We start from the raw sequence: 115,343 nt of genomic DNA on the forward strand, positions 1-115,343 counted from the left end.
GACCGACGACAACGCGGCGAGCGTGCGTGCCAGACCCCGCCAGCCTGGGGGCACCTCCCAGCGGTAGCTGGGGGAGGGACTTTGACGACACGACCTAGCGCGGTGACCATCTGGACCGCCGGATTCGGCGTCCCGGACCTGGCCGCGCGCAGCGGGCTGAGCACCGACGCCCTGGGCCGCCTGCTCACGGACGAGACCCTGACGAGCGTGGACGACGTACGCATCGTCGCGGCCGGGGATTCGGCGGCGCCGTCGGACCTGCCGTTCCGGATGAGCTGCCAGGCCGCCGGGCCGCTGGGCGGGCACGCCGCCGACACGGTGCTCAACCGGATCGCGGGTGAGCAACCCGCGCCGATCGCCCTGGGGTTCGTCGGCCAGTGCATCAGCCTGGGTCGCCGGACCGGCATCTTCCAGGTCGCACGCAGGAACGACAGCGCAATGAGGCTCCACCTCGACGGTCGCCCTGCCGCGAGGCTCAAGGAGTTGATATGCCGGGGCACGGTCAAGCAGCTTGCCACCGAGGCGAGCAAGCCCGGTTCGTTCAAGTGGGCCTGGGCCAAGGACGCCAAGCGCCGGCCCCTGCTGGAGGCCAAGCGCGGCGAGGCACTGGCCACCCGCTGAAGCGAAGCCGCGGCGGCGGCGCCTGATCACTGCGGGCGCCGCCGTCCCCCCGCCGCCGGTCGCACCGAACAGATGATCAGATTGAACACCTGCCAACGAACGAGAGGGCGGGACATGAGCGACCACGCCGCCGACCTGGCGACGGAGACGTTCGTCGCCCACCGCAACCTGCTCTTCACCGTCGCGTACGAGATGCTCGGATCGGCGGCCGACGCGGAGGACGTCCTCCAGGAGACCTGGCTGCGGTAGGTCGAGGTCGACTTGGACCAGGTACGTGACCGGCGCGCGTACCTGGTCCGGGTCACGACCCGGCAGGCGCTCAACCGGCTGCGTACGATGAGCCGCCGCAAGGAGGCGTACGTCGGCCCCTGGCTGCCGGAACCGCTGCTCACCGCGCCGGACGTGGCCGAGGACGCCGAGCTCGCCGAGAGCGTGTCGATGGGCGATGATGCTCGTCCTCGAGACCCTGTCGCCGACGGAGCGCGCCGTCTTCGTGCTGCGCGAGGCCTTCGACGTCAGCTACGAGGAGATCGCGGCCGCCGTCGACAAGAGCCCCGCGGCCGTCCGCCAGATCGCCCACCGCGCGCGTCGGCACGTCGATGCCCGGCGTCCTCGCGAGGTGGTCTCCCCGAGCCAGACCCGGGCGGTCCTGGAGTCGTTCCGGCGCGCCCTGGCAACGGGTGACCTGCAGGGCCTCCTTGCCGTACTGGCCCCCGAGGCCGTCCTGGTGAGCGACGGCGGCGGCATCAAGCAGGCCGCGCCGCGCCCGGTCATCAGCGCGGACAAGGTGGCCCGCTTCATCATCGGCGGTGCCGGCAAGAAGGAAGCCACGCTCACCAGCGACCCCACCGTGGTCAACGGCAACCCGGCACTCGTCCTGCGGCTGGACGGGGAGATCGACGGTGTCCTGGCGATCCGTGTCGAGGACGCCCGCATCACCGGCCTCTACTACGTGCGCAACCCGGAGAAACTGTCCCGCGTCGAATCCGAGACCTCGCTCACCCCGCGATGAACCGCTGAACTCCTGAGGGGCCTTGAAGCGGCCGCGTACCTGCTGCGTCGGCTCTCACCGGTGAGCCGACCGCCCCAGTGGGCTGCGGACCCCCGTCCCCCAGCCCACGGCCGAGGCGGTCCGGCTCCCGGTGCGCCTCTCGCCCACCAGCTTCGGCTGCTCAGCGAGCTAGACGTGAAGCGTCGAGCGATAGAGCACCGATGCATCTAGCGGACTAGATGGCTGGATGAACATACGTCGTCCCACATACGCCCTGTCAAGCGGCCGGCCGGGCGCCCATGCGGCGACGTGGCGTGGGTCACTTTCATGGAGGTCCGCTAGCCGGGTAGACGGAGTTCGATGCACTGTGTGGCGAGATCCATCTAGACCGGTAGATAATGAGGATGGCGGTTCAGCAGTGAACTACGAGGTCCAGCAGTAGACGGGAGCAGTGACGGTGATGGGTGAGGAGACCCCCACCGGCCGGCGAGACACCATGGGCGACCGCCTCGGTTTCTTGATCGAGACGATCCACCCGGCGGGCCGCGGTCCGTACACGTACCAAGAGATCGCCGACGGCACGAAGCAGCTGCCCGGCCCCTCCGTCTCGCACGGCACGGTCCAGACCATCCGCTTGAACAACAATCCGAACCCCGGCATCGACTCGATCCGCGCGATCGCCAACTTCTTCGGCGTCACCGTCGGATACCTCGCCGACGGCGAGAACGCCGACGCGATCGAGCAGCGCATCGAGGAGAGGATCTCGCGGCTTCGCGAGGAGATGGGCAAGGCCGCCGCGGCCGACGAGTTCGCCCAGGTCCTGGAGGATGAGCAGGTGAAGGCCGCAGCCTTCCGCCTCAGTGGACTGTCCGCCGGGTCCATGAGGTCCGTCACCGGCCTGATCAAGCAGCTCCGAAAAGCTGAAGGGCTTCCGGACGTGAAGCCCCGCCGTCGCCGCCCCAAGGAATCGTGAGACGCGATTCAGCCACGCCACCCCCGTAAACAAGCGTTTTTCGGTCTGTCGATACGCCCTTTTTCCGCCACCGCATGCTTCCGGTTACCCTCGAGCCGATCAGGAGTGCGAAGCGGGCGAACGGCATGGAGCAGTCGAGCTCCGCGCCAGGGAGAGCCGACGGGCGGGGAGAGCGACTATGCGCTGGTGGAAGCGCGCCGATGCGGAGTGCGCCGCCGTTGCAGACCGGCTCGTCATCCCCCAGCCGTTCGACCTCGAGGTGTTCTGCGAAGGCATAGCCGCCCAGCGTGGCCGGCCGCTGATCCTGCTGCCTCTCGACGGGCCTCCCGACCCGGCCCTGCCGTGCGGGATCTGGCTCGGCCTGGAGGTCGCCGACCTCGTCTTCTACGACGCCGTCGCGGCTGAGATCCTCAAGGTGCAGATCGTCCTCCACGAGATCTCCCACATGCTGCTCGGGCATGTCGCCCCCGAGCTAGACCTGCCGGAACAGCCGTCCGAGGACGAGATCGCCCGCGCCTCCGAGCACTTCCACCGCCTGCTGACGCGCACGCAGACGACCGTCTCCGGTCTTGACCGCCCCGACCTTCCCGTGGCCTCGGTCATCCGCGCCGAGGCGGCCCGGATCAGGAGCGTGGCCCGCATGACCGAATCGATCGACGAGGAACTCGGCCTCGACATCGACCGCATGGCGCACCTCATGGGGCGGAGCAAATTCGCGAGCCCGCAGGAGCGACAGGCAGAGACCCTGGCCACGCTCATCCACGAGCGGGCCGGCCGCTACACGACGCAGTCCACCTCCAGCGAGGCCGAGGACCGTCTTGTACGCCTCCATGACGCCCTCGGGCACCCCGTTCGAAACACGTGGTCGTGAAGTGAAGCACCTCGAAATCGCCGTCTTGATCATGCTCTGGGCGGTGACGATCTGGCGGGTCCCCTCAGCCGTTCGCACCGTCAAACAACGAGCTCTGTGGATGGCGTTCGCCGCCCTGACCCTCTCCATGACGCTCCGCCTCCCCGGGCTGATGCACGCCTTGGACGACCGGGCGGGAGTCAACAACCTGTCCACCCTCGTCAAGCACTGGCTGGGCGTGATCGCAGCCGGCGCAGTCGTCGACTTCGTCGTCGCCATCGCCCGGCCGGAACCCGGCGCCGGCCGTCGGCTGCGAGCCCGCCACTACGTCGCGTTGACCGCGATGGCGGCCATGGCGGTGCTCTTCGCCTTCTTCGTCCCGCGGCACCACGAGATGACCGACTTCTTCGAGGAGAGCGCGGGCAACGGCTGGGCCACGGTCTACTACCTCGTCTTCGTCACCTACCTCGGCATCGCGATGGCCACCGCCACCTGGCTCTTCTGGGGCAGCGCGCGGCACGCCAGTGCCCGATGGCTCCGGACCGGCGTACGCCTCATGGGAATCGGAACCGCCGTCGGCGTCCTCTACACCCTCGTGCGGTCCGGGTACATGACGAGCCGCCTCGCCGGCCTCACGGACAGCAGCAGCGACATCGCGGTCGACAACGCCACCGATGCCCTGAAGTACGTCGCGATCGGCTTCATCCTCGTCGGCAGCAGCATCCCCGCGTTCGGCGTGGCCTGGCGCACCGTCCAGGACGGCCGGCACCACCGCCGGCTCCAGCCCCTCTGGCAGGACCTGACCGCAGTCACTCCCGACATCGTCCTCAAGGCCGGACTCCTTCGCAGCCCGCGCCTGCGGCTGTACCGGCGGGTGATCGAGATACGCGACGCTGCCCTGGCCCTCGACGCCTACGCCGACGACGACGTACGCGAACGTGCCCGGAACGCCGCGCGGCAGGCCGGGTTCGACCCGGCGACGAGCCCGGCGGCCGAAGCCCTCTGGATGCGGGCGGCACGCGAAGGCAAGGCCCGCGGCGCCCTGCCCGCCGCAAGCACGCAGGAGCCGGGCACCGTCGGAATCGACGACCTCGACTTCGCGACCGAGGTTTCGAGGCTCGTCCAGCTCGCCCGGGTCTACCACTCCCCCGTGGCCGACGACTTCCTCACCACGACCTGCAAAGGGACGACGGCGTGACGGCCACGAGCACCCCGATCACCCGGACCGAAGAGTCCCGGGCCGCTCGACTGATCACCGATGGGCTCGATCCCAAGACCTGGATCATCGCCGACACCGTCCTCGTAGGCTGGCACACCGGCCGTCTCACCGGGATCGGATGGGGCCTCCTCGGCTGCCTGTTCGCCGCGGTCATCCCGCTGGCCTTCATCAAGTACGGCATCCGCCGCGGCCGCTGGGCCGACCGGCACGTCGGCCAGCGGCGTCAGCGCATCATCGTGATGACCTTCATCATCGGCTCGGTGGCCACCGGTATCGCGTTGCTGTGGGCCTTCACCGCCCCCCGGACCATGATTGCGCTGATCGCGGCCATGCTGGTCACGCTCGCGGCCCTCCTCGCCGTGACCCCTGCCTGGAAGATCAGCGTGCATGCAGCCGTCTCCTCCGGAAGCGTCGCCATGCTCGCCATGACGTACGGGCCATGGGCGCTCCTCGCCTACCCCCTGGTCGCCGTCGTCGGCTGGTCCCGGGTAGAGCTCAAGGACCACACCCTTGCCCAGGTTCTTGTCGGCGCTGCCGTGGGCGGGGCCGTCGCAGCCGGCACCTTCGCGCTGGTCCGATAGGCGACGCGTGGCCGTACGGGGCTCGGCTGAGGGCCCTGAGACGAGCTCGGAACATCTCACGCCATCCGCTGCGTGCGGCCACCGCCCTCAGGTGCGGCCTTCGCCCTCCTGCGCGGTCTTGAGCTCCGGCGCGTCCGCCGCCCAGTCCGCCAGGACCACCTTGAAGCCTTCGGCGCGCGCGGCCTGACAGACGAGCTCGTCGTCGTCCACGAGCATCCGCACCTCCCGGCCCCGGGCGATCCGCCGCAGCACCTCCAGCTTGGTGGTCCGGGCCGGCCTGCGGTCCTGGTTCCCGCGCATCCACACCCGCCCGGCCGGCAGCCCGTGCCGGGTCAGCCAATCCTCCGTGTCCGCGCGGCACCGCTCCGGACGCCCGGTCAGGTACACGACCTCGCAGTCGGCCGCCCGTTCCACCGCCAGCGCCACCCCGCGCGCGAGCGGCGGGTCGGCCGGGGCCGCGCCGAAGAAGCCGTCCCAGTCCCGGGGGCGGCGCTCCAGGAAGTGCTGGCGGTGGTCGGTGTCGGCCAGGGTGTTGTCGATGTCGAAGACGGCCAGCGGCGGGCGGTCGTTGCTGTCACTCATGCAGGTCAGAGTAGGCAGGGAATCCTTTCGGCGCGCCTGCGTTACAGCGTTGTGTGATCCGGAAACTCTCCATCCTCGACCGGTCCCGCACCCGCGAGGGGCACCCGCCCCCGCAGGCCCTGCGCGACACCGTGGAGCTCGCCCGCGCGGCGGAGCGGCTCGGCTACCACCGCTTCTGGGTGTCCGAGCACCACAGCGTCCCCGGAGTCGCGGGCTCCGCGCCCGCCGTCCTGGCCGCCGCCGTCGCCGGGGCCACCCGCCGGATCCGGGTCGGCACCGGCGGGGTGATGCTGCCCAACCACCAACCGCTGGTGGTCGCCGAGCAGTTCGGGGTCCTGGAGTCGCTGTTTCCGGGCCGGATCGACATGGGGCTCGGCCGCTCCGTCGGCTTCACCGGCGGGATCCGCCGGGCGCTGGGCCGGGACACCGGGGACGCCGACCGGTTCGAAGAGCAGCTGGCGGAGCTGCTGGGCTGGCTCGACGGCACCCAGCAGGCGCATCCCGAGGTGCACGCCCACCCGGCGGAGGGGCTGCGGATACCGGCGTACGTGCTGGCCACCGGCGAGGGCGCCGGGATCGCAGCCCGGGCCGGGCTGCCGCTGGTGGTGGGCGACCTGCGGTCCCGGGGGCGGGTCGCGGAGATCATCGGGCGCTACCGCGAGGAGTTCCGCCCCTCGGCCGACGGCTCGGAGCCGTACGTGGTGGTCTCCGGGACGGTGGCGGTGGCGCCGACTCCGGAGGCGGCCCGGCGCATCCTGGTCCCGGAGGCGTGGTCCCTCGCGTACTCCCGCACCCGGGGCAGCTTCCCGCCCCTGCGCCCGGCGGAGGAGGTCGAGGCCCTGGCCATGACCCCGAAGGAGCGGGAGCTGTACGAGGGCGGGCTCGCCGGGCACGTCCACGGCACCGAGGAGCAGGTCGCGGCCGAGCTCGCCGAGGTGGCCGAGCTGACGGGCGCGGACGAGCTGCTGGTCACCACGTCCACGTACGACCGCGCGGCGCTGCTGGACTCCTTCGAGCGGCTGGCCCGGGTGGCGGGGCTCTGAACCGGGGCGGACCGTGGACGTCGCCCGTACGCGCGGCCCGTACGCGTGGCCCGTAAACTGGGGCGAATGCACCACTCCACCGCCACCGCACCTCAGGCCCACCCCGACTCCTTCGTACGGGTAAGGGGTGCCCGGGAGCACAACCTGCGCGGCGTCGACGTGGACATCCCGCGCGACGCCCTGACCGTGTTCACCGGGGTGTCCGGCTCCGGGAAGAGCTCGCTGGCCTTCGGCACGCTCTACGCCGAGGCCCAGCGCCGGTACTTCGAGTCGGTGGCCCCGTACGCCCGCCGCCTGATCCACCAGATCGGCGCCCCCAAGGTGGACTCCGTCACCGGGCTGCCGCCCGCCGTCTCGCTGGAGCAGCGGCGCTCCTCCCCCGGTTCGCGGTCCTCGGTCGGGACGGTGACCCTGCTGTCCAACTCCCTGCGGATGCTGTACTCCCGCGCCGGAACCTATCCGCCGGGTGCCGAGCGGCTCGACTCCGACGCCTTCTCCCCCAACACCGCCGCCGGGGCCTGCCCGTCCTGCCACGGCCTCGGCAACATCCACCGCACCAGCGAGGAACTCCTCGTCCCGGACCCGGAGCTGTCGATCCGGCAGGGCGCGATCGCCGCCTGGCCCGGTGCCTGGCAGGGCAAGAACCTCCGGGACGTCCTGGACGTGCTCGGGTACGACGTGGACGCACCCTGGCGGGAGCTGGCGCCGAAGGACCGCGAGTGGATCCTGTTCACCGATGAGCAGCCGGTGGTCACGGTGCATCCGGTGCGGGACGCGGACCGGATCCAGCGGCCGTACCAGGGCACGTACATGAGTGCCCACCGCTACGTGATGCGGACCTTCTCGGACAGCAAGAGCGCCACGCTGCGCGCCCGCGCCGAGCGGTTCCTCGCCGATTCCCCGTGCCCGGTGTGCGAGGGTCGGCGGCTGCGTCCCGAAGCCCTGGCCGTGACGTTCGCGGGCCGCACCATCGCGGAGCTGGCGGCGCTGCCGCTGACCGCCCTGGACGGCGTACTGGCCGCCGTACCGGACGGGGCACCGCCGGCCGGGGAGGCGGCCCGGGTGCTCGCCGAGGATCTGCGGTCCCGCATCGGGCCCGTCGTGGAGCTCGGGCTCGGCTACCTGAGCCTGGACCGCACCGCACCGACCCTGTCGGCGGGCGAGCTGCAGCGGCTGAGGCTGGCCACGCAGCTGCGGTCCGGCCTGTTCGGGGTCGTGTACGTACTGGACGAGCCTTCGGCGGGGCTGCACCCGGCCGACACGGAGGCGCTGCTCGGCGTACTGGACCGGCTCAAGGCGGCGGGGAACACGGTGTTCGTGGTGGAGCACCATCTGGATGTGGTGCGGCATGCCGACTGGCTGGTGGACGTGGGTCCGCTGGCCGGGGAGCACGGTGGGCGGGTGCTGTACAGCGGGCCGCCGCAGGAGCTGGCCGGTGTGGCCGGATCGGCGACGGCGCGCCACCTGTTCGCGGCGCACGAGCCGGAGCCGGGGCGGGAGGTGCGGGAGGTGCGGGAGGCGAGCGGTTCGGTCCGGCTCACCGGCGTCGACCGGCACAACCTGCGGGGCGTGGACGCGGAGTTCCCGCTCGGGGTGTTCACCGCCGTGACGGGCGTGTCGGGGTCGGGGAAGTCCACGCTGGTGGGCCAGGTGCTCGCCCGGGAGGTCGGCGAGCGGCTCGCGGATCCGGGGTTCCCGGTCCGGCGCCTGGTGGAGGTGGACCAGAAGCCGATCGGCCGCACGCCGCGGTCCAACCTGGCCACGTACACGGGGCTGTTCGACGTGGTGCGCAAACTGTTCACGGCGGCTCCGCAGGCGAGGGCGCGCGGCTGGAAGGCGGGCCGGTTCTCCTTCAACGTGCCGGGCGGCCGGTGCGAGACCTGCCAGGGCGAGGGCTTCGTCTCGGTGGAGCTGCTGTTCCTGCCGAGTACCTACGCGCCGTGCCCGGAGTGCGCCGGGGCCCGGTACAACACCGAGACCCTGGAGGTGCGGTACGAGGGGCTGAACATCGCGGAGGTGCTCGCGCTGACGGTGGAGTCCGCGGCCGCGTTCTTCGCGCAGGTCCCGGCGGCGGCGCGCAGCCTGCGGGCCCTGGAGGACATCGGGCTGGGCTACCTGCGGCTGGGGCAGCCGGCCACGGAGCTGTCGGGCGGCGAGGCGCAGCGGATCAAGCTGGCCACGGAGCTCCAGCGCCGGCGCCGCGACCACACCCTGTACGTACTGGACGAGCCGACGACGGGGCTGCATCCGGCCGATGTACGGGTGCTGCTGCGGCAGTTGCACGGGCTGGTGGACGCCGGCCACTCGGTGGTGGTCGTGGAGCACGACATGGAGGTGGTGGCGGGCGCGGACTGGGTGATCGACCTGGGCCCGGGCGGCGGCGCCGACGGCGGCCGCATCGTCGCGGCGGGTCCGCCCGCGCGGGTGGCCCGGGCGGCGGCGAGCCGCACCGCCCCCTACCTCGCCCGCGCGCTGGAGCCGGGATCCCGGTAGGACCGCCCGCCTCCGGGGAGCAGGCTGAAGACGGCGATGCTCGCGGCCCACACCACGGCCAGTACGAACAGCACGAGCAGCAGCCACGGCCAGCCGCTGCGGACCTGTTCCAGTTCCCAGGCGCGGAGCTGCACCTTGCAGTGTGCGTTCACCGCGTCGTCGGTCATGCCGCACAGCGGCTCGGGTTCGGCCGCGGCGACGGCCGTCGCCTGTTCCCGGCCCGTGGGCGTGCGCGGCGGCAGGAGTTCGGGGTGGGTGTCGAGCCAGGTGGTGAAGGTGTCGCGCATCGCTGCGTGGCCGCGCTCGTTCGGGTGCAGGCTGTTGTGGAGCCACTTGGCGGGGCTGAAGCGCTGCGAGGCGAGCCCGTTGACCGTCTCGATGTCCACGAAGTTGACTCCGGCTGCGCCCTTTCTGCGCTCGCACAGCTGGAGCCGGTGCGTGGCGAAGCTGTCCTTCATCTCGGCCATGTAGGTGATGCCCGCCGTGTCGGCCGCCTGGCGCATCGTGGTGTCGATCTGTTCCACGAAGGTGCGGATGAAATCGCGCTCGGCCTTCGTGAGGGCAACCCCGCTGCAGCTGCCGGCCGCGGCGATCGGCTGCGGGTAGGGCACGGCCACGATGGGCACGTCGGCGGGCACGGCCTGCCGCAGGGAACGGTAGGTCGCGATGAGGTCCTGGCGGACCTTCGGCAGGTTGTTCATGAACACGGGCCTGCGGGTCTCGCAGTCGCCGGGGGCGAGGCACGCCTCTCCGAGGATGGCGAATCCGGCGTCGTTGCCGCCCAGCGCGACGATGACGAGGGCCGGGTGGAACGAGGACGCCAGGCTGTTCAGCTGGTCGAGCTGGGTGGCCGGTTCGCCCGGCTGCGCACGGGAGGGGCCGGATCCGGAGCGGGGATTGACGTTGTAGGTCCGCGCGCCGGAACAGGCGAGGAACAGCACGCGGTCGAACCGCGGGCCGGCGGTGGCGAGTCCGACCGCATAGGCGGAGGGCGAGCGTCGGCACTCGTTGCGGCCGCCGTCGTCGGTTCCCTCGAAGTAACTGCTCGCCCCCTCCCCCGACATGTAGGAGTCGCCCAGGGCCACGAGGACGCGCTGCCCGCCGGCGGCGTCGAGTGCCTGGGGGTGGCGGTGCTCCGGGGGCGCCGCCGCGAGGAGGCAGAGGCCCGCGAGGACCAGGGCGACGTCGGCGTGCGTGTTGGACACGATGGCCGCCAGCAGGAGCAGTGCCGCCGCGGCGAGCACCGCTCCCAGCACCCAGTCCTGCTGCACCAGCCACAGGCAGGACAGGACGGCTCCGGCGGTGACGGCGAGGCCGAGGATCCCGACGACTCCCACACCGGCCCCGGGTCCCGCGGCGGAGCGCCGCGTCCGCAGGAGGCGTACGCCCCATTCGGACAGGAGGTTGAGGCCGAGCGGGAGGAGCACGAAGAGGGCCGCGCCGAGGGTGATGAGCAGGCCGACGTAGAGACCGCCCTTGGCCTTGGGCAGCACGAGGGCTGCGATGACCGCCACCAGCGCCGTCAACGCCATCAGGGCCGCACCCCACAGCAGCAGGGCCCTCCTCGGCCGGCCCGGATCGATTCCCCGCCACGCTTCGACGAACCAGCCCAGGCCGAGCAGCAGGAGCACCGACCCGACGAGCGGCAGGGCGTCCCCTTCCACTCCCACCAGGTGGAGGACGAGCACCACGACTCCGGCGGCGCTCAGCAGGCCGGCCGCCCGGAGCAGCCAGCGCGGGGTGCGCCCGCCGGCGTCCCGCTCGTGCCCGAGGCCCAGCTGTCGTCCGACGAAGACGGCACTGCAGACGCCGAAGAAGCCCAGGGCCCCGTACAGCTCCGGGAGCGGCACTCCACGGCTCGACTCCACGACGAGTACCACTGCGCCCACGACGAACAGCGCCCGCGGCCCCCACCACATCAGCATGCCGCGCATGTCCCGCCGGGCGACCGGCCCTGCCGGCTCGTCACCGTGCATGTCCCTGCACCCTTCTACGGGTCGGACGACGACGTTCGGACGGCGTCGGTTGGAGCCCGACGGGCTACGCGTCCCCCGGCAGCAGGTGCTGCGGGAGTTCGCGGAAGCTCCACCGGCCCTGCTGGCGGGCGAACACCCAGACCAGGTCGTAGCGGTCGGGCCAGGCGGCGGGGATGCCGAGGACCTGGTGGGCGCCGAGGGAGTGGATCAGGCGGGGGATGCCGGTGTGCTCCCAGCAGACGAGTACGGGCATGCGGGCGGCCAGCACGGCGGTGGCCAGGGCCGGTTCGGCGCCGACGGCGAACTCGCCGCGCAGTGGAGTACGCAGGGCCGCGGTCAGCGGCTCGACCGTCTGGCGGCAGCGGGCCGGGGCTCCGGCCGGGCCGCCGGCCGCGAAGACGACCGCGGGGCGGGGCAGCGTGGAACCGCCTGCGGGCGGGAAGAGGCGGCGCAGTTCCCCGGCCCGGCGCCGGCCGCGCCCGGCGAGGGACCCGGGGTCCTCGTTGCCGTCCTCGTCCTCGCCCAGGTCCCCGGCGTACGGCTTCTCCGCGTGCCGGATCACCATGACCAGGGCGTCCTTCGGCCCGGGTTGCGGGCCGCGGCCGGAGGTGCGGGGCGGGTCCTGCGCGGAGCAGCCGGCCATCGCGAGCGGGGCGAGGGCGGCAGCCGCCAGGAGCGTGCGGCGGCGCGGTCCGGACCCGGCGGGGGCTTGTGGCATGGGGCCCACTGTCCCCCAGGTGCCGGGCGTCGGCGGGGCGCGGCGCGTCGTACGGCCGCCACGAGCGCCCGGTCGGCCGATCGGATCCGCCGATCGGGTCAGCCGGCCTGCCGAGGCTTCTCGTACGGGGAGGGCACCGGGAAGTAGGCCTCCAGGAACGCGGCGACCGCGCGCTGCTGTTCCCGGGGCGACAGGCCGGGTCCGGCGTCGTCGTCGGCGAGGCAGAACGCGTCGGCCCAGCGGTCGGCGGCGAGGCCGGGCAGCCGCTCGATCTCGTCGGTCCGGCCGGTGCTGACGTACGCGTGGAGCAGTTCGCCCTCGACCGCGCGGGCGTCGGCGAGGGCGAGGTGGGAGGCGAGGGTGACGGGCGCGAGGTCGTCGGCGCTGCGGAAGACGGAGCGGCTGGTGGTGCTCAGCCGGCCGGGCAGACGTTCCTCGACGTGGGCGAAGAGGGAGCGGCTCAGCGGGTACGGGGTGTGGGCCAGGATGTGCGGGTAGGTGCGGCCGACGGCCTGTTCCACGGCGTGCCGGGTGGCCTTCTGGGAGGCGGTGAAGACGTCGTCGTCATCGCTCGGGGCGTCGGGGGCCACCGCTCGCCGGTCGTGGAAGACCTTGGGCAGTCCGGAGGAGAGGAAGTAGTTCTGCGGGCGCTGCGGGCGGCCGAGGAAGATGTCGTCGTTGAAGTAGAGGAAGTGCTCGGCGAGGCCGGGGATGCGGTGGAGCTGGCTCTCGATGGCGTGGGAGTTGAACACCGGGAGGCCGGCGGGGTCCGCGAACAGCTCGCGGTGGTCGACGACGGTCAGCTGCGGGTGGTCGGCGGCGAGCCAGGGCGGGGTCTGGTCGTCGGTGACGATGAAGACGCGGCGGATCCAGGGCGCGTGGGCGGCGATGGAGCGCAGGCAGTAGCGGAGCTCCCCGCGGTCGCGATAGCGGTTCTCGGCATGGTCCACGAGGGTGTGGCCGCCGGTGCCGGCCTCGGCTGCGGCGGCGTGGTCCCGGCGGCGGCGCCAGGCCAGGTCGGCGGCGTCGACCCAGGTGATCACGGCGTCGACGGGGAAGTCGATGTCGTCGGGGAAGCGGCCTGCGAAGGCGTCGACGACGGGGTGGTCGCGTTCGCCGATGCGGGTGGTGGACGTGGCCTCGAGGGTGGGCACCCACCAGCCGTACGGGGTCTCGCGCAGGCCGGCGATCGCGCCGATGCCGGAATCGGCGGCTTCCCAGAACTCCAGGTCGCAGCCGGTGTCGGGGCCGTAGGCCAGGGTCCGGCCGGAGGTGACGACCGGCTGGAAGAGGCGGACGCCCTTGATCTTCGGGTGCGGCGGGTCGGCGGGCCCGGACTCCCTGGCCGCGACCGCTTCGGGGAGGGCTTCGGCGAGGACCTCGCCCACTTCCCCGCCGTCGCCGTCGCCGTCGCCGAGGAGCAGGGCGTACACGGGGAGCCCGGCGAAGGCCCCGGCGCATGCCTTCAGGGCGGCGGCACGGTCGCCCGGGGCGACGGCCACCCGGTGCCGGAGCCCGCCGTCGGGGACCAGTCCGTACGGGACGGCGGCCGCTTCGAGCGCCTCGGCGACCGCGTTCAGGCCGGCGTCCCGGGCGTCGGCGGGCAGCAGGTCGTCGCGGATCCGGGCGAGCCGGCCGCGGTGCCGGACCAGGCCCGGCAGCTTTTCCAGCAGCTCGTCCTCACGGGTCCGGCCGCCCGGGGGCGGCGCGTGGCTCCCGCTCCCGGTGCGCTCCCGCCGGCCGGCGTCCGGTTGTTCCGGTACGCCGCCGGGCCGGCGCAGCGTCCGTACGATCCGGCGCAGGCCGACGGGGAGGGGAAGGGGAAGACGGGAAAGGCCCTGCATATACGACCTCGCGGGACGGCGCCGGTGTGCGGCACCCGAGGATGCGGGCGGCACCCGGCGTGTGGGGGTGCGGTGCCGTCCGGCAGGCAGGGGCGGATGCCTCGTTCACCTCCACCTTTCCCGTCGTTCATTTTTCACGCAAGTGTCTGGAGTTCCTTTGTCCGCATCTCACAGGCACTTCTCAGATTCGGCGGTGCCGGTCCTGCGGCCGCACGCTCCGTGTTTGCGGACCCTCATGCTCCGTGCTTGCGGACCGCCCGCAGCCACTCGCGGTTCATGGCGGCGATGGACGGCAGCGGGATGCCCTTGGGGCAGGCCGTGGCGCACTCCCCGGTGAGGGTGCAGCCGCCGAAGCCCTCGCCGTCCATCTGGGCCACCATGTCCAGTACTCGGGTCTCCCGCTCGGGCGAGCCCTGCGGCAGCACGTTCAGGTGGTTGACCTTGGCGGAGGTGAAGAGCATCGCGGAGCCGTTGGGGCAGGCCGCCACGCACGCACCGCAGCCGATGCACTCGGCGTGTTCGAAGGCGAAGTCGGCGTCGGCCTTGGGCACGGCGGTGGCGTGCGCCTCGGGAGCGGATCCGGTCGGGGCGGTGACGTAGCCGCCGGCCTGGATGATCCGGTCGAAGGCGCTGCGGTCCACGACGAGGTCCTTGACCACCGGGAAGGCGGAGGCGCGCCAGGGCTCGACGTCGATGGTGTCGCCGTCGGCGAAGGAGCGCATGTGGAGCTGGCAGGTGGTGGTGCGTTCGGGACCGTGGGCGTCGCCGTTGATCACGAGGCTGCACGCGCCGCAGATGCCCTCGCGGCAGTCGTGGTCGAAGGCGACCGGGTCCTCGCCGCGCAGGATGAGGTCCTCGTTGAGGGTGTCGAGCATCTCCAGGAACGACATGTCGCGGGAGATGCCGTCGACCTCGTACGTGACCATGGCGCCGGGGGTGTCGGGGTTCTGCTGGCGCCAGACGCGCAGGTTGAGCTTCATGCGTAGCTCCGCTGGGTGGGGTGGACGTACTCGAAGACGAGGTCTTCCTTGTGCAGCACGGGGGCCGCGCCGGTGCCCTGGTACTGCCAGGCGGCGGCGTAGCCGAACTCCTCGTCGCGGCGGGCGGCCTCGCCGTCCGGGGTCTGGGACTCCTCGCGGAAGTGGCCGCCGCAGGACTCGGCGCGGTGGAGGGCGTCGAGGCACATCAGCTCGGCGAGCTCCAGGTAGTCGACGATGCGGTTGGCCTTCTCGAGGGACTGGTTGAACTCTTCGCCACTGCCGGGGACCTTGATCCGCTTCCAGAACTCTTCGCGGATGTGCGGGATCCGGTCCAGTGCCTTGCGCAGGCCCTCCTCGGTGCGGGACATGCCGCAGTACTCCCACATGAGCTCGCCGATCTCGCGGTGGAAGGAGTCGGGGGTGCGGTCGCCGTCGACGGCGAGCAGTTTGGCGAGGCAGTCGCGGGTCTCGCGGATCGCGGCCGCGGCCTCGGGGTGGCTGTCGTCGACGGCCTCCTGGTGCGGGTGGCGGGCCAGGTAGTCGTTGATGGTGGAGGGGAGCACGAAGTAGCCGTCGCCGAGGCCCTGCATCAGGGCGGACGCGCCGAGGCGGTTGGCCCCGTGGTCGGAGAAGTTGGCCTCGCCGATCGCGAACAGGCCGGGGACGGTGGTCTGGAGGTCGTAGTCGACCCACAGGCCGCCCATCGTGTAGTGCACGGCGGGGTAGATCCGCATGGGGACCTCGTACGGGTTCTCCGCGGTGATCCGCTCGTACATCTCGAAGAGGTTGCCGTACTTCTCGGCGACCTCGTCCCGGCCCATGCGGCGGATGGCGTCGGCGAAGTCGAGGTAGACGCCCTGGCCGCCGGGGCCGACGCCGCGGCCCTCGTCGCAGACGTTCTTGGCGGCGCGGGAGGCGATGTCGCGGGGCACGAGGTTGCCGAAGGAGGGGTAGATCCGCTCCAGGTAGTAGTCGCGCTCCGCCTCCGGGATCTCGGCGGCGGGGCGGCTGTCGCCCTGGGCCTTGGGGACCCAGATGCGGCCGTCGTTGCGCAGGGACTCGCTCATCAGGGTGAGCTTGGACTGGTGGTCGCCGGTGCGCGGGATGCAGGTGGGGTGGATCTGAGTGAAGCAGGGGTTGGCGAAGTACGCGCCGCGCCGGTGCGCCCGCCAGACCGCGGTCGCGTTGGAGTTCATGGCGTTGGTGGAGAGGTAGAAGACGTTGCCGTAGCCGCCGCTGGCCAGGACGACCGCGTCCGCGTAGTACGTGTCGATGCTGCCGGTGACCAGGTCGCGGGCGACGATGCCGCGGGCCACCCCGTCGACGGTGATCAGGTCGAGCATCTCGGTGCGGGCGTGCATCTCGACGTTTCCGGCGGCGATCTGCCGGGACAGCGCCTGGTAGGCGCCGAGGAGGAGCTGCTGGCCCGTCTGGCCGCGGGCGTAGAAGGTGCGGGAGACCTGGACGCCGCCGAAGGATCGGGTGTCGAGGAGGCCGCCGTACTCGCGGGCGAAGGGGACGCCCTGGGCCACGCACTGGTCGATGATCTCGACGGAGATCTGGGCGAGGCGGTGGACGTTGGACTCGCGGGCGCGGAAGTCCCCGCCCTTGACGGTGTCGTAGAAGAGGCGGTGCACCGAATCGCCGTCGTTGCGGTAGTTCTTGGCTGCGTTGATCCCGCCCTGCGCGGCGATGGAGTGGGCCCGGCGCGGGGAGTCGGAGAAGCAGAACTGGACGACGTGGTAGCCCTGTTCGGCGAGGGTGGCGCCGGCCGCCCCGCCGGCCAGGCCGGTGCCGACGACGATCACGGTGTGCTTGCGGCGGTTGGCCGGGTTGACGAGTTTGGCCTCGAAGCGGCGGCGGTCCCAGCGTTCGGCAATGGGGCCGTCGGGGGCCTTGGTGTCGGCGATGGGCTCGCCGGTGGCGTAGTCGGTGTAGCCGGTGTTGGCGTACTCGGGCATGGTCAGCTCACCACTCCGGTCATGACGGCGACGGGGACGGAGACGAAGCCCGCGAAGAGGACGAGGGCCAGGGCGTTGGCGAGGAACTTCAGGGCGCGGTCGCGCCGGGCGTTGCCCGCCCCGAGGGTCTGGGCGGCGCTCCAGAAGCCGTGCCGGACGTGCGCCGCGAGGGCGGCCATCGCCACGATGTAGATGGTGTTCCCGTACCAGGTGGAGAACGTGGCGAGGACGTTCTCGTAGGGATGGCCGGCCCATGCGCGCTCGTTGACGGTGAGCGTGGTGAGGTCGAGCAGGTGCCAGACGATGAACAGGGCGAGGATGACGCCGCCCCAGCGCATGGTGCGGGTGGCGTAACTCGCGCGGCGGCGCTTGTGGGCGTACTTGACCGGGCGGGCCTTGATGTCGCGGCGGCTGAGCTGGTAGGCGGACACGGCGTGCGCGACGACGGCGGCGAGCAGGACGACGCGGGCCGCCCACAGGCCCCAGTGGCTGTGCAGGAACGGCTCGCCCATGTGGCGAAGCCAGTGCGCGTACCCGTTGAAATCCCCCGGACCGAAGAAGATCTTGAGGTTGCCGATCATGTGGACGACCAGGTATCCGAGCATGATCAGCCCGGACACCGCCATCACGGACTTCTTGCCGACGGTGGAGTCCCAGAGCGTTCGCGTGGTGGACGGTCGTCGGCCCGTCCGCGTTGCCAGAGCCATGTCACAGACGGTAAGGACCAAAGTCCCGAGAGGTCCAAGACATGATGACGCTGATCTCGATAGGGAATCGCTATGTACGGCTTATCCTGGGGTGATGCAGTTCCAGCAGCTCCTGTACTTCGTGGCCGTCGCCGAGACCCGGCACTTCACCCGGGCCGCGGAGCGGGTGCATGTCGCCCAGCCGTCGCTCTCGCAGCAGATCAGGGCGCTCGAACGCGAGCTGGGGGCGGAGCTGTTCAGCCGGGCGCGCGGGAACATCGCGCTCACCGACGCCGGCGAGGCGCTGCTGCCGCTCGCCCGGCGGATCCTGGCGGATGCGGACACCGCGCGGCTCGAGGTGCAGGAACTGGCTCAGCTGCGGCGCGGGCGGGTCCGGCTGGGGGCCACGCCGAGCGTGTGCACGGGCCTGCTGCCGCACGTCCTGCGGGCCTTCCACGCCGCACATCCGGGGATCGAGCTGCTGATCGAGGAGAATGGTTCACTGGACCTCGTACGGGAACTCGCGCGCGGGGCCCTGGACTTGGCGCTGATCGCGCTGCCTCTGCCACCCTCGGCTCCGGCGCTGACCACGGTGGAGCTGCTGACGGAGGACCTCGTGGTGGTCTCCTCGGCGGAGCTGCCACCTCCGGCGGGCGGCGGCCCGCTCACGGTGTCCGCACTGCGCGACGAGCCGATGGTGATGTTCCGCCACGGCTACGACCTGCGGGACCTGACGGTGGCCGCCTGCCGGGCGGAGGGCTTCGAGCCGGTGTTCACGGTGGAGGGCGGGGAGATGGACGCGATCCTGGGCTTCGTCCGTGCGGGGCTCGGCCTCGCGGTCGTCCCGGCGATGGTCGTCGAGCATGCCGGTCCGGGGCTGCGCGCCACCCCTCTGGCGGGCTCCCCGCTGCGCCGCACGATCGCCCTGGCCCACCGTACGGACGTCGCTCCCCCACGCGCGGCCCGCGAGCTGAAGCGCATCCTGCTGGGCTGAACCCGGCGCACCTCCACGTGGTGGGCTCAGCCCCCGGCTATGGGCAGGGCCTTGTCGAGCCCCTCGGCCAGCATCGCGAAGACCTGGCCGGCGTCGGCCTCGGCGGCCGGGTGAGCCTCGTCGGCGCTCTGGCCGGCGGCCATCCGGAGATAGTTCTCCCGGCCCAGCTCGTGGCGGACCGCCACCAGGTGCATCGCCGCCAGCCGGGCGGCGAGCGGGCGGACCGACTCCGATTCGAGTACGGCGGCGAGCAGCTCCACCTCGCGGTCGGTGTAGTGGGACATCCGGCTCTCCAGGCTGGCGGTGGAGTAGAGCAGTCGCTGGAACGCGACCACCTCGGGGTGGTCGCACAGCCCGGTGATCGGGTCGCGCTCGGCGAGGGCCGCGAGGAAGTGCGCACGCACCGCGCCCACCGGCGTCTGGCCGGCGGGGCGGTCGCGCACGATGCGGGCCGCCTCGTCCTGATGGTCGGCGAACCGGTCGAGCACCAGGTCCTCCTTGCTCGGGAAGTACCGGAAGAGGGTGGGCTTGGAGACCTCGGCCGCGGCGGCGACATCCGCCACCGACACGGCATCGAAGCCCCGCTCCAGGAAGAGTTCCAGCGCCGTGGCCGCCAGCTGGCGACGCGTACGGAGCTTCTTGTTCTCGCGCAGACCCGTCGTGTTCTCCATGCCGCGAGCGTAGCACAGAACCGTGACCGAGTTAATTTCTTAACCGGGTTGCATTTTCTGGCGGGAGCCGCTTTCCTTGAGGCATCGACGAGACGGACATCGACCTGAGAGGACGTCCGATGACTGACGTACTGATCGTGGGCTCCGGCCCCACGGGACTGACCCTGGCCTGCGACCTCGCCCTGCGCGGAGTCTCCGTCCGCGTCATCGACCAGCGCACCGCGCCGCACCGCGAGTCCCGCGGCAAGGGGCTCAATCCGAGCAGTCTGGAGATCTTCGAGGAGCTCGGCGTGGCCGAGTCCCTGGCCGGCATCGGCAACGAGGCGGTGGTCCTGCGCAAGTACTTCGACGGAGCACCTGTCAACGACACCGTCGTGGCCGGCACCGGCCTGCTGGTAGGGCAGTGGCAGACCGAGGAGGCGCTGCGCGAGCGGCTCGCCGGCCTGGGCGTGGCCGTCGAGTACGGAGCCGGGCTCGCCGGAATCGCCCAGGACGCGGCCGGGGTCCGGGCGGAGCTGACGGACGGCACTGTGATCGAGGCCCGCTACCTGGCCGGGTGCGACGGCGGGCGCAGCACGACCCGCAAGCTCCTCGGCATCCCGTTCGAGGGGAGCACGGAGGAGGAGCCCGCAATGGTCATCGGGGACGTCCGGGCCCCCGGGCTCAGCCGGGACTTCTGGCACCAGTGGTTCACTTCGGAAGGCGGCGGGATCATGCTGTGCCCGATGCCGGGGACGGACTCCTTCCAGTTGCAGGCCTCACCCGAGCAGGACGAGAACGGCGAACCGGTGCCGCCCTCGCTGGAGAGCTTCCAGCGGCTGTTCGACCGGTATGCCGGGATGCCGGGGATCCGGCTCACGGATCCCACCTGGTTCTCCACCTGGCGGGTCAACGTGCGCGTGGTCACCCGGATGCGCGAGGGCCGGGTCTTCCTCGCCGGGGACGCCGCGCACGTCCACCCCATAGCCGGCGGGCTGGGCATGAACACCGGCATCGGCGACGCGGCCGCCCTGGGCCGGACCTTGGCCGCCGCCCTCACCGGGCAGGGCGGGGAGGAGGTGCTCGACGTGTACGAGGCCGAGCGGCTCCCGGTGGCCACCGAGGTCGTGGCCGACACGGCGCGGCGGTACGAGCGGGTCGTGGCTGCCGTCCGGACGCCCGGCCGGGGGATCGAGGCCGGCCTGGACTGACCGGGCGGGCGTCAGGAGGGTGTGGGCACGGCGTCCGACAGTGAGAGGGTGTGGATGCGGTCGGGGGCGCCGGGGCGGGCGTAGTACCAGCCCTGGGCGGTGTCGCAGCCGAGGTCGCGCAGCTGGGCGGCCTGGGCGCCGGTCTCCACGCCCTCGACCGTGACGGCGAGTTCGAGGCTGTGGGCCAGCGCGACGATGCCTTCCACGATCTTGACGTCGACCGGGTTGGCGGGCTGCTGCTGCATCCCCTTGGTGAAGGAGCGGTCCAGCTTCAGGACGCTGACCGGGAGGCGGCGCAGGTTCGCCAGGTTCGAGTAGCCCGTGCCGAAGTCGTCGAGCGCGATGTCCACGCCGAGCGCGGCTAGCCGGCGCAGGGGTTCCAGGAGTTCGTCGTCGGCGCCGATCAGGGCCGATTCGGTGACCTCCAGGCACAGGGCGCCCGGGGCGAGGCCCGAGTTCTCGAGCACCGCGACGGTGTCGGCGACCAGGCCGGGGTGGTGCAGCTGGGTCGGCGAGAGGTTGACGTTGATCCGCAGGGCGGAGCCGCCGTGCTGGCGCTGCCAGTTGCGAGCCTGGCGGACGGCCTCCTCCAGGACCCAGCGGCCGAGCGGCACGATCAGCCCGGTCCGTTCGGCGAGCGGGATGAAGCGGTCCGGCCCGAGCACCCCGTACTGCGGGTGCGACCAGCGCACCAGCGCCTCGGCGCCGTGGACGCTGCCGTCGTGCATGTGGACCAGCGGCTGGTACTCGATGAAGAACTCGCCGCGCTCCAGCGCCGCCGGGAGGGCGTTGGTCAGGCCGTGCCGGGTGATGGCGCGGGCGTCGGCCTCGGCGTCGGCGAACTCGAAGCGGTTGCCGCCGGCCGCCTTGGCCCGGTACATGGTGATGTCGGCGCTGCGCAGCACCTCCGCCGGGGTGCGCTCCCGGGCCGCACCCTCCACGATGCCGATGCTGCCGCGGACCGACAGCTCGCGGCCCTCGATCCGCATGGGCACGGACAGGGCCGACAGGATCCGGACGGCGAGCTCGGTCACCTTCTCCTCGGTGTCCGAGCCGGTGGTCAGCGCCACGAACTCGTCGCCGCCGAGTCGTGCGACGACCTCGCCGGGGCCCGTCGCGCAGCTCTGCAGCCGGTCGGCCACCTCCACCAGGAGCCGGTCGCCCGCCGAGTGGCCGAGGCTGTCGTTGACCGCCTTGAACCCGTCGAGGTCCAGGTAACACAGGCCGAAGCGGCTGCCACCGGCCCCGCTCAGGGCCTTTTCCAGTCGCTCGAAGAAGAGCGTCCGGTTCGGCAGCCCGGTCAGGGCGTCGTGCGTGGCCTCGTAGCGGAGCCGCAGGTTCAGCAGCCGGCGCTCGGTGGTGTCCTCCATCAGCGCCAGCTGGTACTGCGGCACGCCCTCGGCGTCACGCAGCAGCGACACCGTCAGGTTGGTCCACAGCACGGTCCCGTCGTGGCGGTAGTACGGCTTCTCGACGCGGTAGCTCTCGCGCTCGCCGCGCACGAGTTCCCCGTACATCCGCCAGACGTGCGGGGCGTCGTCGGGGTGGCCCCACTCGCTGACGTTGCGGCCCCGGACGTGCCCGCCCATCCCGCCGAACATCTGCAGCAGCGCGTCGTTGACCTCGAGGACGTTGCCCTCGAGGTCGGCGATGCCGATGCCGATGGCCGCGCCCTCGAAGACCGCCTTGAAGCGCTCCTCGCTCGCGTGCAGGGCCTGCTGGGCGTCGATGCGGGCCGTCAGCGCGGAGCGGGCGATGGCTTCCTGCTCCTTGAGGGTCCGCTCGCGCAGGGCGCGGGCGAATCCCGCCGCGATCCCGTGCTGGAGCCGGGCGCAGCGGGACCGGTACTCCTCGGTGCCCTCCACGCCCACGCCGTCGGGTCCGCAGTAGAGCACGAGGTACGACTCGACCACGCCGAGCGTGCCGGCCAGTGCCTCAGGGTCGGTGCAGTGCACGGCGACGAGATCGGCCCCCACCCGCTGGGCGACGCCCGCGTCGAAGGGCCGGGCGTGCAGGGCCTCGGCAAGGGTCCGGGCGAGCGGGATGAGGTGCTGTTCGAACTCGACGCGGGTCAGCGAGGTCGCGGTGACGGGGAAGATCGCCCGCCCCCAGATGGTCGCGAAGCGCCCGATCCGGTCCTCCAGCCCGCTCCGCAGCGCGGCGGGACCCGCCGACAGGCCCGCCGGATCCGACGGGCCTGTGAGCGCGGAGGGAGGTTCCGCTCCCTGCGCGGGCTCTGCTGCCCGCGCGGGTTCTGCGTTCTTCGGGGTCGGTGTGCCGGAAGGCACCGCGGCCGTGGATCTCACGCCTTGCGTCCCACTCCGCCGAAGCCCGAGAACGCGTACGGGTCCTCGGGCGCCTCGCTGTCCTCCGGGTCCTCGGTGCCCTCGGGCTGCCACAACGGCATCGACACGACACCGGGATCGACCAGCTCGAACCCGTCGAAGAAGCGGGTGATCTGCTCACCGCTGCGCATCACGAGCGGGTTGCGGATGTCCCGGTAGACGCCGACCATCCCGCCCGCGGCCTCCTGGGAGAGCGGGATGCCCTCGTAGGAGGCGTGCGTGAGCACCAGGAGGCTGCCGGGGGCCAGCGCGTCGCGCAGTTCGGCGACGGCGGCGTAGGGGTCGTCCGCGTCCTCCAGGAAGTGCAGGACGGCGACGAGCAGCAGGGCGACCGGGCGTTCGAGGTCGAGCAGCTGCGAGACCTCGGGGGCGGCCAGGATGTCCCGCGGCTTGCGCAGGTCGGCGGCGACGATGCCGGTGCGGTCGTCGCCGGCCAGGACGGCGCGGCTGTGTGCGACGGCCACCGGGTCGTGGTCCACGTAGACCACGCGGGCCTCGGGGCTGGCCGCCTGGGCGATCTCGTGGACGTTGCCGAAGGTCGGGATGCCGGAGCCGATGTCGAGGAACTGGGTGACGCCCCGGGCCACGGCGTAGCGGACGGCGCGGCGCATGAAGGCGCGGTTGGCCTGCATGATCTTGGGCAGGCCCGGCAGGAACTCCATGGCGCGGCGGGCGGCCTGGCGGTCGACCTCGAAGTTGTGGGAGCCGCCCAGGTAGTAGTCGTAGATGCGGGACACGCTCGGCACCGATATGTCGATACCTGGCGGGGCCCAGGCGGGGCGCTCCATCGGGGTCTCCAAGCCGTAGTCCTGCGCGGTCGTCCGGGATCGGACGCCTGTCCGAGCCGAATGTACTGATCATTGCCCAACGGAGCGAGCAAAAGCGGAAATTGGTGATCCGTTCTTCATCACACACCAAAGGCCTCCACGGCCCCTCCCGCAGCGAATGACCGAAACCGACAAGTCGCTTATGGGAATACGCAGGTACGTGACCGGACTGCTCCGTTCCGTGGCTCAAACCTCTACGGTCTTCGCTCCACCCGTTCAGGCGAACCACGGCCGAGCCCCGCGTGCGCGAGCGCACGTAAGCCCATGCTCCCCGGGTGAACAGAGCCTGTACCAGACGCCTGCTGGCGGTCCCGGTCCTGCTGTGGGCGGCGTTGTCCGCCACGCCGGCCGTGGCTGATAGCTGCGCCTACGCGACGATCGACGCCGGGGACGGCGCGGCCGCCGTCCGGCTGGTCGCGGCCGCCGGAAGCGGTGCGGCCGGGGCCGGCCAGGGTGGCGGACATCACGGCGCCGGGCCTCCCGGTGGCGGGGGCGGCGGCCACGGATACGGACAGGGCAACGGGCACGGAGGCCACCACGGAGGCGGCGGCCACGGGGGTCACGGGGGACACCACTGCCCGCCCCCGCCTCCCCCGCCGTGCCCGCCGAAGCCGACTCCCACCCCGCCGCCACCCCCCGCGCCGAAGCCGCCCCCGAAGCCGACTCCGCCGCCCGCGCCGCCGCCTCCGCCGGCCCCGAAGCCCACTGCGCCGCCCCCGCCCGCTCCGCAGGCGAAGCCGAAGCCGAAGCCACCCGCGCCGGCCCCGCCGAAGCCCGTACCGCCCCCGCCGCTCGAGGTGAAGGCGCCGGCCCCCGCGGCGGCGCCCCCGGCCCCGCCCCCGAAGAAGCAGGTGGCCAGGCCGGCCTACCGCACGGCGGCCGCCAAACGGCCCGAGCACCACATCTCGCCGGTGACCTTCACCTTGATGACCGCGGCTCCCGCGGTGCTCGCGATCGTCGCACTGCGCCCGCGCTAGACCCGCCCCTGCACACCCCGCACACCCCCCTCGTGACCGATTTGGGAGTCATCTTGTCGGAATGGCTCGTCCTGTCCCTCGCGATGGCCGCGGCCTGCGCCGTGGTGCTGTCCATCGCCTTCTTCAACCACCGGCGGATCGGCGACGACGACGATCCCAACGAGACCCCGGACGTCATCGAGTACATGACGATGATGATCGGGGTGATCTACGCGATCGTGCTGGGCCTGGCGATCGCCGGTGTCTGGGAGGGCCGCGGGGCCGCCCAGGAGTACGTTCGCCAGGAGGCCCAGGCCCTGCACGAGATCAGCGTCCGCTCCGAGGTCTACCCGGCCGAGGTGCGGAAGAAGATCCGCTCCGACGTCGACGCGTACGTGACGTACGTGGTGGACACGGAGTGGAAGGAGATGGCCGAAGACGGCAATCTCACCGACCGCAGCGGCGAGCTGCTGGACCGCATCCGCCGGGACGTCACGGACTACGAACCGCAGACCGACCACGAGGGGCAGGCATACCAGCCGCTGGTGGACCAGGTCGCACTGGTGGACGACGCGCGCAGCGCCCGCGGCCAGAGCGCGGGGGCGACCATGCCGGGGGTGGTGTGGTTCGGGCTGATCGCCGGTGCGCTGGTGACGGTGGGCCTGGTCTTCACCCTGCAGATCCGCCGCTCGTTCCGGGAGCTGCTGCTGGCCGGCCTGTTCAGCGCCCTGATCGCCTTCCTGCTGTTCCTGATCTGGGACTTCGACGCACCGTTCGGGCGGGGCATCGCAGCGACCGCCGAGCCCTTCCTCGCGCAGTTCCCGCATCTGGGGCTCGGCGGCTGAGGCGCCGTGGGTGCCGGCGGTACCGGGGACGGCGGGGATGCCGGGGCCCCGGCGTGCCCCCGCAGCCGCCCGGCAAACCGGGGACGGGCCTCCCGTCCCCGGTTCGGCCCATGCCCGTGCCCCATTCGCCCGTTCCTGATCGCGGGTCACCGCGGCCGCGCCTAGCGTGGCGGGCATCGAGGCGCACGACCCCCCACGTGCGGAAACCGTTCCGCGGCTGCTCCTCGGGGATCCGGAGAACAACCATGGGTGCGATACGTACCAACGCCACAGCCCTGCTGAGCGTCGGCGCCACGGGCGCCGTACTCGCGCTCGGCGTCCTCGGCGCGCCCTCCGCGGCCGCGGCCGGGGCCCAGCCCATCACCTCGTTCGGCTTCGCCATCACCCCGTCGACGGTTGCCCCCGGCGGCCAGACGGTGCTCTCCGTCACCGGCTGCAACGCCGCCTACGCCACCGCCTCCTCCGGGGTCTTCGACACCGTGAGCATCGCCCGCGGCCAGACCGCGCGGGTGACCGTCGACCGCGACGCCCGACGCGGAGCCGTGTACTCGGTCTCCTTCACCTGCAATGGGGAGACCGGTTCGGCCGACCTCACCATCACCGGCGGTACCACCCGTCCCACCACCAGTTCCACGTCGACGGCCACCGCCAGGGCCAATGCCGTCACCCGCACCGCCACCGGCGGCGCCTCCCTCGGTGTCCGCGGCGGCCTGGGCGGCAGCGTGGCCGGGATGGATCCCCGGGAGCTCGGCGCGGGCGCCGGGCTCTTCCTCACGGCTGCCGGCGGTACGGCGTACGCGCTCCGCCGCCGACGTTCCGCACGCGGCCACTGAGCGTCCTCGGCGGACACGCGACCGCCGCTCGACGAACACGCGGCAGACGAACCGGCAACGGACGGCCGACCGCGAACGGGCACACCCCACACACCAGCGCCACGGAGCACCGACCGCCGGTCGCCCCGAGTCCTGGCCGAGGATTCGGGGCGACCGGCGGTTCCCGGGCTGCGACCGGGGAGGCGACGCCGTCAGGCCCGCCCGCGGACGGGACGGCGCCGGCGCATCACGTGGACGCCCGCGCCGAGCGCCGAAGCGCCGACGAGGCTCGCCCCGATGGCGGTCTCGGCGGTGGACGGGCCGAACGAGCCGCCGATACCGCCCTGTGCGCCGTTGCCCCGCAGGATGGTGAACCGGTGCGTGGCGACCAGGCTGTTGTCGTGGCACTTGACCGACAGCGTGTGGTTGCCGGGCGAGGCGTGGTTGAAGATCCGGACGGTGGCGAACCCGATGGAGCCGGCCGAGAGGTTCGTCTGGGGAAAGTTGCCGGCCGACCAGACGGTGCCGCCGTGGCGGCAGCCGGCCGCACTGACCTGCATCGTCGAGCCCTGGTGCACGGAGTACGGGTTGACGGTGACATTGCTCGGCCCGTTGCCGCTGTTGCCCCCGTTGCCGCCCTGACCCGACGGAGATCCGCCCAGCGGGTCCGACGGGTTCGCGGCGGCGAACGGGGTACTGAGCCCGACGGCGACGAAGGCCGCCGCGGCCACGGTGAGGGCGCGGAGAACACGCATGGTGGAACCTCCAGCGGGAAGCGCCCCGGAGCGGTCGCCCGGGAAGATCGACGAGAACGCCTCCCACGACGAACCCTCGGGGCGGCTCGCAACGAGCGCATTTCCGGCTTTGGGCCGCAAGGTTGAGCGACACGCCGAGGCTCGCGCGGCTCGGCTGACGGATCCGCAGGTCACGACCCGTCAGGCATTTATGTGACGAATACCTGGATGGGCGCACCCCTTCCGGCCCCGCCACCCGTTCGCCCTTCACCGATCGCCGTCTTGCGCACGCAGCCTTAGCGTGCGTGGAGAAGGGCGTACAGGGGTGGGACAGGAACGCGGGTCGGGACCCCCGCGTCGGGAAGGGAGAGCCATGACCGAGGACGAGAGCGAGCAGCCACCGAGAAGACGATCCCCCTGGGGCGTGCTCGCACTGGTCATGCTCAGCGGCCTCGCCATGATGCGCAACGGGGCGGAGGTCGCCGACGGGCCGCCGCAGCCGACCGCGGCCGCCGCGGTCGGGGTGCCTGCCGAGCAGCTGCCGGTGAATCCGCCGGGGCAGGGCGAGCAGCCCATGCAGCACCAGCCCGCGCCGCCGGTGGAAGTGGAGCCGCTGGAGCACTCGTCGGTCCAGCGCGTCCGCATCCCCAACATCAGGGTGGACGCGCCGGTGATGACGGTCGGTCTGGACCCGCAGGGCTGGATCGAAGCCCCGCCGCCGCAGGACCCGAATCTGGCCGGCTGGTACCTCAACGGCATCTCGCCGGGGCAGCGCGGCTCGGCGGTGATCGTGGGCCACGTCGACAACGCGCAGGGCCCGGCGGTCTTCTACGGCCTGGGTTCGCTGCGCAAGGGCAACCACATCGAGGTGGAGCGGTATGACGGGCGCACGGCGGTGTTCGAGGTGTACGGGGTGGAGGTGTTCTCGAAGGAGACCTTCCCCGGAGCCCGGGTGTACGGGGACACCGGGCACGCGGAGCTCCGGGTGATCACCTGCGGCGGGGGCTACTCCAAGGCCCGGGGCTACGACGGCAACGTGGTCGTCTTCGCCCGGATGGTGGAGACGCGCTGAACGACGGCGCACCGCCCCGCCGGACGGCCCGGGGCCCGCCCCGCCGGGGGAAGGGACTCCTCAGCGGGGCGGCAGCGCGGGCAGCGTCATCCGGTAGCCCCGGGCGAGGAGCTGGGGCAGGTAGGTGCTCACCGCCTGGACGCTCTGCGAGCGGTCGCCGCCCGCGTCGTGGTTCAGCACGATCACGCCGGGCGCCGCGCCCTTGAGGACGCGCGAGACGATCGTGGTGGTGCCCGGCTCCTTCCAGTCCAGGGTGTCGACGGTCCAGGCGAGCGGTTCCATGCCCAGCTCGGCCCCGATCTCGAACGCGGCCCGGTTCCACGCCCCGTACGGCGCCCGGAACCACAGCGGCGCCTCCCCCACCGCCTGTTGTACGACCTCGCTCGTGCGGGCGATCTCGGAGGCGAGGTCGGGCCGGCTGAGCGTGGGGATGAGCGGATGGGTCCAGGTGTGGTTGCCGATGACGTGGCCCTCGGCGGCCATCCGGCGCAGCAGGTCCCGGTTGTCGGTGGCCATCTCCCCGCAGACGAAGAACATGGCGCGGACGCCGTACCGGGCGAGGGTGTCCAGGATGGCGGGCGTGTAGCGGGGGTCGGGCCCGTCGTCGAAGGTGAGCACCATGGCGCTCGCCGTGCTCGCGTCGGGGGGCAGCTCCAGGATGGGCCGGGTCCGTACGGCGGGCTTCGCGGCGGGCGGGCGCAGCGGGGTCTCGGAGGTCATGGGGCTCAGCCGGTACGCGGCCTGCCCGGGCGCCTGGGGCCGCAGGGCGCGGACTCCGCCCGGTCCGGCGGCGCCGCCGGGTCCCGGCTGTCCGACCGCCGTGCCGTCGGCGGAACCGGCGCCGAGGCCCGCGCCGGGTGCGCCGCCCGCCGTGTTCTGTCCGGGTGCTCCGGTCTCGCCGCCGGTGAGGAGTCCGGAGGCGGCGGCGACTCCGAGGAAGACGGCGGTGCGCAGGAGCATGCGTCGCCCTACTGTCAGCTCGTCATTTTTCATTATTACTACGTATCAACGACATCCCTGCAGATGTCGAGAGGCGCGAACGCGCAGGCTTCCCCTCACCCGATCAGCCGCGGCGTACCAGGGGGAACGGCAGCGTCTCGCGGATCGTCAGGCCGGTGAGGAACATGACCAGCCGGTCGACGCCGATGCCCAGACCGCCGGTCGGCGGCATGGCGTACTCCAGGGCGTCCAGGAAGTCGTTGTCCAGTTCCATCGCCTCCGGATCGCCGCCCGCCGCGAGCAGTGACTGGGCGGTGAGCCGGCGGCGCTGTTCCACCGGATCGGTCAGCTCCGAGTACGCGGTGCCCAGTTCCGTCCCGAACGCCACCAGGTCCCAGCGCTCGGCGAGGCGCGGGTCCTTGCGGTGCTGACGGGTCAGCGGGGAGACGTCGGTGGGGAAGTCCTTGTAGAAGGTCGGCAGCTTGGTCTTCTCCTCCACCAGCCGCTCGTACATCTCCAGCACCACGTCGCCGCGGGTGTCCTCGGGCGCGTGCGGTACGCCGGCCCGGTCGCAGAGCCTCCGCAGCACGGGTTCCGGGGTGTCGGCGTCGACCTCCTCGCCGAGGGCTTCGCCGATCGCTCCGTACATCGTCTTGACCGGCCAGATCCCGGAGATGTCGTGGACGACGAGCTGTCCGTCGGGGCCGGCCTTGTGGGCGACCGGCGAGCCGAAGGCGGCGGTCGCGGCGCCCTGGATCAGCTCGCGCGTGAGGTCGAGCATCACGTCGTAGTCGGCGAAGGCCTGATAGGCCTCCAGCATCGTGAACTCGGGGTTGTGCTTGTAGGAAACGCCCTCGTTGCGGAAGGTGCGGCCCATCTCGAAGACCTTCTCCAGGCCGCCGACGCACAGCCGCTTCAGGTACAGCTCGGGTGCGATGCGCAGGTACAGGTCGAGGTCGTAGGCGTTGATGTGGGTCCGGAAGGGCCGGGCGTTGGCCCCGCCGTGGATCTGCTGGAGCATCGGGGTCTCGACCTCGAGGTAGCCGCGGTCCAGCAGCCCTTGGCGCAGTGCCTGGACGGCCGCGGAGCGGGCCCGTACGACGTCCCGCGCCTCGGGGCTCGCGACCAGGTCGAGGTAGCGGCGCCGGACGCGGGCCTCGGGGTCGGCGAGACCCTTGCGCTTGTCCGGGAGCGGGCGCAGGCACTTCCCGGTGAGCTGCCAGGAGGAGACCACGAGGGACGGCTCGCCGCTGCGGCTGGCGCCGATCTCGCCGCTCGCCACCACGTGGTCGCCGAAGTCGACCTGGGAGGTGAAGGAGTCCAGTACGCCGGCGCCGCTCTCGTCGCGGGTGAACATCAGCTGCATGTCGCCGGACCAGTCGCGCAGGACGGCGAAGACCACGCCGCCGAGGTCGCGTACGAGCATCACGCGGCCGGCGAGCGTGGCCTGCTCCCCGGAGCGGGTGCCGGGCGGATGGCCGGCGAGCGTGGCCTGCTCCCCGGAGCGGGTGCCGGGCGGGTGGCCGGCGAGCGTGCTCGGCGAGTGACCGGGGAGCGTGCTGGGCGGGTGGCCGGGGAGGGCGGCCCTCAGCTCGGCCACGGTGTGGCTGCGCTGCCGGATGCCGACCGGGTACGGGTCGGTGCCGGCCGCCCGGATCCGCTCCATCTTGTCGTGGCGGACCCGGACCTGGTCGGGCAGCCGCTCGGTCCGCGCCGCCGTTTCGGCCTCCACGCCCGCGAGGTCCAGGGCGAGGGAGTCGATCGAGGGCAGTCCCTCGGTGCTGGCGGGGGCGGTGAGCCCCCTGGCGTGCCCGTTGCCCCACAGTTTGCGCAGGCTGGGTACGGAGACGAAGCCCTCGGCGATGCCGGAGGCGAGGCTGACCCGGGCGAGCGAGCCGGCGTCCTGGTAGCAGAGGAACCGCGGGTACCACTCGGGCCCGTACTTGACGTTCGAGCGGTACAGGGCCTCCAGCTGCCACCACCGGGAGAAGAACAGCAGCAGTTTGCGCCACAGCTTGAGGACGGGGCCGGCGCCGATCCGGCCGCCCTCCTCGAAGGCGGAGCGGAAGACGGCGAAGTTGAGGGAGATCCGGCGCACGCCGAGGCCCGGTGCGGCAGCGCACAGCTCGGCGACCATGAACTCCATGACGCCGTTGGGGGCGGTGCGGTCGCGGCGCATCAGGTCGAGGGAGATGCCGTCTTTGCCCCAGGGGACGAAGGACAGCAGGGCGATCAGCTCGCCCTGGGCGTCGAAGGCCTCGACGAGCAGGCAGTCCCCGTCGGCGGGGTCGCCGAGCCGGTCCAGGGCCATGGAGAACCCGCGCTCGGTCTCGGTGTCGCGCCAGGTGTCGGCGCGGTCGATGATCCGCTGCATCTCCTCCTCACTGAGGGCGGAGTGGCGGCGGATGACGCTGGTGGCTCCGGTGCGCTTGACGCGGTTGACGGCCTGGCGCGTGACGCGCATGTCGCGGCCGTCGAGGTCGAAGTGGGCGACGTGCAGGATCGCCTCGTCGCCGAGCTGGAGGGCGCTGAGCCCGGAGCGGGCGTACGCGGTGGCGCCCTCCTCCGAGGCGCCCATGACGGCGGGCTGCCAGCCGTGGCGGCGGGCGACGGTGAGCCAGGCGTCCACGGCGGGGCTCCAGGCGGCGGGGTCGCCGACCGGGTCGCCGCTGGCGAGGCAGACGCCCGCCTCGACGCGGTAGGTGACGCCGGCCCGGCCGTTGGGGGCGAAGACGACGGCCTTGTCGCGGCGGGTGGCGAAGTAGCCGAGGGAATCGCCGCGGCCGTAGGCGCCGAGCAGGGCGCGGATGCGGGGCTCCTCGTCCCCGTGCAGGGCGGCGGTCAGCCGCTGGGAGCGGAAGAGGGTCGTGGCGGCGTTCAGCAGGGCGAGGGCGCCGAAGAGGCCGAGGAAGAAGTACAGCGGGCGGGGCGGATGGCCGTCGAACTGGCGGGGCGAGACGAGGCCGCCGAAGACCTGCCGGGCGGCCCAGTCCAGCCACTGTCCCTTGGGGAGCGTGCCGGGGAACAGGGCGACCAGGCCCCAGCCGAGGAGCACCGCGGCGAGCAGGCCGAGGCCCAGGACGAGCAGGGCCCGCCAGAAGGCGCCGGGCCGGGAGGCGGCGTAGAACTCCTTGCGGGCGGCGACCAGGACCCCGAGGGCGGCGACGGCGATGGCCATCGAGGGGCCGCCGATCCAGTAGTAGTCGTCGGCGATGATCAGGAGGTCGACCAGGACGAGCAGGGCCAGATAGATGACGACGATCCACCAGGCGACCTTCTTGCGGGTGCCGAGGGCGGCGGCGAGCAGGAAGAGGAAGACGGCGTAGGCCAGGTTGGCGCTGACGGGCACCACGATCTCGTCGAGGAACCGCACGATGTGCCGCAGGAGGTGCCGCAGCGTCGGGGAGAGCGCCAGTACGGCACACAGCAGTCCGAGCGCTCCGAAGAACGCGGCGAACGCGTCGGGCACCCGGTTCAGGAAGCGGTTCCGGGTGCCCCGGGTCTCCTCCACGGTGGCACTCATGATTCGCACTGTAGGGAGGCCGACGCCGCTCCGCGCGGCGAGCACCTCTAACCTCGGAAGGGTGACTGAGCACGTGAACACGGGATTCGAACGTGGTACGGACGGCCCCAAGGTGATCCTCGCCGGGGTGGACGGGTCGGAGTCCTCCCTGCGGGCGGCGGCGTACGCGGCGGGGCTGGCCCGGCGGCAGAACGCCCTGCTGGCGCTGGTGTACGTCCAGCCGGTGATGCCGGCCGGGGCCTCGCTGGGCGCGCCGGTGGCCGACACCACCGGGGAGATCGCGGAGGGGCTGGTGGCCGAGATCCGGGACGCGGCGGAGCGGCTCAAGGGCATCTACGAGGTGCGCTGGCAGTTCCACACCTTCCGCGGCGACCCCTACGCGGGCCTGGTGAGCGCGGCGGAGGAGCTGACGGCGGACGCGGTGGTGGTCGGCGCCTCCGAGCAGGCCGGGCACCGCATCGTCGGCTCGGTGGCGGTCCGCCTGGTCAAGGCGGGCCGCTGGCCCGTCACGGTGGTTCCGTGACGGGCCGGCGGTGGCGCGAGCGGCCGGGGCGGCGGGCTACTTGGCCATCGTCAGGCCGTCCCTGGCCGCGCCGCGGCTGAGCACCGCCTCGCTGATGGCGTCCTGCGCCTGCTCGTACTCCCCGTCCGAGGACCGGGCCAGCGCTGCGGGCAGGTTGACGACCTTGCCGGCGGACAGGTCCATCATCTGCGGGATGAACTCGGCCTTGGTGACCTGCCATCGCTGACCCGCGGCGGCCGGCGGGGCGAAGGTGAAGCGGCCGATCGAGCCGTAGTTGCCGCGCATGTCCCGTGCACCCGAGTAGTTGAACATCTCGCCGGCCACCTGGTCGCCCATGCCGTAGATGATCCATGTCCCGTTGACCTTCTCGTAGGCCTGCGGGATGTGCGCGTGCGTACCCAGGATCATGTCGATGTCGGGGCGTCCGCCCGTCTGCGAGGCCGTCAGCGCCTTGCCGAGCGCGAGCTGCTTCTCGTCCGGCTCGGTCTGCCACTCCGTGCCCCAGTGCACGCTGACCAGGACCACGTCCGCGCCCGCCTTCCGGGCGGCCCGCGCATCCGTGATGATCTTGTCCTTCTCCAGCAGGTTGACGGCCCAGGGCCGGCCTTCCGGCAGCGGGTAGCCGTTCGTGTCGTAGGTGTACGCCAGGTGCGCGACCTTCGCCGAGCCCGCCGTGTACAGGGTCGGCGTGGCCGCTTCGGTCGCCGTACGGGCCGAACCGGCGTGCTTCAGACCGGCCTTGTCGAACTTGTCGAGGGTGCGCTTCAGGCCTTCGGCCCCGGCGTCCAGGGTGTGGTTCGAGGCGGTGGAACAGCCGTCGTACCCGGCGTCCTTGAGCCCGTCGGCCACCTCGGGCGGGGACTGGAAGGCCGGGTAGCCCGTGAACGGCCCGCCGTCCTCCCCGTACACGGTCTCCATATGGCAGATGGCCAGGTCGGCGGCCGAGACCACCGGCTTGACCAGGGAGAACATCGGCCTGAAGTCGTGGCCGTCGCCATCCGCGTCGGCCGCCGCCCGCTTGATGACGGAGTCGTGCGGCAGCACGTCGCCGGTCGCGACCAGGGTGAAGCCCTTCGCGGCTGCGTCCGGGGCCGCGTTGGACCCGGAGCCGCTGGACGGCGCCGGGGTACGGGAGTTGCCGAGACGGGCCGGCGCGGGATCCTTCCCGCTGGAACAGCCTGCGGCGGCCGCCGCCAGGAGGACAGCCGACAGGAGCGCGAGGGCCTGCCGGGTCTGCTTGGTCATCTGGGCCAGCTCTCATTAGTAGGACTATCTGACTATCTGTAATCCATGGAGGTGGACGTCACCAGTCGGGGAACGGCTGCAGGGGCGCCCCGCCTCACCCGGGCGGCCGTTCGCCGCGCCGTTCGACCGTTCACCGCCGGGCGCGGCCGCCCACCGGATGACCGGGGTGCTTGGGCGCAACGCCGGGACGGGACGGTTCCCGGGGCGCTCCGTGCAGGTGAGGGTGAGTCCGTCGGACCCGAACGGACCCAGGAAGGAGCCACTCGTGCCCCTCTCCCCCACCCTCCTGCGCACGGACCCCGAGGCGCTGGCCGAACTCCAGCGCGACCACGGGCGGGCCCTGTTCGGTTTCCTGCTCGGCCTCACGGCCGGCGACTCCCAGCGCGCCGAGGACCTCGTACAGGAGACCCTGGTCCGGGCCTGGCAGCACCCGGAGGTGCTGGAGAGCGACCACGAGTCCATGCGGCCCTGGCTGTTCACCGTGGCGCGGCGCCTGGCGATCGACGCCCGGCGGGCGCGGCTGTCACGGCCGCAGGAGGTGGACCCGGAGGGGCTGGAGCAGGCGCCCGCACCCGAGGACGCGGTGGCCGGCTCGGTCACGGCGATCGACGTCCGGCGGGCCGTGGGCTCGCTCGGGCCGGAGCACCGTGCGGTGCTGATGCAGGTCTACTTCCAGGACCGCTCGGTGGCCGAGGCGGCGGCCGAACTCGGGATTCCGGCAGGAACGGTCAAATCCCGTACGTACTACGCACTGCGCGCCCTGAAGAAGGGCCTCCAGGGGTACGGCTACGACCTCGGTGCCTGAGCACCGGGGGGAACCACGCAGCGAACGAACCGAATGCACGCGGATCGGACACAAAGCACATCGAAATCGGCCTCAGAGCGTTCAAGTTGAGTAAACATCCCCCGTTCCGCGCGCCGCTCGGTGAAGGCTCATGGCTGACGACGGGAAGCTCGACGCGCGGGAGAAGGTGGAACGGTGCAGCCCGAGGGTACGAACGGCACCAGTGACGGCGGGCTCGCGGTGCCCATGGCATGGCTCTATGCGGAGTACATCGCCGACGAACTGCTGCGCACGGGCCGGTTGATCCCGGTCAGTACCCTGGAGTTCCGCGCCGGGCGGGACACGCTCGCGCTGACGATCTACCTCTCCGACGCGGCCGGCGAGCTCTCCGGGATCCGGGTGGTCTCGCAGCTCGACGAATGGCTGTCGCTGACGGCGTACGGGCACCCCTGGCGCGACTGGGTGCACACCCGGTTCCTCGCGCTGGGCGAGGAGGCGAGGGAGCGCGGCCGCGGGGAGGACCCGGACCTCGAACTGGCCCGGGCGGCCTGGCGCTGGCTGGACCGCACCGAACTGTTCGCCACCAACCTCGACCCGGGCCGGCACGGCCACGCCGACACCCCGCTGGGCCTGGACGAGAACGCTCGGGTGTGGACACCGGCGTGGCAGCTCGGGCTGCCGCTGGGCCACTTGGCGATGCACCTGTTCTGACGCGGGGCACGGGTCGAGACGCGGGACGGGGCTCCGGCGCCGGTCACGTGCTCCGAAGCGGGATCCTCGCGGTCAGGCGGGCCGGTGCGGGCCCGGCGCCTCGGCCGGATCCATCACCAGGCCGGTGAAATCTGCCTCGTTGCGCTCGGCCCGGGTGACGTACCACCGGGCGATCAGCCACATCACCGGGTACACCACCAGGCCGAGCGCCACCCAGACCAGCGGCCCCGACGCGGAGCGCGGCAGCGCGAACAGCACCGGCAGCGTACCGACGAGCAGCGCGAGGGCGCCCAGCGCGCCGAGCCCGGCCCGGAGCTGGCTGCGCATCAGTGCCCGTACGTAGGTGGCGCCCAGGGTGGTCTGCTCGGAGATCTCGGAGCGGGCCGGGGTGTGTGCGGGCGGACGGCGGCGGGCGCCGCGGGGCACGCCCGTGACGATCTCCCGCCGGGGCGACGGCGGCTGCTGGTGCTGCGGCTGCTGCTCGGCCATGGAGCCGGAGTCTACGCAGGGGGACGTCATTTGAGGAGACGGGACAGCCTCCGGTCGGCGAGCGGCTTGCCCCCGGTCTGGCAGGTCGGGCAGTACTGGAGCGAGGAGTCGGCGAACGACACCGAGCGGACGGTGTCCCCGCACACCGGGCACGGCTCACCCTCCCGGCCGTGCACCCGCAGCCCGCTCTTCTTCTCGGCCTTGAGGTTCCCGGCGGCCACGCCGTGCGCGCGGTCGACGGCCTCGCGCAGGGTCCGCCGGACGGCCTCGTACAGGTGGGTGACCTGCTCCTCGTCGAAGGAGGCGGCCAGTTTGAAGGGCGACACCTTCGCCGCGTGCAGGATCTCGTCGCTGTAGGCGTTCCCGATCCCCGCGATGACGCCCTGATCGCGCAGCACGCCCTTGATCTGCCGCCGTTCCCCGGCGAGGAGCGCGGCGAACGCGTCCCGGTCGAAGCCCTCGGCGAGCGGGTCCGGGCCGAGGCGGGCGATGCCGGGTACCTCCCGGGGGTCGCGGACGACGTACACCGCGAGGCGCTTCTGCGTGCCCGCCTCGGTGAGGTCGAAGCCGCCGCCGCCCTCGAGGACGACGCGCAGCGCGAGCGACCCCTTGCCGGGGCGCGGCGGCCGCTCGGGCATCGTGTCCTGCCAGCGGAGCCAGCCGGCCCGGGCCAGGTGGGTAACGAGGTGGAGTTCGCCGATCCGGATCGCGAGGAACTTGCCGTGCCGGGTGGTGGACCCGGCGGGCCGCCCTTCGAGGGCGGTGAGCGGCGGATCGTACGTCTTGAGCACGCTGACGGCGAGCGGGAGGACGCGCTCCACCACCCGCCCGGCGAGGTGCTCGTCGAGGAACTCCCTCAGGGCCTCGACCTCGGGCAGCTCGGGCATGCACCCAGCCTGCCGCGCGAGCCCCGTCCCGGCGACCCGGACCGGGAGCTGCGCACCGGGCCTGCGCCGCTGCCGGGGCTCCGCCCCGGAGCCCGGGCGGCGATGGAGGTCAGGACATCGCGAACTCGCACCAGACGCACTTGCCGCTGCCCCGGGACTCCACGCCCCAGACGTCCGCGAGGCGGTCCACCAGCATCAGGCCTCGGCCCGAGACGCCCGATTCGCCGGCCTCGCGGCGGCGCGGCAGTGCGCTGGAGCGGTCCTCGACCTCGACGCGGAGTCTGCGCTGCGCGCCCGGCAGGACCCTGAGGGTCACGATCGCCGGGCCGTCCGTGTGCATGAGGGCGTTCACGATGAGCTCGTCCGCGACGAGTTCGATCTCGTCGGACCGTTCCCGCGCGCCCCAGGACCGGACCGCCGCGCCGATCATGTGACGGGCGGCGACCAGGGCTTCCGGGTCTCCCGGGGCCACGTGCTGCTGGAGGCGGCCGCCGCCCTGCGGGGCCTCCTCCGCCTGGCGGCGCAGCAGGAGCAGCGCCATGTCGTCGTCGCCGCCCCGCTCGTCGATCACCCCGCACAGCCGGTCCGCGAGCCGTGGCAGGTCCGCCGGTCCGCTCCGGACCAGCGCGGTGAGCAGCTGGATCCCGTCGTCCAGATCGGCGCCGGGATGCTCCACGAGGCCGTCCGTGCAGAGCAGGATGGTTTCCCCCGGGTCCAGTTCCACGGTGGTCACCGGGTACTCCAGGCGGCCGAACTCCGCCGACAGGCCCAGCGGCATCCCGCCCTCCACCGGCAGCCGCCGGCAGTCGCCGTCCCGGGTGCGCAGCAGCGGGTCGATGTGGCCGGCCCGGACCAGCTGGAGCACGCCCGTGGTGAGGTCGGCCTCCACGTACGTACAGGTCGCGAAGCGGTCGGTGTCGAGTTCGTGCAGGAAGACCGAGGCCCGGGCCATGACGGTGCCCGGCGAGTGGCCTTCGGCGGCGTACGCGCGCAGTACGATCCGCAGCTGGCCCATGACCGCCGCGGCGTGCGTGTCGTGGCCCTGGACGTCGCCGATGACCGCCCCGACCCGGCCTCCCGGCAGCGGGATGACGTCGTACCAGTCGCCTCCGATGTCCTGGCCCATCCGGGCGGAGCGGTATCGTACGGCGATCTCCGCACCCGGCACCGAGGGGATCCGGCGCGGGAGCATCGCCTGCTGGAGGCCTTCCGCCAGGTCGTGTTCCTGCTCCAGCAGCATCGCCCGCTGGAGGCTCTGCGCGATGCTGCTGCCCAGTGCGACCAGCAGGTTCCGCTCGTCCTGGGTGAAGCCGTCCTTGTCCTGGTAGAGCAGTCCGATCGCGCCGATGGGGCGGGCCTGGGCGATCAGCGGCAGGTAGGCGGCCGCCGAGATCTCCATGGACGAGATCTTCGACCAGAGATCGGGATAGCCCTCGGCGAACTCCTTCGCGGAGTCGAGGAAGCGCGGTTGCAGCGAGCGGACGACCTCGCTCATCGGGTACTGCTCGTCGATCCGGGTGTACCGGGTGCCGGGTACGAAACTTTCGGCGGGCCCCTCGGCCACGAGGTGGATCCGCCCGGCCTCGACCAGGCCCATCACCATGCCCATGGAGCCGAGCCGCTCCAGGCCGTGGGCGTCGCCGATGACGTCGATGACGTCCTGGACGGTCCGGGCGTGGGCGAGTGCGGCGGTGGTGCTCTCGACCACGGAGGTCTGACGGCGCCGCGCCTCGTCGAGGCCGAGGCGTTCCGCCGAGTGGCTGAGCTCGTCGGTGGCGTCGCGGACGATGCCGATGATCCGGAAGGGGCGGCCGTCGGGGCCGCGCATGACACGGCCCTGGGTGTGCGTCCAGCGCAGCCGGCCGTCCTGGCAGCGGATCCGGAAGTAGGCGCCGTAGTTGTCCTCGGCGCTCTTCAGGGCGCTGGACACGAGGGCGTCGAGCCGGACCGCCTCGGTGGGCGGGAGGCGCGGGGCGAGGGATTCGGGCCGTCCGTCGTACTCCTCGGGCGTCATGTCGTAGACGTCGAGGGCCGCTGCGTCCATGTGCAGGAGACCGGTGTCCAGGTCCCAGTCGAAACTGCCCATGCGGTTCAGCGAGAGCGACCGGTCCGGGTGTGCGGGCCAGTCGTCCGGCAGCGATACGGTGGTCGGCACCGATCCACCATGACACACGGGCCGGTCAGGCGCTCTCCAACGAGCGGGCGGCATCCGGGAGCGGCTGTTGCGGGTCCGGGAGGCCGAAGGGGTCGTGCGGGGCGAACGGGTCGTCGGCGTCGTACGGGGCGTTCGGCGGCTGCACCGGGCCGTCGGACCCCGGCGGGATCCCCGGGTCGGCCGGAACCTGCGGGGACGCACCGGAGGGGACGTCCGAGAGGGCGTCCGGCGGGACGTCGCCCGGCGGGTTCCCGGGCGCATCGGAGCGCGGACGCGCGGGCGGCTGCCCGGGCTGCTGCCGCTGTGGAACCGGTTGCGTGCCCGCCTCGGGCCGGTCCGGCCGGGCCGGCCGGTCCGGCCGGGCCTGCTCGCCCTGCGGCACGCAGTCCGTGGCCTGGGGGGCGGGGACCCCGGCGGAACCACCCGGCGGCTTCGGCGGGGCGGGCGGCGCCGTCCTGGCCAGGCCGTTCGCACCCGCGTTCGCATCGTTGTCCGTCTCGGGCGGGGCACACGGCTCGGCCGACGCGGCCCCGGGCGCGGTCACAGGGCCTACGGGAATGCCGTCCGCCGGGTCGAATGCGGGCACCACCTGCGGGGTGCGGTCCTGGGCGCCGTCGTCGCCGGTCTTGCGCTCGAGCCAGGTGTTGTCGGCGATGTTCGCGATGACCAGGCTCTTGATCGCGTTCGGGGTCGGCTCGATGACGATGACCTGCTGGGGCTGGTAGCCGCTCCACCGGTCCCCCTTGAGCTCCGGGGAGCCCTTGGAGGCGCGCGGCGCGAGCAGCGGATTTCCGCAGGCGCACCGGACGCGCGGCATTCCGTGGTCGTCGACGAGGACGGCGGTGCCGGCCTGCAGGACGGACTGGAAGCCGGCCGCGCGGCCGTCGCGGAAGGCGTGGTTCGTGACCCGGGTGTCGGCGCGGAGCACGACCGGGGTGAGGCCGCGCAGGAACTCGGGGATCTTCGAGGTCTCGATGGAAGCGCCCTGGGCGAAGGCCTTGGCCTTGGCGTCGTCCTCGGTGAGGGTGCGCAGCTGCTGTTCCACGTCGCAGCTGCCCAGCCGCTGGGTACCGCCGTACAGCCCGGGGGTGGCCGCGTTGACGGTCCGGATGCCCTGGCCGGTCGGGTTGGGCAGCGGGGGCTGCGCGGGGGCGGACTCGCGGGTGGCGGAGGAGGTGGTGAAGGGGTCGGGCCCGGCCGTGGCCACCGGCTGGAGCAGGACCTCGTGGCTCTCGGGTCCGGGCGCGCTCTTGGGCTCCTCGGAGCTGCCGCAGGCCGCGGCGAGCAGACCGAGGAGCGTGAAGAGGGCTGCGCGGGCCGGTGTATGACGACGCGGCGCCTGACGGGGTGTCCGTACGTTCACGTTGATTCTCCCTTTTCGCCCCGGTTGCTCCCTCCTGTCTGCCGCATCCGCGGGAGGGCCGCAACCGGAGCGCCGGGGCAGAACCCGGACCGCGTCTTGAACATGTTCAAGGAACCTCGTAAGGTCACGACCGTGAGTTGAACGCGTTCAATGCGTTCGGCCGCGTCCGGAGGGGAGTCCGCGGTGACGGTACTGGTGCATCTGATCGTCACCCTGGGCATGCTCTACGTCGTCCCCGCCGGCCTCCGCCTGATCGACCCGGCCGGGCTGCGCGGGACCGCCCGGATCTGGCCCCTGCTCGCCGCCCCCGGGGCCCTGTGCCTCTGGCTGCCGCGCGGACCCACGGCGACGGTGCTCGCCGCACTGTACGCAGCGGCCGCCCTGGCGCTCGCCGCCCGGGCCCCGGCCCGGCTGCTGCGGGCCCTGCGGATGCCGGCCGCCGGAACCCGCACCTTCGCTCCGGCCGAGACCGCCGTGTTCACCGCGCTGGTCTCGCCCTCGGTCGCAGGCACCGCCCTCGTCGCCGAGCGCGCCGGGTACCGGCTGTTCGGCTTCGACCTGGACATCCTGGCGCTGACCGTGCCGCACTTCCACTTCGCCGGGTTCACGGCCGCCCTGGTCGCCGGGCTGGTGTGCCGGGCCGCCACGCCCGCGCACGGCACGGCACTGTCGCGCTGGGCGGCGTACAGCGTCCCCGCCGGGACCCTGCTGGTCCTCCTCGGCTACTTCGTGGACGACTGGGCGGAGCTGGTGGGCGCGGTGGTGCTGACCGGCGGGATGTGGGCGGTGGCCCTGCTGACCTGGCGGGAGATCCGGCCCGCCGCCGGGGACCGCACCACCGGGGCGCTGCTCGCGACCTCGGCCGCGGTGCTGGTGGCCACGATGCTGCTCGCCCTGTGGTGGGCGGCCGGCGAGGCGACCGGGATCACCCACCCCACCCTGACCTGGATGGCCGCCACGCACGGCCTCGGCAACGCACTCGGTTTCGCCCTGTGCTCGGTGCTGGCCTGGCGCCGGCTGACCGTCGACCGAATGGAGATCAAGCCATGACCCGCCTCATCAGCGCCGGCCGTGACACCGTCAACTACCCCGACCGAGGTGCGACGCGGCGGCGACCGCTGCCCGCCGGATACAACCACCTGCACCACCGCACCCGGATCGGCCACGGGCAGGCCGTCTTCGAGACCGCCGGAACCGCCGTCACCACCTTCGGCGCCCACCGGGCCTCGGGCATGCTGGTCCGGGCCGGCCGCGGCGCCGTCCGCCCGGGGAGCCGGGTGGTGGTCGGGATCGGCTTCGGGCCGCTGCGGATCGACGCCCCGTGCGAGGTGATCTGGACCGCCTACGAACCCCACCGGGTCGGTTTCGCGTACGGGACGCTCGCCGGCCACCCGGAGTGCGGGGAGGAGTCCTTCATGGTGCTCCGGGACCCGGACGGCACGGTGTGGTTCGAGGTGACCGCCTTCAGCGTCCCGGGCGCCTGGTACACCCGCCTCGCCGGCCCGGTGATCCCCTTCCTCCAGCTCCGTTACGCCCGCTGGCTGGGCCGTACCGTGCGCAGGCTGGCCGCCGCGGCCTGATCCGCCCGATACTGGAGGGGATGGACTGGTTCACGGCGCCCGGTTACTGGCTGGGCCGGCTGGTCTTCCAGCGGGCCCTCGCCGGCGTCTACCTCTTCGCCTTCGTCGCGGCCGCCCTGCAGTTCCGGGCACTGATCGGGGCGCACGGCATGCTGCCCGTGCCGCGCTATGTGCGGTACGTGCCGTTCAAACGCGCCCCGAGCCTGTTCCAACTGCGCTACTCGGACCCTCTCTTCGCCTGCTGCGCCTGGGCGGGGGCCGCAGTGGCCGCGGCCCTGGCAGCTGGGGTGGGGGACCTCGTTCCGCTGGGCGCGGCCATGGGGATGTGGGCGCTGCTGTGGCTGCTGTACCTGTCGATCGTGAACGTGGGGCAGACCTGGTACGCGTTCGGCTGGGAGTCGCTGCTGCTGGAGGTGGGCTTCCTCGCCGTCTTCCTCGGCAATGCGCAGGTCGGGCCGCCCGTGCTGGTGCTGTGGCTGCTGCGCTGGGTGGTGTTCCGGGTGGAGTTCGGCGCGGGGCTGATCAAGATGCGCGGGGACTCGTGCTGGCGCAAGCTGACCTGCCTCTACCACCACCACGAGACGCAGCCGATGCCGGGGCCGCTGAGCTGGTTCTTCCACCATCTGCCGAAGCCGCTGCACCGGGTGGAGTGTGCGGCCAACCACGTGACCCAACTGGTGGTCCCGGTGCTGCTGTTCACTCCGCAGCCGGTGGCCTCGTACGCGGCCGGGATCATCGTGGCGACGCAGCTGTGGCTGGTGCTGTCGGGCAACTTCGCCTGGCTGAACTGGATCACCATCACGGCGGTCCTGCCGGCGGTCGACTTCACGGGGCTCGCGGGGCCGCCGCCGGCCGCCGCGTCGCGCCCGGCGCCCGTCTGGTTCGCGGTCCTGGTGTGCGCGGTGACCGTGCTGGTGCTGGTGCTGAGCCGGCATCCGGTGCTCAACATGGTCTCGCGGCGCCAGGTGATGAACCGCTCCTTCGACCCCCTGCACCTGGTCAACACGTACGGGGCCTTCGGCACGGTGGGCCGGATCCGGGACGAGGTGGTGGTCGAGGGCACCGCGGACCGGGTGCCGCGGGAGGACGGAGCGTGGCGGGAGTACGGGTTCAAGGGCAAACCGGGTGATCTGCGCCGGATGCCGCGCCAGTTCGCCCCGTACCACCTGCGGCTGGACTGGCTGATGTGGTTCGCGGCGCTCTCCCCCGGCTACGCGCGGGACTGGTTCGGGCCGTTCGTGGAGCGGCTGCTGGCGGGCGACCGGGACACGCTGCGGCTGATCCGCCACAACCCCTTCCCGGACACCCCGCCCGTGTACGTGCGGGCCAGGCTGTACCGCTACCGGTTCACCACCTGGCGGGAGCTGCGCGAGACGGGCGCCTGGTGGCACCGCAGACTGCTGCGCGAGTACCTCCCGCCGACCCGCCTCGCCGAAGCGTCCTGGTCAGAGCCCGAGTAGCGCCGCCTCGCGCTCCGGCGACACGCCCTTGGCCGGGCGGTCGGGGCGCTGGGGAGCGGTGCCGCCGATCGATCGGAGCCAAGTCCAGGTGTCGGCCACGGTCTCCTCGACCGGGCGGCACTCGAGACCCGCCGCCTGCGCCTTGGTGACGTCGCCGCCGAACATGAAGTCGTGCAGTTCGCCCTCGGGCAGCCAGATCGGCAGCTCGGTCCAGGGCTCCACGCCGGCCTCCGCGATCCGGTCCTGGTCGATCCAGCGGAACTCCGCGCGCCCGCCGGTCACGGACGCGCAGGCCTCGAGGAGTGCGCCCATCGTGGCGTGCCCGGGCGGGGAGACCGCGTTGTACGGGCCGCCGAGCCCGGCCCCGGCGGCATCCAGCGTCCAGGCGGCGAGGTCGCGTACGTCGATGTACTGGAGCGGGAGTCCGGGCCGGCCGGGGGCCAGGGTGGGGCCGCCGCGGGCGGTCCGGTTCAACCACCAGGGCAGCCGGCCGACGTTCTCGTACGGGCCGATGATCAGGCCGGCGCGCACCAGCAGGGCCCGGTCCCCGAAGGCGTCGACGGCGGCGATCTCACCGCCCCGCTTGTCCTCGGCGTAGCCGGCGGCGTCGGCGTCGGCCGAGCCGTCGACCAGCGGGCCGTCCTCCGACAGGCCCGCCGGGGCCGGGTACTTGTACACCGAGCGGCTGGAGACGTACGCGTACCCCGCGGCCCGGCCGCTCAGCAGCCGGGCGCTGTCGCGCACGGCGGTCGGGGCGCCGCCCCAGGTGTCGACGACGAGGTCCCACTCGCCCGTGGCGAGGGCGTCCAGGCCTCCGGGCGCGGTGCGGTCGCCGTGCAGGGCGGAGGTGCCCGGCGGGGGCGCATGGTGCCCTCGGTGGAAGACGGTGACCTCCCAGCCCCGGGCCTGGGCGTCCTCGGTGATCGCGCGCCCGACGAATTCGGTACCGCCCAGCATCAGTAGCTTCATGCGTGCCAGCGTGCCGGGGACGGAGGGCGGCCGGAAGTCTTGATCGCCCACAGCGATGACGCTCACGGCGTACGGGGCACGGGAACCTCTCGTGCGTCCCGCGCGGTCGGGGCGGCGGGCTCAGCACCGCGCCCCCGTCGCCGGTCGGCTCGGGGGCGCTGCGTGACGTCGTGGCTAGTCGATGCCGGGCAGGATGTGGGACTCCGCCAGGTCGTCCTCGTAGCCCGCGAGCCGGATGGGGGCGGACCGGGCCCAGACTTCGAGGCTGCCGAGCTCGTCCGAGTGGGGGCGGACCCGCCCTGCAGGGCGCTCTCCCAGCGTCTCGTCGGACTTCGTCGTCGTGTCTGTCACCGCGCACTCCTTTGTGTCGCGTAACCCGGAGGGCGAACCGCGCGCCGGGCACAAGGGATAAAGGGTTTCCGGACGCGGTGGCGCCTTGGTGGAGCGTGGCCTGGATGCGGCCGTCTTGTGCCACTCAGAGTACACATATGAGCGCCTCCCTGCTCAATAGACTGGCAAAATCCACTCGACAGCTTGATTTCTCCGCGAGTTCAGGAAGTCGTACGCCGGTGTGCCCGTGACGGGTGGTCTGCTCGACCGGAGTAGCACGGCTGGAGTACGGGCGGCGGAAGGAGCGGCGGTGGCGAGGTCCGGAGTGCCGGAGGTGCCGAGGGTCGACAGCATCGAGGAGCTGATGGAGCTGCTGCTCGCGTGCCGCGGGGCGTGGGACACGCCCGACCGCAGCGGAGACCCGGTCGATCTGCACGATCATGGGCTCCAGACTGCTGCACTGCTGCGCCGCTCGCATCCGTTCGACAAGGAGCTCCAGGTCGCCGGCCTCGTGCACGACCTGGGTCATCTGCTCTTCCCAGGGGACGACGCGGGCCACGCCGACCATGCGGCGGAGGCGATCCGTCCGCTGCTCGGGGAACGGGTGGCCCGGCTGGTACGGCTGCACGTACCGGCCAAGCGCTATCTGGCGGCCGTGGAACCCGATCGGGCGCTGTCCCCGCAGAGCGCGCTGACGCTGCGCGCGCAGGGCGGCCTGATGGACGAGGCGGAGGTCCGCGCCTTCGCGGCCGGCCCCGATGCAGAGGCAGCCGTGACGTTGCGCCAAGCGGATGACGCGGGCAAGGTCGTCGGGCTCGACGCGGGCGTGATGGAGGACTGGCGTCCGGTCCTGGAGCTGGTGGCGGCGGGGGCGTACGAGCGCACGCCGTGAAACGGCCGTGCCCCGGCCCCCTCGGGAGGGGCCGGGGCACGGTCGCAGGGCGGGCGGTGGCGCGGGGCAGCGGGCCCCGGGGGCGGCGCGAGGCCGCCCGGGCGGGCTACCAGTTGGCCGGCGCGTAGTCCTTGAGGAAGACGCCGTACAGGTCCTCGCCGGACTCGCCGCGGACGACGGGGTCGTAGACCCGGGCCGCACCGTCGACCAGGTCAAGAGGGGCGTGGAAGCCTTCCTCGGCCAGGCGCAGCTTGTCGAAGTGCGGGCGCTCGTCGGTGATCCAGCCGGTGTCGACCGAGGTCATCAGGATGCGGTCGGCCTCGAACATCTCCTGGCCGCTGGTCCGCGTCACCATGTTCATCGCGGCCTTGGCGGCATTGGTGTTCGGGTGCCCCGCGCCCTTGTAGCCGCGGCTGAACACGCCCTCCATCGCCGAGACGTTGACCACGTACGCACGCCCGCTGGACGCCCTGCGGGCGGCCTCGGCCATCGCCGGTCGCAGCGCGCTGATCAGGATGAACGGCGACGTGTAGTTGCACAGCTGGGTCTCGAGCAGCTCCACCGGGGAGATCTGGTCGATGGTCTGCACCCAGGTGTTGGTCTCGACGACGTCGGGCAGCAGGCCGCCCGCGTCGATGGCGGTGCCGTCGAGGTGCCGTTCGATGCTGGCGTTGCCCGCGACCAGGGCGAGGTCGGCGACCTTCTGCGCGTCGAGCCCGCTCACGCCGACGGGCAGTGCCGCCAGGCCGTCGACCGCACCGGAGTTGAACGCGCCGATGACGTGGTGGGCGGGGAGCTCTCCGGCCGGCAGCGGGGCGCTCTCCCCCTCGACCAGCGCGGCGTACGCGCTGGGCAGGCGGCGCACGGTCTGCGTCGCGTTGTTGATCAGGATGTCGAGCGGACCGGCCTCGGCGATCTGGTCGGCGAGCGCCACGGCCTGGCCCGGGTCGCGCAGGTCGAGTCCGACGACCTCCAGGCGGTGCATCCACTCCGCCGAGTCCTCCATCGCCTTGAAGCGGCGGATGGCGTCCTTGGGGAAGCGGGTGGTGATCGTCGTGTGGGCGCCGTCGCGCAGCAGCCGCAGCGCGATGTACATGCCGATCTTGGCCCGGCCGCCGGTGAGCAGCGCGCGCTTGCCGGCGAGGTCGGCGCGGGCCTCGCGCTTGGCACGGTTGTGGCCGGCGCACGGCTGGCAGAGCTGGTGGTAGAAGTAGTCGACCTCGACGTACCGCGTCTTGCAGATGTAGCAGGAGCGCGGGCGCTGGAGTATCCCGGCGATCCGGCCGGCCTCCGTGACCGAGGAAGGCAGGATGCCCTCGGTCTCGTCGTCGATGCGCTCGGCGGAGCCCGTCGCGGTCGCCTCGGTGACGGCCTTGTCGTTGGCGGTCTTGGCGGCGCGGCGCTCCTGGCGGCGGCGCTGCTTGACCGTGCGGTAGAGGCCCGCGGTGGCGCGGCGTACGGTGATGGCGTCGGGGTGGTCGACGTCGAGCTTGTCCAGCTCGTCGAGCACACTGAGGCAGAGGGCCAGCCGGTCGGGGTCGATGCCCGGCCCGTAGCCGTGGTCGTCCCCGGTCACGTGGTTGTCTTCGGTCACCGTCATGGCCGCTGCCGTTCCTTGATCACTCGTCCGCAACCGCCTGCTGCGGAAGTCCCCAAAACCGCCACTGTACGGATCCGACGCGCCCGGAACCAAACCCGTTCTCCCGCGTCTCACGCACCGCGACAGGACCATCACCTTGGGCACGGGCCGGCGGGCCTGTACTCCTTTCGGTGTATGCCCGAGGTATGACTGGTGACCACCTGTAGGGGGAGGAATAGGCAGCTCAGGTCGGGCATTGTGGAATTCATGAGTGCCCTAGCGCTGTCGGTCCTGCTCTGCCTGGTGTCCGCCGTCGCGTACGCGGGCGGCGCGATCGTCCAGGAACAGGTCGCGGCGAGCACCGGCGACCGCCCGTACGTGCTGCTGCGCCGGGCCGGCTGGTGGTTCGCGGTCGGGCTGAACGGCCTGGGCGCCCTGCTGCACGTGGTGGCCCTCGCGTACGGGCCGCTGAGCCTGGTGCAGCCGCTCGGCGCGCTGACCATCGTCTTCGCGCTGCCGATGGCGGCGGTCCTCGTACACCGTCGGGCAGGTGCGGCGGCCTGGCGCGGCGCGGTGCTGGCCACGGTGGGACTCGCCGGGCTGCTGGCGCTCACGGGCGGGGAAGGGGATGCGGACCAGCCGCTGGCGGGCGGGGAGCGGAGCCTGCTGCTGATCGTCACCGGGGCCGGGGTGGCCGTGCTCTTCGCGGCGGCGCACCGGATGCACCGGCCGGTGCTGCGCAGCGTGCTGCTGGCGGCCGCGGCGGGTACGGCCTTCGGCATGGCCTCCGTGTTCACCAAGTCGGTGGCCGAGAACCCCGCCCCGGGCGCGCTCGGCTCCCTGTGGCCCGATCTGGCGGCGATCGCCGTCCTGGCGTCCGGCGGACTGCTGCTCTCCCAGGCTGCCTACCGGGGCGCGGGGCTGACCGCGCCGCTGGCCACGGTGACCGTGGTGAACCCGGTGGTCGCGGCGGCGGTCGGCATCTCCGTTTTCGACGAGGGCTTCCGGTACGGGGCGGCGGGTACGGCGGCGGCACTGGCGAGCGCCGTGGTGGCGGCGGCCGGCCTGATCCTGCTCACGGTCGTGCCGCCGCACGTACGGGGGTCAGATGCTGACGCCGCGGCCGCGGAGGTACTTCAGCGGGTCGATGTCGGAGCCGTAGCCGGGGGACGTGCGCATCTCGAAGTGGAGGTGCGGTCCGCTGGTGTTGCCCGTGGAGCCGGAGCGGCCGATCCGCTGGCCGCCCGAGACCTGCTGCCCGGCCTTGACCCCGAGCGCCGACAGGTGCGCGTACTGGGAGTACCGGCCGTCGGCGTGCCGGATGACGACCTGGTAGCCGTACGCACCGGCCCAGCCAGCGGAGGCGACCTCGCCGGGGCCGACGGCCTTGACGGTGGTCCCGGTGGCCACCGGGAAGTCGACGCCCGTGTGGTAGCCGCTGGACCAGGAGGAACCCGCGACGTGGTACGAGGTGCCGATGGCGGCGTCCACGGGGGCGACGAAGCCGCCCGAGGCGGGCTTCTGCTGCACTGAGGCGGGTGCGGGTTTCTCGGCGGGCTTTGCGGCGGGCTTCTCCGCCGGTTTTTCGGCAGGCTTCTCGGCGGGCTTCTGCGCGTTCGGCTCCACGGGCTTGACCGGCTCGGCCGTCCGCGGCGGTTTCTCGGGGTTCTGCGCGGGCGGCGCCGTCGGCGGGGCCGGCGCGGCGGTGATGCGCAGGGTGAGCCGCTGGCCGGGGAAGATCAGGTTCGGGTTGCTGCCCACGGTGGCCCGGTTGGTCTCGTACAGCGCCTGCCAGCCGCCCTCGACGTGCTGGCTCGTGGCGATCGCCGAGAGGGAGTCGCCGGGCGCCACGACGTACGGGTTCGGCAGGACCGAAGTCCCCGTCGGGCGGGGCGTGGTGCTCTGCGGGGCGGCGGGCTTCGCCTCCTGGACCTGGACCTTCACTCCCTGGCCCTGGCCCTGCGGGGAGGAGGCGGGCGCCGGGCCGCTGCGCGAGAGCCCGGCCTGCTTCCCGCATACCGGCCAGGCCTGCGGGCCCTGCCCCTTGAGGACCTTCTCGGCGACCGCGATCTGCTGGTCCTTGGTGGCCAGGTCCGCGCGGGCGGCGTACTCGCCGCCGCCGAAGGCGCGCCACGTGCTCTGGCTGAACTGGAGTCCGCCGTAGTAGCCGTTGCCGGTGTTGATGTGCCAGTTGTTGGTGGACTCGCAGTCGGCGACCTTGTTCCAGGTGTCCACCGAGGCGGCGTGGGCGGTTCCGGCACCGATCAGAGGGAGTGCGAGCCCGGCGCCACCGGCGGTGACGGCGAGCGAGGCGCGGTTGATGCTGCTCGGCTGGTACCGGCGATGCCGACCCCGTACACCCATGGGAGCCCCCATTGAAGACATCAGGAACCGCACAACCTAACGGGGCGATCAGAGCATGACAAGGGGCGCAACAGGGCGCACGTTCGCGGAAGTTGACAAGCTTTCGCATGGCGTGGGATCTGCAGGTATATCTGCCCGTGTAGCGTCGCTTTCACCCGCACATCGAAGCACTCAGGAGCGCATGCATGAGCAGCACGGCCCAGATCGGTGTCACCGGGCTCGCGGTGATGGGAAGCAACCTCGCCCGGAACTTCGCCCGCAACGGCTACACCGTCGCCGTCCACAACCGGACGGCCGCGAAGACCACCGCCCTGGTGGAGGAGTTCGGACACGAGGGAGCCTTCGTCGCCGCCGAGTCCGCGAAGGAGTTCGTGGACGCGCTGGAGCGGCCGCGCCGTCTGATCATCATGGTGAAGGCCGGGGAGCCGACCGATGCGGTGATCCGCGAGTTCGCCCCGCTGCTGGAGCCGGGCGACATCGTCATCGACGGCGGCAACGCCCACTTCGAGGACACCCGGCGGCGCGAGAAGGAGCTGCGCGAGCAGGGAATCCACTTCGTGGGCGCGGGCATCTCGGGCGGCGAGGAAGGTGCGCTGCTCGGCCCGAGCATCATGCCGGGCGGCTCCGCCGAGTCGTACGAGTCGCTCGGTCCGATGCTGGAGAAGATCGCCGCGAAGGCCAAGGACGGCACGCCCTGCGTCTCGCACGTCGGTCCCGACGGCGCCGGACACTTCGTCAAGATGGTGCACAACGGCATCGAGTACGCCGACATGCAGCTCATCGCCGAGGCCTACCATCTGCTGCGCGAGGTTGCCGGCTACTCCCCCGCGAAGATCGCGGAGACCTTCCGGGCCTGGAACCGGGGCCGGCTGGACTCGTACCTGATCGAGATCACGGCGGAGGTGCTCGCCCACACGGACGCCGGGACCGGGCTCCCGTTCGTCGACGTCGTGGCCGACGCGGCCGAGCAGAAGGGCACCGGCCGCTGGACCGTGCAGATCGCGCTGGACCTGGGCGTGCCGGTGTCGGGGATCGCGGAGGCGGTCTTCGCCCGCTCGGTTTCGGGCCACTCGGAGCTGCGTGCGGCATCCCGGGGGCTCGCCGGCCCGGCGGCCCAGCCGCTGTCGGCGGAGGCGGCGGACGCGTTCGCCGCCCAGGTGGAGCAGGCGCTGTACGCATCGAAGATCGTCTCGTACACCCAGGGCTTCCACCAGATCCTGGCGGGCAGCGAGGAGTACGGCTGGGGCGTGGACCCGGGCGCGGTGGCCTCGCTGTGGCGGGGCGGCTGCATCATCCGGGCGGCTTTCCTGGACCGGATCCGCACGGCGTACGACGCGCAGCCGGACCTGCCGAGCCTGCTGGCGGACGCGGGCTTCGCGCAGGAGATCGGCGCGGCGCAGGACGACTGGCGGGAGGCCCTGGTGGCGGCGGTGCGCCACGGCATCCCGGCCCCGGCGTTCGCGGCCTCACTGGCGTACTACGACGCGCTGCGCTCGGAACGGCTCCCGGCGGCTCTCACCCAGGGGCAGCGGGACTTCTTCGGGGCGCACACCTACCGGCGCACCGACCGCGAGGGCTCGTTCCACACCCTCTGGAGCGGCGACCGCTCCGAGATCCGTACGGCCTAGCTCCGGCCGGGCTCAGCTCCGGGCGGCCCGGGTCCGCGCCCGGCTCCGCGCCCGGTTCCTGCTCAGCGGTTGCTGCTCAACAGTTGCTGCTCAGCGGTCCGGGCTGCGGGATCGGCGCGGGCCCGGGCGGCGGCGGTACCGGATCGGGCTCGGGCACCGGCGCGGGTACGGGCGGCACCGGCCGCGGAATGGGCTCGGGGTCCGGGAAGGGATGCGGCCCGGGCGTGGGCGGCACAGGATCCGGCCCGGGGACGGGCGGCTGCGTCTGTTCTTCGTTTCGCACCATATGCCCCACCTTCCCCGGATCCAGCCCGGTACGCCCGGTGGACGAGGCCACCGGGCGACCACGCCGTCAGGTCACACGGGCTGCGTGAGGAGCGCCGCCGCGAGACCCGGGGCCGGGCTTGAGAGGGTCGGGGTGGGCGTCGTGGCCAGGGGCGCCGCGTCGGCCATCGAGGCCTGGGCCAGGACGATGACGTCCGCGCCGGTGACGGCGTCGGCCGCCTCGGCCACGAGGCCGAGGGAGCCGGCGGTGTCCCCGGCCGCGAAGCGGTCCCAGGCCCCGGCGACCAGGTGCGTACGGACCGACACCGGGCGGCCGGCCCGCTCCGCCTCCTCGGCCACGAGGGCGACCGTCGGGGCCAGCGTCGACTCCACGGTGGCCAGGACCACGATGCGCGGGCCCGTACGGACGGCCTCGGCCGCCATCGGGCGGTCGACACGGAGGACCGGGACGCCCAGCTCGGGAGCCAGGGACTCCGCGACGCCGCCGATGCTCGAGCAGGTGACCAGGACCGGGCCGCCGGTGCCCGCCAGCAGGTCCCGCAGGTCCGGAGCCACCGAGTCCGGGCCCTCCGTACGGGCCCGGTCCAGCAGCTCCGGCACCACGAGGTGACGCAGCACCGCGCCGGGGTGGTCCCGGTCCCGCAGGGCCTCGAAGACCGGCACGTGGACCGGCGACGTGTGCAGCAGCGTCAGGCCCGTCGGGTTCGTCGCGTCGGTCACCACAGGTCGGGGCTCGCGTCGAGCTGCGCCTTCGCCGCCGCCACGACCCCGGCCGGCGCCTCGGGTGCCTGGTCGGGGTGGCGGGCGGCCCAGCTCGCCGCGTACGGGCACAGCGGAACCACCGGCACCCCCTCGGCGGCGGCGATCCCGTAGAAGCCCTTCACCAGGTCCCCGGCGATCCCCCGCCCCTCGTGCCCGGGCTCGACGATGGTGTGCACCGCCACCAGGGCGTGGGGCGCCGCGTCGAGCACGAAGTACGCGATGAGGCCGACCACCTCACCGTCCTCGACGGCGAGCAGCCGTCCGGCCTTGCGATCGTCCTTGAACTCGATGGCCCCGGTCTGCGACATGGTCCCCGACTCCCCTCAGACAGCCACCGCGTGGGGGCTGCGCTCCTGGTCCGTTCCCGGCACCGGGGCGGACGGGTCCGCACCCAGTTCGATGATGCGGTTGTCCGCGTCGACGTGCACGACGCGGGGCTTCAACACCCGCGCCTCGGCGTCCTCGACCTGTGCGTAGCTGATCAGGATGACGAGGTCCCCGGGGTGTACGAGGTGTGCGGCGGCGCCGTTGATCCCGATGACCCCGGAACCGCGCTCACCCTCGATGACGTACGTCTCCAGCCGCGCCCCGTTCGTGATGTCCACGATGTGGACGAGCTCCCCGGGCAGCAGATCCGCCGCATCGAGCAGATCGGCGTCGACGGTCACGGACCCGACGTAGTGCAGGTCGGCCTGAGTGACCGTGGCCCGGTGGATCTTGGACTTGAACATGGTGCGAAGCATGTGAAAACTCCCGTTTCGTCTGCTCCCTGCCCGCTTCACGCAGGTCAAGGGCGTTGCCCGGAGCCTACAACGGTTCGCATGTCCGGTCAGCTTTCTCCAAGTCTTTCTGGACTCACGCTGACCTGCCCGGCGGCGCGGGAAGCGCTGCGCCCCGGGCGCGAATACCTGTGCTCGCGGGATGAGAATTTGGCGGACCGCGCACTGAGGGTTTTTCACGGACCCAGAGAGGGCGTCGATATTTACGACGCGGGTCACCGCGCCGTGCTACTGTCGATCTCAGTTGCAGTTGTGGTTCCCAAAATTTCAAGCACCCAGTCGGACTTCGCGTCCACTGCGAGCGCTTGTGTATTTCCGGTCTTTTTGGTCCGGCGGGGCAATCATCGCGGCGACACGAGGTCCGCACGTTGCGGATCGCGTCGTACTGCCCCAAAGGAGATTTGACATGGCTACTGGTACCGTGAAGTGGTTCAACGCGGAAAAGGGTTTCGGCTTCATCGAGCAGGATGGTGGCGGCGCTGACGTGTTCGCCCACTACTCGAACATCTCCGCCCAGGGTTTCCGTGAGCTGCAGGAAGGCCAGAAGGTCAGCTTCGACATCGCGCAGGGCCAGAAGGGCCCGACGGCCGAGAACATCGTTCTCGCCTGACGCTGACGCGCAGTTCGCAGCTGGGGCCCGCATCCCTCGGGGTGCGGGCCCCAGCTGCGCGTTTTCCCCGCAGTGAGTTCACCTGCGGGACGATCCTAGGATTCCGCGGCCCCCCGCACGAGATCCTCACCCGGGGACACCGGCCTTCGCACCGCGTCCCCGTTTCCGGCGCCTGAGCCCGCACAGATTTTCGCCGGCCAGATTCGCTTTCGCGTTCCATCCGGCCCATTCTCGCAATTCTCCGTGCGCGCACCGCTGCGGGAATTCCTTGATATGCGCCGCATTCGAGGAAGGTTCCGCATGAACCGCACACGCACGAACAATCGCTCCTCCGCCTCCTCCTCCCGCACGGGCGGGAGCCGGTTCGGCTCGGCGGCCCCCAGCCGTTCGGGCGGTCAGTCCCGTTCCGGCGGTCAGTCCCGTTCGGGCGGTCAGTCCCGTTCGGGCGGCTCCGGGCGCCGGCCCGCCGCCGTACAGGGCGAGTTCGCCCTCCCCCGGACGATCACCCCCGCGCTGCCCGCCGTGGAGGCGTTCGCCGAGCTCGACATGCCCGCCCCGCTGCTCGCCGCGCTCGGCGCGGAGGGCGTGAGCGTCCCGTTCCCGATCCAGGCCGCGACCCTGCCGAACACCCTCGCGGGCCGCGACGCGCTCGGCCGCGGGCGCACCGGCTCCGGCAAGACCCTCGCCTTCGGCCTCGCGCTGCTCGCCCGTACCGCCGGACGACGGGCGGAGCCCCGCCAGCCGCTGGCCCTCGTACTCGTCCCCACCCGCGAGCTCGCCCAGCAGGTCACGGACGCCCTCGCCCCCTACGCCCGCTCCGTGAAGCTGCGGCTGGCCACGGTCGTCGGCGGCATGTCGATCGGCAAGCAGGCCGGCGCGCTCCGCGGTGGCGCCGAGGTGGTCGTCGCGACCCCCGGACGCCTCGCGGACCTCATCGAGCGCGGCGACTGCCGGCTCGACCAGGTGGACATCACCGTGCTCGACGAGGCCGACCAGATGGCCGACATGGGCTTCATGCCGCAGGTCACCGCCCTGCTCGACCAGGTGCGCCCGGGCGGCCAGCGGATGCTGTTCTCCGCGACCCTCGACCGCAACGTCGACCTGCTCGTGCGCCGCTACCTGAACGACCCCGTCGTCCACTCCGTCGACCCCTCGGCCGGCGCGGTGACCACGATGGAACACCACGTGCTGCACGTGCAGGGCGCCGACAAGCACGCCACGACCACGGAGATCGCCGCCCGCGACGGCCGCGTGATCATGTTCCTGGACACCAAGCACGCCGTCGACCGGCTGACCCGGGACCTCCTCGACAGCGGCGTACGGGCCGCGGCCCTGCACGGCGGCAAGTCCCAGCCCCAGCGCACCCGCACCCTGGCCCAGTTCAAGACCGGGCACGTGACCGTGCTGGTGGCCACCAACGTCGCTGCCCGCGGCATCCACGTCGACAACCTGGACCTCGTGGTCAACGTGGACCCGCCCACCGACCACAAGGACTACCTCCACCGCGGCGGACGCACCGCCCGCGCGGGCGAGTCCGGCAGCGTCGTCACCCTCGTCACCCCCAACCAGCGACGCGACATGACCCGCCTCATGGCCACCGCCGGCATCACCCCGCAGACCACTCAGGTCCGCTCCGGTGAGGCCGAGTTGCAGCGCATCACCGGCGCCCGGACCCCGTCCGGCATCCCCGTCGTCATCACGGCACCGGTGAGCGAGCGCCCCGCGCGCAGCGCCGGCTCGCGCGGCAGGCGCGGCCGCCCCTCGCAGGCCTCGCGCCGCGGCGGCCAGCGCCAGGGCAGGTTCGACGCTGCGGCCTAGGGAGCGTCGACAAAGTAGCGTCGGCCGCCCGGAAGGGCGGGGCTGGCGGGGGCTGGTGCGTGCGATCGCAAGGCGGAGGAGGGAAGCGACGCGGAGCGTCGTTGACCGACGACAACGCGGCGAGCGTGCGTGCCAGCCCCCGCCAGCCAGACGGGACTTTGACGACACGACCGAGAACCCCGGCGCGCCGGGCCCAACCCCCCTTTCCGTACTTCCCCCTTCCTCCCGTGAGTGAGGCATCATGCGCTGTGTCATCGCCCGGTTCCCGTTCGACCTCACCAAGGCCGGCGTGCTGGAATCGATGAAGGGCGTCAAGCCCGAAACCGTCATGGCCGAATCGGTGGTCATCGGCCGTCGCGGCTACCCCGTCATGCAGGTGGGACAGGTCATCACCCGCCAGGACCGCCGCGACTTCAGTGCAGGCGAGGTCATCCGGGCCATGACCCAGCTCGGCTTCATCGTCCGCGGCCTGCCCGACGCCCAGGCTCCCGCGGCGGCCCTGAGCCCGCTCCAGCAGGCGTCCGCGATGCTCGGCAGCCCCGTCTCCGTCTGAGCGGCAGAACGACACCGAAGGCCCCGACCGGCACGCGCCGGTCGGGGCCTCGGTCGTGCGCGGCGTCCGCGAGCGCGAGCACCCGCCCTCGGGGAAGGAAATACACCAGGAGCGGCGGATGGTGTTGTATTTCCTCCGGGGCCCCGGTGCCGTACGGCACCAGGGCCCCGCGACGCGCTCCCAAGAAGAGGTGCAGATGACAGCGGACGATTCGCTCGGCGGCCGGCTGGACGACGATGACTACCCCGCCTACACGATGGGCAGGGCCGCCGAGCTGCTCGGTACCACCCCCGGCTTCCTCCGTGCCATCGGCGAGGCCCGCCTGATCACCCCGCTCCGCTCGGAGGGCGGCCACCGCCGCTACTCCCGCTACCAGCTGCGCATCGCCGCCCGCGCCCGGGAACTCGTCGACCAGGGCATGCAGGTCGAGGCCGCCTGCCGCATCGTCATCCTCGAGGACCAGCTCGAAGAGGCCCAGCGCCTCAACGAGGAATTCCGCCGCGCCGCGGGCACACCACCCGACACGTCCGGCTGACCCGGCGCCCCGCCGCCGGGAGGGCGGCGGGGCGCTGTGCCGGAATGCGCTCCAGGAGACCGCGCCACGTCCAGGTGAACTCGGCTCAGTCAAGGGTGGCGAGATGATCGGCGTCGCCCCCGCGCCATTCGATGAGGAATATGGTCGCGTCGTCGCTGGTGATGCCGCCTCGTTCCTCTTTCAGGGCGTGGGAGAGAGCGCGCACCACCGGCCGCACGCCGGTGTGGTCACGGACGACGCGGTTGGTCCACTCGATGAGTTGCTCCTCGCCGAACTGTTCCCCGCCGGCTTGGTGCTCCTCGATCAGGCCGTCGGTGAAACACAGCAACCGGTCTCCGGGTTGCAGGATCCGCTCGCTGACGACCGGCTGCTCACCGCCGAAGCCGACCGGCAATGTGGTCGGGCTCTCCAGCCGGTCCACCACGGCTCGGTCACGGATCAGCAGCGGTGCCGGGTGACCTGCATTGACCCATTGCAGCCGGCCCGTGGTGATGTTCAGACGCATCATCTGCGCGGTGACGAAGTGTTCGTGGCCGAACTGCTCATTGATGGCCTGGTCCATGAACGCATACACCTGGGACAAACCGGTGTCGGCCCGTCGCGTGTGGCGATAGGCACCGATGGCCACCGTCGCCATGGTCGCCGCGTCCAGGCCGTGGCCCATTGCGTCGATCATGGCCACATGAAGGACGTCGCCGTTGAGGGCGTAGTCGAAACTGTCGCCGGCCACCTTGTACGCGGGCTCCAGGATTCCGGCCACCTCAACCTGCGGGACGGTCATCGACAGCGGGGGCAGCAGCGACCATTGGATCTCGGCGGCCACGCTCATCGGTGCGCGGCGGCGGGCCTGGAAGAACAGGTCGGTGTACGCGTCCTTGGTGACGATCATGTCTGCGACCAGACCGGCGAGCCGGCGCAACAACCGACGGTCGTCGTCATCGACGCTGTCCAGCGTGACGGCCATCACCCCGACCTGGTCGCTGCCGTCGAGCAGCGGCAGATACATCCGCACACTGCCGCCCTGCGGCACCTCTACCGTTCTGCGGCTCAGGAACGACTCGCCGGCCGGGGAGCCCTCGACCGGTTCGGGGACGCCGACGGTCAGCCCCCGGCCCGGCAGCGGCACCAGCAGCATCTGTTCATAGTCCTGCAAGAGGATCGAGAGGTCCCGGCCACCGACCCTGGCCACCTCTTCGGCAACGAGCGGGGCGATCAACTGCGGCGGCATCTCGTGAGCCCGGTCCAGCAGCACACCCAGCAACCGCTCACCGAACCCCTCGGACCGGTCCACCCCCGACATGCCCGGCTCCCGCCCTCCTTCGGCCATCGCTGCTCGCATCCCTTCGTCCCGCTGCCTCGGGAAGTCACCGGGTGGCTGTCTCCCCGGGGTGCGCGCCAGGCGGCCCGGTGGCCGGCCTCGGTGGCCGGGCACCACTGCGAGGCGGTGCAGTCCAGGACGGGGATGCATTCTCTCGCCCGTCGTAGCCGGTGGCTTCAACGCCCCGGCCACCCCATCCAGCTCACCCTGCCCCGGCCCAACCCGCACCCCGGCGCCATCGGATCCGTCCGGCGGCCACCGAAGGACCCGCTCGACCCGCTCGAGCCGCTCGCACGACCCGTACACCCGAAGCCGGGGCTTCTCGCACGACAGTGCTCGACCCGTAGAGCCTGACACCGCCAAGCGGCCCAAAGACCCGATTACGCCAGAGGCGGCATGTCGCACCCGGTCGGAACAGTCGGCCCGGACATGGCGCATGAGGCGTGGTACCGAGACGGCTCCTGCTGGGGTGCTGAGCCCGGGAGCGGCGGGTGTCCGCCGCTCCCGGGCCGGTGGGGCAGCTCCTCCTAATGGAAGCCGCGGCCCGTGCCCGGTCCGGATCCCAACGACAGCACACCGTCGGCCAGCTCCACCGGGGCTTCGGCGGCCGGGTACGGAACGGCGTCGACCGCCGGCAGGAGCTGGGCCGCGCACTCGGCGTCCAGCTCGGCCAGGAACGCGTCGATCCTCTCCCGGGTGGTGGAGGCCATCAGGAAGATGTGGGCGTAGCGGCGCCGGGTTTCGGGCTTCCTGGGGACCATGAACACGTCCTCCGTGGACAGCGACCACTTGTCCACGAGCCTGTTGCCGGGTCGGCGGAACCGTACGGTGAGCGCGCCCGGGGTGCGGGCCGGCCACAGCTCCACCTTGTTCTTCCGCTCCAGCTCCCGCAGCCGGTCTTCCAGATAGATGGCCAGGTCCTGCGCCTTGCGGATCAGGTTGACCTGGTCCTGGTAGGAGTGGCGGGCGAGGTGGTCCCAGGTCACCAGGGGCGAGAAGCCGTTGCGCGACCCGGCGAAGGTCGTGTCGGGAGAGCCGATGTACTGCGGCTGGGAGGGCGGCATGAGCTGGTACTTGACCTTCGTCATGTAGATGCCGCACGGCCAGGGCGCCCCCGGCCACTTGTGGCCGCTCATCGCCATCGAGGAGACCATGTCGATCTCGATGCCTTCCCGGCTGCGCAGCATCAGGCCGAAGTCGAACTCGGGGAGGTTGACCTCCGGCGTCCAGCCGAAGCGGCGGTCCCTGTAGGCCATGCGCATGAACGGCGCGTACCCGGCGCCGAGGGCTCCGTCGACGTGGATCCAGAAGCCACGGCGAAAGTCCGTCTTGGGCTCACCGGTCTTGGGGTCCTTGCCGTAGTACACGGGGCGCTCCAGCAGCCCGTTGTTCTCGAAGATCGGCAGCAGGCGCTCGCAGACCCGCCGGACGTCGTCGTGCGCGCCCTTGAAGGTGCTGCCGTAGTTGAGGCTGACCATGATCGGGTGCCCGTTCCCGGCGAAGAACTTGACCAGGGTCTCCAGGGCGTCGATGTCGATCTCGCCGGGGCCGTCCGCCGAGTTGCCCGAGGGGCCGCTGCGGGAGGGGACCTCGGTCGGCCACTCCTTGAGCGGCTGCCCCTTGGCGTCCGTGAGCGGACACTTCCCCGGGTAGAGGGCCTCGCCCACTGCATGGAAGGTGTCGACGCCGAGGACGCGCACGGCCTTGGCGAAGGAGTAGTGCGTGTCCTCGGAGAAGAAGGCCACCGGGTGGAAGGCGTTGACGTTCTCGATGTGCGGCAAGGTGGCCTGGACGTAGCGCAGGGCGCCGTACGTGGTCGGCTCGGTCGACTCGATGAGGGCTTTGCCGCCGAGGTAGTCCCGCGCGTTCCACAGGGCGTACATGTTCCCTTCGGTGGAGCCCATGGAGAGCATGTAGCCCCAGTACGAGTCGGGCACCCTCGGGTCGTGCGGCCATTGCGCGTTCCACAGCGCGGCGTAGTAGTCGAGCACCGCCCGTTCGACGACCTTCGTGTTCGGCTTGTAGCCGCCGCTCTGGAACGGGTCGCCGATGTTGTTGAGGTGGTTCTCCATGAACCGGGAGAGATCCGTCGGGTAGCCGTTCATGTCCTGGGTGACCTGGTAGCCCAGCATGTGGTCGCGCCTGTCGGCCAGGTAGAGCTCCATCGAGCTCAGCGCCCTGCGCCGCTTGGCGTCGCTCAGTCCGCCGGCCGGGAGCTCGAACGCGCGGGTCTCCAGGCCGGGCTCGACCGGGTACATGGCCTGCGGATCCCCGATCGGACCGCTTACCGGGGCGGCGTGGCCGTTGGACAGGCCCTGCGACTCGAGGATCTGCTGCCAGGTCTCGCCGTCCGATCCGAACGGGACCTGCGGGAACTGCTGGGGACGGGACGTGACGTCTGTCATGGGTGGGACTCCCTGCTGACGAGGGCGGGCCCGGCGCGGGGCAGGCACGCAGGCGCCACCGGCCGCGCCCGGACGGACACGGCGGGACGGGACGGGTGGGGCCGGCCGGAGACCGTCGGGCTCCCTGCCCAGGACTCCCGCCACGGAAAGTAACCGGCCGGCACTCTGAGTATTGGCGAGCTCCGGCCGGACGGCGCGCCGGGCCGAGCCGGACGGGGCCCGCAGATGGGCGGCGACGCACTGGCGCTGGGGCACGTTCGGCCACACGGGCTAACAGGACATTCCTCAAACGTGTCAGCGTCATATTCGAGCCGTTTGGCGGCCAGGCTGACCGGCAGGTGCGGGCGTCGCACCTGAGCCGATGCCGGGAGAGTGCTGCATGACGATCGAAGAGACCAGTCCCGCACGTGTCGCGGACTTCCCGTTCGGACCCGACCACGAGACCTGGCAGGAGATCCTGAAGAGCCAGGGACTCGCCAACGGCCAGGCCGGCCAGGTCAGCGGACCGGTCAAGAACCCCGCCAACGTCTATCCGCAGGAGCCGGGCATCGATGCCCGCGACTTCCAGATCGCGGGCCACGCCATCACCGACGTCCAGCGCCGGAGGGCGCTGGACGCGATGGAGAAGTACCTGACCTACAAGCGCGACCACATGCTGGGCTACCAGTTCAACCAGGACACCGACGGCACCCGGGTGGATCTGGCCCGGTTCCTGGACTGTCACATCAACAACATGGGAGATCCGTTCGACCGCGGCGGCTACAAGCCGAACACTCGGGTCGCCGAACGTGCCGTGCTGGACTACTACGCCGCCCTGTGGAAGGCGAAGTGGCCGCACGATCCCAGGGACGGCGAGTCGTACTGGGGCTACATGACGTCGATGGGCTCCACCGAGGCGAACCTCTACGCCATGTGGAACGCGCGCGACTACCTCGCGGGCAAGGCGCTCCTCAAGACCACTGGCGATCAGGGGAACACGCTCACCTACGTTGAGCCTGCGCCTTATACGCAGGAGGAGAAGTTCTTCGTTCCCGTCGCCTTCTACTCGCAGGACACGCATTACTCCTTCGGCAAGGGGATGCGGGTCCTCGGCATCTACAACGTCTACGCCGCAGCGCAGAAGTTCGACTACGACTGCCCGATCGAGGGCGGTTGGGAGAGTTGCCGTGAAGGGGTCCCCTCCAACGCCGACGGCGAGGTCGACATCGACAAGCTCGTCAAGCTGGTCACGTTGTTCGTGAGCAAGGGCCACCCGATCCTGGTCAGCCTCAACTACGGCAGCACGTTCAAGGGCGCGCACGACGATGTCGAGGAGATCTGCCGCAAGCTGCTGCCGGTCTTCGAGCCCAAGCACCTCGAGCACGAGCTGACGTACGGCCCCGGCCAGACCGTGAAGCGCCGCCGCTTCTGGATCCACGTGGACGGAGCCCTCGGCGCGGGATACGGCCCCTTCATGCGGATGGCGTCGGCGCAGCCGGACGTCTTCGGCTGGACCCCCGAGGTCGATCTGCCGGAGTTCGACTTCGGCCTCAGGCAGAAGTCGAAGAGCGGCAAGAGCGTGGACATGGTCTCGTCCATCTCGATGAGTGGCCACAAGTGGCCTGGCGTCCCCTGGCCGTGCAGCATCTACATGACCAAGGTCAAGTACCAGATGGCGCCTCCTGCGGAGGTGCCGGTCATCGGTTCCAAGGACACCACCTTCGCCGGTTCGCGCAACGGGTTCTCGCCGCTGGTGATGTGGAACCACCTCGCCCAGCTGTCCTACTCCGATCAGGTCGAGCGCTGTCGCATCGGCATGGAGCTTGCGGAGTACATGGAGCGGCGGCTGAAGGAACTGGACATCAAGCCGTCCCTGGAGGTCGCCCGGACACCCGGATCGTTCAGTGTCCGCTTCCGCCGCCCCAATCCACGGCTCCTTGCCAAGTGGTCGATGTCCGAGGTCGGCGATCACGTCCATGCGTTCGTCATGCCGTCCACCACGCGTCAGGAGATCGACGAGCTGATCTTCGACCTCCAGACGAGCGACGCCTTCGTCCCGCCGCCGGCTCTCGCCGCGAACAGCCCTCAGGCCCTGCTGGCCGCCCTGCCCGCGGTGAAGCTCGCCGAGGGGGTCCTCTCCCTGGGGGCCGTCCCGATCAGCGGACGCGGCATGGAGTAGGCCCGCGCATTCCGTATACGTGCCGGTGCGGTAACGGCTGAGCGGCGCCGGGAAGGTCCCGGCGCCGCTCCCCGCTGCCGACGGCCCACAGAGGTTAGAGAATGGACTATGAGCAACCTCCTGGGACCTTTCCGGCGTTGGCTGCTCGGCTCGACCACGAGCTCTTCCTCTCCCCCTCGGCGTCCCCGCTCAGGGCACCACCGGGAGCATCAGGAGCAAGCCCGGCCCCCCGAGGGAAGGGCACGGCGGCCGCAGCGTCTGTCCTCCCTGCTGAGCGTGCGCAGCGTGGCCGGCGAGGTGTTCCTCCTGCAGCTGGCCGTGGTGGTGCTTCTCGTCGCCGCGGCGGTGGCGGCCCTCGTGGTGCAGGCCCGGAGCGCGGCCATGCTGGACGCCCGGCACCGTACGCTCGCCGCCGCCGGAACGTTCGCGGAATCCCCGGGAATCGTCGCAGCCCTGCGCAGCCCCCATCCCAGCGCGGTGCTCCAGCCGAGCGCCGAGGCGGCCCGGAAGATCGCCGGGGTCGACGGCATCAACGTGTACACGCTCGACGGGGTCACCGTCGCCCACAGCGACCCGGACCAGATCGGGAAACGCGTCGTCGGCCCCTTCGCGGGGGCGGCGGCCGGCAAGTCCTTCACCGAGACGTTCGAAGGGTCCCTGGGGCAGTCGGTGGTCTCGGTCGTCCCCGTCAAGGATCCCGGCGGCCGCGTCATCGCCGTCGTCTCCTCCCCGGTCACGGTCCAGAACGTCCAGGGCATGGTGAACCGGCAGCTGCCGGTCGTCCTCGGGACCGCGGCCGCGGTGCTCGCCCTGTCCGCGGGCGGGACGGCTCTGGTGAGCCGTCGGCTGCTGCGCCGGACCCACGGCCTGGGACCGGCCGAGATGACGAGGATGTACGAGCACCACGACGCGGTGCTGCACGCGGTGCGGGAGGGCGTGCTGATCGTCGGCGACGGCGGACGGCTGCTGCTCGCCAACGACGAGGCGCGGCGGCTGCTGGACCTGCCCGTGGACGCGGAAGGGCGCCCGGTCACGGACCTGGGTCTGGAGGAGGCGATCGCCGAGCCGATCGCATCGGGCCGTTCCGCGACCGACGAGCTGCACATGTCGGCCGATCGGCTGCTGGCGGTGAACATCCGGCCCACCGCCCCCTACGGGCAGGCCGGGACCGTCGTCACCCTGCGGGACACCACCGAGCTGCGGGCACTCTCCGGCAGGGCCGAGGTTGCCCGCGAGCGGCTGAAGCTGCTCTACGACGCGGGGGTGCAGGTCGGAACGACGCTGAACGTGGAGCGCACCGCGGAGGAACTGGCGGAGGTGGCGGTCCCGCGGTTCGCAGACGTGGTCACGGTCGACCTGCTGGACCCGGTGCTGCGCGGCGAGGAGCCGCCCGAGGCGAACACCGAGATGCGCCGCACCGCCGTCGTCGGCCTTCAGGGCGACCACCCGCTCACCCCCGTCGGCGAGCTGATCCAGTTCGCTCCCACCGGGCCCATGGCCGCCGGGCTGGCCGGCGGCCACGCGGTCCTGGAGGCCGACCTGCGCGCCACCCACCGCTGGCGGGCCCAGCACCAGGCCAATGCCGTGCAGATCCTGGACCGCGGCATCCACTCCCTGATCGTCGTGCCCCTGCAGGCCCGGGGCGTGGTGCTGGGGATGGCCGGCTACTGGCGGGGGCCGGACTCCCCGCCGTTCGACGAGGAGGACGTCTCGTTCGCCGAGGAGCTGACGGCCCGGGCGGCGGTGTCCGTCGACAATGCCCGCCGCTACACCCGCGAGCACACCATGGCCGTGACCCTGCAGCGCAGCCTGCTGCCCCGGGTGGTACCGGATCAGTCCGCCGTCGAGGTCGCCCACCGCTACCTGGCCGCCCAGGCCGGGGTGGGCGGTGACTGGTTCGACGCCATCCCGCTGCCCGGCGCCCGGGTGGCCCTGGTGGTCGGCGACGTCGTCGGCCACGGTCTGCACGCCGCCGCCACCATGGGCCGCCTGCGCACCGCCGTGTACAACTTCTCCACCCTCGACCTGCCCCCGGACGAACTCCTGAGCCACCTGGACGAGCTGGTCGCCCACATCGACACGGACCAGCAGGAGTGGCAGGGAATCACCGGAGCCACCTGCCTGTGCGCCATCTACGATCCCGTCTCGGGGCGGGTCACCGCGGCCACCGCCGGGCATCCGGGCCCCGCCCTGGTGCAACCCGACGGCACCGTGTCCTTCCCCGACGTGCCCGTCTCCCCGCCGCTGGGCCTGGGCGCGGGTCTGCCCATGGAGACCATGACGCTCGCCCTGCCCGAGGGCTCCCTGCTGGCGCTCTTCACCGACGGGCTGATCGAGAGCCGCGACCGCGATCCGGACGCCGGCCTGGCCGCGCTGCGCGCCGCCCTGGCCGGGCCCGCCCGTACCCCGGAGGAAACCTGCACCGCGGTGATCGACGCGATGCTGCCCACCAGGCCCAGCGACGACGTCGCGCTGCTGGTGGCCCGCACCCGCCTGCTGGACCCTGCGCGGATCGCCGAGTGGGACGTGCCCTCCGACCCTGCGGCGGTGTCCCCGGTGCGCAACGCCTGCGCCCGCCGACTGGCGGACTGGGGCCTGGAGGACATCGCGTTCACCACGGAACTCATCCTCAGCGAGCTGATCACCAACGCCGTCCGGTACGGCACCGAGCCCATCCGGGTGAGGCTGCTGTACGACCGCAGCCTGGTCTGCGAGGTCTCCGACGGGTCCAGCACCTCCCCGCACCTGCGCCGGGCCGCGGACACCGACGAGGGCGGCCGCGGACTGTTCCTCGTCGCGCAGTTCGCAGAGCGCTGGGGCACCCGCTACACCGCCCGCGGCAAGATCATCTGGAGCGAGCAGGCCCTCCACAACGGGGCTGCACCGCCCGCGATGGACCTCGGGGAGGCGCTCCTGGCCGGGTGGGACGACGAGGGGTTCTGAGAACGTGCCGGTGCGGCAGCCGCAGGGAAGACGGCGGACACCACCGTCCGGGACTGCGTTGCCGAGGCCGCCGAACGTACGCTGGCCTCGATCAGTACGCGACCGCCCGTTATGGAGCCTCCGTGCCCGCACCCCGTCTCCGGACAGCCTCCGTCGCCGCCTGCCTGGTCCTCGCGGCGGCGCCCCTCGGTGCCTGCGGAGACGAGCCCACCGCCGCGCCCAGAGCCCCCGCGGAGGCCACCTCCGCCGCGGACGCCGGCGGCACGGCGGCACTGACCGCGGCGGCGAAGAAGGAGGGCGCACTCAACACGATCGCGCTCCCGCGCGACTGGGCCAACTACGGCGCGCTGATCGACGGCTTCGAGAAGAAGTACGGGATCAAGGTCACGGTGGAGAACCCGGAAGGCACCAGCCAGGACGAGATCGACGCCCTCAAGGAGCACAGGGCCGAAGGCCGCGCCCCCGACGTGATCGACGTGGGGGGTTCGTTCGCGCAGTCCGCCGCCCGGCAGGGCCTGCTCGCTCCGTACAAGGTCGCCGCGTACGACCAGATCCCGGAGGAACAGAAGGACCCGCACGCCCGCTGGTACAACAACTACGGCGGCTACATCTCGATCGGCTGTGACGCCAAACGCGTCAAGACCTGCCCCTCGACCTTCGCCGATCTGCGCAAGCCCGAGTACAAGGGCCAGGTCGCGCTCAACGGCAACCCCACCAAATCCGGCTCCGCGTTCGCCGGAGTGTATGCGGCTGCCCTGGCGAACGGGGGCTCCTTCGACGACATCCAGCCCGGCATCGACTTCTTCGCCGAGCTCAGCAAGAGCGGCAACTTCATCCCGGTCGAGTCCTCACCGGCCACGATCGCGGACGGCCGGACCCCGATCAGCATCGACTGGGACTTCCTCAACCTCGGATACGCCGACGCGTTCCGCGAGAAGGGCGCGGACGTCGACTGGCGGACCGCCATCCCCTTCGACGGCAGCTTCGCCGAGTACTACGCGAACGGGGTGAACAAAAACGCCCCGCACCCGGCAGCGGCACGTCTGTGGCAGGAGTACGTCTTCAGCCCGGAAGGCCAGAACATTCGGCTCGGCGCCTATGCACGCCCCGTCCTCATGGACGCCATGGAGAAGGACGGCACCCTCGACAAGGCCGCCGCCAAGAAACTGCCGACGGTCGAGGGCACGCCGACGTTTCCGACGGAGGCGCAGCGGGAGAAGGCGAGAGATACCGTCAACCGCGAGTGGGCCAAGGCAGTCTCGGGCTGAGGGCGGGGGCGGTCCCGGCCTGCGGGGCCGCGGCCGCGGCGCCCGGTCCCGGCCTGCCCTGCCGGGCGGGGTGGAGCGCGGTTCGGGCGGGTCCCGACCCACGCTGCACAAGCGGTGACGCAGAGCGATAATTGCAGGGGTAGGGCAGGAGTCGTTCCGCAGATCCGGAAGTGGGGCGCAGCGATGCACGACCCGGTGTTCCACGATGCCTCCGGCGTGCTTTCGGATGCGGACGACGACACCTACGCGCTCCTCGACGCGCGCGGGGTGGTCATCGGCTGGGGCCCGGGGGCGGAGCGGCTGCTCGGCTACACGGCCCGGGAGGTGCACGGGTGGCGCGGGTCGGATCTACTGGTCAGGCGTACGGAGCTCGGGCACGCGGTCCTGCGGCACCGGAGCGGGCGCGGGGTCGAGGTGGCGCTGCACGCACGTCCCATGGTGTCCACGGCCGGTGACAGGCAGTGGCTGATCCAGGCGACCGACACCGGCGCCACGCGCCGGCACGAGCTCAGCGAGGCCCTGATCAGGGGACTGTTCACCGAGTCCCCGTTCCTCATCGACGTCTTCGACACGCAGCTGCGCTTCATCGCGCAGAACGACGCCCTGCGCCGCGGCGCGGGGTTCGCGAACGAGGAGTTCGTCGGGCGCACGATGTCCGAGGTGGCACCGCCCGATCTGCTGGACATGGCGGCCCTCGAGGCGCGGCAGCGCCATGTCCTGGAGACCGGTGAGGCTCTGGTCCAGACCGAGGTGCGGGGGCTGCTGCGGGGTGATCGCGACCGGCAGCAGGTCTGGTCCGAGACGATCCTGCCGCTGCGCAGCAGCTCCGGCGAGCTGATCGCGCTCGCGCACGCCGTGGCCGATGTGACCGAACGGGCCCGGGCCCGCGAGCGGCTGGCGCTGGTCAACGACGCGAGCACGCGCATCGGCACCACGCTGGACGTCCTGCACACCGCGCAGGAGCTCGTCGACGTGGCCGTCCCGGAGTTCGCAGACCACGCCTACGTCAACCTGCCCGCCCAGGTCTTCGGCGGCGCGGAGCCGCTCGTCGGCCCGGTGGGCGAGGGCGAGACCCTGCTGCGCGCGGCGACTTCCTCGGCACCCGGAACCCCGGTGAAGGCGGCGGTCGCGACGGGCGATCCCGACCCTTTCACCAGCGGGCCGGGCTCCCTGTTCACCCGGGCCATGGCCAGCGGCGAACCGCTGCTGCTGACGGGCGAGGAGCTGATCGCGGAGCTCACCCCCGTCGACCCCCGGCAGGCCGAGCGGGTCCGTGCATACGGAGTCCACTCCTGGCTGCTCGTACCGATGTCCGCCCGCGGGGCGGTGCTCGGCGCCGCGGTCTTCGTACGCCACGCACGCGCCCACGGGTTCGAGCCGGACGACGTGCTGCTGGCCGAGGAGATCGCGGCGCGTGCGGCGGTGTGCATCGACAACGCGAGCCGCTACACGCGGGAGCGGACGGCGGCCCTGGCCCTGCGGCGCAGCCTGCTGCCCCAGCGGCTGCCCGTCCTCGGCGCCTTGGAGGCGGTGACCCGCTACCTGCCCGCGCACGGCCACGCGGAGCTGGGCGGGGCCTGGTACGACGTGATCCCGCTGTCGGGCGCACGGGTGGCGCTGGTGGTGGGCGACGCGCAGGGGTACGGCCTGAACGCCGCGGTGACCATGGGCCGGCTGCGCACCGCCGTACGGACCCTCGCGGACCTCGACCTCTCCCCCGACGAGCTGCTCTCGTACATGGACGACCAGATCCACCGGTTCGTGGACGAGCACGGCCAGGACGAGTTCAGCGGCGGCCGCCCCGGCGGGGCGGCCGGGACCACCTGTGTGTACGCCGTCTTCGATCCGATCTCGCGGCAGTGCGCCGTGGCCTGTGCGGGCCATCCGCCGCCGGTGCTCGCCCCGGTGGGCGGGGAGCCCGCCATCGTCTCGCTGCCCGCCGGGCCTCCCCTGGGCTTCGGCGGATCGCCGTTCGAGAGCGCCGAGCTGACGCTGGACGACGGGGACGTGCTGGTGCTGTACACGCACGGCCTGGTCGCGGCGCCCGACCGCAGCGTCGACCTCGGCCTCGAACGGATCCCGGAAGCGCTGGCGGGCATCGCGCTCGCCGCGCCGTCCGGACCCGGGCGCCGTGGGAACGGGCTGGACGAGGCCTGCGATGCGGTGATCGGCCGGCTGCTCCCCGTGCTCCCACAGGACGACGTGGCGGTGCTGATGGTCCGCCTCCACGAGCTGGATGCGGGCCACCACGTCACGTGGGACCTGCCCGCCGAGCCCGAGGTCGTCGGGCGCGCCCGTACGCTCGCGACACGGCAGCTGGCCGTATGGGGCCTGGAGGAGCTGGAGTTCCCCACCGAGCTGGTGGTGAGCGAGCTGGTCACCAACGCGATCCGCTACGGGAGTCCGCCGATCCAGCTGCGGATGATCCGCGACCGCGAGCTGATCTGCGAGGTCTCGGACGGCAGCAGCACCTCCCCGCACGTCCGGCGTGCGGAGGAAACCGACGAGGGAGGGCGCGGTCTGTTCATGGTGGCGCAGCTCGCCCAGCTCTGGGGCACCCGCTACCACGCCCGCGGCAAGACCATCTGGGCCGAACAGCCCTTCCCCGAGGGGTTCCTGGAGGAGGCGGACGCCGCCCGGCCCGGATGACGGGTGCAGCTGCGGCCCTGCCCCCGGCCGCGGTGACGGCCGGGGGCAGGAGTGCGTATTGACGACGCGCCCTAGGGAGTGTCGTCAAAGTGGCGTCGGCCGCCCGGAAGGGCGGGGCTGGCGGGGTCTGGTGCGTGCGATCGCAAGGCGGAGGAGGGAAGCGACGCGGAGCGTCGGTGACCGACGACAACGCGGCGAGCGTGCGTGCCAGACCCCGCCAGCCAGACGGGACTTTGACGACACGACCTAGCCCGACAGGGCCTGCTGGTACGCCGCCACCGGGACGGGGGCGTAGCCCGCGGGGCGGGTGGTGAACGTGCCCCGGCCCTGGGTGCGGCTGCGCAACCGGGACGCGTAGCCGAACAGTTCGGCCAGCGGCACGGTGGCGGTGACCGCCGTGGTCCCCGTCCTCACGGACGAGCCCGAGACCCGTCCGCGCCGCGCGGCCAGATCGCCGAGCACCCCGCCGACGGCGTCGTCGGGCACGGTCACCACGACCTCGACCACCGGCTCCAGCAGCTCCATCTCGGCGGCGCGCAGGGCCTCGCGCAGCGCGAACCTGCCCGCCGCCCGGAACGCCATCTCCGAGGAGTCCTTGGAATGCGTGGCCCCGTCTGTCAGGGTGACCCGCAGCCCGGTCACCGGATGGCCGCCGAGGGGGCCCTCGACGAGCGCGTCCCGGCAGCCCGACTCCACCGCGCGGACGTACTCCTGCGGCACCCGCCCGCCGACGACGGTCGACCGGAACTCGAACGCACCGTCGCCGCCGGCTTCGCCCCTGCCGGCATCCGCGGCGTCCCTGTCCTCCAGGGGCTCGACGTCGACGACCACGTGGGCGAACTGGCCGGCGCCGCCGTCCTGCTTGACGTGCCGGTACACAAGCCCCGACACGCCGCGCGCCACCGTCTCCCGGTACGCCACCCGCGGGCGGCCCACGGCGATGTGCAGACCGTGGCTGCGGCGGATCTTCTCCACCGCCACCTCCAGGTGCAGCTCGCCCATCCCCGACAGGACCGTCTGGCCCGTCTCGGGATCCGTACGGACCACCAGCGAAGGGTCCTCCTCGACCAGTCCGGCCAGAGCCGACGACAGGCGCGCCGTCTCGGTGCTGTTGCCCGCCTCGACCGCCACGGACACCACGGGTGCGGCGGCCTTCGGCGGTTCGAGGACGAGCGGGGCGTCCGGTGCGCACAGCGTGGACCCGGCGCGCGTGCCCTTGAGGCCGACCACGGCGACGATGTCCCCGGCCACGGCCCGGTCCGCCTCGGCGTGCCGGTCGGCCTGCACGTGCAGGATCCGTCCGATCCGCTCGGTCCGGCCGGTGCCCGCGTCGAGCACGGTGTCCCCCTTCCTCATCGTTCCCGAATAGACCCGCAGGCAGGTCAGCCGGCCGGTCGCCGTCGCGCTCACCTTGAAGGCCAGCGCGGAGAAGGGCGCCGACGGGTCGGCGGCCCGTTCCTCGACCGCCGTGCCACGGGTTCCCCGTACCGGCGGCATGTCGGCCGGCGAGGGGAGGTAGGACACGACCGCGTCGAGCAGCGGCTCGATCCCGCGGTTGCGGTACGCCGAGCCGCACAGCACGACGACGCCTTCACCGCTGCGCGTCAGGTCGCGCAGCGCGGCGGTCAGCGTGGCGGCGGAGAGCGCCGACGTGGCGCAGTACTCCTCCAGGGCGGCCGGATGGAGCTCCGCCACCCGCTCCTCCAGCAGCCGCCGGCGGCGGCGTGCCTCGTCGTACAGGTCATCGGGTACGGCACCCGTCGCGAACGAGTCGGGCTCCGCACCCCAGACCAGCGCACGCATGTGGACGAGGTCCACCGTCCCGGTGAAGCCGTCCTCCTGCCCGATGGGCAGCTGGACGGGCAACGGAACGACGTGGAGCCGCTCCTGTACGGACGCTACCGCCTGGTCGAGATCGGCGCCGACGCGGTCCATCTTGTTGACGAACACGATGCGCGGCACGCCGTGGCGGTCGGCCTGGCGCCATACCGACTCGCTCTGCGGTTCGACGCCCGCGACGGCGTCGAACACCGCGACCGCGCCGTCGAGTACGCGCAGCGAGCGCTCCACCTCGTCGGAGAAGTCGACGTGTCCGGGTGTGTCGATCAGGTTGATGCGGTGGTCGTCCCACGTACAGCTGACGGCGGCGGCGAAGATGGTGATGCCACGGTCTCGCTCCTGGGGGTCGTAGTCGGTGACGGTCGTGCCCTTGTGGACCTCGCCGCGCTTGTGGGTGGCCCCGGTGGCGTAGAGGATCCGCTCGGTGACGGTGGTCTTCCCTGCGTCGACGTGCGCGAGGATGCCGAGATTGCGGACGGTGGTCGAGGTGTTCGGGTTGGTGCGCATGGCCCGGGGTCTTTCTGGTGGTGGGTCGTGAAGAGGGCAGCGCGATGTGCGGACGAGAGGGGACCGGGCTCAGGGCAGGCGGGCGTCACAGGGCTCGACCGCGCCCCGGGAACACCCGGGTACGCGAGGGCGGCTCGCCTGCCTGAAGGAAGAGGGTCGGATCTTCGTCGCGGACGTCCGATGGCGGCCGCGCAGCCGTCACCGGGAAGACGAAGACACCAGGATCACGTCGTACCGCGACCGGGGAACGAAGACGGCGATGCGGTGACACATGGCCTGGCTCCCCTCACTCGGATCACACGAGTCGCTCGACTCGCTCGACGGCATGCACACCACATCCCGTGGCGGCACGGAAGTGAGTGTAGTGAAACGGCAGCGGCCCGGCACCGCAATTAACTGCGGGCCGGGCCGGACGCCCCCTCAAGAGGCGGCGGGACTCGGGGAGTCGTGCCCGCCGCTGTGGGAGGAGCCGTGGGAGGCGTCGTGGGGGGCATCGGGGGAGGCGCCGGGACCGGCACCGGAGCCGGCGTCGTGCGCGGCGGCACCGTGGCCGGTGGTGGTCTCGATGGTTCCGCCGAGGCGGGTGCGGGCGGGGGCCAGGGCCTCGGCGGATGCCGCCGTGATGACCCAGGTGGGTCCTACGAGGTAGGTGCCGCCGTACATCTGCGCCTCCGTCAGCCAGGTCTGGCGGCCCTGCTCGGTGGTGAAGGTGGCCATCCGGAAGCCCTCCTGCCCCGCCCCGCACGCCCCCTCCCGGAGTTCCTCCGCGTCGACCGTGATCTCGGGCGTGCAGCCGAGGGCGGCGGCGATCTCCTGGAGCGGGGCGGGGCGGGCGGACGAGGCCGGGGCGGACGAGCTCGCGGCGGGATCCTGCGGACCGGCGGCCACCCGGGCGGCACAGCCGCCGCACAGCAGCGTCGCGAGCAGCGCGGCGGCGGCGATACGGGGTGAACGGGGCATGACTGGCTGCCTCACAGTGGTCGGGGCGGGATCGGGACCTGCGGCTCGGGACACGGCTGCTGCGCAGGGCTCGGGCGTGCTATGGCGTCGGGGGGACCTTCTTGCCCTCGGGAGTGACCGCGAACCAGAGCCCCTGCTTGTTGTGGCCGTTCGTCTGGCCGGGCTCGGTGTCGCCGGTGAACGTGTAGACGGGCCAGCAGTCGATCGTCAGCTGCTCGCTGCCGTCGGGCCGCTTCACCGATCCGACCAGCTTGCCGGCAATTCCCTCAGCCTTCGCCTTGTCCACGGCCGGGGCGGGCTTCCAGGTGTCCAGGCAGGCACCGAGGCAGCCGAACTTCATGGGCCACGCGCTGTCCTTGTCGAATCGGTAGAGCGTGCGCCACTTCCCGTCCACCAGGATCTTGCCGAGTTTTTCATTGTCGGCCACGGAGAGTTCCGTGCCCGCCTTCATTTCCATCCCTCCCATTCCGCCGCCGCCGTCCGTCTTCTGTTTCTTGTCGATCGCCTTCTTGCCGTCCGGTGCCAGTGCGTGCCAGGTACCGCCGACGCCTTCGCCCTTCGCCTCGCCCGCCTTGGTGTCCTTCGCGTAGCGGTACACGGGCCAGCCGCCGAGGGTCAGCTGCTTGCTGCCGTCGGCCCGGGCGACCGACCCGAGGAGGGCGGCGTCTATGCCGGCGGCGGCCGAGGCGTCGTCCGCCGGGACGGCGGGCCACACGTTGGCGCAGTCCCCCTCGCAGTTGGACTTGGGAGGCTGGGGCGTGTCCTTGTCGAAGCGGTAGAGGGCCATTCCGGCGCTGTCGGTGACCACGCTGCCCACGTTCGCGATGTCGCGTACGGACAGCTGCCCCGCCGGCCCGGCCTTGCCGGAACCGGAACCGGATCCCGAACCCGAGTCCGAACCGACGGCCGAGCCGGACCCGGAGCCGGACCCGGAGCCGGCGGCGGCGTCCGACCCGTAGCCGCCTGCCCCGTAGCCCGTGTCGTATGCGCCTCCGAGGGGCTTGCCGGCCCCCGCCGGCTGTACGGAGTTCGAGTTGCGCGCAGCATTGTCGCCGCTTCCGCATCCCGCCGCCAGCAACAGAACCGCGGCCACCGATCCGACAGTTGTCATACGACGCACCTTGTTCACGATCACTCCTTCGGGTTGAACCCGGGGGGTTCGTCTACTGCCTTATTCATAAGGCCTGAGAAGGGCGCCGAATTCGAATGAACGGGAATTTGTCAGATGACGCTAACGCTTGAACTCCCGCCGCCGGCAGCCGTTTACCGCCGGCTCATTCCTGAATGCGCAGCGCGAGGGCGGGGCAGCGCCGCACCGCGCGGAGGGCCTTCGGCCGCAGCCTTCCGGGGACCGACATGACGGCCTCGGCCGGGTAGCCGTCCCGGTCGAGCCGCACCACGTCGGGCAGCACGTCCACGCAGAGCCCGTGGCCCTTGCACAGCGTCCAGTCCACGACGAGCTTTTCGGGGTTCTCGTCCTCGGGTAGGGGAAGCGCCCCGAGGACACGGCGGCCGCAGCCACTGCCGAGGGCGTGGTCGCGCATCTCGTCGGGGAAGACGGCGAGCGCGGAGGCCATGAAGGCCGAGGTGCCGTCGGGGTGGCTGCACGCGCCGCGGCGCAGCACGCCCCGCATCCGCGCCTCGACCGCCTCCAGGGCGGTCCGGCCTCCCCCGGCCACCAGGGCCTCCACGGCGTCGGCGAGCGAGGGCAGGCCCCTGACGCAGGGGCCGCACTGGCCGGCGGTCTCGTCCGCCATCCAGCGCATCACGCGGGCCACTTCCCCCGCCGGGCAGGTGTCCTCGGGCAGCGGCAGGATCGCACCCGCTCCCAGCGTGGCCTTGTACGCGGTCAGGGACTCGCGGGAGAGCAGTGCCGTCCGCGCCGCCGCCGCCGTCAGCCATTTGCCGTGGTACCCGCCGACCAGGACGCCCTGGCCGGGGGACGAGCCGCACAGCTCCAGGACGTACGCCAAGGACGTCCCGAGCGGCGCCTCGACGACCGTCGAACCGCTGATCGTCAGCATGACGGTGCCCGGCTCGCTCTCCAGGCCGACCGAGCGGAATCCCGTCACACCGAGTCGGGCCGCGACGGCGAGCTGGGCGTACGTCTCGGTGTTGGACAGCAGGGTGGGCAGGCCGCTCAGGCCCCGCTCGCTGGTCCGGACCTTCTGTCCGTTCGGGACGGCGGCCCCCCCGTTGAGGCCGTTCACGAGGGAGGTGCCCTCTCCGGTGACGAAGCGCTCGGGGAGCCTGCCGACACGGACACGGCTGCCGGCCACACCGCGCTCGGCGACGGCGGCCCGCAGTGACAGCTCCACGTCGTCCCTGGTCACTCCGATGGCCACCTCCTCGGCGCCGATCGCGTCGGCCGCCAGGAGGGCACCGTCGAGCACCAGGTGCGGGGAGTGCAGCAACACGGCGGCGTCCTTGAGGCAGCTCGGCTCGCCCTCGGTGCCGTTCACGACGACGGCACTGCGCCCCTCCTTGGTCCGGGCGGAGCGGATGACGGCTTTGAGCTTGCGGGCGAACGGAAAGCCCGCTCCCCCGCGGCCCTTCAGGTCGATGCCCTCGGCGAGCTCCACGAGTTCGCCCTGGTCGTACTGCGGCAACGGGCCGTGCACCACCAGGTGGTTGGCGAGATCGAGCCGCGACAACACGTCGAGTCCGGCCAGCAGTCTGGGCTGGCCGACGCACCCGAGGGCGGGATCGACGATCGAGGTCACTGCCGACCCCGCATCCCGCCCTGCGGACCGCCGAAGCGGTCCGCGGCCGGCCAGGCCCCGATGCCGCTGGGGATGACCACCGTGTCGTACGACTCGGAGCCGTACGACGGCGCGTACGGCGTCGTGCCGTACGGCGGGAGTATCTCGGTCGTGGGTTCCAGGGGCTGCCGGGGCGAGGGCACCGAGCCGGCCGCCGCCGGTGACCGGACCGGGTCCGGGTTCTGCACGGCGGCCCGCCGGCCCGACTGCCGGGCCAGCCGCGCCGTCAGCCGTTCGGCGGCCCATTCGGCGGGCTGCCGGACGAACCGCTGCGGCGCCGTCCCGGGCCGGGGCGGGGCCGCCTTGGGCGCGGCCGCCGCGGCGGCGACCGGGCGTGCGGGAGTGGCCCGCAGCCTGGCCCGCAGGCGGATGGCGAGCACGCCGGCGACCCCGATCAGGCACAGGGCGTACGACACGGTCACCCAGCCGCTGGCGGCGCGGCCGGACTTGAGTCCGTGCACCAGGGACGCGCCCCACGCCGGGTACGCGCCCACGTGCAGGGCCCGCCACCATACGGAGCGGCCCTTGGTGGCGAAGGCGCTGCGGACCGCGCCGGAGACCGCCGTGGAGACGAAGATGTATCCGGCCAGGGTGCCGAGGCCGATGAGGACCGGCCGGTCCCGGTCCGCGAACGGCACGAAGGCGGAGGCGACCCCCGTCTGCGCCTCGGCGACCTTGACCCATATGTGCAGCAGGAGGAAGCCCAGCCCGGCGACGGCGAGTCCGCGGTGCGCAGCCTGGGCGAGCAGGCGGTGCCCGGAGGTGAGCACCGTGCGGTCCGTGGCCGCGAGCCCCCACAGGACGGCGGAGGTGAGCGAGACGAGCGCGAGGACGCCCGCCCCGAAGTCGAGGAAGTCCCAGAGGTTGGTCAGGGTGACGCCGGCCCGGGCCGCCACGGCCAGGGCGAGCAGGCCCGCGAGGGCGGCGGTGACGAGGGTGGCCGGACGCACGCCTCCGGCGGGGGACAGCAGGGGCGGCCTCCGGACGGCCCGCCGGCCGGCTGCCGCGGCAGCGGCCACGCCGGCATGGCGTCTGGTGCGGCGGGCCCGGTGTGAGCGGGGCGTACGGGCTTGGTACAGGGGCATCTAGTTCTCCCATACGCCCAGGCCCGAGGCACACCACCGCGCACTCGGCGCCCGGGGTAGTCGACGGAACTGCTCCGCGGCGGGCGGGAGATGAGGTCTCAGGTCTCACCGACCGGGAGCGGGGGCCGGAGTGCAGAAGCATCGTGGAGGTTCGCAAGGCCTCCACAGTATTTATCTAATCGTGACAAGTTCTTGCGCGCGTGGCATCGTCACACCGAACGTCCGCGGAAGATTCCCTTCCAACCGGTGCGGTGGCACCCCCTAGACGCTTCGTCCGCCACCACACCTCCCCGACGGCAAAATTGAGGCAAAGCCGCGGGACTGCAAGTGGATGGCACTCTCCTGGAGGGTGTACGAGGTGCTCAACTCCCCTGGCCGCACTGGCGCGGAGGGGGGAGGAGGACCGCCTCGGCAGGCTTGCCACCCTCCCACGAGGCAGGCCGTACCCCGGCATGAACGAGGTAACAATGTGCGAACTTCTGAACCGCATCTGGGCCCGTCCCCGAGGCGAATGGACCCGGGTCCTGCGAAGGGAACTCCCCGCGCTGAGCGCGGGAATGGTGGAGGAGCTGAGGGAGGAGCTCCCCGGGTTCTCCGCCCTGGTCGACGACCTTGACGAGGAGGTGGTCAGACAAAGGCTCGAAGTGGCCCTGCTCACCGCCCTCGGATACCGCGAGCCCGCGCCGCAGAAACAGACCCGGCCGGCGGACCCGCATTCCGCCCCCGGCCCTGACTGCGACCTGGACTCCGGTCCGGATCCCGACCTCGACTCCGACTCGGACCCGATCCGGGACGAGGAGGAGGACGAGCACGACTACGCAGCCGGGCTCGACCACCCCGACGAAGAGGTGGAAGAGGAGGACGAGGAGCTCCGCGACCCGCCCCGGCTCCGGGACCCCCGCCGCCGAAGGCAGCTGGCCCCCCTGACGGTCGTCCCCCGCGAAGGGCTCGGAACCCCCTCCGAACGTGCTCGACGTGAGCTGTTCTCCGCTCTTACGAGTGACATGCCCATGGCTGAAATCGCCCTCTCCGAACTGGCCGCCGCTGCCGGCTGGCCCCTCCCGGCCGAGATACGCGCCATCGCCCTGGCCACACCGGGCGAAACCCAGCAGCTCGCGGCCGTCCTGGACGACGGACTCGCCGGCATGGTCGGCGGCCAGCCGTGCCTGCTGGTCCCGAGTCCGGACCCGGAGACCCGCGCCTCGCTGGAGGCCCTGCTCCGCGGCCGGTTCGCCGCGGTGGGCCACCCCGTCGCCCCCCGCGACACCGCCTCCTCCCTGCGGTGGGCCCTGCGGCTGCTGTCCCTGACCCCCAACCGCGCGGGCCTGGAGGCGCGGGCCCTCTTCGTCGACGACCACCTCTCCACCCTCCTGCTGCTCCAGGACGAGCCCCTGGCGCACGCACTGGCCGCACGCTGGCTGCGGCCGCTGGCCAACCTGACCCCGCGCCAGAGCGAACGGCTCGAAGTGACCCTGCTGGCCTGGCTGGAGGGCGGCGGCGCCCCCGAGGCGGCGAAGGCGCTGAGCGTGCACCCCCAGACCGTGCGCTACCGCATGCGGCAACTCGAGAAGCTCTTCGGCCCCGGACTGCGGGACCCGCGTACGCGCTTCGAGCTCGAGATGGCCCTGCGCAGCAGGCGCCTGATCGCCCAGGTACGCCGCCAGAACTCCCGGGTGAGCCGCAAGGTACGGGTCGCCACGACGGACTTCCGGCCGCTGGGCGTGGGCCGCATGGCCCGCGTCAACGGCCTGTAACCCCGACCCCCCGAACCCCCAAACCCCCTCACCCCCCCCGTACCCCCGGAACCCCCTGAACCCCCGCACCCAAGGATTCGGCCCCGGTCCCCTCCCCGCCCAGGCGGAGCAGGGGAACCGGGGCCGCCGCGTGTCACAGGCCGACGAGCACCGCCGACGCTCCGGCCCGCAGCGCGGCATTGAGGTCGAGCAGTTCGGCGTACGCGCGGGAACAGGACCGGCAGGCCGCCAGATGACGGGCGAGGCCGCGGCCGCGGGGCGCTCCGCGGCGCCGGATGACCGCCCCGAGCACGCGGCCGTAGTGGCGGCACCGCTCGTCGGCGGCCGTGTCCAGGTGGGCGCGCAGGTACGCCTCGCGCAGTCCTTCACGGGCCCGGAAGGCCAGCGAGGTCACGGCGCTGGGGGTGATGCCGAGCAGCAGGGGGACGTGGTGCGGGCAGTCGTCCTCGACGAGGGTGTGCCAGAGGACGGCTTTCCAGCGTTCGGGCAGGCCCTGGAAGGAGCGGGCGACGAGCCGGCGGTCCTCGCTGTCCAGGAGCCGGCGCTGCGGGTCGTCCCCGTCGGGGCCGGGGCTGCACCACGCCTCGACGTCGGGGGTCAGGAGGGTCCGGCCGGCGCCGTCGCGCCACTCGATGGCCGTGTGGCGGACCACCGACAGGAGGTACGGGCGCCAGTGGTCCCGGGGGCCGGCGCCGGAGCGGACGGCCTGCAGGGTGCGGATGAACGCCTCCGAGACGAGGTCCTCGGCGTCCTGCGGCGCGCGGCAGCAGCGGCGCGCACATGCAAAAGCGGCGGCACTGTGCCGCCGGTACAAGAGCTCGCAGACGGCCGGATCCCCGTCGCCGGCTGCGTATGCCGCTCTGAGCTGCTGTATGAGGTCCTGGTCGGAGGGCTCTGGCCCGGGCCCGGGTTTGCGCCCCGGACCTGGCGTGGTGTGACGAGAGCCGGACATGGCACTCCTCGTGTGGGTCTCAGGGCCCGCGGGCCCCTTCGGGCAGTGGCACGAGCGCGAACGCGGTGCCGGCCCGAAGTCGGCTTCGGTCCGGCACCGCTCTCAGGGCGACGCTGGGGAGGTGGGAGGGGGAGCGTCGCCCCGAGGGTCTCAGCGGCAGGCGCGCCCGTCGTTGATGCAGCGCACCGCACCGGCCATCAGGCCGTTCGACATGACGTTGATGAAGTCTCCGTGGTCGGTCACCGGCTTGTGCAGCTGCTCGGGGAAGCTGTCCACTGCGAACCGGGAGCCGGGCGGAACGCTGTAGACGATCCGCTGCACCAGCTGCGGGATGGCCTTGAAGCCCTTCTTGCAGTTGCCGTTGGCGTCGGCGAAGGCCACGTGGGTGCGGTGGTTGGCGCTGTCGATGTTCTTGCCGTCCCAGCAGCTCTGGAAGTTGAACGTCCGCACGACGTCACTGCCCTTGGGGCACACCGGGTACTTGTCCTTCAGCTGGCGGTTCTCGAAGCCGGTGCAGCTCCACGACGCGTTCGCGTTGGCATTGCCGTTGGTGAGGGCCTTGGCGTCGCCGGTGATGATCCGCATGAAGCGGGGCATCGCCGCGACCTTGCTCACGGGGCTGCCCTTGAACTCGATGGTCACCTGCTTCGGCTTCAGGATCGTGCCGACGTTGGCGTCCTGGCCGCCGCCGGGCGCCTTGGCGTCCTTCTCCGCCTTGCCGTCGCGCAGCCGCAGCACCGGCCAGTAGTACGTCGACTGGTCGCCGTTGGTGCAGGTGGTCCCGGACTGGGCGAGGCTGTTGTTGGTGGAGAAGGCGTCGGTGGTCTTGTTGCCGACGTAGTCGTGCATGTGGTGGGCGCCGTTGCTCACACCGGGCGCGACGATGACGTTGTCCGGGTTGAAGTGGCCCTCCTGGTTGGTCCCGCACTGCACGGCGAAGGATCCGGTGGAAGCGCCCCCGCGGGCCGCGGGCTTCTTCACGTTGGGCTTCACGTTGCCGATGGCGACGAAGTCGCTGCGGGCCGGTCCACCCTTGGCCTGCTGCTGCTGTTGCTGCTGTTGCTGTTGCTGTGCGCCCTGCTTCGCGGCGCCCTGCTCGGCGGCGCCCTGGGCGGCGTTGTCGGCGGCCGGCTCGTCCGCCGGGTCGGCGGCCGCCGCCTCCTTCATCACGCATCCGCTGAGCCCTTGCAGTCCAGCGGGCTTCTGGCCCGCCTTCCCGAGCGTGTCGGACAGGTCGGTGATGGTCTTGTCGCGCTGCTGTTTCAGCCCGCCGAGCAGGGCCTTGCCCTTGGCCCGGCCGGAGGAGAGCTGCTTGTAGGCGTCGGCGACCTGGGTGTCGAGCTGCGCGAGGTTCTTGTCCACCTCGCCGCGGGCCTGGTCGGGGACGTTGTCGAGCTTGTCGCCCACGTCCGGGCAGTCGATGGTGGCGGTCACGGGCGCCGAACGGGCGTCCTGCCCGGCGAAGGCGCCCTGTTCGACGATCACGACCGCGCCTCCGCCCAGGACCAGGGCGGACATCACGGCGAGGATCTTGTGCTTCGGCCGCAGACGGCGTTTGTGGCCCTTTTGACTCATGCGATCACTTCACTTCGTCGGTCGGGAATTGGGGGAGAAGGCGGGGGGCGGCGCGGAGGGGGTGCCCGGCGGGGTGTCCGCGAGGCCGTCGAAGTCGACCAGCCCACTCGCCTCGAGGACCGAGATGTGGTCCAGGACGGTGTTGTTCGCGTCCGTGGCCAGGGCCCGGACCATGGAATTGCGGGTCTGCGCACGGATTTGGGCCACGAGGGTGAACACCTTTCCGTGTGCCCTGCGCAGCAGCTGGATGAACAGCTGCTCGTACTGGGGTCCTTGGGCCCGGTCCATTTGGTCGAGCCAGCCCTGCTGCTGTGCGCTGGGCTGGCTGGGGAGCTCCATGCCGAGGGCCTGGCCCACCTCCAGGACCCTGCGGTCCAGTTCGGTGTGGCCATCGATGAGGTGCTCCCCCGCGGTGCGGATCGCGGGCCGTGTGCCGCGCTGCACGGCCTGCCGCCCTGCGGGCAGCTCCCACAGGCCGGCGAGCCGCACCTTGCGGACGAAGTCCCGGTCCTGGGGGGTGAGTGGCCCGAAGGCCGTGCTCTGGATACCGCCGCCGTCGTCCTCGGCCGCCGGGGCCGTGGCGGCAGCGGCGTTCCTCCCGCCGAACTTCTGCACGGGGATCAGCAACGCGATCAGGGTGAAGGCGAGGGCGCCGATGACGACGCCCGTTGCCATCACGTGTCTCGAAGCTACCGACATGCTGCCGACGGCCGACCGACGGAAAGACAGCACTGTGCCTCCTTGCTGCGTGGACCGGGAGGGGCTGCGGCCGCTCGGGCTCCGGCAGTTGTCCGTGCCGTGGCAATCGCGCTCCCCGGGTGCCACGGGACGCTAGTGCCAGTTGTGGTGCCTGTTTGGAAGGACCATCACGAATGGACAAACATCCGGGCAACGTCTCGAAAGGCTGGTACCGTGCGGGCGCTACTGCCCCGGCGCCTCGGACAGCGGACGGGTCCGGGCGATCAGGAGGGCCACGTCGTCGCGGTCGTCCGGCTGGCGCAGTTCGCCCAGCAGCAGGTCGCACGTCGCCTCGAGGGGACGGACCGGGCCGGCGAGCAGTGCGGTGAGCACCTGCAGGCGGGTGTCGATGTCCTGATCGCGGGTCTCGACGAGCCCGTCGGTGTACAGGACGAGCTCGTCGCCGACGCCCAGGTCGAGGGCGATGGCCTCGAAGGGTACGCCGCCGACGCCCAGGGGCGTTCCGGTCGGCAGGTCGAGGAGCTCGGGCGGGCGCCCGGGGCTCGTCCGTACGGGCGGCAGGTGGCCGGCGGTCGCGATGCGGCACCGGTTGCGGTGGGGGTCGTAGACGACGATCACGCAGGTGGCCATGGTGTGCCCGAGCCCGGTGGTGGTGTGGTCGAGCCGGGCCAGGACGGTGGCCGGATCCAGGTCGAGTTCGGCCAGCGTACGTGCGGCGGTGCGCAGTTGGCCCATGGTGGCGGCGGCGTTGATGCCGCTCCCCATGACGTCCCCGACCACGAGGGCGGTCTTGTCGTCGGGCAGCGGGATGACGTCGAACCAGTCGCCGCCGACTTCCCCGGCGGCCCCGGCGGGCTGGTAGCGGTAGGCGATCTCCAGGCCCGGGGTGGGGGTGGGGTGGTGGGGCAGCAGATGGCGCTGCAGGGTGAGGGCGGCGAGGCGCTGCCTCTGGTACCAGCGGGCGTTGTCGATGCAGACGGCTGCGCGGGCCGCCAGCTCGCTGGCGAGCAGGACGTCGTCGTGGTCGAACGGCAGCGGGTTGTCGGTGCGTTGGAGGCCGAGGGCGCCGATGACCTCGCCGCGGGCGATCAGCGGTACCGCGAGGTACGAGTGGAGCCCGGCCTCGGCGAGCAGGGCGGCGGCCTCGGCGTCCCGGGCGACGCTGGCGAGGTCGCCCTCCGCGAGGTCGGCCAGGAGCACGGGGCGGGCGGACTGTACGCACCGGGTGACCACCCGGGTGGCGTCGTAGCGGGCGATCGAGCCGACCGGGTCGGCCGCGAGGGTGGCGGGGGTGGGGCGCGCGGCTTTGACGGCGAGGGCGCGGAACTGCACGGTCTCGTCCGTCAGGGCCCCGGGCGGGTGGTCGCCCGTCAGCACGGCGTCGAGGACGTCGACCGTGGCCAGGTCGGCCAGGTGCGGCACGGCGATGTCGCCGAGCTCGCGCGCCGTGACCCAGAGGTCGAGGGTGGTGCCGATGCGTACGGAGGCATCGGCGATCAGGGCGAGCCGCTGGCGGGCCAGCGCGACGGCCGTCGAGGTCTTGTGCTGTTCGGTGACGTCGACGACGGACGCGGCGACCCCGATCGGCCGCCCGGCCGGGTCGTCGAGCCGGTAGAGGGAGAGCGACCAGGCGTGGTCCTGGTCGGGGTCCGCGGGCGTACGGCCGACGATGAAACGGTTCAGCTGGGGCCGGCCGGTGGACAGGACCGTCTGCATCGCCGCCTCGATGGACGCTGCGTCCAAATGGGGCAGGACCTCGTGGACGTGGTGGCCGATATGCCGGTCGGCGGGCAGGCCGTTGATGCTCTCCAGGGCCGGATTGACCAGGACGTAACGGAGCTCCTGGTTCAGGACGGCCAGACCGATCGGGGACTGGGCGACCAGCCGCATCGACAGGGCCAGGTCGCGCTCCAAGCGCCGCAGGGTGGCCTGGTCGGAGGCGATGCCGAGTGCGTAGAGCCGGCCCTGGCCGTCCTCGAGCCGCATGTTGCGGAACTCCGCCAGCCGGCTGCTGCCGTCCTTGTGCACCACGGGAAAGGCCCCGGCCCAGGGCTCGCCGCCGGCCATCACCTTCCCGAAGAGGGAGAGGACCATCTCCAGGTGCTCGTCGTCGACGAGGAGCTGCGCCGCGAGCCGGCCGAGCGCCTCCTCGGCGGTGTAGCCGAACAGCTCCTCGGCCTGCGGGCTCCAGAGCGCGATCCGGCCCTCCGCGTCGAGGACCACGGCCGCGACCCCGAGTACGTCGAGCAGGCCCGGCCCGGTGGAGGAGCCGGTGTGCGCCGGTTCCGCGTCGGCCGGGAAGGCGTCCGCCGTATTCATGCCGGCCGCTCCTTCCCGTCCGCTGCCGCAGGGGCGGTGCAGCGGCCCGTTCGCTGTCCGCGCCCGGGGTCCGCGCCCGGGTCGTCTCCCATCCTCTCTCCACTCCCCCGCACCGGCAGCGCAGCCGCATCCCTATGGGGCCGTACGACGGAGCGCGCCGACGGGCGGACGTCCCGGGGGGCGGGGACGGCACGCGCGCCCATCGCGGTCCGGCCGGTGCGCGGGAAGATCGGGCACGGTGTATTCAGGTGTCATGGACCACCGGCCGCCGCATCCGAGCCTTCGCCACGTCGGCGAACCGCGCCTGCCCCTGCTGGCGGTCCCCTTCGCGCTGATCGCGGTCGTCACGGTGGTCGACGTCCTCGCGCCGCCCGATGTCCACCTGGGTCCGTTCCTGGTCGCGGCCCCGGCCCTCACCGCCTCCTTCGCCGGGCCGCGGATGACGGGGTTCGTCGGCGTGGTGGCGGTGCTGGCCCAGGTGACGGTGTCGGTGACGCGGACCACCGTCACCGATCTGAACCACACCTTCCAGATCATTGCCCTGGTCCTGATCTCGATCTCCGTGACGCTCTTCGCACATCTGCGCGAGGTCCACGAGAAACAGCTGATCCAGCTGCGCTCCGTCGCCGAGGCCGCGCAGGAGGTGGTCCTGCGACCACTCCGCGACCGGATGGGCCCGCTGCGGCTGGCCTCCGTCTACCTGGCCGCGGAGGCCGAGGCCCAGATCGGCGGGGACCTGTACGCCGCCGCCCGCACCCCGCAGGGCACCCGGCTGATCATCGGCGACGTCCGCGGCAAGGGCCTGGAGGCGGTCGGGGACGCCGCGCTGGTGCTCGGCGCGTTCCGGGCCACCGCCCACCAGGAGACGGACCTGCCCACGCTGGTCGCCCACCTGGAGGCCGCCGTGGCCGCGGACCCGGACGGCGAGGACGAACCGGACGGCGAACCCGGCGAGGCGTTCACCACGGCGGCGGTACTGGACATCCCCGATCAGGAGATGACCGTACGGCTCATCAGCTGCGGGCACCCGCCACCACTGCTGCTGCGCGGCGGCCGGGTCATCCCCCTCGAGGTCGACCACCCGGCGCCGCCGCTGGGCCTGACGCAGTACGTGGACACCGGCTTCGCCGCGCAGTCCTTCTCCTTCGAGCCGGGCGACATCATCCTCCTGTACACGGACGGCGTCATCGAGGCCCGCGACGCCGCCGGCGAGTTCTACCCCCTGCCGGAGCGCGCCGCCGACTGGCCGGGCGACGGCCCGGACGCCCTGCTGGGCCACCTGTGCGCGGACCTGCTGGCCCACTCCCCGGGCGGCAGCCTGGGCGACGACGCGGCGATGGTCGCCGTCGAACGCGTCACCGGCCGTTCCTCCTGACCCGGTAGCCCTCCCCGCCAGGCCCTGCCCCCCCCACTGGTGCGCGCCGAGGCTGCGCGCTGCCCACGGACGGACGCACCGAAGTGCGCACCGCTGGCCGAGCCCGGCGTCAACTCCGTCCGCGTGTCGGCCAGTTGTCCGGATTTGAGCTCGTTCGTGAGAAGCATACGGACCGACCCTTCGGGATGATTCGCCCGGAGCCCGCGTGCAACAGGGTGATGAGGCCATCGAATTCACGGAAGGAAACGGCTCTTCGTGAACATGAAACGCCTCGCACCGATGCTCGCCGCCGCCGGTCTGGTCGCGACCACGATCCCCCTGCTCTCCGCGACCGGGGCCGCCGCCGCCACGGCCGCGGAGTACACCCCGCAGAAGCCCGCGTGGCAGCGCTGCAGCACCGACCGGCCGGCCTCGTACGAGTGCGCGACCATCAAGGTCCCGCTCGACTACCGGCGCCCCCAGGGCGCCACGATCGACCTGGCGATATCGCGGATGAAGAGCGAGAACCCGGCCGAGCGGCACGGGGCCATGCTGCTCAATCCGGGCGGGCCGGGCGGTTCGGGGCTCGATCTGCCGCTGATGATGAACGAGCTGATGCCCAAGGACGTACGCGACCAGTACGACCTGATCGGCTTCGACCCGCGCGGCGTCGGCGCCTCCAGCCCGATCACCTGCGGGCTGACCGACGCCGAGCAGAACATCGACCGGCCGTACAAGGAGGAGACGTTCCAGGCCGACGTGGCCTGGGCGCGTACGGTCGCCGAGAAGTGCCGCGAGAAGGCGGGCTCGGTGCTGCCGTTCATCACCACCCGCAACACCGCGCGCGACATGGACGCGATCCGCTCCGCACTGGGCGAGAAGAAGATCTCGTACGTCGGCTACTCGTACGGCACGTACCTGGGCGCGGTGTACACGCAGATGTTCCCGAACCGCAGCGACCGCTTCGTGCTCGACAGCGGCGTGGACCCGCAGCGCGCCTGGCGCGGCATGATCCAGGTGTGGGCGACCGAGGCGGAGCCCGCGTTCAAGCGGTGGACGCAGTGGACGGCCGAGCGGGCGGCCGAGTACCAGCTCGGCGACACCCCGGACGCGGTCTCCAAGACCTTCTGGGACCTGGTGGCCCGGGCGGACGCGCAGCCGATCGACTTCGACGGCATGAAGCTCACGGGTGACGACATCCGGACGGCGCGGGGCGTGTTCTTCTACCCCTCGCAGGCGGCGCCCCTCGTCAAGGCGCTCAAGGACGCGGCCGACGGAAAGCCGGTCAAGGCGACCGCGCCCCAGCTGAAGCTGCTGAAGCCCGCCGCCGAGCCGGCGTCGGACAACAGCACGGCCGTGTTCCTGGCCGTGGTGTGCGGGGACACGGAATGGCCCCGCTACCCGGAGCAGTACGCGCGGGAGGCCGCGAAGGACAAGGCCAAGTACCCGCTCTACGGGGACTTCGCCTCCAACATCAAGCCCTGCTCCGACTGGCGGCGGCCGATCGAGCCCGCGACGCCGATGAAGACGAAGACCGACGTGCTGACCGTGCAGAACGAGTGGGACTCCCAGACCCCGCTGGTCAGCGGCCAGGGCCTGCACAAGGCGCTCAAGGGCTCGCGGATGGTGCTCGCGATGGGCGGTGAGGGCCACGGCGTGTACCTCGCCGACCCGAACTCCTGCGCCAACGCCACGGTCAACTCCTACCTGACGACGGGCAAGCTGCCCGCCCAGGACGTGACCTGCCAGGCGACGCCGGGCTCGCAGGAGCGCCGCTCGGAGATCGCCCCGCAGTCGCCGCAGCGCTTCCCGGTCCTCTCCGACCGGAGGTTCTGACCCTGCAGGCTTCGGCCGCCGCTCAGGACGCCTCCACGGCGGCCTTGATCCGGCGGCCGAAGTCGGGGGCGTCCTTGCGTGCCGCGCTCAGCGCGAGTCCCACCAGCAGTTTTCCGAGCCCGTGCCCTTCGAGGGTGTTGAAGATGCGGACCCGGGTACGGTCGCCGGGCAGGGCTTCGAAGTCGTACCCGCCCTCCGCCGTGACCAGGTTCTTGCTCTGCTCCGTCCAGCGGACCAGCCGCGGCGGCTCGAAGCCGGTGATGCGGAATTCACGGCCGGTCTTCATCCCGGCGTCCTTCACCGTGCTGCGGAAGACCGTGCCCACTCCGGTCGGGCCGTCCGGCGTCCGGGTGATCTCCTGGACCCGCGGGCTGAACTGCGGGTCGTTGCGGCCGTCGGCCAGGTAGGCGAATACCTCCCCGACGGGCCGGTCGATCTCTACGGTCGCCTCGAACTGTCCGGACATGGCTGCTCCTCCGTACGCGTCCCCGCGATCCACGATCGCAGACCCGCACCCCGTGCGCGCGCCGCGCGGGCCGTGCGGGCTCGGCGGCGTCACGGCCGCCGCGGCGGCCGCCGGCCGCTGACCGGCTCCCGGGCCGCGGATCCGGCGACCGCGTCCCCGGCCGGCGCGCCCGCGATCCGGCTGCCCCGCAGCGGGGTCAGCAGCCCCGCGCCGACGATCAGCAGGCAGAAGACCCCGGCGGCCACGCTGACCGCCGGGACCCCGTGCCGGGCCGCCAGCACCGTGAGGGCGGCCGCGCCCACCGGGCCCGAGGCGTTGTGCACGGTCCAGAAGGCGGAGGTGACGCGGCCGAGCAGCGGGTCCGGGGTCACCTCCTGGCGCAGGGTCATGGAGCAGACCCCGCCGAGGGTCATCCCGAACATGAACACGGCGGCCAGTACGGCGATCACCGGCAGGCTGCGGCTGACGCCGGTCCCCGCCACCGCCACGCCGATCATGACGACCGAGCCCAGCCAGCAGGCGCCGAACCCGAAGGTCCGGCGCAGCGGCCCGGCGGCGAAGGCCGCACCGACGACGCCGAGCCCGCTCACGGCGATGACGAAGCCGACGGTGGTCTCACTCCGGCCGAGCTCCTCCTGGATCCGGTAGACCAGCAGGTCGGTGGCGCCCATGGTGACGAAGGTCAGCAGCGTGAGCAGCACGGTCAGCGGCCGCAGCACCGGGTGGGCCCACAGGAAGCGGAAGCCCACCACGAACATCTCCCGCAGCTTCCCGGACTCGGCGGCACGCGGCTTCGAAGCGCGCAGCTCGTCGGCGCCGTCCCGCCCGAAGGCCACCCACCGCAGGCTCACGGCCGAGACCAGGAAGGTCGCGCCGTCCACCCCCAGGGCCCAGTCCGCGCCCACCCCGCCGGCGATGAGACCCGCCGCCGCCGGCCCGCACAGGGTTCCGACGGCGAAGGTTCCCATCAGCCGCCCGTTGGCGGCGGTCAGGTCCTCGGCGCGCACCAGGTTCGGCACCGCCGTCACGTACGCCACGTCGAACAACGTCTTCAGGGCGGTGACCAGCGCCGTGACCACGTACAGCACCCAGATCCGCGGCCCGGCCAGCCAGGTGAGCGGTACCGCGCCCAGCAGCAGCGCCCGTCCGAGATCGCAGGTGATCATCAGGCGGCGCCGGTCCGTCCGGTCCACCACGTGCCCGGCGAACATCCCGGTCGCGATGCCGGTGACCCCCGTCACGACCGTGATCAGGCCCATCTGGACGACGTCCCCGGTGGCGTCGAGGACCAGCAGGGGCAGCGCGAGGAGTGAGATCGATCCGCCGAGCACGGACAGCGCCTGACCGAGCCAGAAGACGTTGAAGTCCCGGTTCCGCCAGAGCGAGGGGTGCTGGTCCGTCACCCGTGCTCAGCCCAGCAGGGCGTAGACGGTCGACGCCGTGGCCGCCGGTTCCGGTGCGCCCTCGGGGGTCATGGTGATGTCGGCGAAGGCCATCCGCTTGCCGAGCTTGGTCACCCGTACCTCGATCAGCACGTCCGTGCCGAGCACCGGCCGCTGGAAGCTGGTCGACTGCTGGACGGTGGTCATCGGCCCGTACGCCCCGCGCGCGGCGGAGATCGCGATGACGGTGGCGGTGTCCGCGGCGGCCATCAGGGCCTGCCCGGACAGGCCGCCACCGTCCCGGGCCAGCCCCTCGGACCAGGGCAGCCGCAGTACGGCGTGCCGCTCGCCCGTCTCCTGGACGGTCAGCCCGAGGGCGAGCACCCAGGGGGCGAAGTTGTCGGCGAGGATCTTGTCTGCGTCTGCGGGTGTCAGAGTCACCCGCAGATTGTGGCGGCCCGGCCCGGGCCGCACAACACCATTGATCCGTCAGGGCAGTACGCGCTCCAGCCGGGCCGGCAGGCCGGCCACGACCTCGTCCCGGGCGGGGTCAGAGGGTCGCCGCCAGCTCCGTGCCCTGGCGGATCGCCCGCTTGGCGTCCAGCTCGGCGGCCACGTCGGCGCCGCCGATCAGGTGCGGGCGGCCGTCGGCCGCGAGCAGCGCCTCGTACAGGTCGCGGCGCGGCTCCTGGCCGGTGCAGAGCACGACCGTGTCAGCGGGGACGAGGCGCTGCTCCTCGCCGACGGTGATGTGCAGCCCCTCGTCGTCGATCCGGTCGTACGTGGCGCCCGCGACCGAGACGACCCCGCGGTGCTTGAGCTCCGCGCGGTGGATCCAGCCGGTGGTGGTGCCGAGGCCGGCGCCGACCTTGGTGGTCTTGCGCTGGAGGAGGTGGACCTGGCGCGGGGGCGCGGGCCGCTCGGGGGCGGTGAGGCCGCCGGGGCCGGTGTACGAGGTGTCGACGCCCCAGTGGCGGAAGTACGTCTCGGGGTCCTGGGAGGCGCCCTCGCCGCTGTCGGTGAGGAACTCGGCGACGTCGAAGCCGATGCCGCCGGCGCCGACGACGGCGACGCGCTCGCCGACGGGGGCGCCGTCACGCAGCACGTCGAGGTAGCTGACGACGTTGGCGTGGTCGACGCCCTCGATGTCGGGGGTGCGGGGGGTGACGCCGGTGGCGACGACGACCTCGTCGTAGCCCTGGAGGGTCTCGACGTCGGCGCGGGTGTTCAGCCGGACGTCGACGGCGCGGGCGGCGAGCTGGGTGCCGAAGTAGCGGATGGTCTCCTCGAACTCCTCCTTGCCCGGGATGCGGCGGGCGATGTCGAGCTGTCCGCCGATGTGGCCGGAGGCCTCGAAGAGGGTGACGGCATGACCGCGCTCGGCGGCGGAGACGGCGCAGGCGAGTCCGGCCGGACCGGCGCCGACGACGGCGACGCGCTTCTTCAACTGCGTGGGCGAGAGCACGAGTTCGGTCTCGTGGCAGGCGCGCGGGTTGACCAGGCAGCTGGTGATCTTGCCGCTGAAGGTGTGGTCGAGGCAGGCCTGGTTGCAGCCGATGCAGGTGTTGATGGTCTCGGAGCGGCCGGCGGCGGCCTTGGCGACGAAGTCGGCGTCGGCGAGGAAGGGGCGGGCCAGCGAGACCAGGTCGGCGCGGCCGTCCGCGAGCAGCTCCTCGGCGATCTCCGGGGTGTTGATGCGGTTGCTGGTGACGAGCGGCACGGAGACCGCGCCCATCAGCCGCTTGGTGACCCAGGTGTAGGCGCCGCGGGGGACGGAGGTGGCGATGGTGGGGATGCGCGCCTCGTGCCAGCCGATGCCGGTGTTGATGATGGTGGCGCCGGCCGCCTCGATCTCCTTGGCGAGGTGGACGACCTCGTCGAGAGTGGAGCCGCCGGGGATCAGGTCCAGCATGGAGAGCCGGTAGATGAGGATGAAGTCCTCGCCGACGGCCGCACGGGTGCGCCGGACGATCTCCAGCGGGAAGCGCACGCGGTTCTCGTACGCGCCGCCCCAGCGGTCGGTGCGCTTGTTGGTGGCGGCGGCGATGAACTCGTTGATCAGGTAGCCCTCGGAGCCCATGATCTCGACGCCGTCGTAGCCGGCGAGCTTCGCGAGGCGGGCGGCGCGGACGAAGTCCTCGACGGTGCGCTCGACCTGGACGTCGCTCAGCTCGTTCGGGACGAAGGGGCTGATGGGGGCCTGGAGGGCGCTGGGGGCGACCAGGTCCTTGTGGTAGGCGTAGCGGCCGAAGTGGAGGATCTGCATCGCGATCTTCCCGCCCTCGGCGTGCACGGCCTCGGTGATCACCCGGTGCTCGGCGGCCTCCTCCTCGGTGGTGAGGCGGGATCCCCCCTCGAAGGGGCGGCCGGCGTCGTTCGGGGCGATGCCGCCGGTGACGATCAGGCCGGCGCCGCCGCGGGCGCGCTCGGCGTAGAAGGCGGCGAGGCGCTCGAAGCCGCCCTCGTGCTCCTCGAGGCCGGTGTGCATCGAGCCCATGATCACGCGGTTCGGCAGGGTGGTGAAGCCGAGGTCCAGGGGGCTCAGCAGGTGCGGGTACCGGCTCTGGGAACTCATGAGGGGCGCCTCCTCGCGCGGGGGTGATGAACCTGTTCTAGCGAGGAGGGCCCGATTGTGCAACTAGGTGCATAACCAAGTGGCGGAGTTCACGCCCGCGACTGCATCGCCGAGAGCCTGCGTACGAAGACGACGGCGAGTCCGGCCGCCACCGCGTAGAGCAGGTCCGAGGCCATGCCGACGAGCACGGCGTCGCGCAGCCCGGCCTCCGTGGGGGCCGCGTCGGCCATCCGGCTGGAGGCCAGCGAGGCGAGCATCGCCGCGCCGAACGCGGTGGACCAGGCGGTGACGGGAGCGGTGGACATCGCCACGCCGGCGCGAGACCGCTTCGACGCACCGGCCGCCCACACACTGGTGGCGATCCCGTGGGCGAGGAAGGTCCAGCCCACGAACGGGATGAACCAGATCCCGATCGCCCAGCCCGGACCCCGGCGGAACAGCTCGGGGGCGTGGACGCCCGCGTTCACCCGGACCCGGTGGAACCAGACGATGAACACCACGGCGGTGGGGAGCATCGCCAGCAGCGACATGCTCGTCGCCATCGTGAACAGCCGCCAGAACGGATCCGGATCCCGGGTGCCGTCGAGCGCCAGGTACCAGCCGGCGTCGGCGGCCAGCAGGAGCAGCCGGGTCGCCGCGCACACACCCAGCAGCACGGTCAGCGCGGTGGCCAGGCCCTCGGGCGAGCGGAGCAGCGAGCGCGCCGGGGGCGCGCCGAGCGGAGGCAGCGATCTGGTACCGAAGGACATGACGAGGAACCCCCCAGGGTGCACGGTGGCATGAAGAAGCCCGCCGGTGCGCGCGGGCGGGCAGCCAGGAACATACGTCAGTGGCGCGCCCCCGTCCACGCCGCAGCCCCGGCGCCCGGGAGCGGGCGGCCGAGGCGGGGCGGGGCGGGGCGGCCGGGGTCAGGCCCGGCGCAGGCGGACCGTGACGATCTGGAAGGGGCGCAGGATCAGGGGGATCGTGCCGGCCCGGGTTGGGGCGCCTACCGCCCGGCCCTCCAGTGGGCGTTCCAGAAGGTCGGTTTCGAGCGCCTCCGAGAGCGGGATGCCGGCCTTCAGGGACGCCGTCGCCCGGCCTCCTCGGGACTCGTAGAGACGGACGACCACGTCGCCGCTGCGGTCCTCGGCCAGTTTGACCGCCTCGACCACCACCGCGTCGTTGTCCACCGCGACCAGCGGGGCGACCGGGCCCGCGCCGGGCACCACCCGCTCCGGCAGGTTGAGCGCATGGCCCTCGCGCACCGCGTCCCCGATCTCCGCGCCCGGCGCGAGCGAGAACCTCAGGGTGTGGGCACCTTGATCGGTCTCCGGGTCCGGGTAGCGCGGGGCCCTCAGCAGGGAGAGGCGGACCGTGGTGGTCTGGCCCCCGTCCGGCCGCACGTCGCGGGTCACGTCGTGGCCGTACGTGGAGTCGTTGAGCACCGCGGCACCCCACCCCGGCTCCTCCACGTGGATCCACCGGTGTGCGCAGATCTCGAACTTGGCGGACTCCCACGAGGTGTTGGTGTGGGTGGCGCGGTGGACGTGCCCGAACTGTGTCTCCGAGGCGGACCGCTCGGCCTTCACGTCCAGCGGGAAGGCGGCCTTGAGGAACTTCTCCGTCTCGTGCCAGTCCACCTCCGTGACCATGTCCACCGTCTTGGCCCCGGCCCGCAGGGTGATCGACTGGACCGCCGTCGAGCGGCCGAAGGAGCGGGTGACCCGGACCGTCACCGCGTCCGGGCCGGCCTGCGCCACCTCCAGTGCGTCCGCCTCCACCAGATCGGTCACGCTGTTGCGGTAGAACGCGTCGATGTCCCACGCGTCCCACATGTTCGGGAAGTCGGGATGGATCTGGAGCAGGTTCGCGGCCTGCCCCGGAGCCACCGCCTCCCGGCGCGCCTCCAGGTCGTACGCCGACACGATCAGCCCGCGGCCGTCGATCTCCACCAGCAGCCGCCCGTTGGCGAGGACGTGCCCCCCGCCGTGCCGCTCCTCGACGGTGACGGGCTGCCCCGCCCCCTCCGGCAGGCCCGCGCCACCCGCCGGGATGCCGCGCCGGGCGTGCGGGGCACAGTTGAAGACGAGCTCCTCGGTGCCCTTCCCCGCCAGCGCCAGCTGCGCCGCCAGGGTGATCCCGCGCAGCTCCTCGCGTACGGCCGCGTACGTCGTGCGCGCCTCGCGGTGCACCCAGGCGATGGACGATCCGGGCAGGATGTCGTGGAACTGGTGGAGCAGCACGGTCTTCCAGATCCGCTCCAGGTCCTCGTACGGGTACCCGTACCCCGCCACCCGGACCGCGGCGGTGGCCGCCCACAACTCGGCCTCGCGCAACAGCGATTCGCTGTGCCGGTTGCCCTGCTTGGTCTTGGCCTGCGAGGTGTAGGTGCCGCGGTGCAGCTCCAGGTACAGCTCGCCGGCCCAGACGGGCGCGTCCGCGTACTCGGCGTGCGCCTTCTCGAAGAAGGCGTCGGGCCGCTCGATCTCGACGCGCGGGGAGCCTTCCAGGTCCCGCTGCCTCCTGGCCCGGGCCAGGTGCTCGCGGGTGGGGCCGCCGCCGCCGTCGCCCCAGCCGAAGGGGGCCAGGGAGCGCGAACCACGGCCCTTCTCCTGGTAGTTGCGGGCAGCGTGGGCCAGCTGGGTGCCACCGAGGTCGCTGTTGTAGGTGTCGACGGGCGGGAAGTGGGTGAAGACGCGGGTGCCGTCGATGCCTTCCCACCAGAAGGTGTGGTGCGGGAACTTGTTCACCTGCGACCAGGAGATCTTCTGCGTCAGGAACCACTTCGAACCGGAGAGCTTGACGATCTGCGGCATCGCGGCGGTGTACCCGAAGGAGTCGGGCAGCCAGACGTTGTGGGTCTCGATGCCGAACTCGTCCAGGAAGAACTTCTTCCCGTACAGGAACTGGCGGGCCATGGCCTCGCCGCCGACCATGTTGGTGTCGGACTCCACCCACATGCCGCCGACCGGCACGAACTGCCCGTCCGCGATCTTCTTCTTGACCCGCTCGAAGAGCTCGGGCCGGTGGGTCTTGATCCAGTCGAGCTGCTGCGCCTGCGACATGGCGAAGACGAACTCGGGGTGCCCGTCCATCAGGTTGACCATGTTCGACGCGGTGCGGGAGACCTTGCGGACCGTCTCGCGCAGCGGCCACAGCCAGGCGGAGTCGATGTGGGCGTGGCCGACCGCGCTGATCCGGTGCGCGGAGGCGTTGGCCGGGGCGGCGAGCACCCCGGCGAGCCGCGCGCGGGCGGCGGCCGCCGTCCCGGGGACGTCGCCCAGGTCCACCGCGTCGAGGGCGGCGTCGAGGGCGCGCAGGATCTCGTACCGCCGGGCGTCGCCCTCGCCGAGCTGCATCATGAGGTCGTAGAGGACCTCCAGGTCCTGGACGAGTTCCCAGACCTCGGTCTCGAAGACGGTGAGGTCCATCCGGGCGAGCCGGTAGAGGGGCTGGTCGCCGCTGGTCTGCAGATCGCCCTCGTACGTCACGCGGTGGTCGACCAGGACGGGATTGGAGGCCGCCTCCACATACCACTCGACCTGCTCGCCCCCGGCCGCCGAGTCGGCGACGCGCACCCAGTCGTTGTACGGGTTGAGGGCCTTGACCTCGCTTCCGTCGGCCCGGTGGACGAGTCCCTCGCACTGGAAGCCGGGCATCATCCGGTCGAAGCCGAGGTCGAGGACGGCCTCGACCGTACGGCCCGCCCATTCGGCCGGGACGGTACCGGTGACCTTGAACCAGGTGGTGCCCCAGGCCGGGCCCCACGTCTCGCCGATCGCGCAGGGCCCGTACGGGGCCGCCAGACCCTCGCCGACCGGCACGGGCTCGCCCGGGGCCGCCCAGCGCCCGATCTCCAGCGGGACCGGGCGGGAGTGGACGGCGGGCTTGATGCGCTCCTTGAGGACCCGGCGCAGGCGGTGTTCGGTGATGCTGCGGTCATCGTGCATGACGGCTGCTCCAAGGGAGGGAGGGAGAGAGGTCGCGAACGGCGGGAGGAGGGGCGCGGCGGCTCAGGTCTTGACGGCTCCCTCGCCCACTCCCCTGAAGAAGAAACGCTGGAGGGCGAAGAAGAGCAGCATCATCGGCAGGAGCGCCGCCATCGCGCCGGCGGCGATGATCCGCTGGTCGTTGGTGGTGCTGGCGCCGGCCAGGGTCTTCAGGCCCAGCTGGAGCGTGTAGTGGTCGCTGTTGGTGAGCACCAGCAAGGGCCAGAGGAAGTCGTCCCAGGCGCCCATGAAGCTGGTGATGCAGACGACGGCCAGGGCCCCCTTTGCGGCGGGGAGGAAGAGCCGGGTGAACCGGGTCCACTCGCCGGCGCCGTCCAGGACCGCGGACTCCTCCACTTCCCTGGGCACGGCGAGGAACGCCGAGCGCATGATCATGATGTTGAGGACGGAGACCGCGCCGGGGAGCCACACGCCGACGAGGGTGTCGACCAGGCCCATCTCGCGGACGGTCAGGAACATCGAGATCATCACGGACTCGAAGGGGAACATGAGGGTGGCCACGAGCACCGTGAAGACGCTCTTGCGGCCCTTCCACCCGGCCCGGGAGAGGGCGTACCCGCCCATCGCGGCGAACAGCATGTTCGAGGTGATGGCGAGGACGGCCACCACCAGGGTGTTGCCGACGTACTGGAGCAGCGGGAACGAGTCTGCCACGAGGGCGTAGTTGTCGAGGGTGGGCTGCGAGGGCAGCAGGCCGTCGTACACGTTCTCGGTGCGGCCGCGGATCGAGGTCAGGAACTGCCAGACGACCGGGCCGAGCATCACCACGAGCATCAGGATCAGCGTGGCGTACCGTGCGGCGAGCCCGATCCGGCGGCGCCTGCGGTCGGCGCCGGTGCCTGTCCCGGCGCGTGGCGGGGTGGGCGCCGGGATCCGTTGCGCGGTGCTCACGTCTCGTCCCCCTTCGACAGACGGCGGCCCAGCAGGCTGAAGACCAGGGTCAGCAGGAACAGCAGGATCGAGATCGCTGAGGCGTAACCCGTCTCGCCGGAGAACCCGAGGCCGACCTGCCGGATGAGGAACGGCAGGGTGCGGGCCCCGCCGCCGGGGCCTCCGCTCTCGCCACCGAGGATGTAGATCTCGGTGAAGACGCGCAGCGCGGAGATGGCGGAGAGCGTGCCGACCAGCAGCATCATCGGCTTCACCTGGGGGACGGTGATGCTGAAGAAGCGGCGGACGGGCCCGGCGCCGTCGAGGGCGGCGGCCTCGTGGAGGGAGGCCGGCACGTTCCCGAGGGCGGCGAGGTAGAACACCATGTAGTAGCCGAGGCCCTTCCACACGGTCACGATCATCGCGGAGACCAGCAGCATGGTGCTGTCCGTCAGGAACGGGATCGGCTCCGAGACGATGCTCAGCTTCCGGAACACGGTGTTGACGAGCCCGTCGCTGCGCAGCACCCACTGCCAGATCAGGCCGACGACCACGGCCGAGGCGATCACCGGGGTGTAGAAGGCGGAGCGGAAGAACCCGATGCCGGGGATCTTCGCCTGGACGAGCACGGCGAGGGCCAGCGGGAGGAGGACCAGGCACGGTACGACGACCACGAGGTACAGCACGCTGTTGCCGGTGGCAGTCCAGAAGTCGGGGTCGGCGAAGGCGCGCGTGTAGTTGTCGAAGCCGACGAACGTGCCGCCGCGCAGGATCTGGGCGTCCGTGAAGGAGAGGATGACGGTGTTGACGAACGGCCAGAGGCTGAACAGCGCCACCATCAGCAGGCCGGGGGCGAGGAAGAGATAGGGGGTCCACCACCTGCGGTGGACCAGCCCGGTCTCGGCCTCCATGGCCGCGAGGGCCTTGCGGCGCCGTCTGGCAGCGCGCGTCATTTCCGCGCCGACTTGGCGAGCAGCTGGTTCGCCTCCTCCTGGGCCTTGCGCACGGCCGTCTTCGGGTCCTGCTCGCCCTGGATCGCCTTCTGCATCTCGCGGACGACCGCGTCGCCGACCTGGTTCGTCCACTGGACCGGGGTGTTGGCGTCGAGTGCGGCGCTCTTCAGCTGCTCGGCGCCGACCGCGCGGGCGACCGTCTCGGCGTCCTTGCCGTCGCCCCGGTCCGCGAAGCGCGGATCGGCGAGGCCCTGGGCGTTGGACGGGTAGATGGTCGCGTTCTTGGAGAACTCCACCTGGTTGGGGCCGTTGGTGACCCACTTGGCGAACTCGCTCGCCGCGTCCAGGTGTTTGGTGTCCTTCTTGATGCCGAGCGACTGGGCGTAGATGCCGATGTGGCCGAGCTTGCCCGTGACGGCCCCCGCGACCTGCGTGCCGGCGTAGACCTGCGGGGCGTTCTGCTTGATGTCCTTGACGAAGCCCGGGGAGCCGGGCCCGAAGACGAGCTTGCCGCCGCCGTAGAGCTGGTTGATGTCGTCGGACTTGAGGAGGGACTCCTTGGGCATGGCGCCCTTGGCGTACAGGTCCTTCATCCGTTCGACCCACTCGACGGCCTTGGGGCTGTCGAAGACGAAGCCGTCGCCCGTCTCGTTCAGGATCGGTACGCCCATCTTCTGCCAGTCCCCGGGCAGCCGGCCCTTGGGGTCGGCCATGAAGGCGGAGTACCGGCCGCCCGACGCGGCGGCGATCTTGTCGGCGTAGTCGAAGAACTGCTCGACGCTGGTCGGCGGTTGCGCCGGGTCCAGGCCGGACTTCTCGAAGAGCTCCTTGTTGTACGTGAGGATCTCCGGGGTCACGTACCAGGGATACGCATACACACCGTCGCCTTTCCCCGGGAGCTTGAACTGCTCCCATGCCCCGGGGACGTACTCCTTGGCGACCTCGGGGTCGAGTTTCGCGACGTCGGCGAGCAGGCCGCGGTCGCCGAGCAGCTGGAAGGAGTCGGTGGAGAGGTTGACCACGTCGGGAAGGGCTCCGGCCTGGGCGTCGGCGACCAGCTTCTCGTTGTAGCCGTCGCCGGGCACGTCCTCCCATCTGACCTCGGCCTCGGGGTACTTCTTCTCGAAGGCGTCGATGACGCCTTGGACGTACGCCGTGAACTTGGGCTTGAGCTGGAGGGTGCGGAAGGTGATCTCGCCGGCCACCTTGCCGCTCTTCTTCGCCTCCGGCACACCTTCGGCGCCCCCGCTCACTCCGCATGCGGAGACCGAGAGGAGCGTGCCGGCCACGAGCGTGGCGATGGCTGTACGGGTCGCGTTCGAACGGGTCATCGTCGCCACCTTCAGGGGGAGTTCCGGCCTCACTGCCGGAGCGCGCAGCCCACGCTGACCCCACATCGCGATCGCGTCAATGCGGCCAAAGTCCCGATGGGCGGGTACCGGTGGGTCCCGAATCGCGACGGCACACGTGCAGGCAGATGAAAGGGGCGCAGTCAACACCGCGACGACCAGCACTAATGCGCTTTAGTTGAGAGCTGTCGCAAGGTGATATCGATTCCATAACAACGCCCGCCCGGCGCCGGATGTTGACTCCTTATCAGCGGCACAGGAGCCCGCGCACTAATGCGCTTTACCTGACACCCGCCCAAAACCCCGTTGCGCACGCGGGCTTCGGGTGGTTGGGTTCGAGGCACACGGCGTGTAGCTCAGCAGCCAGAGCACCGACCTGCACAGTCGGAGGGCGCAGGGGCAGAACCTGCCACGCCGGCCATGGAAGAGAACACCGACCACCGGCCGCGGAAGCCGGAGCCCGCCACAGGGGCACCGCGCGAAGCGCTCGCCGCCCGGCGGGAGCGGCCTGCGCCGCTCCCCCACGTGCTCCGCGGGTCCGTGGCCGACCTGTTGGAGGACGGGGCGATCCCCTCCGCCGAGGTGTTGGCCGAGCTGATACCGCTGCCGAACACCGCCCTCACCGCGGCGCACGCCCGGATGGAGTTGCGGGCCATCGGCGAACTCGCCGTGGAGGCCTTCCCCGGCTCGGGGATCCCGAACCGGCTGGCGAACACGCTGGCCCGGCTCTCGAAACCGGCCGGGCTGCCGGTGCCCATCCTGACCGAGCCGTTCGCCTCCGCCACGACGTACGCGGTGAACGCCGGCCTGTTCCCCGCCGCGTGGACGGCCGCCGACCTCCTCAAGGGCACTCCGTACGAGCGCTACTACGGCATCGACTGCGCCGCGCTGCGGGACCTGGCGGAGAGGGGCGACCCCGCCGAGTTCGCCGAGCTGTGCGCCCGGCGGGCCGGGCTGCCGCAGCGCCGGTGCACCGGGCTTGACGGCCCTCAGGTCATCGCCCTCGCCCGTGAGGCGGCCGTCGGCGAACAGGCGCGCATCCTCACCACGTTCAACATGGCCACCCTGGTCCGCGTGGTCGGCATCGACCCGCCGTCCGGGTGGGACGGGCTGGCGCGTGGGGCGTTCACCGCCGCCCGGCGCCGGTCGGCGACGCCCGAGAAGGCCGCCCGCGCGTGGCGGCAGCTGGTGTTCCACCTCTCCTTGTGCGACGCGGGCCGACAGGCGGCCGTACACGCCTGGATCGACGCGGAATGCGCCCGCCTCCCCCGGGCCGTGACGGCCCGCCTCTCCCCCGCCCTCGCGCGCCTCCGGACGGCCACCGCTCGGCCTACTTCATCCGGTACTCGACTTTTTCGGCGAGCTTGCCGTCCTTGAAGCAGAAGCGGAACACGGTCTCTTCGCCACCCTTGCTGTCCGCGGCGGATATGTACCAGGAGCAGACGGTGCCCTCGGGTTCGGCCGGGCCGCCCGACTTCAGGGCGTTCTTGATGAAGCTCTCGCCGGACGGCATCCTGGCGCGGACCGCGTCCTCCGGGTCGCCGACGTTCACCGACTGGTAGACGCCCGGTTCGAGCATGGTCTTGCCGGCGGCGTCGACGACCTTCCCGACGCCGAAGACGAGTGCCGCAACGGCCGCGAGGCCGAGCACCAGCACCACTCCGCAGCCGATCAGACAGCCCTTGCGCTGTGCCACGTCCGTTCCTCCGTACCTTGCCGATCTTGTTGACACCCAGACCTTCGCAAGCCACAGAGACCGTGCGCTGTCCTCCAAAGTCTTCGGCGCCCGCAACGATCGTCGTTCGAGGTCAGCCCCCTCACCCGGGTAGGCCATCGGCGGGCGGGTACACGCCGTCATGAGCCGGGAGTGGAACACCAATCCGTTCGCCCTGGGCACGCGCACGGGCGCGGACTCAGCCACGGGCGTGGGCGCGAAGGCGCGGACGAAGACTGGCGCCCACCCCCGACCGTCACTCCCCGGGGGCCGTCAGGTCCCCGGGGTCGGTGTTCGCGCCGCACAGGACGACGGCCACCCGCTCACCCAGCGGCTCGGGCGAATTCCGTACGGCCGCCAGGGCCGTGGCCGCGCCCGCCTCGACCACGATCCGGTGCTCCTCCCACAGTGCGCGCCGGGCTGCGGTGATCGCCGCGTCCGGGACCAGGACGGACCGTACGTTCTTCTCCTGCGCGGCGGCCAGCGCAGCAGCCGAGACCCGGGTGGCGCCCAGCGAGTCGGCGGCGACCGAGTCCACGGCCACGTCGACGAGCCGGCCCGCCTCCAATGCCGCGTTCAGGGCCCGGCAGTTCTCCGGCTCGGCGGCGATCACCCGTACGCCGTGCTCGCGGGCCGCGGCGGCGACACCGGCGAACAGCCCGCCGCCGCCGACCGCGACGACCACGGTGTCCAGACCGGGCAGCCCGGCCCGGATCTCGTCCAGCAGGGTGCCCGCACCCGCCGCGATCAGCGGGTGATCGTACGCGTGGCTGCTCAGCGCGCCGCTGGCCGCCGCGAACTCCTCGCACGCGGCAAGCGCTTCGGCGTACCGCTCGCCCACGAGCCGGACGTCGGCCCCGTACCCGCGCAGCCGCTCCACCTTCACGCGCGGCGCGTTGGCGGGCAGGAACACGGTCGCGGGGACGGACTGCGCGCGGGCCGCCCAGGCGCAGGCGAGGCCCGCGTTGCCGCCGGAGGCGATGGTGACGCCCGCGTCCGGGAGGGTGCCGGCCTCGCGGTGCGCGACCAGGAAGTTGCGGGCGCCGCGGGCCTTGAAGGACCCGGTGTGCTGGAGGTACTCCAGCGCGTACCAGAGGCCCTCGGCGGCGGGCACCACCGCGACCGGACGGACCGACCCGGCTGTCCGGTCGGCGGCGGCGCGTACGGCGGCGTAGTCGAGCTGCTGTTCCATGAGGTCCATGACGGGGTCCCTTCGGGCGGCTTCGGACGGCTTCAGGCGGCTTCAGGCGGCGGCAGGCCGGTTGGCCTCGATCAGCTGGCGCAGGGCGCCGTAGTACACCTCGTGGTCGGTCAGGGCCGGCAGTACGTCGGCCAGCCCGCCCGAGAGCACGGGGAAGCGCTCCGGATCCAGCGCGGCCAGGGCCGCCCGCGAGGCGGCGGTGGCTCCGGCCGGATCCCGGTGGTCCACGAAGGCGGCGCTGCCGAGGGTGAGCAGGTACATGCGGCGGTAGACGGTCATCGCCTCGGCGGCGGTCATCCCGGCGGCCACGCTGTCGGCGAGCGCGGGCTCGACCAGCCGGGCCAGCAGCTGGCGGCCGAGCCAGGGGCGGCCGCCGCGGAGCATCAGCAGCCCGGGGTGCGCGACGAGCAGCCGGTACAGCGCGGTGAACCGCAGCTCGGTGGCCTCCGCCCAGCCGGTCCCGGCCGGGATGTCGGGCAGCTGCCCGGCGAGGTGCTCGGTGCACAGGTCGAGCAGTCCGGCGAGGTCGGTGCAGCGGCGCTGCACGGTGGCGTGGGAGACCTCCAGCCGGTCGGCCAGAGCCCGGAAACTCAGCGCGTCCGGCCCCTCCTCGTCGACGAGGCGCAGGGCGGCGACGGCGATCGCCTCGGGGGTCGCACGGTCCAGGGCTGCTGATCTCCTCGGCATGAGATACACCGTAACAGACGTCGTAACAGACGGCGTATCGAATCCACCCCTCCCCGATCGTGTGACGTCGACTACGGCCATATTGCTGGTCATTGAGCCATAACCATCGACTTATGTTGACAGTGGGTAGTCGCACCGCTGCACTGAGCGCACTGCAGCCCCATCTCAAGGAGTCTCCGTGCCGCCTCGCCTGCGTGCGTCGCTCCCCTGCCTGACCGCGGCCGCCCTGCTCGCCCTCTGCCTCGCCCCCGCCCCCGCGGCGGCCGAGCCCTACGCGACCTCGGACAGCCCGCTCGCGCTCACCCCGCCCATGGGCTGGAACAACTGGGCGCACTACATGTGCGACATCGACGAGGCCAAGGTGGTCGCGAACGCCGACGCACTGGTGTCCAGCGGCCTCGCCGCCAAGGGCTACGACACGGTGACCGTCGACGACTGCTGGATGGCCAAGAGCCGGGACGCGGACGGCAGCCTGGTCGTCGACACGCAGAAGTTCCCGCACGGCATGGCCTGGCTCGGCGAGTACCTGCACGCCCAGGGCCTCAAGTTCGGCATCTACGAGGACGCGGGCTCCCTCACCTGCGAGCGCTATCCGGGCAGCGGCTCCCCCGACGGCGGCGGCCCGGACCACTACGCCCAGGACGCCCGGCAGTTCGCGTCGTGGAAGGTCGACTACGTCAAGATGGACGGCTGCAACCTGTGGGTGCCGCCCGGGAAGACGAAGGAGCAGGCGTACCGCGACGCGTACCACGCCGTCGCCGAAGGCCTGCGCGCGAGCGGCCGCGACATGGTGCTCTCGGCTTCCGCCCCCGCCTACTTCCAGCAGGGCGAGTGGGGCGGTTCCGACTGGCACAAGGTCCTCGGCTGGGTCGGCGAGACGGGCCAGCTGTGGCGCGAGGGCAAGGACATCAAGGTCTACAACGCGGCTGCTCCCGCAACCTCCCGGTGGAGCTCGGTGCTGGGCAACTACGGCTACAACCGCTGGCTCGGCCGGTACGCGAGCCCCGGCAACTGGAACGACCCCGACTTCCTGCTCGCGGGCGCACCCGGGCTCACCGACGCCGAGAGCCGCAGCCAGGTGGGCCTGTGGGCGATGATGGCGGCCCCGTTCATCCTGTCCTCCGACGTCTCGAAGCTCACCCCGGCCGGGCTGGCCGCCCTCGGCAACACCGGCCTGATCGCGCTGGACCAGGACCCGATGGGCCGCCAGGGCGCGGTGCTCTCCGCCAACGCCACCTTCGAGGTGCTCGCCCGGCCGCTGGCGAACGGCGACCGCGCCGTCGCCGTGCTCAACCGGTCCGGCAGCACCCGGGACATCTCCGTAGCGCTCTCCGACATCGGGCTGTACTCCTGCACGGTCGACGCCAAGGACCTGTGGAGCGGCAAGAGCACCGAGGTCTCGACCTCCCTGACCGGGAAGCTGGCCGCGCACGACACCGCGGTCTGGCGGCTCACCCCGCACGAGGACTGCGGCGCCGCCGCGCCCACCGGGCAGATCACCGGTGACGGCGCCAAGTGCGCCGACGGGGCCAACACCAGCGGAGTCGGCGCGGTGGTCCTGGCGCCGTGCACCGCGGCCGCCGACCAGCGCTGGGTCCTCGGGGCCGACGCGAGCGTACGCCTGACCGGCACATGCCTGTCGGCGGGCGAGGACGGCCTCGTGGAACTGGCCGCCTGCGCGCCCGGGGAGCCGGGCCAGCGCTGGACGCACCGCCGGGACGGGGCGCTGGTCGAGGACGTGAGCGGGATGTGCCTGACGGCTCCCGCCGCGGCCGCCACCCCGGACGCCCCGGCCGAGCGGCTGCGGCTGACCGACTGCGGCGACCACCGGGTCGACCAGGCCTGGTCCCTGCCGGTCTGACGACCCGCCGGGGCCGCCGTACGGGGACCACCCGGACGGCGGCCCCGATCTCGCAGCGTGCCGCAGGGCCGCAGGGCCGCATCACGACCGGACCGGACCCACCGGACCCGGCACGGGACGGGGCCCGGATCGGACCCGGACCAGACCACGGATCGGTGACTCATCGGATGACGAACTCCCCTCCCCGGCGCCGGCGCGCACCGTTGCGCCGCCGCGTCGCCCTCGCCACCCTGGTGGCCCTGCTCGGCGCCGGCTCCCCCGCACTGGCCGGGACGGCCGACGTGGCCGGCGTACGAGGCCGCGCGCCCGCGCCGGCGCCGGACGGCCCGGCCGGTGCGTCGGCCCCCCTGCCGAACCACGCGCCCGGGGCTGCGGCACACCGCGGCTCCCCCGGCGCGCCGAAGCCCCGGGCCTTCGACGCCGGGCCCGCGCGGGCCGCTCTGGAGCGGCTGCTGCCGCGCCATGCCGACCAGTTCACCCTCGTGCCCGATCCGGCCGCCGGAGCCGACACGTTCACCGTGTCCGGCTCCGCGGGCGCGGTCACCGTCCGCGGGTCCACCGGCGCCACCCTGCTCACCGGCGTCGGCTGGTACCTCCAGCACATCGCCGGGGCAGACATCGGCTGGCCCGGCGACAGCATCGGCATGCTGCCCGCGCGGCTGCCCGCCGTGCCTGCGCCGGTCACCCGCAGCGCGCTCGTACCGCACCGCTACGCCCTCAACGACACCGACGACGGCTACTCGGGCCCGTACCGCACCTTCGAGCAGCACCAGCGGCAGATCGACCTGCTCGCCCTGCACGGCATCAACGAGGTGTTCGTACAGGCCGGCGCCGAGTACCCCTACTACCGGGCGCTCCAGGGCTTCGGCTACTCCGCCGCCGAGCTGCGCGAGTGGATCCCCGGCCCAGGACACCAGAGCTGGTGGCTACTGCAGAACCTGAGCGGCTTCGGCGGCCCGGTCTCCGAGCGGCTGATGCAGGAGCGCGCCGAGCTCGGCGGGCGGATCGCCGAGCAGCTGCGCGCCCTCGGCATGACCCCGGTGCTGCCCGGCTACTTCGGCACGGTGCCGCCGGGGTTCGCCGCCCGCAACCCCGGCGGGACGACGGTGGCGCAGGGCGACTGGGCGGGCTTCGACCGGCCCGACTGGCTGGACCCGTCCTCGCCGGTGTTCGGGAAGCTGGCCGCCGCGTACTACGCGGAGCAGCGCGCCGTGTTCGGGGACAGCACGATGTACCGGATGAGCCCGCTGCACGAGGGCGGGAAGGCGGGCGGCGTCGAGGTGAAGTCGGCCGCCGGCGCCGTCCAGTCGGCGCTGCACGCCGCGCATCCGGGCGCGATGTGGGCGGTGCTGGGCTGGCAGGACAGCCCGAAGGCGGAGCTGCTCGCCGGGGTGGACACCTCGAAGATGCTGATCCTCGACGGGCTGTCCGACCGCTACAACCGCCTGGACCGCGAGGCGCGCTGGGGCGGGGTCCCGTACGCGATGGGCACGATCTACAACTTCGGCGGACACACCACGATCGGCGCCAACTCCTCGGTGTGGATCGAGCGGTTCGGTCCCTGGCGGGCCAAGCCCGACAGCGCTCTGAAGGGCATCGCCTACCTGCCGGAGGCCACCGGAACCAACCCGGCCGCCTTCGACCTGTTCACCGATCTCGCCTGGCAGCCCGGGACGATCGACCAGCGCAAATGGTTCGCCGATTTCGCGGGCCGCCGGTACGGGCGGCCCGACAAGGAGGCTGCGGCGGCCTGGGAGGAGCTGCGCACGGGCCCGTACAGCACCTCCTCGGGCCTGTGGTCGGAGTCCCAGGACAGCCTGTTCACCGCCCGGCCCGGCCTCGCCGCGGCGGGGGCGGCGTACTGGAGCCCCAAGTCGATGCGCTACCCCGCCGATTCGGTCCGCCGGGCCCTGGACCACCTGCTCAAGGTGGATCCGAGGCTGCGCGGCTCCAGCGCCTACCGCTTCGACCTGGTGGACACCGCCCGGCAGGCCCTCGCCAACCACTCGCGGGTGCTGCTGCCGGAGATCAAGGCGGCTTACGAGGCCAAGGACCTGACCCGGTTCCGCGAGCTGACCGGCCAATGGGCGGACGGGGAACGCCAGTTGGATGCGATCACTGGTTCCGACCCGAACTTCCTCCTCGGCAACTGGCTCTCCGCGGCCCGCTCCTGGGGCGCGGACGAAGCCGAGCAGGACCGGTACGAGTACGACGCCCGCTCGATCCTGAGCGTGTGGGGCCGGCACAGCACCAGCGAGGGCGGCTTCCTGCACGACTACGCGAACCGCGAATGGAGCGGGCTGATCGGGGAGTTGTACGCGCCCCGCTGGGCGGCCTACTTCGGGACGCTCGAGGAGTCGCTGGTCCGGCGGTCGGCGCCCCGGGAGATCGACTGGCATGCGTACGAGGAGGACTGGGCCCGGCGCACCACCCGGCACCCGAGCGGGGCGAACGGCCCGAGCGGGGATCCGTACACCCTGGCCACGGCCGTCGCCGCGGCGCTGAAGTCCTGGGAGGGGGCCGCCCGCTGACCTCTACACCACCCGGCGCGGCGGCGGTCGGATCATGCTCTGATCATCACCCGCCCGTGGGAATCCCGGTACTCGTGCGGGGGAGAAACCCTCCTGCGGTTCGACGCACGGGACGGGCACTCGGTTGACTGTCCGGAACGATCAGGGGCGGCCGTCGGAGCATCCGGCGGCCGCCCCTTCCGACGCCGTGACGGCCCGACGCCAGCAGGAGCGCACCGAGCATGTCCCAGACCGGACACGAACGGCCCGGGGCCCACGAGCCCACCGATGACCGCAAGCCAGCCGTGACCCTGGAGCTGCTCACGCTCCTCGCCGCCGGGGTCGCCGATCTGGCGCTCGACCAGTTACGGCAGTCCGCCGACCGGGCCCAGGACGTACTGCGCCGCCCCGACCTGCGGGACCTGCTCACGGACGGGGTCGTGGAACTGCGCAAGCGCGGCGAGCTGGCCACCCGCCGGGCGGGCGCGGGAGCGGAGAACCACTTGGAGACGATGGCCCGGCGGGCTGCCGAGCGGGTCGCCGGCGAGGGCCACCCCCGTGCATGACCACACCGGCTTCAAGGAGCGCATCGACGAGGTGCTGGTCCGGCTGGCCGACGAGGAGGAGCAGGCGCTGCTCGGGCTGCACGTCGAACTCTTCCCGCTGTCCGAGCAGTTGCGCCGCTCGCTGGCGAGCGGGAAGCGGATCCGGGCCGCCTACCTGTACTGGGGCTGGCGGGCGGCGGGGCAGCCCGACTGCGAGGGCGTGATCCGGGCCGCGGCCGCGATGGAGCTCGTGCACGCGGCCGCCTGCACCCACGACGACATCATCGACGACAGCCGGATGCGGCACGGCCGGCTCACCGCGCACGCCGCCTTCGCCGCCGCCGGACAGCGCTCCACCGCCCTCGCGATGATCCTCGGCGACCTGCTGATGGGGTACGCCGGACACGTCTTCAGCTCATGCGGACTGCCCGGTGCGTACCTGGCCCGGACCGTCCCGCTCTGGTCCACGCTGCTGCGCGAGACGATGGCGGGCGAGTTCCTGGAGGTGCTGCGCACCCGGGCCCGGCCGGCCCGGGATCCGCAGGTGGCGGAGTCGCTGGAGGTGGCCCGCTTCAAGACGGCCAAGTACACCGTCGAACGGCCGCTGCACCTGGGCGCCACCCTCGGCGGGGGCTCCCGCGCCCTGCTGGACGCCTTCTCCGCGTACGGGCTCCCGCTCGGCGAGGCCTTCCAGCTGCGCGACGACCTGCTGGGCACCTTCGGCGACCCGGCGAGGACCGGCAAGTCGAACGTGGACGACCTGCGGGACGGGAAGCCGACCGCGCTGCTCGCCCTGACCGTCGCGGCGGCCGGTGCCGACGACCGGCGGCTGCTCGCCAAGCTGGTCGGCCGGCCCGACCTCGGCGAGGAAGAGGCCGCGGCCGTACGCGAGTTGATGGATCGCTGCGGGGCCCGGCAGCAGGTCGAGGACATGATCCGGGAGCGCATCGCCCGGGCCGCCGGGGCGCTGGACGCCGTACCGATGCCCGCGGAGGCGCGCTCCGCGCTCTGCGAGCTCGCCGGTACCGCCGCCGAGCGCTCGCTGTAACCGCGGGCGGCGCCGGCCCACGGCGACCGGCCCCCGGCCCGCTCCGGCCTCCGGATCCCGCACCCCCCGCCCCCGCTCGCGTACCCGCGCGCCCGCGCGCGCTCCCGAACAGACGAGAAGGACGAGTGAAGTGACCACCGCCAACACCGCCTCGCCACAACCCCGTTACGACGACGCCATGCTCGACGCCCTGTCCGCCCAGGGTGATCCGCTCGCCGACGAGACCGTCGCCGCGCTGTTCCACCGCAACGAGGTGGGCGACTTCAACACGCTGATGCGGTTCTTCACCACCGCAGGGGACCCGCTCCCCCAGCGCCTCCCCGCCTCCGCGCGCGCCTACTTCGAGGCCACCGCCGTGCCCCCGGCCTGGGTCGACTGGGACGTCATGGAACAGGCCCGGCTGTTCTTCATGGACAACGCCGCCCACATCAACACCGGACTGTCCTTCGCCGCGATGCCCGTCAGCTACGCCGTCCCCCGGGTGGCCCGGCTGCTCTCCTCGACGCACTCGCTCGCGTACCCCTCCCGGCGGATGGCCAACACCGGCCAGTTCGTCACGTACCTCATGCGGACCGACTCCTTCGCGGAAGGCAGCAAGTTCATCCCGGCCGCGCAGAAGGTCCGGCTGCTGCACGCGGCGGTGCGCCACCACCTGCGCCACGGCGGCCACTGGGACGTCGAGCGGGACGGCCTGCCCATCTGCCAGGAGGACATGATCGCCGGGCAGACCTTCTTCTCGCTGCTGGTGCTCGACGCCATGCACCGGCTCGGCATCCACATGAGCGAGGAGGGCGCGGAGGCCTACTACTACGCCTGGCGGGTCGTGGCCGCCCTGCTCGGCTGCGACATGTCGGCCGCACCGGAGAACCTCGCCGAGGCACGCGCGTACTGCGACCTCTACCTGCTGCGCCATCTCGGCCCGTCCCCGGAGGGAGTCGGCCTCAATGCGCAGCTGCTGCGGCTGTACGAGGACGTGGTCCCCGGCACGCTCTTCGACCCCATGGTCCCGGCCACCGTCCGCTACCTGGTCGGCGACACCATCGGCGACTGGCTGGAGGTCCCGCGCAGCCCCTGGGACTCGGCGGCCAAGGCAGTCCCCGTGTTCCTGGGACTGCTGGAGACCATCGAGGACAGCAGCCCCTTCGCCGAGTGGGCGCTCGACAAGGCGGGCTCGCTGCTCGCCGGCTTCGAACTGTCCGCGCTGACCCGCGGCCGGGTCATGCACCACGCCATCCCGGCGGAGCTGAAGGCGGAGTACGGGGTGAAGGCACCGCGCACCGGACGCTGGGTGCCGCCGGCGCCGGTGCACTGACCCGAACGGGGCCGAACGGGCGCGGCCCGGGCGCAGGCCCGCCCGGGCCGGGGTGACACTGGAACCGCCGGGCGGGGCCCCTCCCGTACCGGCATCCGGCATCCGGTGTCCGGGACCCGGTGTCCGGGACCCGGTATCCGGGACCCGGTATCCGGCTTCGCGGCGGACGGTGACTGCGCATGACCCGTGTGAAGGCAGACCTGGGGCGGCGGCGCCGCATCCTGGGCGGTGCCGTCTGCGGGCTGGTCGCCGCCTGCGCGGGACTGGCCCTGGCGGAGCTGGCTTCGGCGGCCGTCCGGCCGGAGTCCTCCCCGATCACCGCGGTCGGCGGAGCCGTCGTCGACCGTACGCCGGTCGGCGTCAAGGAATGGGCGATCCGGGAGTTCGGCACCGCCGACAAGCTGCTGCTGGCCCTCGGGATCATCGTCGTGCTGGGTGCGGTCGCCGCCCTGGCCGGGGTGCTCGCCGTACGGCACCTGCCCGCCGGGATCGTGCTCGCCGGCTGTTTCGGGCTGGTCGGGGCGGTGGCCGCGCTCAGCCGGCCGGAGGCGACCTGGCGCGATGCGCTGCCGTCCCTGGTGGGCGGGCTGACCGCTGCCGGGGTGCTGTTTCTGCTGGTCCGCGCACTGACCACGCCCCGCCCGGTGGGCGCGCCGCCGGGCGGGGCCTGGTCGATGGACCGGCGCGGCTTCGGCCGGCTGGTCGCCGCTGCCCTGGTGGCCTCGGCCGGGATCGGGTACGCGGGGCGCCGGCTCGGCGCGTACGGCTCGGCGGGGGCCACGGCCTCCCGGGCGGATCTGGTCCTGCCGAAGCCGGCCGTGCCCGCGCCGCCCGTTCCGCCCGGCGCACAGCTGCGGGTACCGGGGATCTCCCGGTTCATCACCCCCAACCGGGACTTCTACCGGGTGGACACCGCCCTGGTCGTCCCCCGGGTGGACGCGGACACCTGGCGGCTGCGCATCCACGGGGACGGCGTCTCCACCCCGCTCGAATTCGGGCTGCGGGAGCTGCTGGCCCGCCCGCTCGTCGAGCACGACATCACCCTCACCTGCGTGTCGAACGAGGTCGGGGGCCCGTACGCGGGCAATGCCCGCTGGCTCGGCGTGCGCCTGGCCGACCTGCTGCGCGAGGCGGGGGTCCGGCCGCCCTCGCAGGGCGGTCCGGCCGACCAGCTCGTGGCACGGTCGGTGGACGGGATGACGATCGGCACGCCCGTGGAGACGGTCATGGACGGCCGGGACGCGCTGCTGGCCGTCGGGATGAACGGCGAGCCGCTGCCGTTCGCGCACGGCTTCCCCGTACGGATGGTCGTACCGGGCCTGTACGGGTACGTCTCGGCGTGCAAATGGCTGAACGAGCTGCGGCTGACCACCTTCGCGGCGTACGACGCGTATTGGGTGCGCCGGTCCTGGGCGCAGCAGGGCCCGGTCAAGACGCAGTCCCGGATCGACACCCCGCGCCCGTCCGCCGAGCCGGAGGAGGGCCGGGTGGCGGTGGCCGGGGTGGCCTGGGCGCAGCACCGCGGGATTTCCCGGGTCGAGGTACGGGTCGATGCGGGCCCGTGGCACGAGGCCCGGCTCGGGGCCGCGGACGGCAACGACACCTGGCGGGAGTGGGTGTGGGAGTGGGGGGCGACCCCCGGCCCGCACAAGCTGGAGGTCCGCGCCACGGACGGCACGGGCGCCGTCCAGACGGGCGTGCGCACCGGGACCGTCCCCGACGGGGCGACCGGGTGGCACTCGGTGTCGGTGCGTGTCCGCCCCGCCTCCCGGAGGAAGGCATGATGCGGACACCCTGGGAAACCGACCCGCACGTCAGGAGCCGGCCCTCGTGGAGCTGACCAGTACGTCGTTCCTCGTCACTCTGATCGCCGTCACCGCGCTCGCCATGCTCGCCGCCCTGCTGCTGTGGAACCGGATCCCGGGGCCCGGGTGGGTGCGCTGGCCCGTGCGGGTGCTGATGATCGGGCTGTGCCAGCTGACGTCCATCGCGGTGATCGCGACGTGGATCAACGGCAGCTACGGGCTCTACTCCTCCTGGAACGACCTGCTGGGCACGGAGAACGTGCAGAACTCCTCGGCGATGACCGGGCCGCCGCTGGGCCGGGCCAGGTTCACGCAGGGCGGCGACGGTACGCAGACCACCTATTTCCGCGGCTCGCATTCGAAACTCGCCGGGCAGGTGATCGTGTGGACTCCGCCCGAGTACCGGGCCCCGGGCGCGGAGAAGACCCGGTTCCCGGTGCTGGTGCTGCTGCACGGGTATCCGGGTTCGCCCCGGACCTGGATCGACCTGGGCAACATGCCCGGCGCGCTGGAGCAGCTGGTCCGGCTGGGCGCGGCGCACCCGTTCATCCTCGTGATCCCGGAGATCTACCCGGGCGGGGTGAACACGGACTGCAGCAACACGCCGACGCGGAAGGTGGCCAGCTGGCTCGCGGAGGACGTGACGGACCTGGTCGCGAAGAACTTCCGTACCCTGCGCGAGCCCAACGGCTGGGGGGTGATGGGCGTGTCGACCGGGGCGTTCTGCGCGGCCAAGCTGCCGTTGCAGTACCCGAGGGTGTTCCGGGCGGGCGCGGCTCTGGACCCGGACCCGCTGGCCGGGGACCCGGAGGTGCTGGCCGACCCGGCCCTGCGCGAGCGCAACAGCCCCCTGTGGCTGGTCCGGCGGGCCAAGGGGGCCGACGTCGGGCTGTTCCTGGCCACCTCGGCGCAGGACAAGGACAGCCCGCCGCAGCAGCTGGAGGCCTTCAGCCGGGCCGCGGCGGGCAGCGGGGTCCGGGTGAGGACCCTCGTCCGCCCGGCCGGCGGCCACAACTTCCAGACCTGGAGCGGGATGTACCCGGAGGCACTGGGCTGGCTGAGCACGGAGCTCCCGCCGCCCGGAGACGGCCGCGGTTAGCCGAGCAGGAGGCGGACGGGCAGCGATTCGACGCTGTTGCCGATGAAGCTGCGCTGGTGCGGGAGTTCGGGCTCGGGGACGGCGAGGTCGAGGTCCGGGAAGCGGGTGAAGAGCCGCTCCAGGGCGATGACCGCCTCGAGGCGGGCGAGCGGGGCGCCGACGCAGTAGTGCGCGCCGTGCCCGAAGGAGAGGTTGCGGGCGGCGGTGGGGCGGGTGATGTCGAAGCGGTCGGCGTCCGGGCCGTGGAAGGCCTCGTCGCGGCCGGCCGCGGTGTAGCCGGCGAGGACCGGGGTGCCCTGCGGGATCACGGTCCCGTCGACGGTCAGGTCGCGGGTGGGGTACCGGAACGGGAACCAGCTGACGGGTCCGTCCCAGCGCAGGGTCTCGTCCACCACGTCGGACCAGGTGGCCTTGCCCTCCTGGACCAGTGCGAGCTGGTCGCGGTGGGTGCACAGCGCGCGGACGGCGTTGCTGATCAGGTTGAGGGTGGTCTCGTGTCCGGCGACGAGCATCAGGCGCATGGTGCCGATGAGTTCGGCCTCGCTGAGCCGGTCGCCGTCGCCCTCGCGGGCGGCGATCAGCGCACTGGTCAGGTCGTCGCCCGGCTTCTCGCGGCGGGCGGCGGCTATCGTGCCCATCAGCTCGACGAGCTCCCGTACGGCGGCCATCGCCTCGGCGGGGGTGGTGTCGGTGGCGATGATCACCGTGTGGGACAGGTGGTGCAGCCGGCCCCGGTGCTCGGGGTCCACGCCGAGCAGCTCGCAGATGACGCTCATCGGCAGTGGCAGGGCGAAGTGGGTGCGCAGGTCCGCGACACCGTCGGGGGCCTCGGCCGCCGCCCGTCCGAGGTCGTCGAGGAGCCCGGCGGTCAGCTCCTCGATGCGCGGCCGCAGCCGCTCCACCTGGCGGGCGGTGAAGGCGTTCCCGACCAGGGAGCGCAGCCGGCGGTGGTCGGCGCCGTCGGAGGTGTGCATGCCCTGGGCGTTGGCGAACGCCCGCAGCGGCCAGTTCGGCGGGATGGTGCCGTCGTGCAGGGACGGGAAGTGCCGGGCGTCCTTGGCCGCGTCGGGGTGGGCGAGGAACTCCTTCAGCGCTTCGTGCCCGAGGACGACCGCCCCGGGCACCCCGCCGGGCAGGACGACGTCCGCCACGGCGCCCTGGGCGCGCAGCCGGGCGTTGAGGGCGTGCGGGCAGCCGCCGGCGGGGTCGATGACGTACGCGGGCGTGGGTGCGTTGTCGGGTGACAAGCGGGCTCTCCTGACCGTATGGACGAAACTCGGCCAACAGTGCGGCCTGGAGGCCGGGTTGTACAAGTCCGCCCCGCCGGGGGTCAGAACCAGCTGAGGGTGAGGGGGAACGCGGTGCTCGCGGAGACTCCGGTGGAGTCGGTGGCGGTCACCGTGACCTGTACGGTGCCGCTGCCCCAGGGCTTGCCGGTGATGCGGCCGGAGGCGGGGTCGAGGGCCAGGCCGAACGGCAGTCCGGCGGCGGCGAAGCGGACGGGCGGCTTGCCGCCGGTGGCGGTGAGCCGGATGGTGCAGGACTGGTTGAACCTGCAGGTCTGCGGGCCGGGGTCGGCGACCTTCAGATCGCCCGGGCCGGGTGTGGGGGTGGGCGTGGGAGTCGGGGTGGGGGTTGGCGTCGGAGTGGGCGTCGGCGTGGTGCCGCAGCCCGGGGTGGCCTCCGGGGGCAGCGGGACCCGCCAGATCTGGGTGTCGTTCTCCGATCCGACGAGCAGACCGGTGCAGTCCGCGTACGTGACGGTCTCGCCCTGGGACTGGGCGGGCAGGGCGACATCCGCGAGCTTGGTGCCCGCGGTGTCGTACACGGTGGCGGTGTTGGCGCCGAGCGGCCCGCCGCTGCGCAGGGTGTACGAGGCGCCGGACGGCGAGAACGCGCCGTCGGTGGCGAAGACCGGACCCGGGCGGACCGCGGTGAGGGTGTTGACCTGGCCGGTCAGCGGGGGCAGTGGGGCCTTGTACAACTGACCGGCCGAGCCGATGAGTTTGCTCGCGACGTAGAGCTGCCCGGTGACGGGGTCGGCGAGCAGGGACTCGGCGTCGTGCCTGCCGTCCGCGTAGGCGAAGCGGTACGTCACCGGCGTGACGGTGGCATCGGCGAGCTGCTCGGGCTCGACGAAGGCGTGCACGGCGATCTCGGCGCGCCCGCTGAAGTTGTCGCCGATGTCGCCGACCAGGATCGCCGGCAGGCCGGCCGCGTCCTTGCCGAGGGCCAGCCCCTCCCAGTCGGTGTTGCCGACACCGGAGACGGTGTACGTGGCCCGGAGCCGGCCGGTCGCCGTGGTGCAGTCGATGGCGAAGACCTGGTTGGTGTTTCCGCTGTCGTTGACGGCGTAGAAGACGCCGGGGTGCTTGCGGCTCATGGCGAGTCCGCTGAGCTCGGCCAGGCCGCCGGGGAGCGTGCACTTCTTCTCCGGAGCCAGGGCCGCGGCGGGAACGGACGCGGAGGTGGGCCGGCCGGCCGGGGCGGCGGCTGCGCCGGCCATCCAGACGGCCGCCGGAAGGAGCGTGACGAGGGCCGTGGTCGCGAGGGCGGCGGCCCCTGGGGGCGTGAGGAGTCGGGACATGCACACAATGTGATGGGACGTCAGGCACTGCCGCCAGGGCCGGCGGACACCTCTTTGAACATGGTTCAATGCCGTGCGGGCATGGCTGCCGCGACCTGCCGGTGGTTTCCGGTCAGCGCGCCGGCTCCCGAACGGGTGCGTTGTGCCGGGCGTGCGCGATGAACGCCCGGGCCGCGCGGCTCAGCGGCCGCCGGGCGTGCGCGATCCCCACCGGGCGCAGCAGGGGCGGGGAGAAGGAGCGGATCTCCGCACGATCGCCGAAGGCGCGCACGGCCAC

Annotated in this window: 90 protein-coding genes, 1 tRNA gene and 3 pseudogenes (1 of these 94 running past the window's edge); 43 read left to right on the forward strand and 51 right to left on the reverse strand. The window is 72.3% G+C overall.

All coding sequences use genetic code 11. The features are described 5' to 3' along the window. The 6 genes and pseudogenes from ACZ5WG_RS19250 to ACZ5WG_RS19275 form a co-directional block, all read left to right on the forward strand. Nucleotides 1-621 (forward strand): annotated as a pseudogene (locus tag ACZ5WG_RS19250) (hypothetical protein); the annotation flags it as partial. A gap of 114 nt (nt 622-735) precedes the next feature. After that, a pseudogene (locus ACZ5WG_RS19255) lies at nt 736-1,633 on the forward strand (RNA polymerase sigma-70 factor). Nucleotides 1,634-2,072: 439 nt separating this feature from the next. After that, on the forward strand, nt 2,073-2,585 hold the full coding sequence (locus tag ACZ5WG_RS19260; RefSeq protein ID WP_053789560.1) for a hypothetical protein: 513 nt from the start codon (nt 2,073-2,075) through the stop codon (nt 2,583-2,585). Between the two features lie 178 nt (nt 2,586-2,763). Next, nucleotides 2,764-3,456 carry a hypothetical protein gene (locus tag ACZ5WG_RS19265; RefSeq protein WP_468724567.1) on the forward strand — a complete coding sequence of 231 codons (693 nt, stop codon included), beginning with the start codon at nt 2,764-2,766 and terminating at the stop codon, nt 3,454-3,456. 1 nt (nt 3,457) lies between these two features. Beyond that, nucleotides 3,458-4,633, forward strand: a complete 1,176-nt coding sequence (locus tag ACZ5WG_RS19270) for an MAB_1171c family putative transporter (protein ID WP_468724568.1) — start codon at nt 3,458-3,460, stop codon at nt 4,631-4,633. After that, nucleotides 4,630-5,235, forward strand: a complete 606-nt coding sequence (locus ACZ5WG_RS19275) for a hypothetical protein (protein WP_468724569.1) — start codon at nt 4,630-4,632, stop codon at nt 5,233-5,235. Before ACZ5WG_RS19270 ends, ACZ5WG_RS19275 begins: the two co-directional genes overlap by 4 nt. Before the next feature lie 87 nt (nt 5,236-5,322). On the opposite strand, the gene ACZ5WG_RS19280 is transcribed toward ACZ5WG_RS19275, so the two are convergent. Beyond that, complete coding sequence (locus ACZ5WG_RS19280) at nt 5,323-5,817, reverse strand: phosphatase domain-containing protein (protein WP_468724570.1); 495 nt, start codon at nt 5,815-5,817, stop codon at nt 5,323-5,325. A gap of 53 nt (nt 5,818-5,870) precedes the next feature. Between ACZ5WG_RS19280 and ACZ5WG_RS19285 the strand changes: the two genes are divergently transcribed. Both ACZ5WG_RS19285 and ACZ5WG_RS19290 read left to right on the forward strand, forming a co-directional pair. Beyond that, a complete protein-coding gene (locus ACZ5WG_RS19285) occupies nt 5,871-6,860 on the forward strand; it encodes an LLM class flavin-dependent oxidoreductase (protein WP_468724572.1) in 990 nt (329 codons plus the stop codon). Nucleotides 6,861-6,926: 66 nt separating this feature from the next. Further along, a complete protein-coding gene (locus ACZ5WG_RS19290; RefSeq protein WP_468724574.1) occupies nt 6,927-9,353 on the forward strand; it encodes an excinuclease ABC subunit UvrA in 2,427 nt (808 codons plus the stop codon). On the opposite strand, the gene ACZ5WG_RS19295 is transcribed toward ACZ5WG_RS19290, so the two are convergent. From ACZ5WG_RS19295 to ACZ5WG_RS19320, 6 genes are all read right to left on the reverse strand, one after another. Beyond that, nucleotides 9,317-11,329, reverse strand: a complete 2,013-nt coding sequence (locus ACZ5WG_RS19295; RefSeq protein ID WP_468724576.1) for an SGNH/GDSL hydrolase family protein — start codon at nt 11,327-11,329, stop codon at nt 9,317-9,319. The two genes, ACZ5WG_RS19290 and ACZ5WG_RS19295, sit on opposite strands and share 37 nt — an antisense overlap. 64 nt (nt 11,330-11,393) lie before the next feature. After that, a complete protein-coding gene (locus ACZ5WG_RS19300; protein ID WP_468724577.1) occupies nt 11,394-12,047 on the reverse strand; it encodes a hypothetical protein in 654 nt (217 codons plus the stop codon). Between the two features lie 98 nt (nt 12,048-12,145). Next, nucleotides 12,146-13,891, reverse strand: a complete 1,746-nt coding sequence (locus ACZ5WG_RS19305; RefSeq protein ID WP_468724579.1) for a stealth conserved region 3 domain-containing protein — start codon at nt 13,889-13,891, stop codon at nt 12,146-12,148. A gap of 233 nt (nt 13,892-14,124) precedes the next feature. Next, nucleotides 14,125-14,871 carry a succinate dehydrogenase/fumarate reductase iron-sulfur subunit gene (locus ACZ5WG_RS19310; RefSeq protein ID WP_468724581.1) on the reverse strand — a complete coding sequence of 249 codons (747 nt, stop codon included), beginning with the start codon at nt 14,869-14,871 and terminating at the stop codon, nt 14,125-14,127. After that, nucleotides 14,868-16,832, reverse strand: a complete 1,965-nt coding sequence (locus ACZ5WG_RS19315) for a fumarate reductase/succinate dehydrogenase flavoprotein subunit (RefSeq protein ID WP_468724582.1) — start codon at nt 16,830-16,832, stop codon at nt 14,868-14,870. Before ACZ5WG_RS19315 ends, ACZ5WG_RS19310 begins: the two co-directional genes overlap by 4 nt. Before the next feature lie 2 nt (nt 16,833-16,834). Next, a complete protein-coding gene (locus ACZ5WG_RS19320; protein ID WP_468724584.1) occupies nt 16,835-17,539 on the reverse strand; it encodes a succinate dehydrogenase cytochrome b subunit in 705 nt (234 codons plus the stop codon). A gap of 94 nt (nt 17,540-17,633) precedes the next feature. Between ACZ5WG_RS19320 and ACZ5WG_RS19325 the strand changes: the two genes are divergently transcribed. Further along, complete coding sequence (locus ACZ5WG_RS19325; protein WP_468724585.1) at nt 17,634-18,512, forward strand: LysR family transcriptional regulator; 879 nt, start codon at nt 17,634-17,636, stop codon at nt 18,510-18,512. 26 nt (nt 18,513-18,538) lie between these two features. Here the strand turns inward: ACZ5WG_RS19325 and ACZ5WG_RS19330 are convergent, their stop codons facing one another. Then, entirely contained in the window at nt 18,539-19,183 is a 645-nt protein-coding gene (locus ACZ5WG_RS19330) for a TetR/AcrR family transcriptional regulator (protein ID WP_468724587.1), read from the reverse strand. A gap of 119 nt (nt 19,184-19,302) precedes the next feature. On the opposite strand from ACZ5WG_RS19330, the gene ACZ5WG_RS19335 reads away from it, so the two are divergent. Then, complete coding sequence (locus tag ACZ5WG_RS19335) at nt 19,303-20,373, forward strand: FAD-dependent monooxygenase (RefSeq protein WP_468724589.1); 1,071 nt, start codon at nt 19,303-19,305, stop codon at nt 20,371-20,373. An 11-nt stretch (nt 20,374-20,384) separates the two neighbouring features. Here ACZ5WG_RS19335 and ACZ5WG_RS19340 read toward each other — a convergent pair whose 3' ends face one another. Beyond that, nucleotides 20,385-22,550, reverse strand: a complete 2,166-nt coding sequence (locus ACZ5WG_RS19340; protein ID WP_468725045.1) for a putative bifunctional diguanylate cyclase/phosphodiesterase — start codon at nt 22,548-22,550, stop codon at nt 20,385-20,387. A 125-nt stretch (nt 22,551-22,675) separates the two neighbouring features. After that, nucleotides 22,676-23,506 carry an SAM-dependent methyltransferase gene (locus tag ACZ5WG_RS19345; protein ID WP_468724590.1) on the reverse strand — a complete coding sequence of 277 codons (831 nt, stop codon included), beginning with the start codon at nt 23,504-23,506 and terminating at the stop codon, nt 22,676-22,678. 314 nt (nt 23,507-23,820) lie between these two features. Here ACZ5WG_RS19345 and ACZ5WG_RS19350 point away from each other — a divergent pair, with 314 nt between their 5' ends. The 3 genes from ACZ5WG_RS19350 to ACZ5WG_RS19360 all read left to right on the forward strand — a co-directional run bounded on the left by ACZ5WG_RS19350 (nt 23,821) and on the right by ACZ5WG_RS19360 (nt 26,179). Beyond that, entirely contained in the window at nt 23,821-24,522 is a 702-nt protein-coding gene (locus ACZ5WG_RS19350; protein ID WP_468724592.1) for a hypothetical protein, read from the forward strand. 53 nt (nt 24,523-24,575) lie between these two features. After that, a complete protein-coding gene (locus tag ACZ5WG_RS19355; protein WP_468725047.1) occupies nt 24,576-25,346 on the forward strand; it encodes a bestrophin-like domain in 771 nt (256 codons plus the stop codon). 245 nt (nt 25,347-25,591) lie between these two features. Continuing rightward, the gene (locus ACZ5WG_RS19360; RefSeq protein ID WP_468724593.1) at nt 25,592-26,179 is read left to right on the forward strand and encodes a hypothetical protein; all 588 of its coding nucleotides are present in this window, start codon (nt 25,592-25,594) and stop codon (nt 26,177-26,179) included. Between the two features lie 191 nt (nt 26,180-26,370). Here ACZ5WG_RS19360 and ACZ5WG_RS19365 read toward each other — a convergent pair whose 3' ends face one another. After that, nucleotides 26,371-26,913 (reverse strand): hypothetical protein, encoded by a 543-nt coding sequence (locus ACZ5WG_RS19365; protein WP_468724594.1) that lies wholly within the window; start codon nt 26,911-26,913, stop codon nt 26,371-26,373. 352 nt (nt 26,914-27,265) lie between these two features. On the opposite strand from ACZ5WG_RS19365, the gene ACZ5WG_RS19370 reads away from it, so the two are divergent. Further along, on the forward strand, nt 27,266-27,964 hold the full coding sequence (locus ACZ5WG_RS19370; RefSeq protein ID WP_468724595.1) for a class F sortase: 699 nt from the start codon (nt 27,266-27,268) through the stop codon (nt 27,962-27,964). A gap of 60 nt (nt 27,965-28,024) precedes the next feature. Here ACZ5WG_RS19370 and ACZ5WG_RS19375 read toward each other — a convergent pair whose 3' ends face one another. Both ACZ5WG_RS19375 and lysX read right to left on the reverse strand, forming a co-directional pair. Then, nucleotides 28,025-28,924, reverse strand: coding sequence for a polysaccharide deacetylase family protein (locus ACZ5WG_RS19375; RefSeq protein WP_468724596.1), 900 nt, complete (start codon nt 28,922-28,924; stop codon nt 28,025-28,027). A gap of 103 nt (nt 28,925-29,027) precedes the next feature. Further along, a complete protein-coding gene (gene lysX, locus ACZ5WG_RS19380; RefSeq protein WP_468724597.1) occupies nt 29,028-32,426 on the reverse strand; it encodes a bifunctional lysylphosphatidylglycerol synthetase/lysine--tRNA ligase LysX in 3,399 nt (1,132 codons plus the stop codon). Between the two features lie 61 nt (nt 32,427-32,487). On the opposite strand from lysX, the gene ACZ5WG_RS19385 reads away from it, so the two are divergent. Next, nucleotides 32,488-32,949: a universal stress protein gene (locus ACZ5WG_RS19385; protein WP_053788778.1), complete on the forward strand. Its 462-nt coding sequence runs from the start codon at nt 32,488-32,490 to the stop codon at nt 32,947-32,949. A gap of 36 nt (nt 32,950-32,985) precedes the next feature. Here the strand turns inward: ACZ5WG_RS19385 and ACZ5WG_RS19390 are convergent, their stop codons facing one another. Continuing rightward, nucleotides 32,986-34,194: a CapA family protein gene (locus ACZ5WG_RS19390; RefSeq protein ID WP_468724598.1), complete on the reverse strand. Its 1,209-nt coding sequence runs from the start codon at nt 34,192-34,194 to the stop codon at nt 32,986-32,988. A gap of 265 nt (nt 34,195-34,459) precedes the next feature. On the opposite strand from ACZ5WG_RS19390, the gene ACZ5WG_RS19395 reads away from it, so the two are divergent. Continuing rightward, nucleotides 34,460-34,999 (forward strand): sigma-70 family RNA polymerase sigma factor, encoded by a 540-nt coding sequence (locus tag ACZ5WG_RS19395; protein WP_468724599.1) that lies wholly within the window; start codon nt 34,460-34,462, stop codon nt 34,997-34,999. A gap of 225 nt (nt 35,000-35,224) precedes the next feature. Then, nucleotides 35,225-35,689: a hypothetical protein gene (locus ACZ5WG_RS19400; RefSeq protein WP_468725049.1), complete on the forward strand. Its 465-nt coding sequence runs from the start codon at nt 35,225-35,227 to the stop codon at nt 35,687-35,689. A 72-nt stretch (nt 35,690-35,761) separates the two neighbouring features. Here ACZ5WG_RS19400 and ACZ5WG_RS19405 read toward each other — a convergent pair whose 3' ends face one another. The 4 genes from ACZ5WG_RS19405 to ACZ5WG_RS19420 all read right to left on the reverse strand — a co-directional run bounded on the left by ACZ5WG_RS19405 (nt 35,762) and on the right by ACZ5WG_RS19420 (nt 40,583). After that, nucleotides 35,762-36,178, reverse strand: coding sequence for a hypothetical protein (locus ACZ5WG_RS19405; RefSeq protein WP_468724601.1), 417 nt, complete (start codon nt 36,176-36,178; stop codon nt 35,762-35,764). 26 nt (nt 36,179-36,204) lie between these two features. Further along, entirely contained in the window at nt 36,205-37,065 is an 861-nt protein-coding gene (locus ACZ5WG_RS19410; protein ID WP_468724602.1) for an Fpg/Nei family DNA glycosylase, read from the reverse strand. 109 nt (nt 37,066-37,174) lie between these two features. Then, nucleotides 37,175-39,274: a SpoIIE family protein phosphatase gene (locus ACZ5WG_RS19415; RefSeq protein WP_468724603.1), complete on the reverse strand. Its 2,100-nt coding sequence runs from the start codon at nt 39,272-39,274 to the stop codon at nt 37,175-37,177. Then, nucleotides 39,246-40,583 (reverse strand): DUF6777 domain-containing protein, encoded by a 1,338-nt coding sequence (locus tag ACZ5WG_RS19420; RefSeq protein WP_468724604.1) that lies wholly within the window; start codon nt 40,581-40,583, stop codon nt 39,246-39,248. The genes ACZ5WG_RS19415 and ACZ5WG_RS19420 overlap by 29 nt, the downstream gene beginning before the upstream one ends. A gap of 183 nt (nt 40,584-40,766) precedes the next feature. Between ACZ5WG_RS19420 and ACZ5WG_RS19425 the strand changes: the two genes are divergently transcribed. The 3 genes from ACZ5WG_RS19425 to ACZ5WG_RS19435 are packed head-to-tail and all read left to right on the forward strand — an operon-like array spanning nt 40,767 to nt 43,623. Next, the gene (locus tag ACZ5WG_RS19425) at nt 40,767-41,633 is read left to right on the forward strand and encodes a YndJ family protein (RefSeq protein ID WP_468724606.1); all 867 of its coding nucleotides are present in this window, start codon (nt 40,767-40,769) and stop codon (nt 41,631-41,633) included. Then, nucleotides 41,630-42,163, forward strand: a complete 534-nt coding sequence (locus tag ACZ5WG_RS19430; RefSeq protein ID WP_468724608.1) for a DUF1990 family protein — start codon at nt 41,630-41,632, stop codon at nt 42,161-42,163. Before ACZ5WG_RS19425 ends, ACZ5WG_RS19430 begins: the two co-directional genes overlap by 4 nt. Nucleotides 42,164-42,183: 20 nt before the next feature. Then, on the forward strand, nt 42,184-43,623 hold the full coding sequence (locus ACZ5WG_RS19435; protein WP_468724610.1) for a lipase maturation factor family protein: 1,440 nt from the start codon (nt 42,184-42,186) through the stop codon (nt 43,621-43,623). Here the strand turns inward: ACZ5WG_RS19435 and ACZ5WG_RS19440 are convergent. Beyond that, nucleotides 43,609-44,592: an NAD-dependent epimerase/dehydratase family protein gene (locus ACZ5WG_RS19440; RefSeq protein WP_468724611.1), complete on the reverse strand. Its 984-nt coding sequence runs from the start codon at nt 44,590-44,592 to the stop codon at nt 43,609-43,611. The genes ACZ5WG_RS19435 and ACZ5WG_RS19440 overlap by 15 nt on opposite strands. 174 nt (nt 44,593-44,766) lie before the next feature. Beyond that, the gene (locus ACZ5WG_RS19445; RefSeq protein ID WP_266635950.1) at nt 44,767-44,943 is read right to left on the reverse strand and encodes a hypothetical protein; all 177 of its coding nucleotides are present in this window, start codon (nt 44,941-44,943) and stop codon (nt 44,767-44,769) included. 343 nt (nt 44,944-45,286) lie between these two features. Between ACZ5WG_RS19445 and ACZ5WG_RS19450 the strand changes: the two genes are divergently transcribed. Then, entirely contained in the window at nt 45,287-45,814 is a 528-nt protein-coding gene (locus ACZ5WG_RS19450) for an HD domain-containing protein (RefSeq protein WP_468725051.1), read from the forward strand. 106 nt (nt 45,815-45,920) lie between these two features. Here the strand turns inward: ACZ5WG_RS19450 and ACZ5WG_RS19455 are convergent, their stop codons facing one another. Beyond that, nucleotides 45,921-47,414, reverse strand: a complete 1,494-nt coding sequence (locus ACZ5WG_RS19455) for an SDR family NAD(P)-dependent oxidoreductase (protein WP_468724612.1) — start codon at nt 47,412-47,414, stop codon at nt 45,921-45,923. A gap of 246 nt (nt 47,415-47,660) precedes the next feature. Here ACZ5WG_RS19455 and ACZ5WG_RS19460 point away from each other — a divergent pair. Next, a pseudogene (locus ACZ5WG_RS19460) lies at nt 47,661-48,395 on the forward strand (DMT family transporter); the annotation flags it as partial. A 102-nt stretch (nt 48,396-48,497) separates the two neighbouring features. Here the strand turns inward: ACZ5WG_RS19460 and ACZ5WG_RS19465 are convergent. Next, on the reverse strand, nt 48,498-49,757 hold the full coding sequence (locus tag ACZ5WG_RS19465; RefSeq protein ID WP_468724613.1) for a transglycosylase family protein: 1,260 nt from the start codon (nt 49,755-49,757) through the stop codon (nt 48,498-48,500). Between the two features lie 185 nt (nt 49,758-49,942). On the opposite strand from ACZ5WG_RS19465, the gene gndA reads away from it, so the two are divergent. Continuing rightward, a complete protein-coding gene (gene gndA, locus ACZ5WG_RS19470; RefSeq protein ID WP_468724614.1) occupies nt 49,943-51,385 on the forward strand; it encodes an NADP-dependent phosphogluconate dehydrogenase in 1,443 nt (480 codons plus the stop codon). Between the two features lie 357 nt (nt 51,386-51,742). Here the strand turns inward: gndA and ACZ5WG_RS19475 are convergent, their stop codons facing one another. From ACZ5WG_RS19475 to panD, 3 genes are read right to left on the reverse strand one after another with little or no spacing between them, the layout of a single operon-like run. Further along, nucleotides 51,743-52,393: an aspartate/glutamate racemase family protein gene (locus tag ACZ5WG_RS19475; RefSeq protein ID WP_468724615.1), complete on the reverse strand. Its 651-nt coding sequence runs from the start codon at nt 52,391-52,393 to the stop codon at nt 51,743-51,745. Further along, nucleotides 52,387-52,740, reverse strand: coding sequence for a GNAT family N-acetyltransferase (locus tag ACZ5WG_RS19480; protein ID WP_053788765.1), 354 nt, complete (start codon nt 52,738-52,740; stop codon nt 52,387-52,389). Before ACZ5WG_RS19480 ends, ACZ5WG_RS19475 begins: the two co-directional genes overlap by 7 nt. A 15-nt stretch (nt 52,741-52,755) precedes the next feature. Next, a complete protein-coding gene (gene panD, locus ACZ5WG_RS19485; RefSeq protein ID WP_030870250.1) occupies nt 52,756-53,175 on the reverse strand; it encodes an aspartate 1-decarboxylase in 420 nt (139 codons plus the stop codon). Nucleotides 53,176-53,617: 442 nt separating this feature from the next. On the opposite strand from panD, the gene ACZ5WG_RS19490 reads away from it, so the two are divergent. From ACZ5WG_RS19490 to ACZ5WG_RS19505, 4 genes are all read left to right on the forward strand, one after another. Further along, complete coding sequence (locus ACZ5WG_RS19490; protein ID WP_189448857.1) at nt 53,618-53,821, forward strand: cold-shock protein; 204 nt, start codon at nt 53,618-53,620, stop codon at nt 53,819-53,821. Nucleotides 53,822-54,121: 300 nt separating this feature from the next. Further along, nucleotides 54,122-55,639 carry a DEAD/DEAH box helicase gene (locus tag ACZ5WG_RS19495; RefSeq protein WP_468724617.1) on the forward strand — a complete coding sequence of 506 codons (1,518 nt, stop codon included), beginning with the start codon at nt 54,122-54,124 and terminating at the stop codon, nt 55,637-55,639. 241 nt (nt 55,640-55,880) lie between these two features. Continuing rightward, a complete protein-coding gene (locus tag ACZ5WG_RS19500) occupies nt 55,881-56,192 on the forward strand; it encodes an SCO5918 family protein (RefSeq protein ID WP_468724618.1) in 312 nt (103 codons plus the stop codon). 196 nt (nt 56,193-56,388) lie between these two features. Beyond that, entirely contained in the window at nt 56,389-56,727 is a 339-nt protein-coding gene (locus ACZ5WG_RS19505; protein ID WP_267038195.1) for a MerR family transcriptional regulator, read from the forward strand. Between the two features lie 85 nt (nt 56,728-56,812). On the opposite strand, the gene ACZ5WG_RS19510 is transcribed toward ACZ5WG_RS19505, so the two are convergent. Both ACZ5WG_RS19510 and ACZ5WG_RS19515 read right to left on the reverse strand, forming a co-directional pair. Then, on the reverse strand, nt 56,813-58,054 hold the full coding sequence (locus tag ACZ5WG_RS19510; RefSeq protein ID WP_468724619.1) for a PP2C family protein-serine/threonine phosphatase: 1,242 nt from the start codon (nt 58,052-58,054) through the stop codon (nt 56,813-56,815). Between the two features lie 518 nt (nt 58,055-58,572). Then, nucleotides 58,573-60,450 (reverse strand): PLP-dependent aminotransferase family protein, encoded by a 1,878-nt coding sequence (locus tag ACZ5WG_RS19515; protein ID WP_468724620.1) that lies wholly within the window; start codon nt 60,448-60,450, stop codon nt 58,573-58,575. A 379-nt stretch (nt 60,451-60,829) separates the two neighbouring features. Here ACZ5WG_RS19515 and ACZ5WG_RS19520 point away from each other — a divergent pair, with 379 nt between their 5' ends. The 4 genes from ACZ5WG_RS19520 to ACZ5WG_RS19535 all read left to right on the forward strand — a co-directional run bounded on the left by ACZ5WG_RS19520 (nt 60,830) and on the right by ACZ5WG_RS19535 (nt 69,468). After that, nucleotides 60,830-62,608, forward strand: coding sequence for a PLP-dependent aminotransferase family protein (locus tag ACZ5WG_RS19520; RefSeq protein WP_468724621.1), 1,779 nt, complete (start codon nt 60,830-60,832; stop codon nt 62,606-62,608). Between the two features lie 276 nt (nt 62,609-62,884). After that, nucleotides 62,885-65,551, forward strand: a complete 2,667-nt coding sequence (locus ACZ5WG_RS19525) for a SpoIIE family protein phosphatase (RefSeq protein ID WP_468724622.1) — start codon at nt 62,885-62,887, stop codon at nt 65,549-65,551. Between the two features lie 122 nt (nt 65,552-65,673). Further along, nucleotides 65,674-66,819: an ABC transporter substrate-binding protein gene (locus ACZ5WG_RS19530; RefSeq protein ID WP_468724623.1), complete on the forward strand. Its 1,146-nt coding sequence runs from the start codon at nt 65,674-65,676 to the stop codon at nt 66,817-66,819. A gap of 183 nt (nt 66,820-67,002) precedes the next feature. Further along, the gene (locus tag ACZ5WG_RS19535; RefSeq protein ID WP_468724625.1) at nt 67,003-69,468 is read left to right on the forward strand and encodes a SpoIIE family protein phosphatase; all 2,466 of its coding nucleotides are present in this window, start codon (nt 67,003-67,005) and stop codon (nt 69,466-69,468) included. A gap of 246 nt (nt 69,469-69,714) precedes the next feature. On the opposite strand, the gene fusA is transcribed toward ACZ5WG_RS19535, so the two are convergent. The 5 genes from fusA to ACZ5WG_RS19560 all read right to left on the reverse strand — a co-directional run bounded on the left by fusA (nt 69,715) and on the right by ACZ5WG_RS19560 (nt 76,621). Continuing rightward, nucleotides 69,715-71,814: an elongation factor G gene (fusA, locus tag ACZ5WG_RS19540; protein ID WP_468724627.1), complete on the reverse strand. Its 2,100-nt coding sequence runs from the start codon at nt 71,812-71,814 to the stop codon at nt 69,715-69,717. 420 nt (nt 71,815-72,234) lie between these two features. Then, nucleotides 72,235-72,774: a hypothetical protein gene (locus ACZ5WG_RS19545; RefSeq protein ID WP_468724628.1), complete on the reverse strand. Its 540-nt coding sequence runs from the start codon at nt 72,772-72,774 to the stop codon at nt 72,235-72,237. 79 nt (nt 72,775-72,853) lie between these two features. Beyond that, nucleotides 72,854-73,885 carry an SCO0930 family lipoprotein gene (locus tag ACZ5WG_RS19550; protein WP_468724630.1) on the reverse strand — a complete coding sequence of 344 codons (1,032 nt, stop codon included), beginning with the start codon at nt 73,883-73,885 and terminating at the stop codon, nt 72,854-72,856. A 163-nt stretch (nt 73,886-74,048) separates the two neighbouring features. Then, the gene (locus ACZ5WG_RS19555) at nt 74,049-75,497 is read right to left on the reverse strand and encodes an NADH-ubiquinone oxidoreductase-F iron-sulfur binding region domain-containing protein (protein ID WP_468724631.1); all 1,449 of its coding nucleotides are present in this window, start codon (nt 75,495-75,497) and stop codon (nt 74,049-74,051) included. Continuing rightward, a complete protein-coding gene (locus ACZ5WG_RS19560; protein WP_468724632.1) occupies nt 75,494-76,621 on the reverse strand; it encodes a hypothetical protein in 1,128 nt (375 codons plus the stop codon). Before ACZ5WG_RS19560 ends, ACZ5WG_RS19555 begins: the two co-directional genes overlap by 4 nt. 467 nt (nt 76,622-77,088) lie before the next feature. Here ACZ5WG_RS19560 and ACZ5WG_RS19565 point away from each other — a divergent pair, with 467 nt between their 5' ends. Beyond that, nucleotides 77,089-78,375, forward strand: a complete 1,287-nt coding sequence (locus ACZ5WG_RS19565; RefSeq protein ID WP_468724633.1) for a PucR family transcriptional regulator — start codon at nt 77,089-77,091, stop codon at nt 78,373-78,375. A gap of 133 nt (nt 78,376-78,508) precedes the next feature. On the opposite strand, the gene ACZ5WG_RS19570 is transcribed toward ACZ5WG_RS19565, so the two are convergent. The 4 genes from ACZ5WG_RS19570 to ACZ5WG_RS19585 form a co-directional block, all read right to left on the reverse strand. Then, the gene (locus ACZ5WG_RS19570) at nt 78,509-79,327 is read right to left on the reverse strand and encodes an RNA polymerase sigma factor (RefSeq protein WP_468724634.1); all 819 of its coding nucleotides are present in this window, start codon (nt 79,325-79,327) and stop codon (nt 78,509-78,511) included. A 150-nt stretch (nt 79,328-79,477) separates the two neighbouring features. Continuing rightward, nucleotides 79,478-80,902 carry a DUF1996 domain-containing protein gene (locus tag ACZ5WG_RS19575; protein ID WP_468724635.1) on the reverse strand — a complete coding sequence of 475 codons (1,425 nt, stop codon included), beginning with the start codon at nt 80,900-80,902 and terminating at the stop codon, nt 79,478-79,480. A gap of 9 nt (nt 80,903-80,911) precedes the next feature. Next, entirely contained in the window at nt 80,912-81,577 is a 666-nt protein-coding gene (locus tag ACZ5WG_RS19580) for a DUF4142 domain-containing protein (protein WP_468725052.1), read from the reverse strand. A gap of 246 nt (nt 81,578-81,823) precedes the next feature. Then, a complete protein-coding gene (locus ACZ5WG_RS19585) occupies nt 81,824-83,920 on the reverse strand; it encodes a SpoIIE family protein phosphatase (RefSeq protein ID WP_468724637.1) in 2,097 nt (698 codons plus the stop codon). Between the two features lie 253 nt (nt 83,921-84,173). Here ACZ5WG_RS19585 and ACZ5WG_RS19590 point away from each other — a divergent pair, with 253 nt between their 5' ends. Beyond that, on the forward strand, nt 84,174-85,295 hold the full coding sequence (locus ACZ5WG_RS19590) for a PP2C family protein-serine/threonine phosphatase (protein ID WP_468724639.1): 1,122 nt from the start codon (nt 84,174-84,176) through the stop codon (nt 85,293-85,295). 261 nt (nt 85,296-85,556) lie between these two features. Continuing rightward, nucleotides 85,557-87,110 carry an alpha/beta hydrolase gene (locus tag ACZ5WG_RS19595; RefSeq protein WP_468725053.1) on the forward strand — a complete coding sequence of 518 codons (1,554 nt, stop codon included), beginning with the start codon at nt 85,557-85,559 and terminating at the stop codon, nt 87,108-87,110. A gap of 22 nt (nt 87,111-87,132) precedes the next feature. Here the strand turns inward: ACZ5WG_RS19595 and ACZ5WG_RS19600 are convergent, their stop codons facing one another. The 9 genes from ACZ5WG_RS19600 to ACZ5WG_RS19640 form a co-directional block, all read right to left on the reverse strand. Continuing rightward, nucleotides 87,133-87,576, reverse strand: coding sequence for an SRPBCC family protein (locus ACZ5WG_RS19600; RefSeq protein WP_468724640.1), 444 nt, complete (start codon nt 87,574-87,576; stop codon nt 87,133-87,135). Nucleotides 87,577-87,665: 89 nt separating this feature from the next. Then, nucleotides 87,666-88,979 (reverse strand): MFS transporter, encoded by a 1,314-nt coding sequence (locus tag ACZ5WG_RS19605; RefSeq protein WP_468724642.1) that lies wholly within the window; start codon nt 88,977-88,979, stop codon nt 87,666-87,668. 6 nt (nt 88,980-88,985) lie between these two features. Beyond that, the gene (locus ACZ5WG_RS19610; RefSeq protein ID WP_468724643.1) at nt 88,986-89,399 is read right to left on the reverse strand and encodes a PaaI family thioesterase; all 414 of its coding nucleotides are present in this window, start codon (nt 89,397-89,399) and stop codon (nt 88,986-88,988) included. A gap of 109 nt (nt 89,400-89,508) precedes the next feature. Next, entirely contained in the window at nt 89,509-91,533 is a 2,025-nt protein-coding gene (locus ACZ5WG_RS19615; protein WP_468724645.1) for an oxidoreductase, read from the reverse strand. Between the two features lie 89 nt (nt 91,534-91,622). Next, entirely contained in the window at nt 91,623-92,282 is a 660-nt protein-coding gene (locus tag ACZ5WG_RS19620) for a DUF4328 domain-containing protein (protein ID WP_468724646.1), read from the reverse strand. A gap of 159 nt (nt 92,283-92,441) precedes the next feature. After that, nucleotides 92,442-95,465 (reverse strand): alpha-mannosidase, encoded by a 3,024-nt coding sequence (locus ACZ5WG_RS19625; RefSeq protein WP_468724648.1) that lies wholly within the window; start codon nt 95,463-95,465, stop codon nt 92,442-92,444. A gap of 63 nt (nt 95,466-95,528) precedes the next feature. Further along, nucleotides 95,529-96,416: a carbohydrate ABC transporter permease gene (locus ACZ5WG_RS19630; RefSeq protein WP_468724650.1), complete on the reverse strand. Its 888-nt coding sequence runs from the start codon at nt 96,414-96,416 to the stop codon at nt 95,529-95,531. Then, nucleotides 96,413-97,348, reverse strand: a complete 936-nt coding sequence (locus ACZ5WG_RS19635) for a carbohydrate ABC transporter permease (protein ID WP_468724652.1) — start codon at nt 97,346-97,348, stop codon at nt 96,413-96,415. The genes ACZ5WG_RS19630 and ACZ5WG_RS19635 overlap by 4 nt, the downstream gene beginning before the upstream one ends. Further along, nucleotides 97,345-98,679 (reverse strand): ABC transporter substrate-binding protein, encoded by a 1,335-nt coding sequence (locus tag ACZ5WG_RS19640; protein ID WP_468724654.1) that lies wholly within the window; start codon nt 98,677-98,679, stop codon nt 97,345-97,347. Before ACZ5WG_RS19640 ends, ACZ5WG_RS19635 begins: the two co-directional genes overlap by 4 nt. A 363-nt stretch (nt 98,680-99,042) precedes the next feature. Between ACZ5WG_RS19640 and ACZ5WG_RS19645 the strand changes: the two genes are divergently transcribed. Together ACZ5WG_RS19645 and ACZ5WG_RS19650 are read left to right on the forward strand one after the other, a co-directional pair. Next, a tRNA-Cys gene (locus tag ACZ5WG_RS19645) sits at nt 99,043-99,118 on the forward strand. Continuing rightward, nucleotides 99,118-100,074, forward strand: coding sequence for a hypothetical protein (locus ACZ5WG_RS19650; RefSeq protein ID WP_468724655.1), 957 nt, complete (start codon nt 99,118-99,120; stop codon nt 100,072-100,074). Before ACZ5WG_RS19645 ends, ACZ5WG_RS19650 begins: the two co-directional genes overlap by 1 nt. Here ACZ5WG_RS19650 and ACZ5WG_RS19655 read toward each other — a convergent pair. From ACZ5WG_RS19655 to ACZ5WG_RS19665, 3 genes are all read right to left on the reverse strand, one after another. After that, nucleotides 100,028-100,393, reverse strand: a complete 366-nt coding sequence (locus ACZ5WG_RS19655) for a hypothetical protein (RefSeq protein ID WP_468724656.1) — start codon at nt 100,391-100,393, stop codon at nt 100,028-100,030. The two genes, ACZ5WG_RS19650 and ACZ5WG_RS19655, sit on opposite strands and share 47 nt — an antisense overlap. Before the next feature lie 274 nt (nt 100,394-100,667). Continuing rightward, nucleotides 100,668-101,603, reverse strand: a complete 936-nt coding sequence (locus ACZ5WG_RS19660; protein ID WP_468725054.1) for a serine/threonine dehydratase — start codon at nt 101,601-101,603, stop codon at nt 100,668-100,670. Between the two features lie 51 nt (nt 101,604-101,654). After that, a complete protein-coding gene (locus tag ACZ5WG_RS19665; protein WP_468724657.1) occupies nt 101,655-102,299 on the reverse strand; it encodes a TetR/AcrR family transcriptional regulator in 645 nt (214 codons plus the stop codon). Between the two features lie 178 nt (nt 102,300-102,477). Between ACZ5WG_RS19665 and ACZ5WG_RS19670 the strand changes: the two genes are divergently transcribed. The 7 genes from ACZ5WG_RS19670 to ACZ5WG_RS19700 all read left to right on the forward strand — a co-directional run bounded on the left by ACZ5WG_RS19670 (nt 102,478) and on the right by ACZ5WG_RS19700 (nt 112,479). After that, complete coding sequence (locus ACZ5WG_RS19670) at nt 102,478-104,160, forward strand: ricin-type beta-trefoil lectin domain protein (protein ID WP_468724659.1); 1,683 nt, start codon at nt 102,478-102,480, stop codon at nt 104,158-104,160. 167 nt (nt 104,161-104,327) lie between these two features. Further along, a complete protein-coding gene (locus ACZ5WG_RS19675; protein ID WP_468724661.1) occupies nt 104,328-106,691 on the forward strand; it encodes an alpha-N-acetylglucosaminidase in 2,364 nt (787 codons plus the stop codon). A 221-nt stretch (nt 106,692-106,912) separates the two neighbouring features. After that, nucleotides 106,913-107,236, forward strand: a complete 324-nt coding sequence (locus tag ACZ5WG_RS19680; protein WP_468724663.1) for a polyprenyl synthetase — start codon at nt 106,913-106,915, stop codon at nt 107,234-107,236. Beyond that, nucleotides 107,229-108,263, forward strand: a complete 1,035-nt coding sequence (locus tag ACZ5WG_RS19685; RefSeq protein WP_468724665.1) for a polyprenyl synthetase family protein — start codon at nt 107,229-107,231, stop codon at nt 108,261-108,263. The genes ACZ5WG_RS19680 and ACZ5WG_RS19685 overlap by 8 nt, the downstream gene beginning before the upstream one ends. Nucleotides 108,264-108,441: 178 nt before the next feature. Then, the gene (locus tag ACZ5WG_RS19690) at nt 108,442-109,575 is read left to right on the forward strand and encodes an oxygenase MpaB family protein (RefSeq protein WP_468725055.1); all 1,134 of its coding nucleotides are present in this window, start codon (nt 108,442-108,444) and stop codon (nt 109,573-109,575) included. A gap of 179 nt (nt 109,576-109,754) precedes the next feature. Then, nucleotides 109,755-111,359 (forward strand): molybdopterin-dependent oxidoreductase, encoded by a 1,605-nt coding sequence (locus ACZ5WG_RS19695; protein WP_468724667.1) that lies wholly within the window; start codon nt 109,755-109,757, stop codon nt 111,357-111,359. A gap of 46 nt (nt 111,360-111,405) precedes the next feature. Beyond that, a complete protein-coding gene (locus tag ACZ5WG_RS19700; protein ID WP_468724669.1) occupies nt 111,406-112,479 on the forward strand; it encodes an alpha/beta hydrolase in 1,074 nt (357 codons plus the stop codon). Here ACZ5WG_RS19700 and ACZ5WG_RS19705 read toward each other — a convergent pair. From ACZ5WG_RS19705 to ACZ5WG_RS19715, 3 genes are all read right to left on the reverse strand, one after another. Then, complete coding sequence (locus ACZ5WG_RS19705) at nt 112,476-113,726, reverse strand: cytochrome P450 family protein (RefSeq protein WP_468724670.1); 1,251 nt, start codon at nt 113,724-113,726, stop codon at nt 112,476-112,478. The genes ACZ5WG_RS19700 and ACZ5WG_RS19705 overlap by 4 nt on opposite strands. A gap of 83 nt (nt 113,727-113,809) precedes the next feature. After that, complete coding sequence (locus ACZ5WG_RS19710; protein ID WP_468724671.1) at nt 113,810-115,066, reverse strand: putative Ig domain-containing protein; 1,257 nt, start codon at nt 115,064-115,066, stop codon at nt 113,810-113,812. Nucleotides 115,067-115,178: 112 nt separating this feature from the next. Further along, nucleotides 115,179-115,343, reverse strand: the end of a protein-coding gene (locus ACZ5WG_RS19715; RefSeq protein ID WP_468724673.1) for a LysR family transcriptional regulator. It continues 729 nt past the right edge of the window; 165 of the gene's 894 nt are visible here — the last part of the coding sequence; its start codon lies off the right edge, out of view; it ends in the stop codon at nt 115,179-115,181.

This window comes from Streptomyces sp. NPDC032745 (genome assembly GCF_055579465.1).

Bases quoted from the DNA above. Each gene is read 5' to 3' on its own strand.
- ACZ5WG_RS19260 (WP_053789560.1), top strand. From the start codon at position 2,073: ATGGGTGAGGAGACCCCCACCGGCCGGCGAGACACCATGGGCGACCGC.
- ACZ5WG_RS19265 (WP_468724567.1), top strand. From the start codon at position 2,764: ATGCGCTGGTGGAAGCGCGCCGATGCGGAGTGCGCCGCCGTTGCAGAC.
- ACZ5WG_RS19280 (WP_468724570.1), bottom strand. From the start codon at position 5,817: ATGAGTGACAGCAACGACCGCCCGCCGCTGGCCGTCTTCGACATCGAC.
- ACZ5WG_RS19290 (WP_468724574.1), top strand. From the start codon at position 6,927: ATGCACCACTCCACCGCCACCGCACCTCAGGCCCACCCCGACTCCTTC.
- ACZ5WG_RS19295 (WP_468724576.1), bottom strand. From the start codon at position 11,329: ATGCACGGTGACGAGCCGGCAGGGCCGGTCGCCCGGCGGGACATGCGC.
- ACZ5WG_RS19300 (WP_468724577.1), bottom strand. From the start codon at position 12,047: ATGCCACAAGCCCCCGCCGGGTCCGGACCGCGCCGCCGCACGCTCCTG.
- ACZ5WG_RS19305 (WP_468724579.1), bottom strand. From the start codon at position 13,891: ATGCAGGGCCTTTCCCGTCTTCCCCTTCCCCTCCCCGTCGGCCTGCGC.
- ACZ5WG_RS19310 (WP_468724581.1), bottom strand. From the start codon at position 14,871: ATGAAGCTCAACCTGCGCGTCTGGCGCCAGCAGAACCCCGACACCCCC.
- ACZ5WG_RS19315 (WP_468724582.1), bottom strand. From the start codon at position 16,832: ATGCCCGAGTACGCCAACACCGGCTACACCGACTACGCCACCGGCGAG.
- ACZ5WG_RS19320 (WP_468724584.1), bottom strand. From the start codon at position 17,539: ATGGCTCTGGCAACGCGGACGGGCCGACGACCGTCCACCACGCGAACG.
- ACZ5WG_RS19325 (WP_468724585.1), top strand. From the start codon at position 17,634: ATGCAGTTCCAGCAGCTCCTGTACTTCGTGGCCGTCGCCGAGACCCGG.
- ACZ5WG_RS19330 (WP_468724587.1), bottom strand. From the start codon at position 19,183: ATGGAGAACACGACGGGTCTGCGCGAGAACAAGAAGCTCCGTACGCGT.
- ACZ5WG_RS19335 (WP_468724589.1), top strand. From the start codon at position 19,303: ATGACTGACGTACTGATCGTGGGCTCCGGCCCCACGGGACTGACCCTG.
- ACZ5WG_RS19345 (WP_468724590.1), bottom strand. From the start codon at position 23,506: ATGGAGCGCCCCGCCTGGGCCCCGCCAGGTATCGACATATCGGTGCCG.
- ACZ5WG_RS19360 (WP_468724593.1), top strand. From the start codon at position 25,592: ATGGGTGCGATACGTACCAACGCCACAGCCCTGCTGAGCGTCGGCGCC.
- ACZ5WG_RS19365 (WP_468724594.1), bottom strand. From the start codon at position 26,913: ATGCGTGTTCTCCGCGCCCTCACCGTGGCCGCGGCGGCCTTCGTCGCC.
- ACZ5WG_RS19370 (WP_468724595.1), top strand. From the start codon at position 27,266: ATGACCGAGGACGAGAGCGAGCAGCCACCGAGAAGACGATCCCCCTGG.
- ACZ5WG_RS19375 (WP_468724596.1), bottom strand. From the start codon at position 28,924: ATGCTCCTGCGCACCGCCGTCTTCCTCGGAGTCGCCGCCGCCTCCGGA.
- lysX (WP_468724597.1), bottom strand. From the start codon at position 32,426: ATGAGTGCCACCGTGGAGGAGACCCGGGGCACCCGGAACCGCTTCCTG.
- ACZ5WG_RS19390 (WP_468724598.1), bottom strand. From the start codon at position 34,194: ATGACCAAGCAGACCCGGCAGGCCCTCGCGCTCCTGTCGGCTGTCCTC.
- ACZ5WG_RS19400 (WP_468725049.1), top strand. From the start codon at position 35,225: ATGGCATGGCTCTATGCGGAGTACATCGCCGACGAACTGCTGCGCACG.
- ACZ5WG_RS19405 (WP_468724601.1), bottom strand. From the start codon at position 36,178: ATGGCCGAGCAGCAGCCGCAGCACCAGCAGCCGCCGTCGCCCCGGCGG.
- ACZ5WG_RS19410 (WP_468724602.1), bottom strand. From the start codon at position 37,065: ATGCCCGAGCTGCCCGAGGTCGAGGCCCTGAGGGAGTTCCTCGACGAG.
- ACZ5WG_RS19415 (WP_468724603.1), bottom strand. From the start codon at position 39,274: ATGCCGCCCGCTCGTTGGAGAGCGCCTGACCGGCCCGTGTGTCATGGT.
- ACZ5WG_RS19430 (WP_468724608.1), top strand. From the start codon at position 41,630: ATGACCCGCCTCATCAGCGCCGGCCGTGACACCGTCAACTACCCCGAC.
- ACZ5WG_RS19435 (WP_468724610.1), top strand. From the start codon at position 42,184: ATGGACTGGTTCACGGCGCCCGGTTACTGGCTGGGCCGGCTGGTCTTC.
- ACZ5WG_RS19440 (WP_468724611.1), bottom strand. From the start codon at position 44,592: ATGAAGCTACTGATGCTGGGCGGTACCGAATTCGTCGGGCGCGCGATC.
- ACZ5WG_RS19450 (WP_468725051.1), top strand. From the start codon at position 45,287: ATGGAGCTGCTGCTCGCGTGCCGCGGGGCGTGGGACACGCCCGACCGC.
- ACZ5WG_RS19455 (WP_468724612.1), bottom strand. From the start codon at position 47,414: ATGACGGTGACCGAAGACAACCACGTGACCGGGGACGACCACGGCTAC.
- ACZ5WG_RS19465 (WP_468724613.1), bottom strand. From the start codon at position 49,757: ATGGGTGTACGGGGTCGGCATCGCCGGTACCAGCCGAGCAGCATCAAC.
- gndA (WP_468724614.1), top strand. From the start codon at position 49,943: ATGAGCAGCACGGCCCAGATCGGTGTCACCGGGCTCGCGGTGATGGGA.
- ACZ5WG_RS19480 (WP_053788765.1), bottom strand. From the start codon at position 52,740: ATGTCGCAGACCGGGGCCATCGAGTTCAAGGACGATCGCAAGGCCGGA.
- panD (WP_030870250.1), bottom strand. From the start codon at position 53,175: ATGCTTCGCACCATGTTCAAGTCCAAGATCCACCGGGCCACGGTCACT.
- ACZ5WG_RS19490 (WP_189448857.1), top strand. From the start codon at position 53,618: ATGGCTACTGGTACCGTGAAGTGGTTCAACGCGGAAAAGGGTTTCGGC.
- ACZ5WG_RS19495 (WP_468724617.1), top strand. From the start codon at position 54,122: ATGAACCGCACACGCACGAACAATCGCTCCTCCGCCTCCTCCTCCCGC.
- ACZ5WG_RS19500 (WP_468724618.1), top strand. From the start codon at position 55,881: ATGCGCTGTGTCATCGCCCGGTTCCCGTTCGACCTCACCAAGGCCGGC.
- ACZ5WG_RS19505 (WP_267038195.1), top strand. From the start codon at position 56,389: ATGACAGCGGACGATTCGCTCGGCGGCCGGCTGGACGACGATGACTAC.
- ACZ5WG_RS19510 (WP_468724619.1), bottom strand. From the start codon at position 58,054: ATGGCCGAAGGAGGGCGGGAGCCGGGCATGTCGGGGGTGGACCGGTCC.
- ACZ5WG_RS19515 (WP_468724620.1), bottom strand. From the start codon at position 60,450: ATGACAGACGTCACGTCCCGTCCCCAGCAGTTCCCGCAGGTCCCGTTC.
- ACZ5WG_RS19520 (WP_468724621.1), top strand. From the start codon at position 60,830: ATGACGATCGAAGAGACCAGTCCCGCACGTGTCGCGGACTTCCCGTTC.
- ACZ5WG_RS19535 (WP_468724625.1), top strand. From the start codon at position 67,003: ATGCACGACCCGGTGTTCCACGATGCCTCCGGCGTGCTTTCGGATGCG.
- fusA (WP_468724627.1), bottom strand. From the start codon at position 71,814: ATGCGCACCAACCCGAACACCTCGACCACCGTCCGCAATCTCGGCATC.
- ACZ5WG_RS19545 (WP_468724628.1), bottom strand. From the start codon at position 72,774: ATGCCCCGTTCACCCCGTATCGCCGCCGCCGCGCTGCTCGCGACGCTG.
- ACZ5WG_RS19550 (WP_468724630.1), bottom strand. From the start codon at position 73,885: ATGACAACTGTCGGATCGGTGGCCGCGGTTCTGTTGCTGGCGGCGGGA.
- ACZ5WG_RS19560 (WP_468724632.1), bottom strand. From the start codon at position 76,621: ATGCCCCTGTACCAAGCCCGTACGCCCCGCTCACACCGGGCCCGCCGC.
- ACZ5WG_RS19565 (WP_468724633.1), top strand. From the start codon at position 77,089: ATGTGCGAACTTCTGAACCGCATCTGGGCCCGTCCCCGAGGCGAATGG.
- ACZ5WG_RS19570 (WP_468724634.1), bottom strand. From the start codon at position 79,327: ATGTCCGGCTCTCGTCACACCACGCCAGGTCCGGGGCGCAAACCCGGG.
- ACZ5WG_RS19575 (WP_468724635.1), bottom strand. From the start codon at position 80,902: ATGAGTCAAAAGGGCCACAAACGCCGTCTGCGGCCGAAGCACAAGATC.
- ACZ5WG_RS19580 (WP_468725052.1), bottom strand. From the start codon at position 81,577: ATGGCAACGGGCGTCGTCATCGGCGCCCTCGCCTTCACCCTGATCGCG.
- ACZ5WG_RS19585 (WP_468724637.1), bottom strand. From the start codon at position 83,920: ATGAATACGGCGGACGCCTTCCCGGCCGACGCGGAACCGGCGCACACC.
- ACZ5WG_RS19590 (WP_468724639.1), top strand. From the start codon at position 84,174: ATGGACCACCGGCCGCCGCATCCGAGCCTTCGCCACGTCGGCGAACCG.
- ACZ5WG_RS19595 (WP_468725053.1), top strand. From the start codon at position 85,557: ATGAAACGCCTCGCACCGATGCTCGCCGCCGCCGGTCTGGTCGCGACC.
- ACZ5WG_RS19600 (WP_468724640.1), bottom strand. From the start codon at position 87,576: ATGTCCGGACAGTTCGAGGCGACCGTAGAGATCGACCGGCCCGTCGGG.
- ACZ5WG_RS19615 (WP_468724645.1), bottom strand. From the start codon at position 91,533: ATGAGTTCCCAGAGCCGGTACCCGCACCTGCTGAGCCCCCTGGACCTC.
- ACZ5WG_RS19620 (WP_468724646.1), bottom strand. From the start codon at position 92,282: ATGTCCTTCGGTACCAGATCGCTGCCTCCGCTCGGCGCGCCCCCGGCG.
- ACZ5WG_RS19625 (WP_468724648.1), bottom strand. From the start codon at position 95,465: ATGCACGATGACCGCAGCATCACCGAACACCGCCTGCGCCGGGTCCTC.
- ACZ5WG_RS19635 (WP_468724652.1), bottom strand. From the start codon at position 97,348: ATGACGCGCGCTGCCAGACGGCGCCGCAAGGCCCTCGCGGCCATGGAG.
- ACZ5WG_RS19640 (WP_468724654.1), bottom strand. From the start codon at position 98,679: ATGACCCGTTCGAACGCGACCCGTACAGCCATCGCCACGCTCGTGGCC.
- ACZ5WG_RS19650 (WP_468724655.1), top strand. From the start codon at position 99,118: ATGGAAGAGAACACCGACCACCGGCCGCGGAAGCCGGAGCCCGCCACA.
- ACZ5WG_RS19660 (WP_468725054.1), bottom strand. From the start codon at position 101,603: ATGGAACAGCAGCTCGACTACGCCGCCGTACGCGCCGCCGCCGACCGG.
- ACZ5WG_RS19665 (WP_468724657.1), bottom strand. From the start codon at position 102,299: ATGCCGAGGAGATCAGCAGCCCTGGACCGTGCGACCCCCGAGGCGATC.
- ACZ5WG_RS19675 (WP_468724661.1), top strand. From the start codon at position 104,328: ATGACGAACTCCCCTCCCCGGCGCCGGCGCGCACCGTTGCGCCGCCGC.
- ACZ5WG_RS19680 (WP_468724663.1), top strand. From the start codon at position 106,913: ATGTCCCAGACCGGACACGAACGGCCCGGGGCCCACGAGCCCACCGAT.
- ACZ5WG_RS19690 (WP_468725055.1), top strand. From the start codon at position 108,442: ATGCTCGACGCCCTGTCCGCCCAGGGTGATCCGCTCGCCGACGAGACC.
- ACZ5WG_RS19695 (WP_468724667.1), top strand. From the start codon at position 109,755: ATGACCCGTGTGAAGGCAGACCTGGGGCGGCGGCGCCGCATCCTGGGC.
- ACZ5WG_RS19710 (WP_468724671.1), bottom strand. From the start codon at position 115,066: ATGTCCCGACTCCTCACGCCCCCAGGGGCCGCCGCCCTCGCGACCACG.